Annotated in this window: 92 protein-coding genes, 1 other RNA gene and 1 pseudogene (1 of these 94 running past the window's edge); 38 read left to right on the forward strand and 56 right to left on the reverse strand. The window is 34.5% G+C overall.

Features of this window, described 5'->3' with window-relative positions:
- The 4 genes in view from LQU93_RS02115 to murC are tightly spaced (each overlapping or abutting the next) and all read right to left on the reverse strand, a layout consistent with a single transcriptional unit that may run on beyond the window.
- On the reverse strand, positions 1 to 912 hold the start of the coding sequence (locus LQU93_RS02115; RefSeq protein ID WP_229932242.1) for an endonuclease MutS2. The gene continues 1287 nt to the left of window position 1, outside the view; only the first 912 of its 2199 coding nucleotides appear in the window; its start codon is at positions 910 to 912; its stop codon lies beyond the left edge, outside the window.
- Complete coding sequence (locus tag LQU93_RS02120) at positions 905 to 1252, reverse strand: hypothetical protein (RefSeq protein WP_229932243.1); 348 nt, start codon at positions 1250 to 1252, stop codon at positions 905 to 907. Before LQU93_RS02120 ends, LQU93_RS02115 begins: the two co-directional genes overlap by 8 nt.
- Positions 1246 to 1557 (reverse strand): hypothetical protein, encoded by a 312-nt coding sequence (locus LQU93_RS02125; protein WP_229932244.1) that lies wholly within the window; start codon positions 1555 to 1557, stop codon positions 1246 to 1248. Before LQU93_RS02125 ends, LQU93_RS02120 begins: the two co-directional genes overlap by 7 nt.
- Positions 1554 to 2861, reverse strand: coding sequence for a UDP-N-acetylmuramate--L-alanine ligase (gene murC / locus LQU93_RS02130; protein WP_229932245.1), 1308 nt, complete (start codon positions 2859 to 2861; stop codon positions 1554 to 1556). Before murC ends, LQU93_RS02125 begins: the two co-directional genes overlap by 4 nt.
- Before the next feature lie 141 nt (positions 2862 to 3002).
- Here murC and LQU93_RS02135 point away from each other — a divergent pair, with 141 nt between their 5' ends.
- Positions 3003 to 3284 (forward strand): rhodanese-like domain-containing protein, encoded by a 282-nt coding sequence (locus tag LQU93_RS02135; RefSeq protein ID WP_229932246.1) that lies wholly within the window; start codon positions 3003 to 3005, stop codon positions 3282 to 3284.
- Positions 3285 to 3369: 85 nt separating this feature from the next.
- On the opposite strand, the gene LQU93_RS02140 is transcribed toward LQU93_RS02135, so the two are convergent.
- On the reverse strand, positions 3370 to 3945 hold the full coding sequence (locus LQU93_RS02140) for a DNA-3-methyladenine glycosylase I (protein ID WP_229932247.1): 576 nt from the start codon (positions 3943 to 3945) through the stop codon (positions 3370 to 3372).
- A gap of 108 nt (positions 3946 to 4053) precedes the next feature.
- Between LQU93_RS02140 and LQU93_RS02145 the strand changes: the two genes are divergently transcribed.
- Both LQU93_RS02145 and LQU93_RS02150 read left to right on the forward strand, forming a co-directional pair.
- Positions 4054 to 4428: a rhodanese-like domain-containing protein gene (locus LQU93_RS02145; RefSeq protein WP_229932248.1), complete on the forward strand. Its 375-nt coding sequence runs from the start codon at positions 4054 to 4056 to the stop codon at positions 4426 to 4428.
- Positions 4429 to 4430: 2 nt separating this feature from the next.
- Positions 4431 to 4805, forward strand: a complete 375-nt coding sequence (locus tag LQU93_RS02150; RefSeq protein ID WP_229932249.1) for a rhodanese-like domain-containing protein — start codon at positions 4431 to 4433, stop codon at positions 4803 to 4805.
- On the opposite strand, the gene LQU93_RS02155 is transcribed toward LQU93_RS02150, so the two are convergent.
- Complete coding sequence (locus LQU93_RS02155) at positions 4802 to 5899, reverse strand: CinA family protein (protein ID WP_229932250.1); 1098 nt, start codon at positions 5897 to 5899, stop codon at positions 4802 to 4804. The two genes, LQU93_RS02150 and LQU93_RS02155, sit on opposite strands and share 4 nt — an antisense overlap.
- 98 nt (positions 5900 to 5997) lie before the next feature.
- Here LQU93_RS02155 and ileS point away from each other — a divergent pair, with 98 nt between their 5' ends.
- The 8 genes and pseudogenes from ileS to LQU93_RS02190 all read left to right on the forward strand — a co-directional run bounded on the left by ileS (position 5998) and on the right by LQU93_RS02190 (position 14324).
- Positions 5998 to 8754 carry an isoleucine--tRNA ligase gene (gene ileS, locus LQU93_RS02160; RefSeq protein WP_229932251.1) on the forward strand — a complete coding sequence of 919 codons (2757 nt, stop codon included), beginning with the start codon at positions 5998 to 6000 and terminating at the stop codon, positions 8752 to 8754.
- A 110-nt stretch (positions 8755 to 8864) separates the two neighbouring features.
- A complete protein-coding gene (gatA, locus tag LQU93_RS02165; RefSeq protein WP_229932252.1) occupies positions 8865 to 10223 on the forward strand; it encodes an Asp-tRNA(Asn)/Glu-tRNA(Gln) amidotransferase subunit GatA in 1359 nt (452 codons plus the stop codon).
- 3 nt (positions 10224 to 10226) lie between these two features.
- Positions 10227 to 11675, forward strand: a complete 1449-nt coding sequence (gene guaB / locus LQU93_RS02170) for an IMP dehydrogenase (RefSeq protein ID WP_229932253.1) — start codon at positions 10227 to 10229, stop codon at positions 11673 to 11675.
- Positions 11675 to 12775: a homoserine O-acetyltransferase MetX gene (gene metX, locus LQU93_RS02175; protein WP_229932254.1), complete on the forward strand. Its 1101-nt coding sequence runs from the start codon at positions 11675 to 11677 to the stop codon at positions 12773 to 12775. The genes guaB and metX overlap by 1 nt, the downstream gene beginning before the upstream one ends.
- A complete protein-coding gene (gene xseB, locus LQU93_RS02180; RefSeq protein ID WP_229932255.1) occupies positions 12768 to 12965 on the forward strand; it encodes an exodeoxyribonuclease VII small subunit in 198 nt (65 codons plus the stop codon). Before metX ends, xseB begins: the two co-directional genes overlap by 8 nt.
- Positions 12962 to 13765 carry a carbon-nitrogen hydrolase family protein gene (locus LQU93_RS02185; protein ID WP_229932256.1) on the forward strand — a complete coding sequence of 268 codons (804 nt, stop codon included), beginning with the start codon at positions 12962 to 12964 and terminating at the stop codon, positions 13763 to 13765. The genes xseB and LQU93_RS02185 overlap by 4 nt, the downstream gene beginning before the upstream one ends.
- A gap of 121 nt (positions 13766 to 13886) precedes the next feature.
- A pseudogene (locus LQU93_RS10075) lies at positions 13887 to 13973 on the forward strand (helix-turn-helix transcriptional regulator); the annotation flags it as partial.
- A gap of 180 nt (positions 13974 to 14153) precedes the next feature.
- On the forward strand, positions 14154 to 14324 hold the full coding sequence (locus LQU93_RS02190) for a WYL domain-containing protein (RefSeq protein WP_229932257.1): 171 nt from the start codon (positions 14154 to 14156) through the stop codon (positions 14322 to 14324).
- 179 nt (positions 14325 to 14503) lie between these two features.
- Here LQU93_RS02190 and LQU93_RS02195 read toward each other — a convergent pair whose 3' ends face one another.
- The 6 genes from LQU93_RS02195 to LQU93_RS02220 form a co-directional block, all read right to left on the reverse strand.
- Positions 14504 to 16009, reverse strand: a complete 1506-nt coding sequence (locus tag LQU93_RS02195) for a phosphoethanolamine transferase (RefSeq protein WP_229932258.1) — start codon at positions 16007 to 16009, stop codon at positions 14504 to 14506.
- Between the two features lie 207 nt (positions 16010 to 16216).
- Complete coding sequence (locus tag LQU93_RS02200) at positions 16217 to 17428, reverse strand: saccharopine dehydrogenase family protein (protein ID WP_229932259.1); 1212 nt, start codon at positions 17426 to 17428, stop codon at positions 16217 to 16219.
- Positions 17429 to 17499: 71 nt separating this feature from the next.
- Positions 17500 to 17766 (reverse strand): barstar family protein, encoded by a 267-nt coding sequence (locus LQU93_RS02205; protein WP_229932260.1) that lies wholly within the window; start codon positions 17764 to 17766, stop codon positions 17500 to 17502.
- Positions 17763 to 18209: a ribonuclease domain-containing protein gene (locus LQU93_RS02210; RefSeq protein ID WP_229932261.1), complete on the reverse strand. Its 447-nt coding sequence runs from the start codon at positions 18207 to 18209 to the stop codon at positions 17763 to 17765. The genes LQU93_RS02205 and LQU93_RS02210 overlap by 4 nt, the downstream gene beginning before the upstream one ends.
- A gap of 2 nt (positions 18210 to 18211) precedes the next feature.
- Entirely contained in the window at positions 18212 to 18781 is a 570-nt protein-coding gene (locus tag LQU93_RS02215) for a nitroreductase family protein (protein WP_229932262.1), read from the reverse strand.
- Between the two features lie 42 nt (positions 18782 to 18823).
- Positions 18824 to 19429 carry a non-canonical purine NTP pyrophosphatase gene (locus LQU93_RS02220; protein ID WP_229932263.1) on the reverse strand — a complete coding sequence of 202 codons (606 nt, stop codon included), beginning with the start codon at positions 19427 to 19429 and terminating at the stop codon, positions 18824 to 18826.
- Positions 19430 to 19515: 86 nt separating this feature from the next.
- On the opposite strand from LQU93_RS02220, the gene LQU93_RS02225 reads away from it, so the two are divergent.
- The 8 genes from LQU93_RS02225 to LQU93_RS02260 all read left to right on the forward strand — a co-directional run bounded on the left by LQU93_RS02225 (position 19516) and on the right by LQU93_RS02260 (position 31759).
- On the forward strand, positions 19516 to 20811 hold the full coding sequence (locus LQU93_RS02225) for an MFS transporter (RefSeq protein ID WP_229932264.1): 1296 nt from the start codon (positions 19516 to 19518) through the stop codon (positions 20809 to 20811).
- 176 nt (positions 20812 to 20987) lie between these two features.
- Positions 20988 to 24551 (forward strand): pyruvate:ferredoxin (flavodoxin) oxidoreductase, encoded by a 3564-nt coding sequence (gene nifJ / locus LQU93_RS02230; RefSeq protein WP_229932265.1) that lies wholly within the window; start codon positions 20988 to 20990, stop codon positions 24549 to 24551.
- 1616 nt (positions 24552 to 26167) lie between these two features.
- Complete coding sequence (locus LQU93_RS02235; RefSeq protein ID WP_229932266.1) at positions 26168 to 26485, forward strand: DUF2325 domain-containing protein; 318 nt, start codon at positions 26168 to 26170, stop codon at positions 26483 to 26485.
- Positions 26486 to 26527: 42 nt separating this feature from the next.
- Positions 26528 to 27241, forward strand: a complete 714-nt coding sequence (locus LQU93_RS02240) for a hypothetical protein (RefSeq protein ID WP_229932267.1) — start codon at positions 26528 to 26530, stop codon at positions 27239 to 27241.
- Positions 27242 to 27248: 7 nt separating this feature from the next.
- On the forward strand, positions 27249 to 27743 hold the full coding sequence (gene fldA / locus LQU93_RS02245; protein WP_229932332.1) for a flavodoxin FldA: 495 nt from the start codon (positions 27249 to 27251) through the stop codon (positions 27741 to 27743).
- Positions 27744 to 27864: 121 nt separating this feature from the next.
- Entirely contained in the window at positions 27865 to 29190 is a 1326-nt protein-coding gene (gene selA / locus LQU93_RS02250; RefSeq protein WP_229932268.1) for an L-seryl-tRNA(Sec) selenium transferase, read from the forward strand.
- The gene (gene selB / locus LQU93_RS02255; protein ID WP_229932269.1) at positions 29183 to 31006 is read left to right on the forward strand and encodes a selenocysteine-specific translation elongation factor; all 1824 of its coding nucleotides are present in this window, start codon (positions 29183 to 29185) and stop codon (positions 31004 to 31006) included. Before selA ends, selB begins: the two co-directional genes overlap by 8 nt.
- A 42-nt stretch (positions 31007 to 31048) precedes the next feature.
- Positions 31049 to 31759 (forward strand): thioredoxin domain-containing protein, encoded by a 711-nt coding sequence (locus LQU93_RS02260; RefSeq protein WP_229932270.1) that lies wholly within the window; start codon positions 31049 to 31051, stop codon positions 31757 to 31759.
- A 198-nt stretch (positions 31760 to 31957) separates the two neighbouring features.
- Here LQU93_RS02260 and LQU93_RS02265 read toward each other — a convergent pair whose 3' ends face one another.
- The 5 genes from LQU93_RS02265 to phsA form a co-directional block, all read right to left on the reverse strand.
- Positions 31958 to 33067, reverse strand: a complete 1110-nt coding sequence (locus LQU93_RS02265) for a sensor histidine kinase (RefSeq protein ID WP_229932271.1) — start codon at positions 33065 to 33067, stop codon at positions 31958 to 31960.
- Positions 33051 to 33719: a response regulator transcription factor gene (locus LQU93_RS02270; RefSeq protein WP_229932272.1), complete on the reverse strand. Its 669-nt coding sequence runs from the start codon at positions 33717 to 33719 to the stop codon at positions 33051 to 33053. The genes LQU93_RS02265 and LQU93_RS02270 overlap by 17 nt, the downstream gene beginning before the upstream one ends.
- Positions 33720 to 33754: 35 nt before the next feature.
- Positions 33755 to 34681, reverse strand: coding sequence for an NrfD/PsrC family molybdoenzyme membrane anchor subunit (nrfD, locus tag LQU93_RS02275; protein WP_229932273.1), 927 nt, complete (start codon positions 34679 to 34681; stop codon positions 33755 to 33757).
- A 180-nt stretch (positions 34682 to 34861) separates the two neighbouring features.
- On the reverse strand, positions 34862 to 35413 hold the full coding sequence (locus LQU93_RS02280) for a 4Fe-4S dicluster domain-containing protein (RefSeq protein WP_229932274.1): 552 nt from the start codon (positions 35411 to 35413) through the stop codon (positions 34862 to 34864).
- 10 nt (positions 35414 to 35423) lie between these two features.
- Positions 35424 to 37709 carry a thiosulfate reductase PhsA gene (gene phsA / locus LQU93_RS02285; RefSeq protein WP_229932275.1) on the reverse strand — a complete coding sequence of 762 codons (2286 nt, stop codon included), beginning with the start codon at positions 37707 to 37709 and terminating at the stop codon, positions 35424 to 35426.
- Positions 37710 to 37909: 200 nt separating this feature from the next.
- Here phsA and LQU93_RS02290 point away from each other — a divergent pair, with 200 nt between their 5' ends.
- Complete coding sequence (locus LQU93_RS02290; RefSeq protein ID WP_229932276.1) at positions 37910 to 38239, forward strand: cupin domain-containing protein; 330 nt, start codon at positions 37910 to 37912, stop codon at positions 38237 to 38239.
- Positions 38240 to 38628: 389 nt separating this feature from the next.
- On the opposite strand, the gene LQU93_RS02295 is transcribed toward LQU93_RS02290, so the two are convergent.
- From LQU93_RS02295 to alaS, 4 genes are read right to left on the reverse strand one after another with little or no spacing between them, the layout of a single operon-like run.
- Positions 38629 to 40557, reverse strand: a complete 1929-nt coding sequence (locus tag LQU93_RS02295) for a transglycosylase domain-containing protein (RefSeq protein ID WP_229932277.1) — start codon at positions 40555 to 40557, stop codon at positions 38629 to 38631.
- Positions 40554 to 41096: a septum formation inhibitor Maf gene (gene maf / locus LQU93_RS02300; protein ID WP_229932278.1), complete on the reverse strand. Its 543-nt coding sequence runs from the start codon at positions 41094 to 41096 to the stop codon at positions 40554 to 40556. The genes LQU93_RS02295 and maf overlap by 4 nt, the downstream gene beginning before the upstream one ends.
- Positions 41096 to 41590: a 3-isopropylmalate dehydratase gene (locus LQU93_RS02305; protein WP_229932279.1), complete on the reverse strand. Its 495-nt coding sequence runs from the start codon at positions 41588 to 41590 to the stop codon at positions 41096 to 41098. Before LQU93_RS02305 ends, maf begins: the two co-directional genes overlap by 1 nt.
- A complete protein-coding gene (alaS, locus tag LQU93_RS02310; RefSeq protein ID WP_229932280.1) occupies positions 41590 to 44151 on the reverse strand; it encodes an alanine--tRNA ligase in 2562 nt (853 codons plus the stop codon). The genes LQU93_RS02305 and alaS overlap by 1 nt, the downstream gene beginning before the upstream one ends.
- Positions 44152 to 44422: 271 nt before the next feature.
- Between alaS and LQU93_RS02315 the strand changes: the two genes are divergently transcribed.
- Genes LQU93_RS02315 through LQU93_RS02325 form a run of 3 tightly spaced genes read left to right on the forward strand, consistent with a single transcriptional unit; the run spans position 44423 to position 46685 of the window.
- Complete coding sequence (locus tag LQU93_RS02315) at positions 44423 to 45292, forward strand: Gfo/Idh/MocA family oxidoreductase (RefSeq protein WP_229932281.1); 870 nt, start codon at positions 44423 to 44425, stop codon at positions 45290 to 45292.
- Positions 45289 to 46212 carry a ferrochelatase gene (gene hemH / locus LQU93_RS02320; RefSeq protein ID WP_229932282.1) on the forward strand — a complete coding sequence of 308 codons (924 nt, stop codon included), beginning with the start codon at positions 45289 to 45291 and terminating at the stop codon, positions 46210 to 46212. Before LQU93_RS02315 ends, hemH begins: the two co-directional genes overlap by 4 nt.
- A 32-nt stretch (positions 46213 to 46244) precedes the next feature.
- Entirely contained in the window at positions 46245 to 46685 is a 441-nt protein-coding gene (locus tag LQU93_RS02325; RefSeq protein WP_229932283.1) for a hypothetical protein, read from the forward strand.
- Positions 46686 to 47323: 638 nt separating this feature from the next.
- Here the strand turns inward: LQU93_RS02325 and LQU93_RS02330 are convergent.
- The 21 genes from LQU93_RS02330 to fmt form a co-directional block, all read right to left on the reverse strand.
- Positions 47324 to 48076, reverse strand: coding sequence for a tRNA 2-thiocytidine biosynthesis TtcA family protein (locus LQU93_RS02330; protein ID WP_229932284.1), 753 nt, complete (start codon positions 48074 to 48076; stop codon positions 47324 to 47326).
- On the reverse strand, positions 48073 to 48756 hold the full coding sequence (locus LQU93_RS02335) for a 5'-methylthioadenosine/adenosylhomocysteine nucleosidase (RefSeq protein ID WP_229932285.1): 684 nt from the start codon (positions 48754 to 48756) through the stop codon (positions 48073 to 48075). Before LQU93_RS02335 ends, LQU93_RS02330 begins: the two co-directional genes overlap by 4 nt.
- Positions 48753 to 49682 (reverse strand): ACP S-malonyltransferase, encoded by a 930-nt coding sequence (gene fabD, locus LQU93_RS02340; protein WP_229932286.1) that lies wholly within the window; start codon positions 49680 to 49682, stop codon positions 48753 to 48755. The genes LQU93_RS02335 and fabD overlap by 4 nt, the downstream gene beginning before the upstream one ends.
- A gap of 9 nt (positions 49683 to 49691) precedes the next feature.
- Entirely contained in the window at positions 49692 to 50333 is a 642-nt protein-coding gene (locus tag LQU93_RS02345) for an FKBP-type peptidyl-prolyl cis-trans isomerase (RefSeq protein ID WP_268250040.1), read from the reverse strand.
- A gap of 344 nt (positions 50334 to 50677) precedes the next feature.
- Positions 50678 to 51523 carry a tetratricopeptide repeat protein gene (locus LQU93_RS02350; protein ID WP_229932287.1) on the reverse strand — a complete coding sequence of 282 codons (846 nt, stop codon included), beginning with the start codon at positions 51521 to 51523 and terminating at the stop codon, positions 50678 to 50680.
- Positions 51524 to 51528: 5 nt separating this feature from the next.
- On the reverse strand, positions 51529 to 52038 hold the full coding sequence (locus LQU93_RS02355; protein WP_229932288.1) for an OmpA family protein: 510 nt from the start codon (positions 52036 to 52038) through the stop codon (positions 51529 to 51531).
- A gap of 55 nt (positions 52039 to 52093) precedes the next feature.
- Positions 52094 to 53353, reverse strand: a complete 1260-nt coding sequence (gene tolB / locus LQU93_RS02360) for a Tol-Pal system protein TolB (RefSeq protein WP_229932289.1) — start codon at positions 53351 to 53353, stop codon at positions 52094 to 52096.
- Between the two features lie 51 nt (positions 53354 to 53404).
- Positions 53405 to 54286, reverse strand: a complete 882-nt coding sequence (locus LQU93_RS02365) for a TonB C-terminal domain-containing protein (protein WP_229932290.1) — start codon at positions 54284 to 54286, stop codon at positions 53405 to 53407.
- A gap of 1 nt (position 54287) precedes the next feature.
- A complete protein-coding gene (locus tag LQU93_RS02370) occupies positions 54288 to 54680 on the reverse strand; it encodes a biopolymer transporter ExbD (RefSeq protein ID WP_229932291.1) in 393 nt (130 codons plus the stop codon).
- Positions 54681 to 54688: 8 nt separating this feature from the next.
- The gene (locus LQU93_RS02375; RefSeq protein ID WP_229932292.1) at positions 54689 to 55264 is read right to left on the reverse strand and encodes a MotA/TolQ/ExbB proton channel family protein; all 576 of its coding nucleotides are present in this window, start codon (positions 55262 to 55264) and stop codon (positions 54689 to 54691) included.
- Positions 55265 to 55654: an ATP synthase F1 subunit epsilon gene (atpC, locus tag LQU93_RS02380; RefSeq protein WP_229932293.1), complete on the reverse strand. Its 390-nt coding sequence runs from the start codon at positions 55652 to 55654 to the stop codon at positions 55265 to 55267. It abuts the gene before it with no gap.
- A gap of 14 nt (positions 55655 to 55668) precedes the next feature.
- Entirely contained in the window at positions 55669 to 57066 is a 1398-nt protein-coding gene (gene atpD, locus LQU93_RS02385) for a F0F1 ATP synthase subunit beta (RefSeq protein ID WP_229932294.1), read from the reverse strand.
- A 10-nt stretch (positions 57067 to 57076) separates the two neighbouring features.
- Positions 57077 to 57964 (reverse strand): ATP synthase F1 subunit gamma, encoded by an 888-nt coding sequence (atpG, locus tag LQU93_RS02390; RefSeq protein WP_229932295.1) that lies wholly within the window; start codon positions 57962 to 57964, stop codon positions 57077 to 57079.
- A 9-nt stretch (positions 57965 to 57973) separates the two neighbouring features.
- Entirely contained in the window at positions 57974 to 59491 is a 1518-nt protein-coding gene (atpA, locus tag LQU93_RS02395; RefSeq protein ID WP_229932296.1) for a F0F1 ATP synthase subunit alpha, read from the reverse strand.
- 9 nt (positions 59492 to 59500) lie between these two features.
- Positions 59501 to 60031 (reverse strand): F0F1 ATP synthase subunit delta, encoded by a 531-nt coding sequence (locus tag LQU93_RS02400; protein ID WP_229932297.1) that lies wholly within the window; start codon positions 60029 to 60031, stop codon positions 59501 to 59503.
- A complete protein-coding gene (locus LQU93_RS02405) occupies positions 60031 to 60537 on the reverse strand; it encodes a F0F1 ATP synthase subunit B (RefSeq protein WP_229932298.1) in 507 nt (168 codons plus the stop codon). The genes LQU93_RS02400 and LQU93_RS02405 overlap by 1 nt, the downstream gene beginning before the upstream one ends.
- A gap of 1 nt (position 60538) precedes the next feature.
- Complete coding sequence (locus LQU93_RS02410) at positions 60539 to 60961, reverse strand: FoF1 ATP synthase subunit B' (protein WP_229932299.1); 423 nt, start codon at positions 60959 to 60961, stop codon at positions 60539 to 60541.
- 85 nt (positions 60962 to 61046) lie between these two features.
- The gene (locus LQU93_RS02415) at positions 61047 to 61901 is read right to left on the reverse strand and encodes a ParB/RepB/Spo0J family partition protein (RefSeq protein WP_229932300.1); all 855 of its coding nucleotides are present in this window, start codon (positions 61899 to 61901) and stop codon (positions 61047 to 61049) included.
- Between the two features lie 2 nt (positions 61902 to 61903).
- The gene (locus LQU93_RS02420; RefSeq protein WP_229932301.1) at positions 61904 to 62686 is read right to left on the reverse strand and encodes a ParA family protein; all 783 of its coding nucleotides are present in this window, start codon (positions 62684 to 62686) and stop codon (positions 61904 to 61906) included.
- Positions 62683 to 63318 carry a biotin--[acetyl-CoA-carboxylase] ligase gene (locus LQU93_RS02425; RefSeq protein ID WP_229932302.1) on the reverse strand — a complete coding sequence of 212 codons (636 nt, stop codon included), beginning with the start codon at positions 63316 to 63318 and terminating at the stop codon, positions 62683 to 62685. Before LQU93_RS02425 ends, LQU93_RS02420 begins: the two co-directional genes overlap by 4 nt.
- On the reverse strand, positions 63308 to 64210 hold the full coding sequence (fmt, locus tag LQU93_RS02430; RefSeq protein WP_229932303.1) for a methionyl-tRNA formyltransferase: 903 nt from the start codon (positions 64208 to 64210) through the stop codon (positions 63308 to 63310). The genes LQU93_RS02425 and fmt overlap by 11 nt, the downstream gene beginning before the upstream one ends.
- A gap of 178 nt (positions 64211 to 64388) precedes the next feature.
- Between fmt and moaA the strand changes: the two genes are divergently transcribed.
- From moaA to LQU93_RS02460, 6 genes are read left to right on the forward strand one after another with little or no spacing between them, the layout of a single operon-like run.
- Positions 64389 to 65357 carry a GTP 3',8-cyclase MoaA gene (gene moaA / locus LQU93_RS02435; RefSeq protein WP_229932304.1) on the forward strand — a complete coding sequence of 323 codons (969 nt, stop codon included), beginning with the start codon at positions 64389 to 64391 and terminating at the stop codon, positions 65355 to 65357.
- Positions 65354 to 66109, forward strand: a complete 756-nt coding sequence (locus LQU93_RS02440) for a 7-carboxy-7-deazaguanine synthase QueE (RefSeq protein ID WP_229932305.1) — start codon at positions 65354 to 65356, stop codon at positions 66107 to 66109. The genes moaA and LQU93_RS02440 overlap by 4 nt, the downstream gene beginning before the upstream one ends.
- Positions 66109 to 66690: a 6-pyruvoyl trahydropterin synthase family protein gene (locus LQU93_RS02445; RefSeq protein ID WP_229932306.1), complete on the forward strand. Its 582-nt coding sequence runs from the start codon at positions 66109 to 66111 to the stop codon at positions 66688 to 66690. The genes LQU93_RS02440 and LQU93_RS02445 overlap by 1 nt, the downstream gene beginning before the upstream one ends.
- The gene (locus LQU93_RS02450) at positions 66690 to 66872 is read left to right on the forward strand and encodes a hypothetical protein (RefSeq protein WP_229932307.1); all 183 of its coding nucleotides are present in this window, start codon (positions 66690 to 66692) and stop codon (positions 66870 to 66872) included. Before LQU93_RS02445 ends, LQU93_RS02450 begins: the two co-directional genes overlap by 1 nt.
- Complete coding sequence (locus LQU93_RS02455) at positions 66872 to 67279, forward strand: hypothetical protein (protein WP_229932308.1); 408 nt, start codon at positions 66872 to 66874, stop codon at positions 67277 to 67279. The genes LQU93_RS02450 and LQU93_RS02455 overlap by 1 nt, the downstream gene beginning before the upstream one ends.
- Position 67280: 1 nt before the next feature.
- The gene (locus LQU93_RS02460; protein WP_229932309.1) at positions 67281 to 67934 is read left to right on the forward strand and encodes a 16S rRNA (uracil(1498)-N(3))-methyltransferase; all 654 of its coding nucleotides are present in this window, start codon (positions 67281 to 67283) and stop codon (positions 67932 to 67934) included.
- Here the strand turns inward: LQU93_RS02460 and LQU93_RS02465 are convergent, their stop codons facing one another.
- The 14 genes from LQU93_RS02465 to LQU93_RS02530 form a co-directional block, all read right to left on the reverse strand.
- Positions 67935 to 69383, reverse strand: a complete 1449-nt coding sequence (locus LQU93_RS02465; protein WP_229932310.1) for a Ppx/GppA phosphatase family protein — start codon at positions 69381 to 69383, stop codon at positions 67935 to 67937. It abuts the gene before it with no gap.
- On the reverse strand, positions 69358 to 70623 hold the full coding sequence (locus LQU93_RS02470) for a sensor histidine kinase (RefSeq protein ID WP_229932334.1): 1266 nt from the start codon (positions 70621 to 70623) through the stop codon (positions 69358 to 69360). The genes LQU93_RS02465 and LQU93_RS02470 overlap by 26 nt, the downstream gene beginning before the upstream one ends.
- A gap of 35 nt (positions 70624 to 70658) precedes the next feature.
- A complete protein-coding gene (gene hsrA / locus LQU93_RS02475) occupies positions 70659 to 71330 on the reverse strand; it encodes a homeostatic response regulator transcription factor HsrA (protein WP_229932311.1) in 672 nt (223 codons plus the stop codon).
- Between the two features lie 78 nt (positions 71331 to 71408).
- The gene (locus LQU93_RS02480; RefSeq protein WP_229932312.1) at positions 71409 to 71729 is read right to left on the reverse strand and encodes a dihydroneopterin aldolase; all 321 of its coding nucleotides are present in this window, start codon (positions 71727 to 71729) and stop codon (positions 71409 to 71411) included.
- Positions 71726 to 72334 (reverse strand): glycerol-3-phosphate 1-O-acyltransferase PlsY, encoded by a 609-nt coding sequence (plsY, locus tag LQU93_RS02485; RefSeq protein WP_229932313.1) that lies wholly within the window; start codon positions 72332 to 72334, stop codon positions 71726 to 71728. Before plsY ends, LQU93_RS02480 begins: the two co-directional genes overlap by 4 nt.
- Before the next feature lie 52 nt (positions 72335 to 72386).
- Positions 72387 to 72860: a cheVAW transcriptional regulator CheQ gene (gene cheQ, locus LQU93_RS02490; RefSeq protein ID WP_229932314.1), complete on the reverse strand. Its 474-nt coding sequence runs from the start codon at positions 72858 to 72860 to the stop codon at positions 72387 to 72389.
- Between the two features lie 59 nt (positions 72861 to 72919).
- Positions 72920 to 73232: RNase P RNA component class A (gene rnpB / locus LQU93_RS02495), an RNA gene on the reverse strand.
- A gap of 130 nt (positions 73233 to 73362) precedes the next feature.
- Positions 73363 to 73875, reverse strand: coding sequence for a flavodoxin family protein (locus LQU93_RS02500; RefSeq protein WP_229932315.1), 513 nt, complete (start codon positions 73873 to 73875; stop codon positions 73363 to 73365).
- Between the two features lie 37 nt (positions 73876 to 73912).
- On the reverse strand, positions 73913 to 75133 hold the full coding sequence (locus LQU93_RS02505; protein ID WP_229932316.1) for a radical SAM protein: 1221 nt from the start codon (positions 75131 to 75133) through the stop codon (positions 73913 to 73915).
- Between the two features lie 43 nt (positions 75134 to 75176).
- Entirely contained in the window at positions 75177 to 75977 is an 801-nt protein-coding gene (locus tag LQU93_RS02510) for an ABC transporter substrate-binding protein (RefSeq protein WP_229932317.1), read from the reverse strand.
- A 2-nt stretch (positions 75978 to 75979) separates the two neighbouring features.
- Complete coding sequence (locus LQU93_RS02515; RefSeq protein ID WP_229932318.1) at positions 75980 to 76753, reverse strand: ABC transporter ATP-binding protein; 774 nt, start codon at positions 76751 to 76753, stop codon at positions 75980 to 75982.
- Positions 76750 to 77733, reverse strand: coding sequence for a FecCD family ABC transporter permease (locus tag LQU93_RS02520; RefSeq protein ID WP_229932319.1), 984 nt, complete (start codon positions 77731 to 77733; stop codon positions 76750 to 76752). The genes LQU93_RS02515 and LQU93_RS02520 overlap by 4 nt, the downstream gene beginning before the upstream one ends.
- A gap of 145 nt (positions 77734 to 77878) precedes the next feature.
- Entirely contained in the window at positions 77879 to 78613 is a 735-nt protein-coding gene (locus LQU93_RS02525; RefSeq protein WP_229932320.1) for a HugZ family heme oxygenase, read from the reverse strand.
- A gap of 727 nt (positions 78614 to 79340) precedes the next feature.
- Entirely contained in the window at positions 79341 to 79784 is a 444-nt protein-coding gene (locus tag LQU93_RS02530; protein ID WP_229932321.1) for a DUF411 domain-containing protein, read from the reverse strand.
- A 133-nt stretch (positions 79785 to 79917) separates the two neighbouring features.
- Between LQU93_RS02530 and LQU93_RS02535 the strand changes: the two genes are divergently transcribed.
- Genes LQU93_RS02535 through LQU93_RS02575 form a run of 9 tightly spaced genes read left to right on the forward strand, consistent with a single transcriptional unit; the run spans position 79918 to position 85239 of the window.
- The gene (locus LQU93_RS02535; RefSeq protein ID WP_229932322.1) at positions 79918 to 80712 is read left to right on the forward strand and encodes a M48 family metallopeptidase; all 795 of its coding nucleotides are present in this window, start codon (positions 79918 to 79920) and stop codon (positions 80710 to 80712) included.
- An 11-nt stretch (positions 80713 to 80723) separates the two neighbouring features.
- Positions 80724 to 80993 carry a NifU family protein gene (locus tag LQU93_RS02540; protein WP_229932323.1) on the forward strand — a complete coding sequence of 90 codons (270 nt, stop codon included), beginning with the start codon at positions 80724 to 80726 and terminating at the stop codon, positions 80991 to 80993.
- Entirely contained in the window at positions 80986 to 81519 is a 534-nt protein-coding gene (locus LQU93_RS02545) for a histidine kinase (RefSeq protein ID WP_229932324.1), read from the forward strand. Before LQU93_RS02540 ends, LQU93_RS02545 begins: the two co-directional genes overlap by 8 nt.
- Positions 81516 to 82784: a UDP-N-acetylmuramoyl-L-alanyl-D-glutamate--2,6-diaminopimelate ligase gene (locus tag LQU93_RS02550; protein ID WP_229932325.1), complete on the forward strand. Its 1269-nt coding sequence runs from the start codon at positions 81516 to 81518 to the stop codon at positions 82782 to 82784. The genes LQU93_RS02545 and LQU93_RS02550 overlap by 4 nt, the downstream gene beginning before the upstream one ends.
- A gap of 9 nt (positions 82785 to 82793) precedes the next feature.
- Positions 82794 to 83138: an aspartate 1-decarboxylase gene (panD, locus tag LQU93_RS02555; RefSeq protein ID WP_229932326.1), complete on the forward strand. Its 345-nt coding sequence runs from the start codon at positions 82794 to 82796 to the stop codon at positions 83136 to 83138.
- A gap of 42 nt (positions 83139 to 83180) precedes the next feature.
- Positions 83181 to 83747, forward strand: a complete 567-nt coding sequence (locus LQU93_RS02560; protein WP_229932327.1) for a formyltransferase family protein — start codon at positions 83181 to 83183, stop codon at positions 83745 to 83747.
- Positions 83748 to 84356, forward strand: coding sequence for a riboflavin synthase (locus LQU93_RS02565; RefSeq protein ID WP_229932328.1), 609 nt, complete (start codon positions 83748 to 83750; stop codon positions 84354 to 84356).
- Positions 84320 to 85018 carry a purine nucleoside phosphorylase YfiH/LACC1 family protein gene (locus LQU93_RS02570; RefSeq protein ID WP_229932329.1) on the forward strand — a complete coding sequence of 233 codons (699 nt, stop codon included), beginning with the start codon at positions 84320 to 84322 and terminating at the stop codon, positions 85016 to 85018. Before LQU93_RS02565 ends, LQU93_RS02570 begins: the two co-directional genes overlap by 37 nt.
- An 8-nt stretch (positions 85019 to 85026) precedes the next feature.
- The gene (locus tag LQU93_RS02575; protein WP_229932330.1) at positions 85027 to 85239 is read left to right on the forward strand and encodes an acetyltransferase; all 213 of its coding nucleotides are present in this window, start codon (positions 85027 to 85029) and stop codon (positions 85237 to 85239) included.
- Positions 85240 to 85603: the final 364 nt, after the last annotated feature.

Below are 85603 nucleotides of genomic sequence, written 5' to 3' on the forward strand. Positions count from 1 at the left end.
TAAAAGAACTTTTTTACTAAAATCTATATTTATAAGTTTTGGATTTTTAAGTGCTGGATGTGCAAAACCAACAAGCTTAATCTCGTGAGAATTATCAGGCAAAATAAACTCATAATCCCTACTTCTAGCTAGTCTAACCCTAGCTTGATAGCTATCAAAAATGTCATAAGCTGTATTTAAAAATTTCAAAAATGCCAACGCCTTATTCATAACGCCGCTTAGTCGCTTTGCGTGTTCGTATATGACTAATTCTTTTTTATCCAGCAACTCGCTTTGTTCTTTTTTAAGCTTTTCTATCACGCTTGGCATTACGTAAAAATAGCCACCAGAGCTTCTAGCTACAACCACGCCTTTTAAGACATGATTAAATCCGCCGCGAACCAAAAGCGTTTCACTATCTTGAATATAATGCACCTGCGTATCTACAAGATATGATGAGATATGCTTTGCATAAATTAGTTTTCTTAGTTCAATATCAATCTGTTTTTTTTTAATATTTATAGCTTGTTTTATCTGTATAAATCTGTCATCAACGCTATCTTTTAGCTCGTCATCATCAAAACTAGCCGCCATGTCTTGCATATCGCCTTGTATGTCTATCTTATCAAGCCACTCACCAAGTTTGCCTTGAAATTTTAGACTTTTTAGATACAAAAAATACTTTATAATACTAGCAAACTCTGAAATTTCACCTATTGAAAGCACGGCCTGTTTGCTTAGTCTAATTAGCGTATCATCAAGGTTTGATATATTTTTTGGTGGGTCAAACAGATGTTTTGACAGCTCATCAATACAAGCAAAATGGACATTTCTATCACCTTGCATAGCTATACTTTTAGGTCTAGAAAATAAAGAATTTAGCGTATCTATATACTCATTTAAATCTAATTTATTTAAAATTTCATCAGTCATTTTCGCACTTGCTTATAGGAATTATTATGCCTCTTATCTCGGCTATTTCGGGCTTAGCCATAAATACAGCCGTGCCAAATTCATAGTTAAATTTTGCTTTACTTACATTATATTCGCCGCATTTTATGATCTTTTGCTGATTAAAATTTGCTAAAATTTTAATATTTTTCTCATTTTGGACATTGGTGCTACTCTCATAAAAATAAGCAAATCCCACGCCAAAGATTATAAAAGCCGTTATAGTTGCTTTTAGTTTTTTACTCAACTTTTCATCTTTAATTGCCCAAAGTGCAACAATTAAAGCAAATAAGGCTATTATTAACACTAGTGTTCTTACCATTTTAGCTCCTTTAGATCTTGTAAAATTTCCTTATAAAGCACTTGATTTGTCATCATTTTTTGTATTATTTTCTCTTTATTATCAGCATTTAAACTCTGCTTAGTTAATGCTTTTAGACATAAATAAACGGCGTTTGGTATCATTGCTTGTATTTGAGTATCATTTAGAGTTTGATGTCTTGCTAGACATATTAATATATCTTTTTTGCCAGTGGCAATCAACGCCGAAATTTCATCATCATTTAAAGTGCCTGTTTGGATTATTTGTAATATCTCATTTTCACTTTTACTTAAAATTTCACTCACTTTTTACCCCTAAGCTGAACGCTAATATCTCCAGCACCAAAGCCTATAACAAGACCATTATCTAGCCTATGCTTCACACCATACTCATCTACAAACTCAATCGCATCATCTAAGCGTTGTATTTTGTCTGTAAAAATCGGTGTGTAAGATTTAAATTTCTCCTTCATATCCACTTCTATCACGCTCTCTCCAGCCGCATAAACAGGTAGTATCACAAGCTCACTCACTCCATCAAAACACTTCGCAAACTCATCTATATTTGCTGATAGTCTCGTATATCGATGTGGCTGAAAAATCCCAACTATACGTGAAATTCCAAGCAATTTTGCATACTCAAACACAGATTTAAGTGTCGCTTTAATCTCTGTTGGATGATGAGCATAATCATCAATTAAAATAAAATTTTTATCCGCTTTTAAAATGTCAAATCTTTTTTTAATTCCTTTATAATTTGCTAAATTTTGGCGAACCTGTTTTAATGGCAACTCATCAAGTGCCGCCAAAATCGCAAGTGAAGCGTCGATTGCTATATGCTCTCCCATGCCATAAGCTTCAAATTTACCCAAATTTTTTAAATTAAAACTCGTATAAGGCTCATAATCACGCACCACCATACTCATCTCAGTTATGTCCTTGCTAGGATATAATCTAATCGCATCAATCTTAAGTGTGCCTAAAAAATCATCTTCAGCATTAATAACACGCACTTTTGCACGCTCTAAAAAACCACGATAAGCCGCATGAAATTTAGCCAAATCATTATCATAATGCTCCATATGTTCAGGCTCTGCATTTGTTACAATAGCAAGGTATGGATTTGAGTTTAAAAAGCTACTATCGCTCTCATCAGCTTCAAACACGATATTTTGGCTATTTTCATAACGCATATTTGAGCCAAACTGCTTTGAGATAGCACCTATTATCGCTGAGCCTTCTATCAAGCTTGAAAGCATCGCTGTGGTTGTGCTTTTACCATGTGCTCCTGCTATAGCAAATACCTTTTTTTCATCTAAAACCATAGGCAAAGCCTCTTTTCTAGAAAGACACTCTATGCCTTTTTGTCTAGCAGTTACTAGCTCGATATTGTCATCTTTAATGGCGGCTGAGTAGATGACAAAATCTTGATCTTTTATCGCATTTGCACAGTGTGGCGTGATAACCTCTATGCCCTCATTTTGAAGCTGTCTTGTCGTCTTGCTCTCGGCAATGTCGCTACCGCTTATAGTGTAGCCTTTTTCATTTAAAAATCTTGCAATCGCACTAATACCAATTCCACCAATACCTATAAAATGAACTTTTTTCAAAATTTTACCTTACATATTTATTATGTTATAAAAATTTTACGATTTTACCCAAATTATACTTATCATCTTTTAAAATACAAAAAATAGAATTCATTTAAGTTAGCTTTAGATAAAATTGTATGCAGTCAAAGGATTGATAGTATGAAAAAACAATATTTATTAATTTGTTGTATTTGTTGTTTGTATAGCGATATAAAGATTGAAGAAGCAAATACACAAAATATCAGCAAACATACCCAGATTGTAGATGTCAGAATAGACGCTGAGCGTTGCGATATAGGCGTAGTTAAAGATGCCATTAATGCCAAATTTTCAATGGATAAAGATACAATGCTTAAAGAAATTTCATCTAAAATAGACATCTCAAAACCATTTGCTTTGATTTGTAGAGGCGGACGAAGAAGTAAAGCGATAGCCAACTAATAGATAATAGTGATTTAAATATAACAGTTTTTGACGGTGGCATCAAGGCATTAATAAACAATGGATATGAGACGCAGCCTTATGATCATATGGATTGCATTTTTCCGTTTTGACGCTTAAAACAATAGTTTAAGTGATCATCAATTACACCTATAGCTTGCAAATATGCATAAACGCTAATCGAACCTAGAAATTTAAATCCACGTTTTTTTAAGTCCCTGGCTATGGTGTCACTTAAAGCGGTTTTAGCTGGTATATCGCAAATATCATCGTTATTATTAATGATTTGCTTGTGATTAACAAATCTCCAGATATACTCATAAAACGAACCAAACTCACTTTTTACTTTTAAAAATGCTTTTGCATTGGCACTTAGTGATTTTAGTTTTAATCTATTTTTTAAAATTTTGTCATTTTGCATTAAAGAATTTACTTTTTCATCATCATAATTTGCTAAAATCTTTGCATCAAATCCATCAAATGCCTCTCGCATTGCTTCTCGTTTTTTAAGCACAATATGCCAACTAAGCCCTGCTTGCATACTCTCAAGAATCAAATACTCAAAAAGCATATCATCGTCTTTACAAATCACGCCCCATTCATTATCATGGTAATTTTTATAAAGATCATCTTTTTCACACCATTTGCATCGTTTGTGCATTTTTTACCTTTAATATAGTTTATAATTTATCAAAACTTTAAAATTTTATCAAATTTTAATAAAAATTATATTACTTTTATGGTTAAAAATTTTACACAAGGAGATAAAATGAAATACATTTTATCCATTTTTATATTTGTATCATTGGCTTTTTCACAAATCACAACGTTACCAGCTACTGTTGATAATATTTCAAAAATACAACAAATAATAGACATAAGAACGCCAGAAGAATGGAGAGAAACTGGCATAATAGAAGGCGCACATACTTTAACATTGGTGCAAAACAAAGAGATTTTTTGGAACAAAATAATGTCTATGGTTGATACATCTAAACCTTTTGCTTTAATATGCAGAAGTGGTAAGAGAAGTGCATTAGCAGCAAAACTTATAGATAAAGAAAATTTAGACATTATAAATTTAGATGGCGGGATGAACTACTTAATCCACAACGGCTACAAAACCACCCCATACAAAGATTAAAAATGAAACTGTTTGCGATAATTAGCTTTTGTGTAAGTCTTGGCATGTGTGCGATCCAAACCCTTCCTGCAACTCCTGCAAACGTAAATATTTTTTCTCAAATAGTAGATATTAGAATAGATATTGAACGTCAAGAAACCGGGATAATAAAAGACGCAAAATTGATAAAATTTAACAAAGACAAGAAAAACTTAATACGAGATATTAATTTGCAAATTGATACATCAAAGCCATTTGCAATAATATGCAGAAGCGGACGCAAAAGTGCATTTGTAGCAGAATTAATCGATGCACCTGATTTAAATATTACTGTTTTAGATGGTGGCATGAAAAAACTAATTAATCACGGATATATCACAGCACCATATAAAGATTAGTCAAAAAACAAATCATCTCTAAGTCCAAGCAACACACAATAAGCATGAAGCACACTTTGACTTCTGATATAATTGCGATCGCCTTTTAGATGCAATTTTTTTATGTCTAAATTGCCACTTTTATCCATTGCACCAACATATACCATTCCAACTGGTTTTTCTTCGCTTCCTCCACCAGGACCAGCTACACCACTAATTGCAAGAGCAAAATCAGCATCACTTGAAGCTAACGCACCATTAAGCATACTTTGCATACATTCGCTACTAACTGCCCCATACGTTTGCAAAATTTCATTACTCACCCCAAGCCATTCTGATTTAATGCGATTAGCATACGTAACAAGTGAGCCGTCAAAAGCAGCAGAAACACCAGCAAATCTAGCAAAACTAGCAGCACACATACCAGCCGTGCATGACTCAGCAAAGGTGATTTTTAAGCCCTTTTGTATAAGTTTGTTTGCCATATATCTAACAATATCGCCATCATCTATAAATTTATTTGAAAATAAATTTTTAACAGCCAACAAAAATCCACCAATGCTTCCAAATTTCTCACTCTCGCATCTTACAAGAACTAAATTTGGCAAAATTTCGCTTAACTCAATTTGCACCTTATACGGATCTAGTAGTGGCTCAAGTAGTATTTTTGCACTATTTAAATCCACATCATACAGATTAAAATACCTAATATCGCCACTAAAATCTATTAAAATTTCACTCATCTCATTACAAGAATTAGTCCTAATTAAATTAATATACGTTTGATTTAATCTAATTAAAAAACTTCCGTTTTTAAAATTTATAGCATTTTTTGCAGCTAAAGTATTTTCATCTTTTAACTCAAGCACATCATCGCTAAGAGTGGCTAAAATTTTAGCCATTATGTCATAATTTTCACTACTTGCAACTATGCTTAATGCATCGATATCTTGTATATGATTTTGCACTGCAAACAAAAGCTCATTTGATTTTTTTGAAACAAAAACAATCTCAGAAATTTCACCAAATTTCTCTTCATATCTAGCAAAAACATACTCTTTTAATGCCGTATTTATGCGTATATCATCGCCTAATATCATTAGCTTATGTCTCATATTAACCCTTTTGCTTTTTGTGTAATTATACCAAATTTAAGCCCCTTATAACAGAGTTTTAGATACAATCGACAAATTTAAATTCACTAAGGACGAAAATGGACTACAAAGACACCTTGCTTCTTCCTGCCACTGACTTTCCAATGCGTGGCAATCTCCCACAAAACGAACCAACCCGCATTAATTCATGGCACGAAGATCAAAAAATTTACAAAAAAATGAAAAAAAATCGTACAAACGCAACAAAAAATTTCAACATTCATGACGGGCCGCCATACGCAAATGGACACTTGCATATCGGACATGCGTTAAATAAAATTTTAAAAGACATTATCACAAAAACACACTATTTTCACGGCGAAAGCATACGATATGTTCCTGGCTGGGATTGCCATGGACTACCGATAGAGCAACAAGTTGAAAAAGATCTAGGAGAGAAGAAAAAAACTCTTAGCAAAACACAAATAAGACAGCTATGTCGCGAACATGCTAGTAAATTTGTAAAAATCCAAAGTGATGAGTTTAAAAGCCTAGGCGTTATAGCTGATTATGAAAATCCATACTTAACTATGAAATTTGAGTTTGAAGCAAATATCTATAGGGCATTGTGCGATATAGCCAAACGAGGGCTTTTAATAGAGCGAAGCAAGCCGGTTTATTGGAGCTGGGCGGCAAGATCAGCACTAGCAGAAGCGGAGGTTGAGTATGAAAACAAAGAAGACTACTCGATATATGTCGCATTTATGCTAGATACAAATGCACTTGAGAAACTTCAAGTAAACGAAGCAAAAGCTGTCATATGGACCACTACGCCATGGACGCTACCATCAAATCAAGCAATCAGTCTAAATCCTGATGAGACATATGTGCTAACGAGTGAGAATTTAATATTTGCAAAAGCATTGCTTAAAAATGTCACAGATCTTGGCATAAGCAAGGGCGAAATTGTTAAAGAATTTAAAGCTGAAATTTTAAACCAAACTCACGCTATAAATCCTTTAAATAATAGGAAAAGTATATTTTTACTAGGCAATCACGTCACAACAGATGGCGGAACTGGGCTTGTGCATACAGCACCGGGTCACGGCGAGGATGACTATTATGTGTGTCTTAAAAATGGTATAAGCGAAGTCATAATGCCGGTTGATGATGGTGGGCTATATGATGAGACTTTGCGTGTTAAGGGGCTATTTGCAGATGATGTTGTAGATGAGTTTATTGGACTTCATATATTCAAAGCAAATGAAAAAATAATCCAAATTCTTGGTTCAAATTTACTTCACTGCTCAAAATTTTTACACTCTTATCCACACTGCTGGAGAACGCATAAACCAGTAATTTATAGGGCAACAAAGCAGTGGTTTATCACAATGGATGATGCTAAATTAGATCAAAAAACACTAAGACAAACGGCATTAAACGAGATTGAAAATGTGAAATTTTATCCAGAAAGTGGCATAAAACGCATAGGCTCAATGATACAAAATCGCCCTGATTGGTGTATATCTCGCCAACGTGACTGGGGTGTTCCAATAGCATTTTTTAGAGACAAAACTACAAAAGACGTCATATTTGATCCTGAAATTTTAGATCACGTGGCAAAAATTTTTGAATCTAAAGGTGCTGATGCATGGTGGGATTTAGAAATTAAAGATTTATTACCAAGCAACTCAAAATACAATGCAAACAACCTAGAAAAGGTCATGGATATACTTGATGTATGGTTTGATAGTGGCTCAACATGCAAAGCCGTATTGCAATCAGGCGATTACGATGCAGGAGAATTTCCAGCAAGTATGTATTTAGAAGGCTCAGATCAGCACAGGGGCTGGTTTCAAAGCTCACTTTTAGTAAGCACAGCTGCAAATAGCATGGCACCATATAAATCCGTCCTAACTCACGGCTTTACAGTCGATGAAAAGGGCGAGAAAATGAGCAAAAGCAAAGGCAACGTCGTAGCACCGCAAGATGTAGCAAAAACACATGGGGTTGAAATTTTGCGTTTATGGGTTAGCTTAAGCGATTACTCAGGCGATTTAAAAATAAGTGAAAATATCTTAAAGCAAGTAAGCGAACAGTATAGAAAGATAAGAAACACAATAAGATTTTTATTAGCAAACGTTAATGACTTAGATGAAATTTCACAAGAGTTTAACATACTAGATAAGTGGATACTATCTCGTGCCAAAAAGGCTTTTGATGAAGTTGAAGTGTGCTTTAAAAAGTATGATTTTTCAAAAGGCTTTAATATATTGTTAAATTTCCTTTCAGCTGATTTAAGCGGCGTATATCTAGACATCTGCAAAGACAGGCTATACTGCGACGCAAAAGATGGCAAATCACGTCGCTCGGCACAATCAGCCATGGCACTAATTACTAGATCGCTATTGCCACTTCTAGCACCTACGCTTACATATACGATTGATGAAGTTATGGACTATGCACCAAAAATCATCAAACAAGATGCATTAGATGCATTTGATCTAGTATATACGCCACTAAATTTTGAATTTAGCGTAGATGATGCACTATTAATATCAAGTAGAACTAAGTTTTTTGAGCTTATTGATGCTCTAAAAAAAGATAAAAAAATCAAATCAACACTTGAGCTAAACCTGCAAACAAATGCTGATGAAATTTTAGCTTTAAATGCCATTGATATTAGCGATTTTTACATGACAAGCAGGGTTACTAGCATAGACGATAGCCAAGCACTTGATGAGTTTGAAATAGATGGATTTAAGTTTAAAATGGTGCTAAATAACGAGCATAAATGCCCTCGCTGCTGGAAACTAAACGCCTTAGAGCAAGACGGCGTTTGCCCTAGATGTAGCGATGTGTTAAAAGGAGCATAAAACGTGTTTGAAAATGAAATTTCATTTAGCGTTATAGTTATTAGCATTGCTGTAATACTTGCTTTTACGGCAGTTGCGATAGTATTTGTAAATAAATTTAAGGATATAAAGTGATAAGTTTAAAAAAGGCATTAACTCTTAGCAGTGATGAAATTTTGACACTAAGGGCTGAGTTAAAAGAGCGAATAATAAAAGAAAAAAACTTAGGTGCTTATGTCGAGCAACTAACAAATTCTGATATAAACACTCACGCTAGTGGCATACCAATAGCCATAAAAGACAACATACAAGTAAGCGGCTGGGCTGTTACATCAGCTTCAAATATCTTGCAAGGCTACGTTGCTCCATACAATGCAACGGCTATTGAAAATTTATTAAAACACGGCTTTGCACCATTTGGTAGGACAAATATGGATGAGTTTGCCATGGGAAGCACTAGTGAGAGTAGCTTTTATGGCAAAACACTAAACCCACTAAACAACGCCTATGTTCCAGGTGGTTCAAGCGGTGGCTCAGCTGCAGCCGTAGCCGGTGGGATAGCCCTTGCAGCACTAGGAAGCGATACTGGTGGTTCGATACGACAGCCAGCAGCATTTTGTGGCGTAGTTGGATTTAAGCCAACTTATGGAAGAGTAAGTAGATATGGATTAGCAAGTTATGCATCAAGCCTAGATCAAATAGGACCTATCACTCAAAATGTTGAAGATGCGGCCATACTATATGATGCGATTGCTGGTTATGATAGCAAAGATAGCACATCAGCAAATGTCGCTCGCTCAAGCACGGCTGACAAACTAGACGCAAATAAAAAACTAACCATAGCCGTGATACAAAACTATGTAAATGATGCCGATGACGAGACAAAAACAGCACTTTTAAAAACAATAGAAAAACTAAAAGCTCACGGACACACAATCATATATAAAAATTTAAAAGATTCAAAATACGACGTTGCTACATACTACATCATCGCAACAGCAGAAGCTAGTGCAAATTTAAGCCGTTATGATGGTGTTAGATATGGCAGACGCGCAGAATGCAAAAATTTAAGCCAAATGTATATTAATTCAAGAAGCGAAGGATTTGGCGAAGAGGTAAAAAGAAGAATTTTACTTGGAACTTTTGTGCTTAGTAGCGGATACTACGATGCTTACTACATCAAGGCACAAAAAGCACGTGCACACATTAAAGCACAATATGAAGCGATTTTAAACGAAGCAGATTTGATATTTATGCCAGTTGCACCTAGTGCTGGTTTTAAATTTGGTGAGCTTAGCGATCCACTAAAGGCTTATCTAAGCGATATCTACACAATCAGCGTAAATTTAGCTGGGTTACCAGCCATATCTGTACCAGTAGCAAAGGCAAACAACAACCTAAGTATCTCAGCTCAGTTAATTGGCAAACCATGGGATGAGCTAACAGTATTAAACGGTGCAAGTAGTTTGGAAAATATAGTAAAAGGATAAAACATGAAAATTTTAAAAAAAGCTTTAACGTTTGAAGATGTGCTTTTGGTGCCACAATACTCTGAAATTTTACCAAAACAAGTGGATATAAAAACCAAAATAAGCAAAAACGTCACACTAAATATGCCTATAATCTCGGCCGCAATGGATACAGTTACAGAACATCGTGCAGCCATTATGATGGCTAGGCTTGGCGGCATTGGCGTCATACACAAAAACATGGATATAGCAACACAAGCCAAAGAGGTAAAACGCGTTAAAAAAAGCGAAAGTGGCGTTATAATCGATCCTATCTATATCAAACCAGACGCGAAAATTTCTGAAGCATTGGCACTAATGAGCGAACTACACATCTCTGGTGTGCCTGTTGTAGATGATGAGCATAAATTAATAGGAATTTTAACAAATCGCGATCTAAGATTTGAAACAGATACAACAAGAGCAGTAAAAGAACGCATGACAAAAGCACCACTTATAACAGCTCCAAAAGGCTGCACTTTAGATGATGCTGAGAAAATTTTTAGCCAAAATAGAGTAGAAAAACTGCCTATCGTTGATGAAAATGGCAAACTTGATGGCTTAATCACCATAAAAGATCTAAAAAAACGCAAAGAGTATCCAAATGCCAACAAAGACAGCTTTGGTCGATTAAGAGTTGCAGCGGCTGTTGGAGTTGGGCAGCTAGATAGAGTAAAAGCATTGGTAGAGGCTGGAGTGGATGTTATAGTTATGGATTCAGCACACGGACACTCCAAAGGCATAATTGATACACTAAAAGAGATAAAAGCAAATTTTAAAGTTGATGTGGTTGTGGGCAATACAGCAAATCCAGCTGCTGTAAAAGATTTAGCACAAGCAGGAGCTGATGGCATAAAAGTAGGCATAGGACCTGGCTCAATATGCACTACTCGTATCGTTGCAGGTGTTGGTGTGCCACAAATCACAGCCATAAGTGATTGTGCCGATGAAGCAGCAAAATACGGCATACCAGTCATTGCCGATGGCGGTATAAAATACTCAGGCGACATCGCAAAGGCCCTAGCAGCAGGAGCTAGCTCTATAATGGCTGGTAGTTTATTAGCAGGATGTGAAGAAAGCCCAGGCGAGGTAGTAACATATCAAGGTCGCCAATACAAAGCATATCGCGGAATGGGCAGCATAGGGGCGATGACACGCGGTAGCTCTGATAGGTATTTTCAAGAAGGAACAGCAAGTGAAAAACTAGTGCCAGAAGGGATTGAAGGTAGAGTGCCATTTACTGGCTCAATGAAAGATGTCATTCATCAGCTCTTAGGTGGCTTACGCTCAGCAATGGGATACGTTGGAGCCAAAGATATACCTACACTTCAGCAAAGGGCTGAGTTTGTAGAAATAACATCAGCAGGATTAAAAGAAAGCCACGTTCATGACGTAGTCATAACGCACGAAGCACCAAATTATAAAGTTAATTGATGCTAAATCTGCAAACCAAAAAGCAGAAATTTTACGAACCTCTCTCGCTCGAGAGTGGTCGTATGCTGTTAGAATACAAATTAGCCTACGAGACATACGGCACATTAAATGCTGACAAAAACAACGTCATAGTTGTATGCCACGCACTCACAGGCTCACACCACGCCGCCGGAAAATATAAAAATGATGACAAAAGCGGCTGGTGGGATGGGCTAATTGGCAAAAACAAAGCAATAGATACTGATAAATTTTATGTCATTTGCGTAAGCATCTTAGGCTCATGCTATGGCTCAACATCTCCACTAAGCATAGATAAAAGCACAGGCAAACAATACCGCCTAAATTTTCCAGTCCTAGCAATAAGCGATGTAGTAAAAGCACAAATGAGACTTTTTAAACACCTTGGTATCAACCAAGCACATGCTGTTATAGGTGGAAGCTTAGGTGGCATGCAAGCACTTTGCTTTGCTATAGAGTTTGCAGATTTTGCCAAAAATGTCATAATCCTAGCTAGTACATATCAAACCAAACCATGGGCAATAGCATTTAATAAAATAGGCATTGAAGCCATTAAAAATGACCCTGAGTTTAAAAATGGCGAGTATAACGAGCATGAAATTTTAAAAAATGGATTAAAAGGTATGGCATATGGAAGAATGGCAGGGCATATTAGCTTTTTGTCTCCTGATTCAATGGATAAGAAATTTGGACGAAACTATGTCAAAACCGATGGGCTTTATGAACTTTTTGGCAGATTTAGCGTAGATACGTATTTACAATACAATAGTATAAATTTTACAAAGCGTTTTGATCCGTTAAGCTATTTATATATAACAAAAATGATGAATATATTTGACTGCACACGTCACTACGACAGTCTAGAAGACGCGCTAAGTCCAATTAAAGCAAAGCTCACACTAATAGCATTTAGCTCAGATTTGCTTTTTCCGCCTAGTTGTATGCAGCAGATGCAAGAAAGTTTGTTAAAGCTAGGCAAAAATAGCAAATTTATACTCATAGATAGCGACTATGGTCACGATGCATTTTTAGTCGAGATTGATAAATTTCAAAATCATGTAAGAGAGGCACTAAATGAGTGAAAATTTAAACAAAGTAGATGAATTTGAGAGCAAACTCAAACAAGCCGAAGAAATTTTAGCTAAATTAAACGACGAAAACACAAGTTTAGAGTTAAGCGTAAAGCTACTAAAACAAGGGCAAAATTTACTAAACGAAGCAACACAGATACTAGAAAACGCTAAACTAAGCGTAACACAGGTGGAGCAATGACAAAAATTGCACTTTTACAGCTTCCAACCCTAGCACTAAGTGAAGCAAGACTTGATTACTACCTTAAACACTGCAAAGATAGTGGTGCAAAACTAGTCGTACTTGGCGAATACATATTAAATAGTTTTTTTAAAGAGCTAGAAAATATGCCACTTTCAATGATAAAAAAGCAAAGTAATGAACGCAAAAATTCCCTTTTAAATTTAAGCAAAAAATACGATTTGACAATTGTTGCACCGCTTATTTTAGTAAAAGGCAAAGATATTTTTAAAACTATAGCTAAATTTACGCCATTAGGAGCAAGATTTCACGAACAACAAATTCTAATGCCATATTCTCATTGGAATGAGGCAAAATTTTATAAAAACAAACTCAAAAAAGAGAAATTAGAATTTTTGACTTTTAGACACGATGGGTTTAAATTTGGCATACTTTTTGGATACGAGACGCACTTTGATACTTGCTTCACAACGTTATCAAAAAAAAATATAGACGCCATCATAGTGCCAACTGCTTCGACGTTTCAAAGCCATCAAAGATGGACTGAGCTATTAAAAATGCGTGCATTTACAAATAGCGTTTATATAATACGTGCAAATCGCATCGGAAGCTATAAAATAAAAAACGAAACACAAGAGTGGGAATTTTATGGCGATAGTATGTTAATATCTCCACTTGGAGAAGTTAGCCAAAAATTATCAAACCAAGAAGAGATGATGATAGCAAATTTAAGCAAAAAAGAGTTAGCACAAGCTAGAAATTTGTGGGGATTTAAAAATATCTCTAAAAATTTTGCTTAACTACCATGACACAACTTGTCATCTTTATTTGATATAATTTCTTAAAATCTTCAAAAGGCATCACAATGCAAAATCGAGAAAGAGAAAGAGTAGAGGCAGCTTAGCCTTACGACTAGCTTATATCATCACAAAGCTACTGCAAGGCGAACGGCTAAAAATAGACGAGCTTTGCAGTGAGTTTAATGTCAGCAAATGCACCTTACAACGCGATTTTAATGAGCGACTTACAATTTTAAATATAAAATTTGAAAATGGCTGTTACTTTATCGCAGAGCAAAATTACAAAATCAAAAACTACGAGCTTTTAAAATTTGCCAAAAATAGTGGAATTTTAGGACTTTACCCAAGTGGCAATTTAAATGAAATTTCAAGCGAAAATATCGCTGTAGTGGGCTATTCATACGAGCAAATCGATAAAAAAATATTTGAAATTTTGCAAAATGCCTTGCAAGATGAAGCCGCTTTAAATTTCATCTACAAAGGCAAAATACGTGCCGTAAATCCATATAAAATTCTAAACCTAAACGGCATTTGGTATCTTGTCGCAACGCAAAAATAACAAAATCAAAAGCGTTGGCGAAGTAAAAAATCATTTAATAATTTAATGAAATTCTTTTGTAAAATTATTAAACAATACATATGCTTATTTTATATATTGCTTTAAATTTTTGATTGTGCTTGGTAAATTTAATCAGTAAATATGCCAAGTATTAAATAATTTGGCATATTATAATAAGGCTATTTTGAAATAACATCAGTAAAAAATATTTTTGAGTGCAAAGTCATAAATCTAGAAATATTATCATCATAAGACTCGCTTGTTATGTCATTTTTTAAATCTATTTTTATATTTTTAACGCCCATCATACTACTTAGCACCTCAAAAAGCAAATCATTAGTCCAAAATTTATCCTTATTTTCTCGCAAATTCTGCACCACTTTTTCACTTTGATAATTAGGTGAAAAATATACAAAAAATGGAATTTGCGTCATTTCGTATCTAAACCTAGCCGAATCATGATCGCCATTGCCTACTGCTTCACTGTGATCTGATAGATAAACAAGAGCCTTAAAATTTTTAAATTTTTTCACAGTTTTTAAAATTTCACTTAATACAAAATCGCTGTAAAATACACTATTTTTATACTCATTTAACAAGCCTTTACCAAATTTTGCAAATTCCCTTGGATAACGCTGTATATAAGACGAGTGATTTCCCATCAAATGTATAATTATTAACATTTTATCCTCGATTGCCACCTGCTTTAACTTTGGCAATATCACCTCATCTGGTCTAACATACTCATCTTCTTGAGTCGATGTAAAAATCACATCTTTTGCACTTACAGCTATATCGCTAACAGCCGCACCCCAAAGCCCAAATTTTGGCTGATTTGAGATCCAAACAGTTTTGAAGGCAAGTTTATTTGCTACGTCTAAAATCGAAGGCGAAAGTTCAAAATCTAGTTTGTTGTATTGGTTTTTGCTTGTTAAAGCATAGTTTAAAACAGGTGCTGTATGTGTGTGATTTGAGTGAGCATTTGTAAAAAAGATGGCATTTTTATCGTTTTTAAGCTCATTTAAAAATGGCGTAGTTGGCTCATTATATCCATAAACACTCATATAATTACGATTTTGACTTTCGCCAATAACTAATACAAAAACACCGTCTTCATCACTCTTTATCCCATCAACCAAAGCCATTCTATTTTTGTAATTTTCTTTAAATTTTCTCATTAATTCAAAGTGTTTTATAGTGTCATCTATGCCATAAATACTATAAATATTATTAACGGTAATAAATTTATGCATATTAAATACGCAAAGCATTAAAACTATTGATATAGAAAATATAAAAATTTTCTTGCTTTTATTAAATTTTAAACCCAAACTTGTCTTTATAAAAATAAAAAGCAAAGAAACGATAACAAAACTAACCAGATATAGTGAAAAATTTTGATGAGCAGCCAAATACTCATATGCCTCGCTCCTATTAGTTTGCAAAACAGCTATTAATGCATCACTTGCCAAAGGTTCGCCGTTTATGGCAAAGTACCCACCATAAATAAGTGCAATACAGCCTACTAGCAAGGCAACTAAAGCTAGAAAAATTTTGCTTTTTAAAAGAGAAATTAAAATAAGTAAAATCAAAGATACACAAAGGCAAAATGCCTGAGCGACATTTATGTGGTAGTATAAATTTGCGTCATAAAAAAAGATTGAAAATGGAATAAATAGTAGCACAAAAATGCTAAACAAAGATACAAAATATCTATATCCATGACCCCATATTCCCCCCCCCCCACAGCAATTATCAAGCAAGTAAGTAAAATCACTGAAAATTTACGTGCATAAGTGCCGTTAGCGGCTATGAAAAAACTCATAGCCATAATAATTAAAAATGAAATTACAAAGGTAAGGGAAAAATGCTTTAAATAAATTTTAAGCATTTTATACCTCGTATCTCTCACCCGGTTTCATCTCGATTATCTCCCACGGCAAACCTTGGCGGTTTAGCTCGTCCATAAATGGCTTTGCGTCAAATTCTTCCATATTAAACACGCCTTTGCCGCTCCAAATGCCCTTTGCAACAAGCAGCGAACCGATCATCGCTGGCACTCCTGTGGTGTAGCTAACAGCTTGCGCACCAGTTTCGGCGTAGCAAGCTTCGTGATCGCAAACGTTGTAGATATAGACTTGTCGCTCTGCTCCATCTTTTATCCCGCGTATGACGCAGCCGATGTTTGTCTTGCCTTTTGTGCGTGGCCCTAGACTTGCAGGATCTGGTAAAAGCGTCTTTAAAAACTGAATTGGCACGATTTTTACGCCGTTATGCTCGACCTCGTCAATACGTAGCATTCCGACATTTTCAAGGCATTTCATATGCGTTAGATAGCTCTCGCCAAACGTCATAAAAAAGCGAATTCGCTTAAGTCCTTTGATGTTTTTGACTAAGCTTTCAAGCTCCTCGTGATAGAGCAAGTAGCTGTCCTTCACGCCAACTTTTGGATAATCCCACTTAAAACCTATCTGCATCGGCTCAGTCTCTATCCACTCGCCCTCTTGCCAGTAGCGACCTTTTGAGCTTACTTCGCGAAGGTTGATCTCTGGGTTAAAATTCGTAGCAAACGCGTATCCATGGTCTCCAGCGTTGCAATCAAGTATGTCGATTTCATGAATTTCATCAAATAAATTTTGCTGAGCATAGGCACAAAATACATTCGTCACGCCAGGATCAAAGCCACTTCCAAGCAATGCCATCGTGTTTGCGTTTTTAAACTCGCTATCTTTTGCCCACTGAAGCTTATACTCAAATTTCGCCGTATCAGGATGCTCATAGTTTGCCGTGTCGATGTATGGGATGCCTACACGCACGCACGCATCCATTAGCGTTAGGTCTTGGTATGGCAGGGCGACATTTAGCAATAAATCCGCACCCGTTTTTTTAATAAGCTCCACCACTGCATCCGTGTCATCAGCGTCGATCGTAGCTGTTTGTATCTCTACGCCCAAACGCTCTTTTATAAATTTAGCTATATTATCACATTTGCTTTTCGTGCGAGACGCAAGGGTAATTTTGCTAAAAGTATCGCTATTCATCGCACATTTTACGGTTGCCACTTGACTCACGCCACCAGCTCCGATGATTAAAATATGTTTCATTTTTAAGCCTTTTTATTAAATTAAAATATGATTTTATCTAAAACTTTATAAAATTTAAAACTAAAAACAACCTAGCAAACTTGAAATTTTAAAAAATCATTTTGACTTGATACGTCATTTAGCAATTCTAAAAATTCTTGTGTTTGTAAAAATTTATTCTTTAAAATTTCACTATTTTTAATCACGACTGTTATTTTTTCACTAACCGTGCTTAGCTCATCATAAAGTGCGTCCAAATTACATCCAAACTCATCAGTTAGACTAAATTTAGCTTTTAAAATTTTATAAAAATGCTTTTCATTTTTAATCAAAACACCATTTATAACTATCTTTTTCATCTATTTTTATCTACTCTTTTAAAGCTTTTATAGTGATCTTTTGTGTAAAATATCAAGCCATCATTTGAATACACGATTCGTTTAGCATTGCGTTTGCCACCACGATACTCAACATCAGCCTCGATATATCTACGACTGCTTTTTTGTGGCAAGATCTTTTCGTAGTTGCCAAATCTATCCCCACCTATGCTCTTGCATGGTGCCACATCCCACAAATTACCACTTTTTGCGTCCCAACCAAGCTTTATGGCGTCATTTTTACTTATATAATTATCTGGCAATTTAGCATTATCTTGGATATATTTTATAATCTCTTCTTTGCTTTGTATTTCACATTTGCTTGATTGTGAAACATTTTGTGATTTACTATCTATATTAAAATATGCTAAATTTAATACTAAAGCACATACAAAAACCAGCAACAATATAACTTTTTTATTCATTATTAGCCCTTTAAGTAGCTTATACTAAAATTTTCAGCATTTATCTTTTTCTCGCTATATTTATACTCAGTTTTTCCAACAGCCAAAGAGCAAAGTGGCAAATACCCATCAGGCACACCTGCACGCTTCATAAGCTCTGGTCTATCATGAAGCCCTATAACAACCGTATTTATCGGACATGCCGCCAAGCCCAAAGCAACAGCACTTAAGTGCATATTTTGCACAACAGAACCCATTGTCCAAAAAAGATTGCGATTAAACACTTCAGCATCTACTCCCCAACCTAAAGGCGGAGTGTCTATTATCTTGCCTGAGATTAATATAAGCACTGGAGCATTATATAGCGATGTTTCAACATTTAAAATTTTGCCAAATTTTTTAAACCCACACTCATCTAACTCTTTTAAAAGTTCTTTATCGCTTATAACGCTAATGTGCGAGTTTTTGCTCGTCATCGTAAGCGGTGCTAAATACGCAGCATCTATTATCTGACTTATCTCATCATCACTTGGCATATCGCCGTTAAACTCACGCACACTAGCTCTTTTTCTAATCGCTTCATTTAACATCATTTGCATGTCCTTTAAACAATTTTATTAAATTTACATCAAATTTTAAAGCTTTTTAGCCAACATTTTTAGCACATACTTCGCAAGTTCTAGCCCCTTTGAGCGATGAGAAATTTCTAGCTTGACACTTTCATCTAGCTGTGCGATTGTCTTATCAAAACCATTTGCAATAAACATAAAATCATAACCAAAGCCATTTTTACCAAGCTCTTGATTTATAACAACCCCATGCATAAAGCCATGAGTTGTGTATTCTCCATATTTTGAAACAACGGCTATACAGGCGGTATAGTAAGCATCTGATTTTTCTAAGCTTAAAGCATTTAGCTCATCGATTAATTTTTTGCGGTTCGTGGCATCAGTTGCATTTTCACCGCTATAACGTGCCGAATGAATACCCGGTCTAAGCCCAAGTGCATTTACACTAATGCCACTATCATCGCTTAAAACAACATAATTTTCATCGATTTTGCTTACTTTTTCATAAACAGCTCTTGCTTTTATAAGTGCATTTTGCTTAAAACTATCGCCATCTTCTACTATCTCAAATGGCTCTATTACGTCACTAAGAGCCAAAATTTCATACTCTTTTAAATACTCTTTTATCTCTTTTACTTTATCTTTATTTGAAGTTGCCAATACTATTTTCACAATCTTGTCCTTAAAATTTTAGTGTGATTTTACCTAAATTTTTAGTTTTATGTGATAAAATCAGTATTTTTTAGTAAGGGAATTTTATGCTTAGAAGTGTTTTGCCACTTAGTTTTATTGTAGGAAACAGATTTTTTGGTATATTTATAGTTTTGCCAGTTCTTAGTCTTTATGCTTTAGAGCTTGATGGAGCAAATGAAAAATTAGTCGGATTTTTAATAGGCGGTTATGCGATTACTCAGATGATATTTCAGGTGCCATTTGGGACGCTATCTGATAAAATAGGACGCAAAAAAACGCTAACACTTGGACTTATTATCTTTATAATAGGCTCATTTGTATGCGGATATGCAAATGATATATATACCATGATATTTGGACGTTTGCTTCAAGGCGTTGGTGCAATAGGTGCCGTATCAACAGCGATGATTAGCGATTACACGACAGAAGAAAACCGCTCAAAAGCAATGGCAATCATGGGGATTTTTATAGGCACAGCATTTTCAGCATCAATGGTCTTAAGTCCGATATTAAGCCAAAAATGGGGAATAGGCGGACTATTTTTACTAAGCGGTGCGTTAAGCATATTTTGTATATTTTTGCTTTTTACAGCCGTTCCAAAAGAGAATAAAATAGTAGCAGAAGATAGCGAAAAAGTCGCATTTTCAAAGCTTATATTCCAAAAAGATCTATTTATCATAAATTTTACAAATTTAATGCAAAAAATGCTAACAAGCATCGCGTTTTTGGCTATCCCTATCGTGCTTGTAAAAGAGCTTGGCTACATACAAGCAGGGCTTTGGAAGGTCTATGCTATTAGCACGGTTTTTGGCTTTATTGCGATGGGGCTAGGTGGATTTTTAGGAGATGGCAAAGGACTTAGCAAAAGCATACTTTTAAGCGGCGTTTTGCTATTTATCCTTGCGTATAGTTTTTTTAGTTTTGCCCCTAGTGCTATGATCTTCATGGTTGGCGTAGTTATATTTTTTGTCGGTTTTAATCTACACGAGCCGATCCTTCAATCATGTGCGACAAAATTTGTCAAAGCCAAACAAAAAGGCACGGCACTTGGAATATTTAACTCATTTGGATATTTTGGTAGCTTTATTGGGGGAATTTTTGGCGGATACATACTTCATCATTATAGCATGTTTGAGCTTTCTATTATTTGTGTTATTTTATGCACATTTTGGTTTATTTTACTCCTTGCTTTAAAAGATCCGCGTGTATTTAAAAATCTATATTTCGAAAAAAATGTAAGCCTAAAAACACTTGACGGACTAACTGGTATCTTTGATAGATTTAGCACTTCAAAAGCAAATGTTGTTAAATATGACAGCACTATTCTAAATGAAAATGATATTAAAAAAGCGATTGAGTGACGATTTTATCGCTTTTTTACTTTCTTATAAATTTATTTAACTTATATCTTATTTATTAACGCATGTTAAATATAAAATTTTAGAAAATTATCAAAATCTAAGTAATAATTAAAAATTTAAATTATATAATGCCTTGTTTAGTTATATTAACCAACCTTAATAATAAAGGAATAACCATGAGCAAAATCATGAAAACTATGGACGGAAACGAAGCTGCGGCTTATGCTTCGTATGCTTTCACCGAAGTTGCTGGGATTTATCCGATAACTCCAAGCTCACCTATGGCTGATTATACAGATATTTGGGCAGCACAGGGTAAAAAAAATATCTTTGGTATGCCTGTTAAAGTTGTAGAGATGCAAAGCGAAGCTGGTGCAGCTGGTGCAGTGCATGGCTCACTTCAAGCTGGTGCTTTAACCACTACTTACACAGCCTCACAAGGTCTTTTACTTAAAATTCCTAACATGTATAAAATAGCTGGGCAACTTTTACCAGGTGTTATCCATGTTAGTGCAAGAGCGTTAGCAGCTCAGGCCCTATCTATCTTTGGAGATCATCAAGATATCTATGCCTGTAGGCAAACTGGCTTTGCTATGTTGGCTTCTGGTTCAGTTCAAGAAGTAATGGATATAGCAGGTGTAGCACACTTGTCAGCTATCAAAGGTCGTGTGCCATTTTTACACTTCTTTGATGGTTTTAGAACAAGTCACGAAATTCAAAAAGTTGAGCTTATGGACTATGCTCATTTTGAAAGATTAGTAGATAAAGAAGCTATCCAAGCATTCCGTGATGGTGCTATCAACTCTGAAAATCCAAAAACAAGAGGTACAGCACAAAACGATGATATCTACTTCCAAACAAGAGAACTTGCAAACAAATACTATGACGCAGTTCCTGATATAGTAGCTGAGTATCTAGCTGAAATTTCAAAAATAACAGGTCGTGAATATAAGCCATTTAATTACTATGGTGATCCAGATGCAGATCGTATAATAGTAGCTATGGGTTCAGTTACAGAAGCTCTAGAAGAGACAGTTGATTATCTAAGAGCTAAAGGCGAAAAAGTAGGTATTATCAAAGTTCATCTATATAGACCATTTAGTCTAAAATATCTATTTGATGTAATGCCAAAATCTGTTAAAAAAATAGCAGTTCTTGACAGAACAAAAGAACCAGGTGCATTAGGCGAACCTTTATATCTAGATATGAAAGCAGCTTATTACAATCAAGCTAATGCTCCTGTAATCGTAGGCGGCAGATATGGTTTAAGCTCAAAAGACGTAAACCCAGCTCAAATGATTGCTGTATTTGATAACCTAAAACTTGACACACCTAAAAATGACTTTACAGTAGGTATCGTAGATGACGTTACATTTAAATCACTAGAAGTTGGTCCAAAACTATCACTAAGTGATGCCGATGTTAAAGAGTGCTTATTCTACGGACTTGGTGCTGATGGTACAGTTGGTGCGAACAAAAACTCAATCAAAATTATCGGCGATAAAACTGATTTATACGCTCAAGCATATTTTGCATATGACAGCAAAAAATCAGGCGGTTATACAAGAAGCCACTTAAGATTTGGCAAAAAACCAATCCGCTCAACTTATCTAGTTTCTACGCCACACTTTGTAGCTTGCTCAGTAGCTGCATATCTTGATATATATGACGTTGTTGGTGGAATTAGAGAAGGTGGTACATTCTTGCTAAACTCTATTTGGGACGAGGCGGAAACTGTAGCTAGAATTCCAAACAAAGTTAAGAAAATTCTTGCTTCAAGAAAGGCTAAGTTTTATATCATCAACGCTACAAAACTAGCTCACGAAATTGGACTAGGCAACAGAACAAACACCATCATGCAATCAGCATTCTTCAAACTAGCTGAGATTATTCCATTTGAAGAAGCTCAAAAATACATGAAAGAATACGCTTATAAAGCATACAATAAAAAAGGTGAAGCTATCATCAATATGAACTACAAAGCTATCGATGTAGGTGCTGATGGTTTAGTTCAAGTTACAGTTGATCCATCATGGGCAAATTTACCAGATGATGAGAAAAAAGCTGATAGCCCATATGTAGGCAATGAATTTATCGAAAAAATCGTAAAACCTATCAACGCAGCTAAAGGCGATGACCTACCAGTATCAGCGTTTATAGGATACGAAGATGGACACTTTGAGTCAGGCTCGACAGCATACGAAAAACGTGGTGTAGGCGTAATGGTTCCAAAATGGATAGAAGAAAATTGTATCCAATGTAACCAATGTGCATTTGTATGTCCTCACGCAGTTATTCGTCCATTCTTAATAGACGATGCAGAGCTAGCAGCAGCTCCTGATACAGTAAAAGCTCACGTTTTAGATGCTAAGAACAAAAATGCAAAAGAAAAAGGTTTAAAATATAAAATTCAAGTAAGCCCACTTGATTGTACAGGTTGTGAGCTATGTGCTCAAAACTGCCCAAGCAAGGAAAAATCACTTGTTATGGTTCCACTTGGCGAAGAGATGGATAAAAACGAGCAAGTTAATGCTGATTATCTATTTAAAAATGTTACTTACAAAGATGACGTTACAGGCAAAGACAGCGTTATTGGTGTAGGTTTTGCACAACCATATTTTGAGTTCTCAGGTGCTTGCCCTGGTTGTGGCGAAACTCCATATATCACACTTCTATCACGTCTATTTGGTGATCACACAGTTATCGCTAATGCAACAGGTTGTAGTTCTATTTATGGTGGTTCAGCTCCATCTACTCCATATACTAAAAATACTCAAACAGGTCGTGGTATAGCATGGGCTAACTCACTATTTGAAGACAATGCTGAGTTTGGTCTAGGTATGAGAGTAGCTAGTGAAACTATTCGCCATAGAATAGAAAACATCATGCTAGATACAAAAGACAAAGTGCCAAATCAACTAGCAGCACTATATAGCGATTGGATAGCAAACAAAAAAGATAGAGTTGTAAGTATGCAAATAGCTGATAAGCTAGTAGAAATCTTAAAGCAAAATCCAAATGCAGAAGGTGCAGCTGAGCTATTAAGCCTAAAACAATACCTAAATGCAAAAACTCAATGGATTATCGGTGGTGACGGCTGGGCTTATGATATAGGCTTTGGTGGCTTAGACCACGTTTTAGCAAGTGGCGAAAACATCAATGTACTTGTTCTTGATACAGAGGTTTATTCAAATACAGGTGGTCAAAGCTCTAAGTCATCTCGTACTGGTTCAATCGCTCAATTTACAGCGAGTGGTAAAGCGGTACAAAAGAAAGATTTAGGCTATATTGCCATGAGTTATGGTAATATCTTTGTTGCTCAAGTAAACTCAAACGCCAACCAAGCAAACGTAATCAAAGCTATGCAAGCAGCTGAGGCATATGATGGTCCAAGTATTGTTATTGCATACGCACCTTGTATAGCTCACGGCATCAAAGGTGGTCTAGCTCACTCAGGCAATCAAGCCGAACTAGCTACAAAATGCGGATACTGGCCAACTTACACATACGATCCAAGCCTACTAAAAGAAGGCAAAAACCCAATCAAGCTAACTTCAAAAGAGCCAGAATGGGATAAATATGAGCAGTTCTTGCTAAACGAAGTAAGATATAATGCACTTAAAAATGCTAACCCTTCACACGCAGAAGAGTTAATCGCACACAACAAAGCCGATGCTCAAAGACGCTATCGCCAACTAAAACGTATGGCAACTGCAGATTTTAGCGACGAACTAGCTTAATATTATGGGCTACCTTTTGGTAGCCCTTTAAATATCTCCTTAAAACAAAAAATGTTGTCACTTTTTTAATAAACGGCATAAATTTCATCCGATTAAATTAAAGATTTTTTAGTTTTGCTATTTTAAATTAATCTTTGTAACTTTTAAAAGAAAGTCTCACTTAACGAGCCTTAAAATTCCTAATATCCTTATGCGTGATTTTGTTTAACAATACTAAAAATATATTGATTGTAAAATCATTTTAATATTTTAGTTTCATACTTGATACAATACACTATGTATAAATTTAACCCAAATCAAACAAAATAGGCTTTGCAAAGGCGTAAAACAAACATCACTTTGTGAGCGTTACACTTGTTGTGCCTTACTTAATGCTTTTAGATAGCCAAAAGCTGTTTTACAAACAAACTTTAGTGATTTTAAAACTCTAAATTTACACAGAGCCTATAATAGACTTGGGTACAAAAGCCCATTATAAAAACACCAAAAGAATAAATTTGCTTTAATAAACAAACAATAAAATCATATTAATAAATAGATGGTTTCTTTGCAAGGTATGGATTGGATAAATTTCTTATGCCTACACTCAAATTTATTAAAATTAAAAATAAAAAATATGTCCAGGTTAAATTGGGTCTAAAAATTTGTTTTAAATTTATCTTTTGCTCCATACAATCTACGTATAGACATTATCTCATTACTCTTTGTCTTTAGTTACAAATAAAACAAATCTTGCTTTGTGAATATTATTGTTTTATATTTATTTTATAATCTTTCTTGCCACATACTTTTAACTATAAAACAAATTTAATAAATCTTAGTTTTTGTGTATCAAAATAAAAATTAATTTAAATTTAAAGGTGTAGCGGCATGATGGTTGGTTTTTAACTTCGCTTCGCTCGTTACAAGATGATAACTCAAAACGTTATCCCTATGAAGAACTTCGCTTTATTCGTTGCTTTTACGACTACGTCTTTTGGCATAAATTCTAATCTCTTTTAAAATTTTACATAAACTTTGCCTAGAAATTCACTAAATTTTAAGATTTTATTTATTTGCAAATTCCATCAAGTCTAAAATAAGAGTAGCAAACAAGGCGGTAGCGACAAAAGCAAAGCATAACGCTCGGAATAGCCGATGTTTGTTTCCTATGCTTTAGTAATCTCTTTAAAAAACAAGCGAAGCACTCACGAAGCAATGTTTCTTTAAAACTTCTCAAGTCTCAAAGTGGCAACGGTAGCCAAGCGAAGCGATGGCGAGTAAAATGAGACAGGTTTTTAAAACGTCTCAAAGTTCAAAAATCATGATGGTACATTTAAAACCAAGTAAGGCATTTTGTTTTGCAAAATATTTGCTTTCAAAAATACTTAAATTTTATGTAAATTTACTTTTGAAATTTATTTATTAGTTATATGATTAGCGATGTTATTGTTATTGCAGTGGCTAAAAGCTTTTTGATCATGGATTTGCGTGAGCTAAAACGCTTTAACATATTATTTTAATTATGTAAAATTTTGTTACAAATTGTAAATTTTATGATATTCAGTATCAAAACTAAGATTAGTTTTAGTATATTTTATTTATAATAACCAAAATCAGTTAGCAAAGGATACAAGATGTCAGTTTTAGTAATAGGAGCAGATGAGATAACACCGATTAAGGCAGTCTTACATGATTTAGGTGCTAAAAAAATAGAGCATTGGGATGCAAGAAATGAAAATAGAGTAAATCGCAAACCTATACCACAAGATACGCAGTGTGTAGTAATGCTAACCAGCTTTTTAAATCACAACACCATGAAAACAATAAAAACACAAGCAAAAAAACGCAACATACCAATAGTTTGTGCAAAAAGAAGCGTAAGTTGTGTATTTTGTGAGTATTGTAAAGTCTTTGGACTAGACAGGGAGTTTGGATGCAAAAAAGAGTGCTAAATGAAAATAGTTCAACAAATAAAGAACAAAAAAGAGTGTTAGATGAGATTCGGATATTTATCAGATATTGGCGAAACAACTCCAAGTATTTTTTCAAAGCTTAATAAAGTTGTAAAAACAAAGGCTTTTATCACGCTTTATAATGCGTGTGTAAGTCAAGAACTTAAAATTGAGCCAAGATATGCCAAATATGGCTCCATAAAAAGAGCTTTTTTGGCTAAAATCGATGATTTATTAAAGCCGAAATTTTGCAAAGCTACAAGTTTTTGTTTGGTTTCAAACGCTATAATTTATGCTTACAAAACCAAAAACTATGAGCTTATAGGCAAATTTTCAAAAAATCCAAAATATAAAGTAGCCAAATTAATCAAGACATTGTTTATAAATGGCAAATTTGAGATAAATTTTGATGCAAATTTTATGTTTTCTCAGTTTGTTTATGATAAAATAGCAAACAAGAATTTTGATAAAGATGTTTCTTTTCAAAATAATGCTATCTGTATCAGCCAAAATGGCGAAAAATTGCTTTGTGTTTTGCCTTGCTTTTGCGATTTTAGCCTAAGCGATGTAAATAAAGTAAAAGACGAGATAGATAGTGCGGTCTTTGCTATTAAAGAGCATGGATTTAAACAAGTTTATGTGGTTATGCCTAGAAATAGCGAATTTCGAAAGCATATTGAGGTTAGGCATTGCGAGTGTGGTCATAGCCAAATCAAGCTAGTGCCTTATACGATTAGTAATACGAAATTTTATTGAAAGGAAAATAATGATAGGTATCATTTATGGAAGCAGTATGGGAAATACTGAAGAGGTAGCAAACTTCATATCACAAAACATTGGACTAGAAAATGAAGTAGTAAATGTAAGCAATGCAAACGCAGCACAAATCAACGGATATGATAAGCTAATCATGGCTACATCTACATGGGGAAGTGGCGACTTACAAGATGATTGGGACGCATTTGATTTAGGCTCACTATCACTTGGCGGTAAGACTGTAGCACTATTTGGTCTAGGCGATAGCCAAAGCTATTCAGATGAGTTTTGTAACGGCATGGCAAAACTATACGATGCGGTAGTTGCGGCTGGTGCAAATGTCGTTGGTAGCGTATCTACTGATGGTTATAGCTTTGATGGCTCTGACGCTGTTAGAGATGGTAAATTTGTAGGATTGGCACTTGATGCTGACAACGAAAGCGACAAAACAGAAGATAGAGTAAAAGCCTGGTTAGAAGCGATTAAGCCAAGCTTTGCATAGTTATAAAAAGGAGGGCATTGCCCTTCTACTCACAAAATACGCAACAATTTAAAAATTTTCCAAAATACCATAAATTTTAGATAAAATATCCAACAGTATAACAAAAATACTTGGAGCAAAAATGTATAAAAACCTACCCCAAATCGATAAAATTTTAAGCAATGAAAAATTTAGCACCTTTTCAAAGCCAATTTTAGCAAAAATTGCAAGAGAGGTGATACAAAATGAAAGAGTTAATATACAAAATGGCAAAAACTCGCTAAGCAAAGATGAAATTATAGATGAAATTTCAAACCAATATGAAAAATACAAAAAACTAAATTTACAAAAATTAATAAACGCAACCGGCATCATCATGCATACAAATTTAGGTCGAAGCGTAATACATCGTGAAATTTTAAACCGTGCAAGTGATGCAATAACAAGCTATACAAATTTAGAATATGACTTAACAACAAGCAATCGCGCAAACAGATATGATTATATAGGCTCATTACTTAGCACGATGTTTGGCTGCGATGATGCCTTGGTTGTAAATAACAATGCCGCTGCTGTGTTTTTGATACTAAACACTCTAGCAAAAAATGCCCAAATTATCGTAAGTCGTGGAGAATTAGTTGAAATAGGTGGTGGATTTAGAGTGCCTGAAGTGATGAGCAGTGCTGGTGCGACACTAAAAGAAGTTGGCACAACAAATAAAACAAATGAAAATGATTACATTAATGCAATAAATGAAAACACAAAGATGATTTTTAAAGCACATAGATCAAATTTTGATATGGTTGGTTTTACTCAAAGTGTTAAAATGAGTAGGCTATCACAGATAGCAAAAGAGCATGATTTGATTGATTATTACGATTTAGGAAGTGCGAGTGCAATTAGACTAAATCACAACTTAGACAAAAATGAAGAGAGCATAAGTGAGCTTATAAAAAGCGGTGTTAGTCTTATTAGTTTTAGCGGTGATAAGCTATTTGGCTCGGTGCAATGTGGCATAGTGCTAGGCAAAAAAGAGTTAATAAAAAAGCTAAAAGCAAATCAGCTAATGCGTATGCTAAGAGTAGATAAAATAACTCTTGCCATATTAAGCGAAAGCATAAAGGCTTATTTAAACGAAGAAATTTATCTAATAAATACGCCATACATGATAAATAAAACTCAAGATGAGCTTGAAAATTTAGCTCACACAATCAATCAAAAACTAAAAAAACCACTTAAAATCATCACATCAAAAACCTATGTAGGTGGTGGTAGCTTGCCAAATAAACAAATCCCAACAATCGCCCTATCAATAAGCGGCAATGCTATAAAAAACGAAGCAAAATATAGAAATTATAACGTAATTGGCAGAGTAGAAAATGATGAGTTTATACTTGATTTACGCTCGCTACTAGATAATGATGTCGAAATTTTAATAAACATCATCAACAAGGTAGAAAATGAATAGCTTAATAATTGGCACAGCAGGACACATAGATCACGGCAAAACATCACTAATAAAAGCACTAAATGGATTTGATGGCGATAGTTTGGACGCTGAAAAAGAGCGTGGCATAACAATAAATTTAAGCTTTTCAAACATCAAAAACGGCGATGAAAATATATCATTTATCGATGTTCCAGGTCATGAAAATCTAGTAAAAACCATGATAAGTGGTGCTTTTAGCTTTGATTTAGCATTATTTGTTGTTGCAGCAGACGATGGTATTATGCCACAAAGCATAGAGCATCTTATAGTGCTTAGTATATTAGGTGTTAAAAATATAATTGTAGCCATTACAAAATGTGATAAAGTAGAATTTTCGCGTCAAAACGAGGTATTAGAGCAAACAAAACAAGAATTAATCAAACATAATTTAAATATGCTAAATAGCTTTTTTGTAAGTATAAAAGATAATAGTGGAATAGGTGAATTAAAAAACTATTTTTTTAACTTAAAAGCCAAAAAACGTAATGAAAATGATGTTTTTCGCTACTATATAGATAGAGTTTTTAACATCAAAGGAATTGGGACAATTGTCACTGGTAGTGTGCTTGGCGGATGTGTAAAAGTTGGCGAGAAAATACTAAACTGCGAACTCAATAAGGAAATAAGCGTTCGCTCCATTCAGATACACGATAGCAACGTCTTGGTCGCAACTAGCTCAACTAGAGCAGCACTAAATTTAAACACATCTAATATCTTAGGCATCAGCAAAGGGCAGCTTTTAAGCAAAAAGGGCTACTTTAGGGGCTTTAACGAGATAGATGCTATAGTCTATGCAGATGAGCTTAAGCACAACGATGTGATTGGCTTTTGTGTCGGAAGCAAACAAATAAATGCCAAAGTCGCTATACTAAGTGATGAAAAATACAAATTTGCAACATTTAAATTTCCAAAACCTATGTTTTTAATGTTTAACGAAGCATTTGTTATACTAAAAAACGCCAGAGTTATAGGGGGTGGCAATGTGCTAAATCCCATAAATGAACCTATGAAAAAACCAAACAAAATATCCTTGCTTCTTGCATTAAAAGATAAAAATTTTAAAAAAGCTTTTGAAATTTTAAAAAAAGCACACAAAAACGGCTTTGGACTTATTGGCTCATATCAAAGATTTGCACTAAGCCACGAAGAAGCTATAAGCATAGCAAAGACATTATCAAATGCCTTTGTTGATGAAGTGGCACTAAATGTATATGATGAAAGTGCCAAATTTCAGATAATAGAGTTTATAAAATTTATAATATCTAAAAATAAATATGCAATGTTTTCAGCAACAAGCATTAGCCTAAAACTAAACTGGGCAAGCGTGGCACTCTCGCAACTAGCCATAAATGAGCTAGAAAACATAGGCATAATCACTAAAAATGATGGAATTTATACAAAAACAGGTATAGATATAAGTGAGCTAAAAGCAAAGCTTACAGAGCAAATTTATTCTATCTTAGATAGCGAAAATCTCACACCACAAGCACCTTATAACATATATGATAGCTTAGAAATTGATAGAGCAAGTGGCGATAACGCACTAAAAATACTTACAAAACAAGGACGTGTAGTAAGGCTAGCTCACAACCTTTTTATCACAAAAAAACATTTACAAACAGCACTTTTAAATCTAAAACAAATCATCAAAGACGATGGATATGCAAACGTGCAAAATGTAAAAGACAAGCTTGGATTAAGTAGAAAATTTGCCATAGCGTATTTAGAAATACTAGATAGCGAAAATGATATCATAAAAATTGAAAATAATAGAATATTTAAAAAGAATTTATAAACAATACACTATAATCTCAAAAAATTTTAAAAAAGGATAAAAATGAAAAAAATTATCATTGCAAGCCTTGCGGCTTCTAGTTTTGCCTTTGGTGCAAGCGACGAACAAATCAAAGGATTTTACTCACAAATGCTACCACCAAACGTCAAAGTAAGTATCGATGAACGAATAAAAGTGCAAGATGACGTAGAAGCAATAGTTGTCAAACTAAGCGACGACAAAGTAAGCGAAAGTGACGTAATATTTACAAAAGGTGACTTTGTTTTTCCAGATGTTATAGATCTAAAAGAAGGCAAGAGCTACAAATCTGAAATCAACAATAAAATGACCGATAAAAAAGTGAGCGTAGTGTATAAAAACGAGAGCAAAGAAAACATAATATCATTAGGAAATGACTCAAAAAAACCTACAAAAGTAATGTTTTCTGACCCAGAATGCCCATATTGTAGAGCAGAATTAGCTCAAATAGAAAAACACTTAAAAACTGAAAACATCAAAATCATACTAACACCAGTGCATGATATAAGCAGTCTTGAAAAATCACACTTAATCTACAAAGAAATAGCTACAGCAAAAAGCGATAGCGATAAGGTCAAAATTTTAAGAAAATACTTCGCCGAGGATGCAAAAGTCCCTGAAAATAGCGTAAGTGAAAAAGAAGTAGCAAAAATGAATGAGCTAAGACAAAAGTATTTTAGTGCTGGTATAAGAAGTGTTCCAAAATACTTAGATGAAGCAAATTTAATTAAATAACAAAAAGCCCATTTGGGCTTTTAATCTAACTATTAGATTTTGATCTTATCACTTTAAATTTCATTATTTCTAGCGGATCTACTATGTCTTTGTATTAATATTTTGTTGTTTTTGTATCAAATTGTAATAAGGTAAATTTAATTCTTAATAAACTTAACTAAAAACGCAAATTTTAAAAATATCTAAATTAATATAAAACTAAATTGTCTTTTTAAATTTATAACTAAATGTGCTTCCAACCCCTACTTCGCTTTGCACTTCGCATATTATGCCGTATTTATTGCATATCTCATGCACTATACTTAGCCCAAGTCCAAATCCGCCCTGCACCATATCTTCTCGCTCATGACGCTTAAAAACACGCTTAATATCCTTAATACCCTGTCCAAAATCTTGCGTTTTAAATAAAATTCTATCACCATCCTGCTTTAAATCAATTATAATTTTGCTATTTTGTGGGCTATATTTTATGGCGTTTATTATCGTGTTGTCTATCACTCTTTGAAGGGCTAGTTTTGAAATTTTTACATATAAGTTCGGATCAATATAAAAATAAACTTTTATATTTTTAACATCAGCAATCGAAAGCAAAAATTTAACTCTCATTCGCAAATAATCGCTAATATTAATATTTTCATCTGGAAATTTTATATAACCACGCTTGATATAATACTCCACATCTTCATATGTGATTTGCATATGCTTTAATGCATTTTTAATACGATTTGTATGCTTGTTTTCTATACCTAACATCTCTAAGTTCATACTTGCTATACCAAGTGGAGTTTTAAGCTCATGCATTGCGTCATTAAAAAAATTATTCATATATTTTTGAGCCTCTTTATATGGTTTTATACTGGCTAGATACGATAAATAAAGACTAAAAATAACCAAAGTTAGAGTAAAAACAAGCATTAAAATTACAAAAAATACATTTTTTTTATTTGAAATTTTCTGAGCAATGACGATAAAATATGGCAATTCATTAACTAAGAAAAAATTTTTATAAAACAGTCTATCGTTTTCAGTTCTAACACTAAATTTCATATCTTTTGGTTTTATTTTCAAGCTTGAAAATATCTCATCGCCACTCGCATTATAAATGGCATACTCATATATCACAGAGCTTGGTAAGGTATTTGCAGTTATGAAGCTTATTCTGATTTTCTCTTCAAATTTCATTATTCCAAATAGGCTTTTTAGCGTATCATCTTGTTGTGTAAGATTTAAGGTAGTCATACTTTTAGCTATAAAAAGCATGACTATAACAAGCGAAGCAAATATTGGAATTTTATATGTTTTTAGCATCTATTTTATATCCAACTCGCCTTTTTGAGCTGATAAAATCCTTTGTTGTTTTGTTACGAATTTTTAAAACATGCATTCTAATATCGGCTTCTTCTATCTCTTTGCCATCCCAAACTACATCACGCAACTCAGTAATGCTTACATATCTATTTGCATGTTCACTAAGATAACCAACTAGCTCTGTCTCTTTGGCACTTAAATCAACAACACTAGCACCTTTAAACAATGTCTTTTTTATGACATTGTAGCTAAATCCTTGATGAAGAACAATTGTATTTTTATCATCTACATTATAATATTTTCGCATGAGTTCGGTCACTCGAAATTTTAACTCAGCCAACTCAAATGGTTTTTTTAGATATTCATTACACCCAAGTTCATAACCTATCGCCATATCATCGATATCGGTTAGCGATGTAGTTATCATTATTGGGGTTTGTATATTTAGACTTTTTATATATTTTATGACCTCAAAACCATTAACATTTGGCACTTTTATATCAAGCATAAACAAATGATAAAAGTTATTGGCAATCAAATCACAAGCAACAATGCCATCACTAGCAATATCAACTTCATATCCCAAAGCAGTAAGATATTCACTTACGCTTTGGGCGAAATCAAACTCATCTTCAAGCAAAAGTATTTTCACCCTATTCTCCTTAAAAACAGGGCAAAATTATGGGATCAAACACCCATAAATACCTGCCCTGCATACACAATATAACATCTTAAAAGCACTACGCCAACTAAAACCAAAAATGTATTTAAAACAATAATTCCTGGTTTATAAGCATGATTTTTAAGTGCAGTTAAATCAATAAGTATTGGCAATACTAAACCAGCACCAACAACGCCAACCCAAAACATTATCGCTAACGTATTTGTTGTGACAAGTGCATGTTTGATAAAATTCTCACCGCCATTTGATGATACAACTGCAAACAAAATGCCTATAAGCACTATCTCAAGCAAGATGGCAAATAAGTCAAGCTTTAAAAGCTTTGCAACTGAGTGTTTATCAACTTCAAAAAACCAAATGGCACACAATACTGAAGCGGCAACACCAGAGCTAAAACCTGAAACCAAAAACAATATTGGTAAAACACTATTATTCCAAAGAGCGATCTTGCCTACTGCACTAAGCAAAAATCCAGTATAAACACCAACTCCAATCGCCAAAACAAATAGTAAAATTTCAACAATTTTTAAAAGTCCCAATTTGCTTATACTATCTAAAAGCCCCTTAAATACACTTAATAAAGCATAGTCTTTAAATGCATATGCTGCATAAACAAATGCAAGTGGTGTATAAACTAAAAGCAACGCCACACCAATAGACATAACCGAAGTGAAATTATACTTTAACAAAATCCAATAAAAATCAAGTGGCTTACCAAGGTCAAAAACCAAAAGTGCAAGTCCGATACTAATCATAACTGGTGCTAAAAATGCTCCTGCTTTAAAACAACCATCTTCTACTCCACGCCATCTTTGTATAATCGCAACCATCATCGCACCAGCTGATAAACCAGCTAAAAATAGATAGATTGCAATTGGCCATGGCCAATAAATTTCGCTATATTGAGCCATGCTTCCCCACATATTATTCATCTGTTATCCTTTCTGTCATGTGGTGTTTGCATTTTACTCATTAGGCAAAAACTCATACTAAAGCAATACCTTGCTTTAGCCTGCCATCTTGAGTAAAGCCTACACCTTATCGTTTTAAGCTCTTTGCTTGAGCTTGTAAATTGCGTTTGAAATTTCAAACCCTGAAATTTCAACTTAAACTCAACCCTTAGTATTTGCTACCATTGCCAAAAGTGGCTTTGTGCCTAAATTCTCTTTTGGATAATAAACCTCTTTTGTTTTTAGTAATTTTGAAATTTCTGAGTTTTCGTCATTTGCATCACCAAAAACAAGAGCATCGGTAGGACAAACAGTCACGCAAGCTGGCTCTTCGCCACGTGCTAAGCGACTCTCATAGCAAAATGTGCATTTACCAATGTTTCCATCAGGCATAACAAACCTAGCATCATAAGGACAGGCTAGGATGCAGTATTTACAACTAACGCAAATTTTATCATCAAGCAATGTCACGCCATCAGCTGTTTTAAAACTAGCACCAGTAGGGCATACATCAACGCAAGGTGCATCTTCACACATAACGCAACTATGTCTTAAAAAATCCATCTTCATTTTTGGAAATTTTCCACTCATTTTTGTATGCACTTGCAATCTATAAAGCCCATTTGGCACATTATTTTCACTTCTGCACGCAACTGAGCAACCTTGGCAGCCGATACATAAATTTTCATCGTGAATCATCATATATTTTTTCATTTTACTCCCCTTACGCCTTAATTAACTCAACACCCACGTTTGTAACCATAGTCGCACACACTGGACCCTCTTCTGGATTTAAAAGCACACTTTGATTGGTTCCAACCATATGAATGCCCTTTAATCCCGGCGTAATGTGTCCAAATCCATGATATAAAAATAGTGTATCTTCTCTAATGCCTTCAGTAAGCATAATTTTTGCATTTTGCTGACCAAATTTATTTTTAACAATGACAGCATCGCCATCTTTTAAGCCACGTTTTTTAGCAGCATTTGGATGTATCCAAATCGGTGCCTCACTCATCATATCATTTAAAAACGGCACAGCTTGTGTGTGTCCATTTGTATGAATAGGTGTTTTGCCAGTCATTAAACAAAAATCATAACCATCATAAACATCCATACCATCTGTATTTAAACAGCCATATCCAGGGAATTGCTCTTCAACATGTGCTGAGAAAAGCTCTATCTTGCCACTTTTTGTTTTTAGCTTGACTTGTGAGTCCATTAGACCATTTTCACCGACAAGTGAAGCGGTTTGTGGAAATCTTTTTACAAATTTCTCGACTAAATCTTTTTCACGATAAAGTAGTCCTGGAACATCGTAACTAACAAAGCCATCTTTTTCAAGCTTAGCCAAAAACTCAACATTGCCCTTAGCCTGTCCCATTCTAAACTCTCTGATGTTATTCCACTTATAAAGCTCATCGATTTTTAAAATTCTAGCTAGTTCTCTAAATATCGTAGCCCCATCTTTTGTATCGCCAATAGGCTCAACTACTTTATTTCTAAGCATATATGCTGGTTTCATGCCTGATTTATCAGCTATGTTTTCATCACGCTCTAAATATGTGCTTTCAGGAAGTACCACATCAGCAAAGGTTGCCATATCATTTAGATAAATATCGCTAACTACGATAAAATCTAGTTTTTTCATAGCCTCTATTGTTTTTTGCGTTCCAGCAACGTTTATAAGGTGATTAAAGCGTATATTAAACCATCCTTTAATAGGATATGGTTTTTCGCTCAAAATCGCCTCAGGTATATCCATAAGCACCCCATGGCTTCTACCTATAAATTTATGAGCTCCATCTTCTCCAGCAAAATCAAGGCGTTGAGTTTTTGGCACTTTAAACTCTTTATCAGGGTTGCCAAGCTCATCGATTAAATTTTCACCAACGAGCTTATTGTATGTTTTTGCATTCTTACCTGCAAACAAACCACCCTTAACCTCCCAGTTGCCCATCATAGCATTAGCCGTCATGATGGCTCTAGTTCTCATATACTCAGCTTTTGCAGTTGTTGTTTTGTGTCCAAAGTCTATTATAACTCTTGGTGCTGCAGCCCAAATTTCATCAGCAATGCGTCTAACATCATCGGCTTTTATGCCAGTTATTGGCTCTTGCCACTCTGGAGTTGTATCTTTTGTCCTAGCTACAACCTCATCAAAACCAATTGTAAATTTCTCAATAAACGCCTTATCGTAAGTGCCATTTTTAATCCATGTATGAATAAGTGCTAAAACAAATGCCAAATCGGTGCCAGGCTTAACCGGTAGCCACTCATCAGCTTTAGCTGCTACAACGCTAAATCTAGGCTCAAGCACAAGCAATTTAGTGTCTTTTTTGGTAGCAAATTTTGCTAATTTTTTAGCGTCACCAATTACTATGCCTTCAAACAAATTATGTCCGAAATTTACTATATATTTTGCATTTCCAAAATCACGCTTAATGCCAGCCAAACCATACATATGTTCATTTACCATTTGATAAGTTATAGGACAGCATGAATAGTGTGAAAAGCAGTTTGGCGAACCATAGCTTGATGCAAAATTTGTCATAAATTTATGCGTTTGAGAGTTTTTACAGGTAAATACAAAGCTTTCTGGACCATATTTATCTTTAATCTCTTGCATTTTACTAGCAACCAAATTTAAAGCCTCGTCCCAGCTAGCTTCTCTCCATTTGCCCTCACCACGCTCTCCAACACGTATTAAAGGCTTAACAATTCTATTTGGGTCATAAAGTTGAGAGTGACCTGAACCACCTCTAGCACACACAGAAGTTTTGGTGCCACTTGCATTAGGATTACCTTGAATGAAAACATTTTTGCCATCCAACACACGTGCTTCAATCGGACATCTTGATGAGCACATTTCACAATAACTTCTAACCACCTCATCACTTGGCTTTAACTCAGCCGCACCAAGTTTAGCAATACTGCCCGGCAAAATACTCGAAGCAACAGCAGTAGTAGCAACCGTGGATTTTAAGAAATTTCGTCTTGATAAATCCATATCTTCTCCTTTATAAAGTATTTCATTTTGATAATTCTATAATCAATTGATAAATTTAAAGTAAAAATTTTCTTATACAATAATTTTACTTTAAATATTTAATAATATTATGCAAAAGATTATCAAAATCTTAATTTAAATCAATGAAATAGGAGTAAAAATGTATTATTATACGTTTAAAAAATTTTTAAGGAGATCAAATGCAAACATTTAAGTGGCTTGATGAAAATTTTAGTGGTGTCACAGTAGCTAAAATACACGAAATGGGTGGTGTAAAAGAGATACGTATAAATATAGAAGCTGGTGCGATGATGAAGGAGCATATGGCACCTGGTGCGATAATGGTGCAAGTTTTAAGAGGTGAGATAGATTTTGCAGTGGGTGAGAAAATTATTAGATTAAATGAGCTAGATATGATAACGCTTGATGCAAATGTAAAGCATTCACTAAAGGCATTAAAAAATAGTATAGTAAGACTGAGTCTGAGCAAAAATGACGATGTAAGCCGTGTATTTAATGTGCTAAAGTAGTATTTTTAATTTAATATTAAAATTTTAGATTAAATTTTAATATAATAAAACGCAACTATAAAACTTAAGTCATAGCAAAAGAATTTCAAAAATGGTGTTAAACCTAAAATATTTTAGCACCATTTTGTAAAACTATAAAGCATAAATTTGTCAAAATTTATAAGAAATTTTAGCAAATAGCAAAACAAAGTTGTAGTTAAAAATCTAATCAAACTTTTATAAATCAAAATAAACAAGCTATTAAGATGTTAAAATTTAATAAAATCAAAACACAAAATTTAAACTTTTGTCCCTTGTTGTATCAAATATATTTTAAAACCGCTTAAATTTTACCTTTTGTACAAAGCACTGTATAAAACTTTAACAAAACATTATAAATTTTTGCAATTTTAAAAAATTAATCCACCATCATCAAGTTCTTGCAGTAAATTTTGATCTATATTTTGTCTAGGCAACGGAGAATCTTGCGTATAGTACTCATCTTTGCCATCAAATTTTGCCTTATAAACACCATCTGGACGGATAAAATCCTTTCTCATGTTTGGATGTTGTTTTATGTAATCTTGTATAAATTTTTTAAATACAGGAGCCGCCGTCCTACCGCCTCCTTCTACTTTTTTCATGGGACTATTATCATCATTGCCATACCAAATAATAGCCTGTATCTCTGGCGTAAATCCGCAAAACCATGCGTCGATATTGTTGTTTGTTGTGCCGGTCTTACCAGCTATTTGCACCCCATGCACCTTAGCCGCTCTGCCGGTGCCATTTTCAACAACATTTTGCATTAAACTTACCATCAAATAGCTCTGCTCTGGCTTATTAACTTGGCGTCTTACACTCTCATACCTGATTAAATTATTATTTCTGTTTTGAACCGAACGTATTAATGACACACTTACAGTCTCGCCATCATTGGCAAACATCGAATAGTGTGTAGCAAAATCCAATAAAGATATTCCAAAACTTCCAAGTGCTATGGATAAATTTGGTGGAACACTTTCAAAGCCCATTTTTTCAAGCTCATCACGCACATAATTTAGTCCCAAATCATTTAATAAATTTACCGTTGCTAGGTTACGTGATTGAGTTAGAGCGGACTTTAATGTAATAAAGCCCTGAAAACCGCCACTGTAATTTTTAGGCGTCCATTCTTTGCCATTTCCCATATCAAAGCTCTTAGATATATCAGCCACTTGTGATACAACAGAATATCCACTGTTTAAAGCTATCTGATATATAAAGGGCTTAAAGCTAGATCCTGGCTGACGACGACTTTGAGTGGCACGATTGTAGCTACTTTTAGAGTAATCAACGCCACCAACAAGTGCCAAAACATCTCCTGTTTGAGGATGTGTGACAACCATGGCACCATTTAAAACAGCCGTGTTTGCATTTTTATCACGTTTTAAAATTTCATTATATCCATAGATTAATGCTTCATTGGCAATATTTTGCACCTGTAAATCAATCGTGCTATAAACCACATATCCACCCGTTTTAATGTCATCAAATTGCTTACTTAGCTCTTTAATAATCTCATCTACAACATACGGTGCTTTATTTTTGCTAAGAGTATCATCAAACACAACTGGCTCTTCAAGTATGCCCTTTCTATACTCATCTTCATTAATCCAGCCTATCATATACATACGCTCCAAAACACGGTTTGCACGACCCAAAGATAGATCAAGGTGCTTTGTCGGATCGTATGAGCTTGGAGCTTTTGGCAAGCCAACAAGCATTGCTATCTCTTTTAGGCTAAGTTCGTTTAAATTTTTACGAAAATAGCCCTGTGATGCTGTTTTAATACCGTAATATCCATGCCCAAAATAGACATGATTTAAATAACGCTCAATTATCTCTTCCTTGCTTAATTCTGTTTCAAGTTTAATAGAAAGCACTATCTCTTTTATTTTTCGCTCTATCTTTTTTTCACTTGATAGGGCTAAATTTTTAACAAGCTGTTGTGTCAAAGTAGAAGCACCCTCAACTAACTTTCCAGCCTTAATATCCTTAATAATCGCCCTTATAATAGCTTCATAATTCACACCGCTATGCTCAAAATACGCTGTATCTTCTATAGCAACCAATGCCTCAACTACGCGAACTGGTATCTCATCAAATGGCACATACAAGCGATTTTCTTCAAAAACATTTGCAATTAATTCGTTGTTTGAATCATATATCTGAGTTGTTAGTTTTGGTTTATAATCAATTATATTGTATGCATTAAATCTTACTTCATTATATACATATAAAAATCCAGCTCCCAAGCAAATAGCTACAAAAAATAAAAACATCAAAATATATCTCATAAAAATGCCTTTAAAATTCTCACATCAAGCCCCATTGCGTTTTGTGTTGTGCCTTGTTGTGAAATTATATATTTTTTATTAAATCCCTCTATCATCATCGCTCCAGCCTTGCCCATACATTCACCGCTTCTTATAAACTCTTTAATATCACTATCTTTAAATTCACTAAATCTAAATTTTGTTTCGCTCACACTAATTAACTCATAATCACCAATATATATCATCGCCGTTACTACACTTGCAGTATTATTGCTCTGCATTTTTATAAGCTTACGTGCATGATTTTCATCTCTTGCCTTGCCTAAAATTTTACCATCACAAACCACACAACTATCAGCAAACAAGACATTTTTATATTGATTGTGAGCTTTAAAAAATTGCTCTTTTTTTGATCTTACCACGTTTAATACATATTTGTTTGGTGCTTGATTTTTATCAATCATGCTTTCATCAAAATCAAAGCTAATTTGTTGAAAATCAATACCGCTATCTTGTAAAATTTTTGCCCTTGTTGCAGAAGAAGAAGCAAGAATTATCATTAAAATCCCCTATATGCAACACCAAGATAGATAGCAACCAAACTTATAATAAGGTTAAGTGGCGAAAAATACTTAACAATTACTAAAAGATTTTCATGGCACTGTATCAAATCGTCGTTTGCTATATATTTTTTTGCTTTGTAGTATGCATATGCCATATAAGACACATTAAAGGCTATAAATGTGCTTAGCGTGTATTTTGTAGCAAGTATTGCTTTTACCATAGGATCGGCTGATTTGATACTATCAGCCTCATTTACAAATGTTCCAGTCACAGCAATCAAAATCACGCAAATCACGAGCGTATATATAAAATCTCCAAGCGTTTTTACAAGTCTTTCATAATGCTCTTTACTCTCATCTTCTTGCATAAATCTTCTATAAATCATACTAAAACCAGCTTGAATGCCTATAAAAAATACGCAAGTTGTAATGTGTAAAAACGGCAAGAACTGCCCAAGTCTAGCAAATGCAATATTATAACCAACTTCCATTACGCTAGTTTTTCTTTTGCAAACTCTAGTGCTGCTTTTAAAGCATTTTCAATCTCGGCTACATTTTTGCCACCAGCTGTTGCAAAATCGTCCTTTCCGCCACCATTTCCACCTAAAATTTGTGCTACCATTTTTACCCACTCACCAGCCTTAATACTTGCATTTTTAACCCCAGCAGCAAGTGAAATTTTACCACCTTCATCCACTTGTATTAGCATTATTGCTGCACTTTCATGCTGATTTTTAAATCCATCAATCATAGTTTTTATATCGCCATTTTTGGTATTTGCTACGCAAATTTTAGTCGCTCCAACACTTGTAAAGTCTAAATTTTGAGAACTTGCAGCGTTTTTAACTCTCTCTTTTAAAGAGCGAATTTCATCTTTTAGTTTTGCAATTGCCGTAAGTGGTTCGACACTTTTTAACTCGGTTTTTATCTCATCAAGCTCTAAGCGTAAATTTTTAGCAAAATTTAATGCCGAAGCCGAGCAAATCGCCTCGATGCGACGCACACCAGCACTCACACCACTCTCTTTTACAATGAAAAATGAGCCAATTTCGTTGATATTTTTTACATGCGTTCCACCGCAAAGCTCCTTGCTAACATCACCAAAGCTTAGCACTCGCACATTCTCATCGTATTTTTCGCCAAAAAGTGCGATCGCACCGCTGTTTTTAGCATCATCGATACTCATTATCTCAGTCTTTGCTGCCGCTCCGTTTGCGATAGCGTTATTTACAAAGCTTTCGATTTTATCGAGTTCTTCGGCACTTACAGCTTTTGGATGAGAAAAGTCAAATCGTAGTTTCGTCGCTTCTACGCTTGATCCAGCCTGAGTTACGTGTGAGCCTAAAATTTTGCGAAGTGCTGCATGAAGCAAATGTGTAGCACTATGATGACGAGCGATCTCGCTTCGCTCATTGCTTACTTTTACGCTTACCACATCGCCTACTTTTAGCTCTTTATCTGTTTCAATAAATGATAAATTTAGCCCGTGAAATTTCTGTGTATCAAAAACATGTGCCACGCCCACGATCTCGCCGCTGTCGCCACACTGACCGCCACTCTCAGCATAAAATGGTGTCTTATCAAGCATCACCCAGCCACGCTCGTTTGCTTTTAGGCTTTGCGTTCTTTTATATTCGCTATCAAGCAAAGCTAAAATTTTACTTTTACTCTCTAAGCTTTCGTAGCCGATAAACTCATTCTCGCCGTATTCTTCTAAAAGCTCTTTAAAATCGCCCTTTGCACTCTTATCGCCACTACCTTTCCAAGCAGCCTTTGCACGAGCCTTTTGCTCTGCCATAAGCTCATCAAATCTAGCCTCGTCAACACGTAAATTTTTATCCCTTAGCATATCTGCCGTTAGATCAAGTGGAAAGCCATAAGTATCGTAAAGCTTAAACGCAACTTCGCCGCTAAAAATCTCTTTTGTATTTGCAAGTTCGGCATTAAATAGCTCCAAGCCGCTTGAAATCGTAGCAAAAAACCGCTCTTCTTCAAGGCGAATTTGCTCCTTGATTGTCTCTTTTTTATCGTTTAAATAGGTGTAGTGTGAGCCCATTTGAGCAACCACAACATCGACAAGCTTATGCATAAACGGCTCTTTTATGCCTAGCAAATATCCGTGGCGAACGGCACGGCGTAAAATTCTACGAAGCACATATCCGCGCCCCTCTTTATCAAATGTCGTGCCTTGTGCAAGTAAGAATGTGACCGAGCGAATATGATCGCTAATAACCCTATAACTTGCTCCACTTTCATACTCATATGCCTTACCACAAAGCTTAGCAACTGCATCGATATAAGGCATAAAAAGATCGCTATCGTAGTTGCTAAATTTACCCTGCATTATCGCACTAACTCTCTCAAGCCCCATTCCAGTATCAATACTTGGCTTTGGAAGCGGACTCATCGTGCCATCAGCTGAACGCTCATACTGCATAAATACAAGGTTCCAAATTTCAAGGAAGCGATCGCCGTCACCGCCCATATAGTCTTCATCACTCGTAAAATTCTCCGCCCCCTGATCGTAAAAAATCTCACTACACGGACCACAAGGACCAGTATCGCCCATCGCCCAGAAGTTGTCCTTATCGCCAAAGCGATAAATTCTCTCTTTAGCAATGTGTTTTTCCCAAATTTTAAACGCCTCATCATCATTTTCATGCACTGTCACATAAAGGCGATCTTTTGGAAGTTTTAAAATTTCCGTTACAAACTCCCACGCATACGCAATCGCGTCGGTTTTAAAATACTCGCCAAAGCTAAAATTTCCAAGCATTTCAAAAAATGTATGATGGCGTGCTGTATAGCCGACGTTATCAAGGTCGTTGTGCTTACCACCCGCTCTTATGCAGGTCTGACAGCTGGTGCGAATAGGTGGCGTTGGGCGTGGGACTTCGCCTGTAAAAATGCTTTTAAACGGCACCATCCCAGCGTTTGTAAAAAGAAGCGTTGCGTCGTTTGGCACAAGAGGAGCAGAAGCGATGACTTCGTGTCCTTTTGAAGCGAAAAACTCAAGATATGCTTTTCTGACATCTAAATTTTTATTTTGCATTATTTTTCCTAATAAATTTTAAAATTTTGGACTAGATTTTATCTAAAAATTAGTTTATAAAATATAAATTTATCAAAATCGCTCTAAAGCAATTTAAAAATCGTTAAATTATCGATGGTTTTTTTGACAAAACTTAACCAAGCATTTAACTATTTTTGCTATAAGTTTAAACGCATAAAACTATTTATAAAATTTTGCAAATTAATATAGTTTTGAGTAAATAAAAAATATAATATGAAAACTAGCAATTTATAAATTTTAAGGGCATTTCATGATAATAAAAATCGGTATTGTTGGATTTAATGAGATTGCAAAAAGACACTATAGCGAGATTAGACGCTCGAATAAATTTGAAATTTCAACTATATACGACGAAAATGAAAGTGGCATGTTTGGCAGAGCCGAGATAATAAATGATTTTAAAAAATTTATTCAAACAAACCCAGACGCCATATTAATATGCGTAACTCCAAATGAACTAATCAATGCCGTAAGCACCTGCATAAAACATACAAAACATATCATAATTGGCACAATTCTTCCAAAAAATACTAGCGATTTACGAGAGCTAAGATACATAGCCGATACACACAAAGCAACCTTAACGCCGTGTATTTGCGATAGATTTAATCCCGTTATAGACTCTCTTAATAAATCACTAAGCAAAGAAGATGAGATATACTCATGTGATATTTTTCATCAAATTCCAAAGCTAGGCGATGATATTTTAACAAAAATCAGCGTTTGTGATATAAGCGTCATGCGTTATTTGTTTGGAGAGACTACGCATGATTTTATTGCATATTTTACAAACATAACCAATCAAACATCAAGCGATAATGTAAATATACTTTACAAAACTAAAAATCATGTCTTAATAAACATATCAAACTCACTATGCGGAGATACATCGCAATACCTAATCCGTGTAAATGCGAAATCAGGAGTGTATTTTGCCGACATAATAAATCAAAAATTACATCAAATCAACGAAAATGGACAAATTAATCTAAAAGTAAATAACAAAGACACACAACTACAAGTGATGTATGATAAATTTTATGATTATTTTTCAGGAAACAACAACGAACTTGTTAAATTTGATGAGATAATAAACATCAAGGAGCTTTTTGAAAAATGAAATTACTGCTTTTGCTTAACATGGGTGGTCCAAGAAATGAAGACGAGATTGAAGTTTTTTTAAAAAATATGTTTAACGATCCTGCTATCTTAAGTGTAAAAAGCGTGTTTTTACGTAAAATTTTAGCTAATTTAATAACCCAAATGAGACTAAAAACAGCCAAGCAAAATTATGCACAAATAGGCGGAAAATCTCCGATTTGCGAAATTACTCAGCGATTATGTGATAAAATAAATAAACTTCAAAACAGATATATAGCTGATTATGCCATGAATTACACTCCGCCATTTTGTCAAGATGTGCTAAAAAAATATGATAATCTAGATGAGATTATCTTAGTGCCGCTATATCCGCATCACTCAATCACAACAGTTGCTTCTAGCATAAATGAATTTAACAAAGCGTATAAAATGTTAAATTTAAATGCGAAAATTAAGATTATCCAGCCATTTTACGATAATAAAAATTTTAACAAAATCATAATTAATAGCATAAAAAACACAAATGCAAACATTAGCAAAACCACTCTAATACTCTCAGCTCATTCGCTCCCACAAAGCACAATAGACAAGGGCGATTTATACGAAAAACACGTAAATAATCAAGTGCAAATTTTAAAAACTTTTTTAACAAATGAAGGTATAAATTTTAAAGACGTAAAACTAGCATATCAATCACGACTTGGTCCTGTGAAGTGGTTAGAGCCAAGCTTAAGTGATGTTTTAAAAACACTAGATAATAAAAAAGCTCTAATTTATCCACTTTCCTTTTGTATTGATAACTCAGAAACAATTTTTGAATTACACAAAGAATACAAACATGTAGCCGATGAGCTAGGATATGAGTATTATGATGTAGTTTATTGCCCAAATGATAGCGATGAGTTTGCTGATTTTTTGTTAAGTTTGATAAAGGAATGATATTTGCTGTATCTAAAATAAAAGGATACAGCATGAAAATCTCACAAGCAACAAATCTAAGCAAAATTTCAAATACTAACCAAACATCAATAAATCAAAATTTTGATGAAATTTTAAAAAGTGAAATAAGATATGCAAAACTAGAAAATGACATGCAAGATAAAATCAAAGCATTTAAATCGTCTTTATCAAGCCTTGGTGCGTTTGGATATCTAAGTAGTCTGAATGAGCAAAAAATAGACGAAAAAATTGAGCAAAAACGAGTCTATTTAGAAGAAGTGCTAGGACTAAATCGCAATAAAACACAAGATGAAAAAGAGCAGATTTTAGCACTAATCTCAGACTTGCTTAGCGAGTACAAACACAAACTACAAGAGCAAACAAAGCAAAATAATACAATAAATGAAAAACAAAATGAGCTAAACAAAGTAGCAACATTTACAAATATAGCCAATTTGATTAGCAAACTATGATTTTGCAACAATACTAAATAGATTAAATAAATTTTACTAATCATTCAAAATTTTTATCTAGATTAAACTAATTAAAGGCAACAAATACACAAATTAAAAACAAAGACTAATAAATAGATATTTTGTCGATGATTATAAACATGCCACAATGCAAATTGTATAGATTAAATTTATTTTAAGTCTTATTTGCAAAGACCTAACCTAACAACACTTTTTCACTATCGTATCATACATAAATTTCATCCTTTTGCTACCTAAATACACTTTTTAAATAAAGTAAAAATTTGTCTTAACGATATAAATTTAGCTAGTTTGCGTTTTGTAAAATTTAAAACTTCTCAAGCCCCAAAGTGGCGATGGTAGCGACCAAAGCTAAGCAAAGCACTCTGAGAAACAAAATGCTTTTTTAAAACTCTTAGTTTATTTATGTAAATATATTTTATGAAATTTAGCTATTTTCGTAAATTTCAGCCCTAAAAAAATTGATTGTATTGTTATTTATGTTTAATAATCTGCTTGTTAAGGTGCATTTGTATCATATAAATAAGATTAAAATTTAATGAGTTTATGTTGAGCTTTAAATTACACAAAATTTTATAATCTATGACAAATGCCCAAATTATCTTGGGCATTCATGCCTATTCATCATCTTTAACGGCAAAGAAAGTATCTAAATGTATATTTTCAAAAGCAGCACGAAGCGAAGTAAAAAGCTTTGGGTTTTGGCTCTCAAGCTGCGCTAAAAGCTGTTTTGTTTCATGTCTGGCATGAGGCATTTTTACGTCAAATCTCATTGCCGGACAGGCTTCATCACCTATGACAAAAAGCTCATTTCTCACGGCATTTTCACGCAATGCTCTCTCTCGCACAAAAATAAATGGACGAATGACTTCTATACCATTTTTTGCAGTGTATTTTGGTGCAAGTGTTCGCAAAGCACCGTTATAAGTAAAGTTCATAAAAAAACTCTCTGCTGCGTCATCTAAATGATGAGCTATAGCTAATTTATTATAGCCATTATTTAGTGCGTAAGTATATAGATATCCGCGTCTCATACGACTAAAAAAGCTACAAAAACTTGAGTTTTTTCGTATCTTATCCTTTGAAATTTCAAATATCGAGCTATCTATAACCTCATGCTCTATGCCATGTTCGTTGCAAAATTTTGTCAAATACGCATAATCTTCACCCATACCATAGCTAAGCGTCACAGCTTTAAACTCAAATTTTTCAGGCGTGACATTTTGCATATGTTTTAACACAAATGCAAGTGCAAGACTATCCTTGCCACCACTAAGCCCTAGCAAAATTTTGTCTCCACCTTGAACCATCTTATATCTTGCATTTGTTCTACCGACTATACTTAAAAGCTTTTTGCTTAAATTTATCATATCTTTTTTACCATTTCTAGCACGAACTTAGCACTGATTTTTGCAGATTTATCCAAAAACTCATCAAAATCCATATCAGCACCGCCACTAGCCTCGTCGCTAATCGCTCTTAACATAAAAAATGGCACATTAAGCTGAGCACAAACCTGCCCTACACTAGCACCCTCCATCTCAACCGCATCAGCATTAAAGGTCGCTTTTATCCAGTCTTTTTTGTCTTGAGCACAAATAAACTGATCGCCACTTGCCACAACACCGCCGATTAAATTTATACTCTGCTCTTTTGCCACACTCATTGCTATTTGATTTAAAGCATTGTCGGTCTTGCAAAACACTTCAATCCCTGGCACATAGCCATGCGGATGCCCAAAAGCCGTGATATCTAAATCGTGCTGAGCAACTTTTGTTGCATAAATTATGTCACAAATATGCAAATTAGGATTTAAAGAACCAGCAACACCGCTAAATAGCAACTTCTCTGCTTTGAATTTCTCAATCATAACCGTTGCTGTTATGGCTGCATTTACCTTGCCGATTTTTGAATATGCAATAATTATATCTTTGCCGTGAAATTTTGCCTTATAAAATGTATTTGAAGCATAATCTATCTTTTCATACTCGCCTATTAACTCAAGCATAGGCGTGATTTCTTCTTGCATTGCTCCTAATATAGCTATCATTTTGCCTCCAAAATATTAACAACTTCATTAAGACTTGCCAAATCAGTTATGCTATACGTTGGCTTGTCAGTTATTTTTTTATTTATTCCACTTAAAGTCTTCGTCCCAAGTTCTATAAAACAATCCACATCATTTTCATACGCTTTTATGCTCTGCTTATAAAGCACGGCAGAAACTAACTGCGATTTTAAAACCTGCATTGCTTCTAATTTTGTCGTATAAGCTTTTGCTGTAGCATTTGAGATAACACATAAAAACTCATCATTTAAAATTTTATCCAGCTCAACACTCAAACGCTCACTTGCCGTAGTTAAAATCGGACAGTGAGACGCTACTGACATATCAAGAAGCATCGCCCTTTTTGCACCCTGTGCTTTAAATTCAGACTCCAAACTAGCAAGATCATCTCTTAATCCAGCCACAACTATTTGCCCATCACAATTATAATTTGCAGCATAAACTACTTTGCCATTATCTCTTGCGTCTTGACATATTTTTTCTACTATATCGTCGGCTAAATTTAACACAACCATCATTCCAGCACCCTTGCCATCACAAGCCTCTTGCATAAATTTACCTCGTAAATTTACAAGCCTAACAGCATGTCTATACTCAAATGCACCACTTACAGCAAGTGCTGAAAATTCGCCCAAAGAGTGTCCTAAACAAAATTTTGGCGAGATAGTTTGGATTTTATATTTAAGTGCCAAATAAGCCATTAGCGAGTTTAACACGATCGCTGGTTGTGTATATTCGCTGATTGATAATTTGTCATTTTGTGTAAAAAGCAGCTCTTTGAAATCTATATCAAGAAAACTACTAACCTCGTCTAAAAGAGAAGATGCAGTAGGGAAATTGTCATAAAATTCCCTACCCATACCTACACTTTGAGACCCCTGTCCTGCAAATACAAAAGCATATCTCATAGGCAAATCTTAGTGGTGTTTTCCGCAGCAACCGCCACCATTTTCGTGATGGGCTCCACCGCAGCACTCGTCCTCATCATCATGCGAATGCCCATGTCCGCCACATCCGCATCCGCCATCTCCGTGATGATGTCCATGGCCGCCACAACATCCACCACTGCCATGATCGTGTCCGCCACATCCGCATGAGTGAGCACCACCAACCATGCCAGTAGCCATCTCGTCTTCACTTGGTTCGCGAATTTCTAAAATTTCAACGCTAAAACCTAAATCTTTACCAGCATAAGGATGGTTAAAATCTATCATGACCTCGCTCTCACCAATAGCTTTAACCGTAACTCTGACACTACCACCATCCTCGCCCTGTCCAAAAAGCTCCATTCCTTCTCTAAGCTCAATACCAGCAAACTGCTCTTTTGGCAAGGATTGAACCGCTTGATTATCATACTCTCCGCAAGCCTCTGCCGCAGGTATAGTTATGCTTGTTCTATCACCAGCTTTTAGCTTTAAAAGCTCTTCTTCAAGCTTTGGAATGATATGTCCATGACCTGTTATAAACGAAATTCCGCCATTTGTCATATTTGACTCTAAAATTTCACCGCTTTTTGCATCTTTTAGTTCGTAAAACATAGTAATTACTTTATTACTCACTTTTTCTCCTTAGTTTAAATTTTAAACCCTAGATTATAGCAAAATAATCTTATAATAAAGCGGTATTTTATTATGTTTTTTATATATGATTAATTTAAGACAAATATAAAATTTGGTATCAAAAATAGGGTAAATTTTAAACATAATTGTATTATTTTAATAATAAAATGACCTTTATTAACAAAATACGGTTATTTGTATTATAAAATCTTAAAAAAACCAATGAAAGTATCAAATCAATTCATAAAAGATTATAAATACCAAAAACCTTGTATTTGATTAGATAAAAACACAAAAAATCAACAAAAAAACAAATTCAAATTTATTCGTTTGATTAAAAGCTTTTAGTTACGATTAGGTGAAGCTTGTGCTTCTTTAGAATCAGGATATCCAGCTTTTAGTGCTTTATAAAAACGATTCGCACTTGCCGTGTCGCCAATCTTATCAAAGCTTATAGCCGTATGATATAGTAGTTTTGGCAGATATGAGCCTTTATCATCTATCTCAATACTTTTTTGATAGTGCTTAATTGCACTTGCATACGATTTTTCTTTATATGCTATCTCGCCAAGATAGTAATTTGATGCGGCTGGTCTGCTGTTTTTCTTAACCAAATGCGAAAAATACTCTTTTGCTTCTGCGTTTTTATTAGCATTAAACAATTTAACAGCATCATTAAAAACTTCAGCATTATTTTTTTTATTTAAATCAATTTTTGAACTTGAGTTAGTTGGTTGTTTTGTAGTGGTGTTTTGCGTTGGCGTATTAGACTTCTTATCTATTAAGACACTTAAATCTTTTAATGTTTTTGTTATATTTTTATAATTCTTATCTTGTATAGCACGCGTTTCTTCAACATATGCCTTTAAAGATGATATTGAAGTTGTATTCTCACTAGTTTGTCCTCCAATCATAGCCTCTAAATCACCAACACGCTGCTCTAACCTAGCAAGTCTTTGACTGATGCCCTCTATCAGACTTTGTAATCCTTGCATCTGCTCATCAAATGTGTTTAAATTTGATTCTAAATTTGCAACATCGCGCTTATTTTTTAAAAGCTCTTTTTCACTTTCAGTTAGACCATATGGAGAATGCGTGTTTAGATTGCCAGCATCAAAAGCAGAAACCTGTGCTTGTAAGTTCAAAGCGGTCATGAGAGTCACAACCGCTAAAATTTTCTTATTTATCATATTGATTATGGAAGTACTTTAAACTCTACGCGTCTATTTTCAGCATCGCATGACTTAGACTTAGTAGTACAAACTGGGCTGCTCTCACCATAGCTAACTACTGCTATTCTGTCTTCGCTAACTCCATTTCTTACTAGAGCATCTTTTACGCTTTTAGCACGCTTTAAGCCCAAAGCATAGTTATACTCATCTGTTCCCCACTCATCGCAATTTCCCTCTACTTTTATAGATAGAGTGTTAGCACCATGCTGATTAAACAATGAAGCATTTTGACTTACTTTGCCTTGCTCTGAAGCTTTTACGTTAAATTTATCAAAATCAAAATATACATTTTGAACTTGACCCTGGATACTAGCGATTAAAGCAGCTAGTCTATCTGCATCACTCATTGAGTCGTGCTGATGCATGTTTGCATCAGATGCATTTGCATTCATATCCACTTCAGGAGTTTTTTTAGAGCAACCGCTCAACACCAAACCAGCTATCGCTACGCTTGTTAATAGTACTTTTTTCATACTTTGCCTTTCTTTGAAAAATTTCGGTGCAATTATATCACAAATTTTAAAATTATTACCAATCTATTGACTGAATTTTGCCAATTTTTAATGGAAATTGAAAACTTTTATTCTCGTTTAGTCTAATTATGCCAAGACTACTTTGTCCGCCCATTTGTTTTATATACACAACACTTTGACCATCGCTTGAAAATCTAGGGTAATTATTCTTGCCACTTGCTGTTAATTGACGAATAAAATCCGTTTTGGTTGATATCAGATAGATATTAAAACTATTACTTGGATCGTTTGAATTTTCACGACTTGAATAAACTATATAATTTTCAAAAGTACTTACTGAGTTATTATTTCGTCCATGAAACACCATCTGCTCAACTACTTTTGTATTTACATTTGCAGCAAAAACATTTGGATAGCCAAGCCTATCTGAGACAAACACCACTTTACTATCATTATCTACAAAATTTCCATTTACATCTATACCAACATAATCTGTTATCTGTGTTAGCGATTTGGTTTTTTGATTGTATATATAGATATCTGGCTGATCTTTTGGTGCCATAGTTAGCAAAATTTTATCTCCATCACTGCTAACATCAGATGCTATTAGCATACCATTTGTGTCAATTATTTTTACCTTTTGTCCATTTTGCAGGTTATATTTAAAAAGTGTTGGCTTATTGTTTATGTACGTAGTGTAATAAAATATCCTTTGCTCTTTATCTCCCCATTTTGGGAAAATATTAAGCCCACCTTTAATTATTGTTTTTTGATATGTTAAAGTATAATCAGCCACTGCTATCTCGCTCTCTTTAGCCGATGTGTATTTTGAAAATATTATGAAATTTTCCATCCAACCAACTGGAGGAAGACCTAGCTCATTTGTTAAATCAACTATACTTTTATGGGCTAAAAATGGGTATTTTTCACCAACCATACTGTAAATTTTCTCAAATTTAACAGCACCATTGCGTGCATCTATAAGTTTGGCTTTAAGATTTAAATTGTCTTTTTGTGAGCCTTCAAGTGCGTACCTATATATGAATTGGGTGCCGTTTGTACCAATATTTGTAGTTGCATCGCCCTCATAACTTGATACTTTTGTAGAGTCAATAATCTCAAAGTCCGAACTAACACTTAAATCACCAAGCATAATTTTAAAAAATTTCTCCTTGAAATTTTCATCATTAATCTGTGCTGTTGCATCCTGAAGCACTATTTTAGGCAATGCAACACCTTGATTTAACACTGATATAGTCGCATCGTTTGCAAATAATGCCAACATAAATGACAACAATAAAACTATCTTTTTCATTTTTTCTCCATTAAATTTTTCGTATTTTATCACTAAAAAGCAAACAAATAATTACTGTATCTCTAGTTTATCTTGCATAACTAAATTTAAAGATGTAATTTTGCCACTTGAAAATGGAAATTTCTCACGAGTAAGCAAATCAAGACACTCTTTTACTTTTTGATTAAACTCATTATCTCTTGAAAACTCAACCACTTCATAGCTAAAATTTCCATATCCGTCTATCTCAATCTTAACCTTTGCTATATTGTCTGAATTAGCCTTGTAACTTCGCCACTTTCGCTCAATCTGCTTGGTAATTGCACCCAAAAGTGGATCGTAAGTGCCTGATACTTGGGCTTTTGGTGCGGATGCCACTTTGTCTATCTTTAAATTTTTTACTATATCACTTGCTGCTGTGCTTGGTTTTTGTTGAGTTTTCTTATCACTTTGCTTATTACTTTGAACTTTTTGTGGTTCTGATTTTTTCTCATCTTTTAGTTTTGATGTGTCTATATCACTAAATAGATTTTTTAAATTTGGTTTTTCTGGCTCTTTTATAGGCTCAGAAAATAGCTCTTTAGTCACTTCAGGCTCTAGTGTTGGCTCAAGTTTTTCAATAGGCTTACTTTCAGACTCTTTTATGGGCTCTGGCTCATGCGAAGGTGTTGGCTTGTTTGTTGTTTGAATTTGCTCTTCTTGGTTTTCTTCTTTTATTTCAGGTTTTGACTCTTCTTTTTTTATAATCTCTTGTTTCATTTGTGGAGCTTTTATCTGGGTTGAAATTTCAGGCATATCAATTAAAATATCCATAAATGCATCTTTGTCATCAGTATAGCGTTTAGCTGGATCTGAAAATATGGCTAAATTTATAAAAATAATGCCAATTAAAACAACATATATGCAAATGGCTACCAAAAATGAGCTAATGGTTGGAAATTTTATCTTAGACATTTTATCCGTTTGTTTGTAAAGCCACTTTGCTAAAACCAACATTTTTAAGAGTTTTTAGCACAAACATTACATCATCGTATTTTAAATTTTTATCTGCTTTTATATAAATTGGCATATTTTTATCATATCCTGAAGCAATTAAAACAATATTGTCAGGAAATTCATCTAAGCTCATCTTGTGATTTTGTATGTTTATCTCACGCTTTTCATTTACTATTACAACCAAGTCTTTTTGCTGCGAAACTGATGCTTTTGTTTTAGAGCCTTCTGGTAGTGCAACGTCTTCTTGATATACAATTGTAGGCATCGTAACCATAAGTATAGCAAGAAGCACCAACATAATATCAACAAGCGGAGTTATATTTAACTCTGGGGCGTCATCATCAAATCTCAACGCCACTTTTAAAACTCATCTTTCATTGCTATTAATAAATCAGCTTGTCTTTGTAAAATTCCCATAAGTTCATATGCTTTGCGTTTAATCAACAAATTAAATGTATATGCAGGTATAGCCACAAAAATTCCAGCTCCCGTAGCAACTAATGCCTCCGAAATAGCTGGTGCTATGACGTTTAGTGAAGCACTTGAACCACTGCCCAACCCAGAAAATGTCTCAAGTATAGATATCACGGTGCCAAAAAGCCCAATAAATGGCGATGTAGAAGCAATGATACTTAGCCAAACAAGACCACTTGTAGCATTTTTTTCAGCCATACTTAGATAGATATTTAATTTCTCTTTACTAACATTTGAAATTGTGCATTTTTTAAAAACAGAGTCATTTGGGAGATTTTTAGCCCCCATTAATAATGACTCCAACGTACTTTGTTCTTTGCTCTGCTTTGCACTCAATCCAGCCATACGCGAAAAAAGTATGGTAAAACTAACCACTAAGTAAATAGAGAGCCACAATAGAACAAAAATCGTCACAAAACTACTTCTTGAAAAGTAGTTTAAAAATATATCAATACCAGCCACTTATTTTGTTCTCGCCATATTTTCCATTTTAGCGATAGTAGAAGCATACACATTTGTGTCACTGCTCATACTTGCTATTAATTCTTTAGCTTGCTCTAATGAACTAGCCAAATCACTTTGAGAATTTCCAGCTATATGAACCGCTCCATCTGCTAGTATCGTAACTTTACCTTCATCTATCTTTGCATAGCCCCAGTTTATAGCGACTATGTCATGATTTTTGTCTTTGTCTTCTATGTCAATAATCCCAGCTTGTAAAAGCGAGACTAGCGAGGCGTGGTTTGGAAGAACTCCAAACTCACCATCACTTCCAGGAAGCACAACACTACAAACATCATCAGCAAAGACTTGACCTTGCGGTGTTACTATCTCTAGATGTATTTTATCCATTTATACTTCCTTGATTAAGCTTTAAGTTTTTCAGCCTTGGCTACAGCCTCTTCGATACTTCCTACCATATAAAATGCTGCTTCTGGTAAGCTATCATATTTGCCTTCTAAAATTCCCTTAAATCCAGCTATGCTTTCTTCAAGTGTTACGTATTTACCAGGTGTGCCTGTGAAAACCTCTGCAACGAAGAACGGCTGAGATAGGAATCTTTCAATCTTTCTAGCTCTATCAACAGTAACCTTATCCTCTTCGCTAAGCTCGTCCATACCAAGAATTGCGATGATATCTTGAAGGTCTTTGTATTTTTGAAGAACTGCTTGAACGCCACGAGCAACTTTATAGTGATCTTCACCTAAAATTTGTGGATCTAACATTCTTGATGTTGAATCAAGTGGATCAACCGCAGGATAGATGCCCTTTTCCGCAATTGCACGGTTAAGAACCGTAGTTGCATCAAGGTGAGCAAAAACAGTCGCAGGAGCTGGGTCAGTAAGGTCGTCAGCTGGAACATAAACAGCTTGAACTGATGTAATAGAGCCTTTTTTGGTTGATGTAATACGCTCTTGGAATTTACCCATTTCACTAGCAAGTGTTGGCTGATAACCAACGGCTGATGGGATACGGCCAAGTAGGGCTGACATCTCTGAACCTGACTGAGAAAAACGAAAGATATTATCAATAAACATCAAAACATCAAGTCCCATCTCATCACGGAAATACTCAGCCATTGTAAGACCAGTTAAAGCAATACGGTTTCTTGCTCCTGGTGGCTCATTCATCTGACCATAGCATAGGGCAACTTTATCCAAGACATTAGACTCTTTCATCTCGTGATAAAGGTCGTTTCCTTCACGAGTTCTTTCACCAACACCAGCAAATACTGAATAACCGCTGTGTTTAAATGCAACGTTATGGATAAGCTCCATAATAACAACAGTCTTACCAACACCAGCACCACCAAATAAACCTACTTTACCACCCTTTGCATAAGGCGCAAGAAGATCAACTACCTTGATACCTGTTTCGAAAATTTCAGACTTTGTGCTTTGCTCTTCAAATGCTGGTGGATCACGATGAATAGACCAATGCTTATCAAATTCTACATTTTCTCCCTCGTCAGTTAAATCACCAATGACGTTAAAAATTCTACCCAAAACTTTCTCGCCAACAGGAACTTTAATCGGAGCACCCAACGCAGTAGCCACAAGACCGCGAGTAAGACCATCACTCATATCCATAGCAATAGTTCTTACGCGATTATCCCCCAAGTGTGCTGCAACTTCTAAAATCAATCTATTTTTATTGCCATCTACTTCAAAAAATACCTCAATGGCTTCGTTAATACTAGGAAGGTAGTCGTTAAAATCAACATCAACTACCGGACCCATAACTTGGCTAATTATACCCTTCATTCATACTCCTTTACTTCATCGATTCAACACCACTGATTATCTCAATAAGCTCAGTGGTAATAGATTCTTGTCTTGCCTTATTGTAAGCAAGATTTAGTTGTCTAACTCTTTCTTTCGCATTATTAGTAGCATTATCCATAGCCTGCATTCTAGCACTATGCTCAGCAGCTAAACTATCCACAAGCGAATAATACATACTATACTCGAAGTACTTTTTAAGCAACTCGTCAAGTATTGCATTGTTGTCATCTTCTGGCTCAAATTCCATTAAAGAATTTGTCTGAACTTCAACAAGCTCTGGTGGTTCAATAGGCACTACATCATTTATTTTTATTTCTTGAGAAATCATATTTTTATAGCCATTATGCACCAAAATAACACGATCTGTAACGCCATTGCTAAAATCATCAATTGCCTCTTTTATGACATCTTGTGCTTTTTCATAAGTCGGCGATGAGCTAACTCCGGTATAGCTTTTTAAAATCTCCATGCCTTGAAAATTAAAAAAGTCAATACCTTTTTTACCAACGGCTCTAAGGCGAATTTTTACATTTTTAGATTTAAGTTCTTCTATTAAAGCTTTTACATTTTTAATAGTCTGGACATTAAATCCCCCACAAAGCCCTTTATCAGCTGTCACAAATATAATATCAGCGGTATTTACTGTCTTATTAACATCAAAAAAGCCACTTTCATTTGCAACCGTTGCGTATTGATTTATCTTATACGCTATCTCTGATAAAACCTCATTGATCTTTAACGCATATACCCTTGATCTACGTGCTGCTTCTTCAGTTTTTCTTAACTTTGCAGTTGATACAAGCTTCATAGCACGAGTAGTCTTTTGTGTATTTTGAACGCTTTTGATCTTTCGTTTTATATCTTTTAAATTTGACATATTCTAGCCTTAGTTAGCAGAGAAAGTCGCTTTAAAATCTTTCAGTGCTTTATGTAATAGCTCCTCCATCTCTTTATCAAGTGCTTTTTTAGTTCTGATTTGTTCGAAAATCTCAGGGAATTTTGCCTCGATATAAGGATAAAGCTCTGTTTCAAATTTAGTAACGCTTGTTGTTGCCACATCGTCTAAATAACCTTTAGCACCAGCAAATATTATCAAAACTTGATTCTCAACTGGAAGTGGGCTATATGGTGGCTGTTTTAGAACTTCAACCATTTTTTGACCGCGCTCTAATTGCTTTCTTGAGCTTTCATCTAAGTCACTTGCAAATTGTGCAAACGCTTGAAGTTCGCGGTATTGTGCAAGGTCAAGTCTCAGGTTACCAGAAACTTGCTTAGTAGCTTTAATCTGAGCTGCGCCACCAACACGAGAAACAGATAAACCAACGTTAATCGCTGGACGAATACCTGAGTTAAATAAGTCTGACTCAAGGAAAATTTGTCCATCAGTAATAGAAATAACGTTTGTAGGAATATAAGCCGAAACGTCACCTGCTTGTGTTTCAATAATAGGAAGTGCAGTAAGAGAACCAGCACCCAGTGCATCATTTAGCTTACTCGCTCTTTCAAGCAATCTTGAGTGCAAGTAAAAAACGTCACCAGGATATGCCTCACGACCTGGAGGACGGCGAAGGATAAGTGACATCTCACGATATGCAACAGCGTGTTTTGATAAATCATCATAAATAATAAGCGCATGGCGTGAATTATCACGGAAAAACTCACCCATAGTTACACCAGCATATGGTGCTAGATATTGAAGTGCTGCGGCATCAGACGCACCAGCATTTACAACGATGGTATAATCCATCGCACCATGCTCTTCTAGTTTTTTAACAACTTGTGCAACGGTTGATTGTTTTTGTCCGATAGCAACATATATACAGACGACATCTTGTCCTTTTTGATTGATAATAGTATCGATTGCAACTGTGGTTTTGCCAGTTTGGCGGTCGCCTATGATTAGCTCACGCTGACCTCTACCGATTGGAACAAGCGCGTCGATAGCTTTAATACCTGTTTGAAGCGGCTCATGAACTGATTTTCTAGCCATGATACCTTTTGCTTTTTCTTCAACAAATCTAAACTCACTAGCTTCAATTGGACCTTTTGCATCAATTGGCTCACCCAAAGCATTCACAACACGACCGATTAACGCATCACCCACTGGAACGCTTAATAATTTTTTAAGGCGTTTTACTGAGCTGCCTTCAGCAATATTGCTTGTCTTACCAAGAATAACGATACCAACACTACTTTCTTCAAGGTTTAAAGCCATGCCTCTCTCGCCACCATCAAACTCAACCATCTCTCCAGCCATAACATTTTTCAAACCATAGACGTTTGCAACACCATCAGCAACCGAGATAACCTTACCAGTCTCTTCTACATCAACGCTAAGATCAAAATTCTCAATCCTATCTTTAATTATTGCGCTGATTTCATCTGCTTTGTTTTTTACACTCACGCTCTCTCCTTATATAGCTTTTAATATATATTCACTCATCTGTGCTTTTAATCTATCAACAGAAAAACTTACCTCAACACCAAGTTCATTTAATTCTACTTTCACGCCGTTATAGCTTTTATCAGATACTTCTAATTCTATTTTGGCATCAAATCTTTTTGAAAAACTATCTTCAAGTGCTTTTACCTGCTCCTTGCTTAGTTTAGTATTTGCATAAATTTTGCCTAAATAGATATTTTGTGCTATTGCACGTTCGGCTTTTAGCCCATTTGCAATAAGTGGCAGTAGATTAAAGCGCTTGTTTTGTGCAATAAGACTTATGAAATTTTGAAATTTTTGACTTGGTTTTTTAACTAGAGAAATTAAGAATTTTGCTTTTTCATTGCTACTAAGCGTAGGAAGTGCAATGATATTTTTAAATTTCTCATACTCATAAGCTTCACTTATCTTTTCTAAATCACTAGTAAAAGTATCTAGCTCAGCACCTTTTAGGTCAGCTAGTATAGCTTTTACATATTTTTTTGCTACTACTTCATTCATTAGCTAACCTTTTTTAGTATGATATTTATAAGCTCTTTTTGATCGATTTTTAGATTTTTATCATCAAAAAGATCGCTTAAGAGTTCAGCAACAACGCTTTTTGTCACACGTCGTTCTTCAAATTCTTTTTGATCTTTATAGCTTTTTTCTAAATTTGCTATCTCGTTAATGCTCTCTTTTTTTACTTTTTCTGCTATATTGATCGCCTCTTTTTTGGCGGTCTCTATAAGAGAGGCAGCATTTACTTTGGCTTCTTCTACTCGTCTTAACGCTTCATCACGCTTTGATTGTGACGAGCGAAGTTTTTCTTGTATGCTCTCTAGTCTATTTGCGATACCACTTATCCTATCAAGATACATTTGTTTTAAAGGTTTAGCTATAAAGTATAGTAAAATTCCAAAAAATAGCAAGAAGTTAAGCACGCGCTCAACTATGTCGTAATTCTTCTCGCCTTCACTTGCAAATATAACCAAAGGCAATGCGATTAAAAATGCTACTCTCTTCATCCTACATCCTTACCAACTTGGTATCTAACACACCCTTTAAATCAGGTAGCTTTGATAACAAATCTGCTTTAAGTGCAGCTTTTTTGACATTTAAATCGTCTAAAAACCGCTCATAATCACTTTGCAATTCGGCTTTTTTGGCATTTACCTCATTTGCCGATATGCTTTTTGCACTATTTAGTGCATCCTGTCGTATTTTGTTGGCTTCATTTCTGGCTTGTGCAATGATACTATTTATCTCTGCTTCATACACTCCGAGATCGCTAGCATTTTTACTAGCACTCTCCTCATCTGCCTTTATAGATGCATTCCTTTCATCTACAAATTTAAGAAGTGGTTTATAAAGCAGGGTATTTAGTACAGCGATCAGTCCAAGAAAGACAATAGCCGTCATAACGACAAGAGATGGATTTATCTCTAACATCAACCCTCCTTACTTGGTTTGTATTTTTAAAAAACACTTAATTTTACAATAAAACATAAAAATTTATTATTAAATTTAGAAAATTTTATTTTAAATTCTCCAAAAGTGTTCGAATTTGCACTATATCGCTAAATTCTATCGTTATTTTTCTATTTTTAACTTTGGTTTTTAGTCCAAATTTCTCTAAAATTCCACCTAATCTTAAAATCTCACTTTCATATTCAATGTCTTCATTGAGTATTTGTCGCTTTGGTTTTTTAGTTTCTTTTAGCTTTTTAATTAAATTTTCAGTTTCACGTACGGTTAGCTTTTGCCCAATGATTGTATCTACAACCATCTTCTCATCATCTTTGCTTAAGCCTACGATTGTTTTTGCATGTCCTTGTGTTAGCTTTTCATCGGCAATTAATGCTCTTGTCTCATCACTAAGGCTTAACAAACGCATTGTGTTTGTTATTTGTGTGCGCGACTTATGTATGATATTTGATAGTGCCTCTTGTGTTATTTGATACTCATCAATTAGCTCTTTGTATGAATTTGCAAGCTCAATTGGATTTAAATTCTCACGCTGAATATTCTCAATTAAAGCCAATTCACGTAAATTTTGCGATCCTAAATCAGCAACAATCGCTCTTATTTTGCTCTCGCCTAGTAGCTTTGTTGCTCTTAAACGTCTCTCTCCGGCTATTAATGTATAGCCACCATCTTTTTTGATAACAATTATAGGCTGTATTAATCCGTGGCGTTTTATGCTATCACTTAGTTCATTTAAAGCTTCGGTATTAAAGTGCTTTCTTGGCTGGTATGGGTTTGGCGAGATAGATGATATATCTATTTCTTCTACTATACTTGTATTGCTTTTAAACGCTTCGTTATATGAGCTCTCGATATCAAAAATTATATCTTCAAATCCTTTTCCTAATCCACTTTTTTTAGCCATTCTTACTCCATAATCGCATACGCTAGATGTTGATAAGCAACAGAGCCTGGTGATTTTATATCATAAAGTATCACTGGCTTACCAAAACTTGGACTTTCGGCTAGTTTTACATTTCTAGGTATGACAACTAGTTCATCAACTGTATCCTTGCACATAAAAAGCTTTTGTTTAAAATGTTGCTTCAGATTTGAAACCGTATCTTTTGCGAGATTGTTTTGCGAACTAAACATTGTTGGCAAAAATCCCCTAATGTTTAGTTTTGGGTTTGTTTCTGACTTAACCAGCTTAATTGTATTTAACATCATCGCAAGACCCTCTAAAGCATAAAATTCACACTGCACAGGGATAATCACGCTATCGCTTGCACTTAGTGCATTTATAGTCAGGCTCCCAAGTGCTGGCGGACTATCAATAATGATATAATCATACTCATGCCTTATCTCTTCAAGCTTATTTTTAAGAACCAGTTTAAAATCCTTACTTCTATCATCAAACTCACGCTCTATTCCAACAAGGCCTATATTTGAAGGTGCTAAAAATAGCGTTGGAATTTGCGTTTTTAGTACTATGTCTGATAGTTTTTTTGAGCCGGTTAAAACATGGTAGATATTAAACTCATAATCTTTTCTGCTAAAACCAATGCCTGTTGTAGCATTTGCTTGTGGATCAATATCTATTAAAAGCACCTTTTTTTCAGCTACAGCCAAAGAAGCAGCGAGATTTACAGCTGTCGTAGTCTTACCTACTCCACCTTTTTGATTTGCTATTGTTATTACTTCACTCATCTTAAAGAATACACCTTTTTGTTATTTATCATTATCGCTCCGTCATCACAAAGCGTAGCACAAGCTAGACTTATGCTATCATCACCAACATGTGTGATATAATTTTTAGACTTTTGAAATTCTATCTTAAACTTGCTAAAAATTTGCTTCCATTTTGGTTTTTTTTCCAACTCTTCACAAAAAGCCCAAACCAAGCTATCTCGAGACACTTTTATATCTAAAACACCTGCTTTTTCAGGCTTTGAGTATAAATTTATACCTATACTGCCTATATATGCGTCATTTATTTTTGTGCTTATTGTGCCACCGATTTTTAGCTCGTTTATATAAAAATCATTTGGCCATTTTACCCATACTTTTGAGCCATATTTTTTTAAAATTTCGGCCATTATCATGCTAAAATATATAGAAATCGATGCATCATTTAAATCATCTGGCAACAAAAATTTATCTATGCAAAACGACATAAATAAATTTCCATCTCCACCGCTCCACTCATTTCCCCTACTTCCAACACCGGCATTTTGAATATCAGCCACGATGCAATACGGAGACGTTATCGTCTTGTTTCGCAATGCCGAGACTAAATACAGATGTGTTGAGTCTATCTCATCTACAAACTCAACTCTCAAAAATATCCCCCACTTTTAATCTCTTGCCATTTATGAAATCAGTAGCGCTTACAGACCTTTTGCCAGACTCTTGTAGTGTAAAAATTTCAATCGCACTATTTTTAGTTGCCACAACAAAACTCTGCTTATTAATAGACAAAATTTCACCAACCTTTCCACTTAGATTACTTTTTTTAAGATTTAAAATTTTAAGTCCAGTTTTTGTAAATATCCCAGGCCATGGCGTAAATGCAAGATATTTATTATAAAAATTTTCATCATCAAAACCAACCAAACCCATTTGCTTGGTTATTTTTTTGCAATGCGTGGCACTTTCATCATCTTGTTTGATAGGCGTTATTTGATTAAAATTTCTCAATGTTGAGATAATAAGCTCTGCTGCCATAATAGCCAATTCATCAAAAAGCTCACCGCTTGTCTTATCTAAACATGATGTTTTTGCTACTTCAAGAACATCTCCTGTATCAAGCCCAGCCTCCATTAACATAGTGCATACTCCAGTTTCGCTCTCGCCATCTAAAATAGCTGATTGAATAGGGCTAGCACCGCGGTATTTTGGCAAAATTGATGCGTGTAAATTTATACAAGGTGCTATATCAAGCACGGCTTGTGGAAGGATTTGCCCATATGCTGCAACTACGATAAAATCTGGATTAAGCGAACGTAAAAACTCATGAATGCTTTCGTCTTTTAAATTTTTTGGTTGCAAAATTTTAATATCTGATTTTTTATCAAGCAAAAACTGTTTCACGCTTGGCGGAGTTAATATTTGTTTTCTACCAACTGGCTTATCTGGCTGAGTAAATACAGCTAAAACATTGATTTTTTCATTTAAAATTCTTTCTAAAATTACTCTAGCATAATCAGGTGTCCCCATGAAAACTATATTCATTTTTGCTCCATTTTAAATCAAATTTAAACACACTTAAAGATAAATATGCATTCGTATTTTATCCAACTCAACGTTAAAAAATAGTAACACGAATAATTTTAAATCCTACAAAGCAATTTTTAACTAAATTTAAACATTTTAGCCTATAATCATTATTAAAATTTTAAAGGATTTAGATATGCTTATTGATGGACATGGCAGAGTTGTGAATTATCTGCGTGTTTCAGTAACTCAAAGGTGTAATTTTAGATGTAGGTATTGTATGCCAAGCACTCCATTTAACTGGACGCCAAAGGAAAATTTGTTAAGTTTTGAAGAGTTGTTTTTGTTTATTAAGGTGTGCATAGATGAGGGAGTAAATAAAATACGCATAACAGGTGGTGAGCCACTTTTACGCAAAGACTTGCCTAAATTTATAAGTATGATACATGAGTATAAACCAGACATAGATTTAGCCATAACCACAAATGGATATATGCTAAAAAGTTACGCAAAAGCACTTAAAAACGCTGGTTTAAAGCGCATTAATATGTCTCTTGATACACTCAAAAATGATAAAGCAAGATTTATGGCTCAAAAAAGCGTTTTAAACGAGGTTTTAACAGGGTTTGAAGAGGCGTTAGAAGTTGGACTGAAAGTAAAATTAAATACAGTTGCATTAAAAGGTTTTAACGACGATGAGATTTTAAATTTGCTTGAATTTGCAAAATTTAGGGGTTGCCAAATAAGATTTATTGAATACATGGAAAACCAACATGCAAAAGACGAACTAAAAGGGCTAAAAAGCGATGAGATCTTAAATATAATAGCTCAAAAATACAATTTTACCAAAGCCGAAAAACTGCCGTCTGCACCAGCGTCACTATACAAACTAGACGATGGATACACATTTGGCATAATAGATCCACACAAACATGATTTTTGTAAAAGCTGCAACCGCATACGCTTAAGTGCTGAAGGATTTTTAATACCTTGCTTATATTTTGAAGATGCGATGAGCATTAAAAAAGCCGTCCAAAGTGGCGACATATTAGGAGCTAGTGAGATTTTAAGACAAGTACTTAAAAACAAACCTGAAAAAAACAAATGGGAAGCAGATGCAACAAACGTAACATCTGCTCGTGCATTTTACCAGACTGGCGGATGAGTTTGCTTAAGATTGTTGAGAGCTTTTTAAGCATTCAAGGAGAGGGAGAATTTGCTGGAAGGGTGGCATATTTTATTCGTCTTTTTGGATGCAATTTAAATTGTGCAGGTTTTAACACTAAAAAAATTTCACCCAAAACTGGCGAAATTTTAGTAGGATGTGACACAATAAGAGCGGTTGCAACCTCGCATTTTGACGCAGAAAGTTTTAATAGTGCTGATGAAATTTTAAACCAATTTAGCAAAAAATGTAAAAATTTAATACAAAAACCGCTCATTGTAATCACTGGCGGAGAGCCACTAATACATCATCAAAATGAAATTTTGATCAAACTGGTATCAAAGTTGCTTGATGCAAATTATGAAGTGCAGTTTGAAACAAACGCCACGATTGAGATTGATTTTGATAAATATAGCGTATATAAAGAGTGTCACTTTGCCATGGGAATAAAATTAGCAAATTCTGGCGTTAAACAAAATAAGCGTATCAACCAAAATGCCATTATTGCAATAAGCAAAAACGCAAAATCGTGTTTTTATAAATTTGTTTTAAGCGGAGACGAACAAGAGATAGATGAAATTTTAAATATCTTAAAGATATATCAAAACAAAATTTGGTGTATGCCAATGGGCGAGAGCAAAACAAAACTAGAAAAAATCGCCCCAAAAGTCGCACAAATAGCCATAAAATATGGGCTAAACTATACAGATAGACTTCATATAAGACTATGGGATAAAAAAGAAGGTGTATGATGATAATAAGAAAAATGTTTAAATTTGAAAATGCTCATATTGTGAGATTTTGCTCATCAAAACGATGCAGAACATCTATACATGGGCATAGCTATAAGGCCGAGATTTTACTTAGCTCAAACTATCTGGACAACGCAGGGATGGTGTATGATTTTGGCTTAATGAAGCAAAACATAAAAACAATAATTGATAGCTTCGATCACGCCACAACTATATATTCAGGTGATAGCATAGAGTATCAAAATGATTTAAAGCGTCATTCACAACGCTGGATAAGTATACCACTAAACCCATCAGCAGAACAATTTTGTAGGATATTTTTTGTGATAATTGACAGGCTATTAAAAGCTACAATTATGCAAAATGGCGAACATGAAGTATCAGTGTATAGCGTAATCGTACATGAGACAGACACAGGCTATGCTCAGTGCTTTTGCGATGATGCGTATAATGCCAAAATGGGCGAAATAAATCTGGATGATATTGTATTTTCTCCAGCCATAATTGATGAATGGGACGATAAAGAGCTGTTTGAAAAAATCAAACTAAAAACACAAATCATAAATCCAAAGGATGTTTAATGAAGCAAATTAAAATTTTACTTTTTAGTGTAGCTATGGCACTTATATTTGCTGGATGCGATGAAAAAATCGAAAAGCAACCAGAAATAATTCCAAGCGATATCCCAATAGCACAAAGCGAAAATAACACTACAATTGATGAAAATTTCCCACCAGAACCAGTTATAGAAGGAGAACAATAATGCAACATTTAGCCGAACTTTTTGCCTACACATATCCTATACACAAAGGACTAATGCACCTACTTTTAACACTTATAGTGATTTATTTATTGCTCACACAATTTGGCGTTAGCACTAAAAATTACGTGCTTAGGGTTCGCTATTTTTTACCACTTTATCATGGAGCTTTAAGCATAATAATGTTTAGTGGTATTTTACTTTTAGCAGCACTTGGTTTTAACCTGACACTTAAAATTTCAGCCATGATTTTATCTGTAATTTTACTCATCGCAATTTCTGTCATAGGCTTTAAAAAGCTAAAATTTTATGCACCAAAAAACGAACTTCATAAATTTAAAAGATTTGCACTTTTCCAAGGTCTAGCAGAGATATTGTTAATAGTTTTTGCTGGAACATTTAAGGGGTAAAATGAAATTTTTATACGATATAAAAGCTGGGCAAGAGCAGATTAAAATAGAAAATGAAAGCTTTAATCACCTAAAAGCAAGACGTGCAAAAATAGGCGACACAATAGAGCTAAGCAACCTAAATGATGGCAAAATTTACCTCTATGAAATCACTGAATTTTCACGAAAATATGCCGAACTTAAGCTGGTTTTTGCTAGTTTAAATGAGCAAGTAAAATATGATTTTAGCATAGCTTGGGCTGTAATAGATCCAAAAACCATAGAAAAAACCTTGCCTTTTTTAAACGAACTTGGAGTTGGTAAAATCATCTTTGTCTATACAAAATTTTCACAGCGAAATTTCAAGCTTGACTTAGCTAAATTTGAGCGAATATGTGCGTTAAGTTGCGAACAATGCGGACGAGAGAGCATGATGAAGTTTGAAATTTATCAAAGTTTAGATGATTTTTTAAATATTTATAAAAACGTAGCTTTAATAAATTTTAGCAAAAATACTCTAGAAAACTACTCAAACGAACTACTTTTCATAGGTCCAGAAGGCGGTTTTAGTAGCGATGAAGTCAAGCAATTTACAAAATCATATGGACTAGGCACAAAAAATATATTAAGATCACAAACAGCAATCACAGCAACAACTGCCAAAATTTTATGTTAGTTATTCAAAGCTAATTATAAACCCATTTGGTTTAGTTAGCTTTTTTATCTCTTCTTTTGCCAAAATCAAAGATTTTATTCCAGAGATATGCAATATATTATTTTCAAATTTAAAGCCAAATTTTACCCCATGCCTTACCACATCCAAAGCCTTGGCTAAATATAAAATAAAACTTAACCAACGCACGTCGCTACGCTTTGGCAAGAGAGATTTGTATCTGTCATATTCATATACAACTTTTTTACCATTTGTTGCGATTATAGCTAGTATGAGTGCCTTTTGTTCATGCGTAAAGCCATAATTTAGAGAGTTTTGCACAATAAAAGCTGAATTTATATGGTCGTTGTAAAACCCGATATCCCTGCCGATACAGCACAATTTCGCCGCCATATCCAGTTCATATATAAATTTTTCATCTATAGCATGTAGCGGACTTAGCACATTAAAGATAGCTTTTGCATTTTTTTGTATGTTTTTTGTATCTGCACCACCAAATCTATCTTGTATGCTTTTTACACTTGGATTTAATCCAGCCGGAAATTTCAAGCCTGGTCTTAAAAAATCACTTAAAAACACCCCTTCTCTTACACCAACGCCACTTGTTATCACTCGTTTTACTTCTAGTGCTTTTGCAATAGCCAAAAAGATTAAAACACCCTCTTTAATCGTATCAAATCTATCTTTTTTAATGAAAAATTTATCAAGTTTATCATTATCAGTCTGCAATAGATTCTCTAAAAACTCAAGCTGCTCTTTTAAATCATAATTAAAACCGTGAAGCACAGAAAATGCATAATTTAAACGCTTAATAATAGCCGACGATACAGCACGCAAAGATCCACCTATAGCAATTAAATTTTCGCATTTAAAATCATCTGGCAATTGCTTAAGGATTTGTTTTATAAATTTATTTATTTTATTGTCATTTTTTCTTTCACCAAATAGCTCTTTTAGCCTTACTGTGCCGATATTTAGCGTGATTGCTTTTTGTATCGCGCCATCTTTTATCACAGCCAACTCACTAGAACCACCGCCAATATCTAATGTAACGGCATGAGATGGCAACTTTAACAACAAATTTGCAGCCACCGCACCATATCTGGCCTCGCTCTCTCCATCTATCACTTTAAGCCCTATGCCAAGTTTATTTTTTACATCACATATAAAATTTTTCGTATTCGGTGCATCTCGCAATGCCGATGTGCCAACAGCAAAAATTTTCGTGCATTTTTGTGCTTTAGCGATTTGCTTAAACTCACTAAGCACACCAAAAGCTGCGTCATATGCTTTGCTAGATATTGCGCCATCACTATCGTATCCGCCTTCAGCCAATCTAACACGAGCCTTATGATCAGATAATGTAAAAAACGCCCAACGAGATGTCCGCTCAAAAATCGCCATTCGAATTGAATTTGAGCCTATATCAATTACTGCTGTTCGTTTTGCCATTTTTCTTTCCTAACTTTTTTATAGGCATCACAAGTGTTGCAATTGCACCATTACTATCTGTGCGATTTTTTATACTTATTTTGCCGCCCAGTGCCTGAGCTGCACCTTTTGCTAAAAACAGCCCAAGTCCAGTACCGCCCTTATCTCCATATCTTTTAAATGGTGCAAATAAGTCCTTGCTCTCATCTATGCCTATTCCACTATCAATCACCTCAATGATAAAATTTCTATTTTCAATGCGTGTTTTAACTATAATAGTTGAATTTTGAGGTGAAAATTTTATAGCATTTTGAATAAAATTTTGAAGCACATGAGTTAGTAAGCTTTGTTGCAAATTCATATTTAAATTTTTAGGCTTTAACTCCAAGCTCACATCTTTATTTTCCACACGTGCTAAAATTGCAAAATTGTTGCCAAGTTTTTGTATAAAGCTTATTATATCAGTTGGCACTGGCTCTTCAAACTGAGCACCCTCTTGCCTACCTATCTCAAGCACCGAGCCGATAATCGCATTCATTTGATTAATTGAATCATTATTCGTTTTTAATGCCTCTATATATCTTTCGCTCTCACGCTGCTTTAACAAAGTCACTTCATTTTTTGCTTTCATGACAGCCAGTGGAGTTTTTAACTCATGTGCTACGCCTACAAACAATTCTTTTTGATAGCTTACAAACGTTTGTATGCGATTAATAAGTCCATTTATGCCCCTAACTAATGGTTTAAACTCAATAGGAAGAGAGTTGGTGTCTATCTCTTTTAAAAAACTCTCGTCTATCTTGCCAAGCTTTTTAGTTAAAATTTTAATAGGCACTAAAAGCATTCTGGATAAAAATAGTGCATAAAATAGCACAAGTGCTATCGAAACAGCATTTACTATGATAATGTCTATTAAAATTTGTCTGATTATATTTGACTGTAGTGTCGTATCTTTGCTTAATCTTAGATAGTTTTCTTCAGTAGCAGTAATATAGTGTAGATGTATATATGTCCTATTGTCTTTATCCTCATAAACAAAACGAGATTTTATATCATGCGTAGCTCTAGGCAAAATTTTAACATCAGTAACACTTGCGTTTGGTAATTGGATGCTAAATTCTGTTTTAAAGTGAGGGTTAAAAACATGCGGTTGGCTTATTATTGCTTTAGCTTCATATGTAAGCTCTAAAACCACGCTCTCAAGTATTGTGACACGTATATAATAATACAACATCACAGAAACTATAGCAATTAGCACCATTGAAGCTGATGCTAATTGAAGTATAAATCTAGTTCTTAAGCTTTTTTCGGGAAGCAAAATCTATATCCGCGACGTCTTACGGTTTCGATTGTTGAGATATTAAGTGGTTTGTCCATTTTTTGGCGAATTTGATTAATGGCTACTTCTATTACATTTGGGGTTACTAGCTCAGGCTCTTCCCAAATAGCATCTAATAGCTGCTCTTTGCTTACAATTTGATCTGAATGACGAGCTAAATGAGTTAATACCTCAAATGGCTTACCTTTTAGCTCAATATCTTTACCCAAATATGTTATTTTTTCTTCGTCAGGATTGATTATCAAATCATCTATTTTAATTATATTTGTGCCACCAAATCGAAGTCTTGCTTCAAGTCTAGCAACAAGCACATCAAAATCAAATGGCTTTCTAATATAATCGTCAGCACCAGCTCTTAATGCCTTAATTTCGCTATCTTTATCATCCTTAGCTGATAAAACTACAACAGAAGTGCGTGGTGATTTTTGTTTAATTATATTAATTAAATCCACGCCATCGCCATCAGGCAACATCCAATCTGTTAAAACCAAATCATAATTTCTAATGCCTATAAAATACTCAGCATCTTTAAAATTTTCAGAGCTATCAGTCTGATAACCAAACTCCTGCAAACCCTCAACAATGGTTTTATTGAGTGTTACTTCATCTTCTACTATTAGTATTCTCATTTATTTTCCTTATCAACGTAAAATTTTGCGTGATTGTATCATAAATTAAGCAAAATTTCAAGATATTTTAAAGTAAATTTAATATTTTCTGTGTATTTTTGCACCAACAGTTGCATTTTTAACAATTTCTAGTTTATAAATTTCCATGTTTAAGCTAATAAGTGCTTTGAAATTTTGTTTTAAAACATCAGTGACAACACGCAATGATTCTTCAACAGTCATAAATTTATACTCATCATAAGTAGATTTTATAACCCGCATAATCTCAACATAATCAACAAAATCATCCGCCATATACTCAACACTTATGCGAACTTTTTGCGTCTTTTCACGTTCAAAATCATACACTCCAATAATCGTATCAAACTCATACTCTTTAATTATCGTGCTTAAGCTCATATGACTTTTGCTTCCTTGCCACTTAGCAATCTCCTAATGTTTGGTATATGCTTATAAACGACAATATAAGCAATTATAAGTATAGGAGCATGAGAGTAGATGCTTAAATCAGCGTGAAGTATAAAACTAGATATCACAAGTGCTAAAAGTGCTAAAAGTGAAGCAAGAGAGCTGATTTTTAAAATCTTTCCTACAACAAACCAAACCACAACCGCAATCAAAAGCTCATACGGCAAGAAAAATCCAAGCACACCAGCCCCAGTAGCCACACCCTTGCCGCCTTCAAATGCCAAAAATGGACTAAAACAATGCCCTATCACAGCCAAAACCGCCATAGCCCATAGTGTCGCTTCAGATAGTCCTAAAAATTTTGCAACAAAAAGTGGCATTAGTCCTTTTAAAATATCACAAACAACAGTCAAAATGGCGATAAATTTTGCCTTTTTTGGATTTTGTTCTTTAATCACTCTTAAAACATTTGTTGCACCGATACTGCGACTGCCACTTTTGGTTATATCAACTCCAGCAAAAATTTTACCAAATATCAATCCAAACGGCACCGCACCACACAAATAAGCCACTAAATATGCTATTAAATTTTCCATACATTCCCTTTAATAAAACAATAATGATATTTTAAATTTACTGATAGTTTAATTAATAATAACCCAAACAAAGCGTAGGAGTGAGCCTAATACGCTTTTCAAATGGAGTTGGTGAAAAATATTTACACTTTTCTATATATATTTGCAAATCATAATCCAGTCCAAAATCATCATAAAATTTCTTTAAATTTACTAGCTTTATGCCATTTATCATCATCACATCAACAAGTTTGTAAAATTGAGATGGATTTGAACTAGTTAGATGCGAATGAGCAAGTCCTGTAAAAGAACAAAATGCAGACGATAATACATATCCGCTTAAATCGGTGCATTTATCCACAATCATCTGGTATTTTTTGGGTATAGTTTTTTTAAGTAAAAAAACAGAGCGAGAATTTTCATATCTAGATGATACAACATCACGCCAAAACTGATAGGCATTTGATGAAATATCTGCTAATTCGCAAAATTGAGCATTTAGCACATAATCATCCAAGCACTGATTTGCCGATAGTGTAAATTTCATATGCATTATAAATACTTCGCTTACTTAGTCTTTAGTTATTTTGTAATAATTAAAATAAATTTTAAAGCACAGCGATAAGCCGAGTTCTGTCGTGAGTGATCATTTATCTGTGTTTGCATTTGCATACAAACTTTAGCGAATGGTTTAATTATAAGACTAAAACCGCCCATTCTTGCTACGCACTGGGTTTATAAGCCGCTTTGGTTGCCCAAAACGCTGGTAGGCTCTTACCCCACCCTTTCACCTTTACCTTTTGGTAGTCTGCTCTCTGTTACACTTTCCCTTAGGTTGCCCTAGCCATCCGTTAGATGGAGTGCCGTCTTATTGTAGCTCGGACTTTCCTCTATTTCTAGCGATCACTTGCTGTGCTTTTAAGATTGTAGCGAAGTTTTACAAAATTTCACATTATTTTTATTAAAAATCAAAAATATAGTGCTAAAAGTGTATAAATTTAGCATACAAAAGGTGCAAACAAGCACCAAGTGTATGCAATTAGCGTAGATTAAATACCAGCAAAGGCCTTTTTGGCATTTGCCACATCGTTTTCATCTGGATGACTTTTTGCCGCTTCCCATCTAGCGATTCTTTCTGGCGTGATAGGATGCGGTGCTTTATCGCCCATATTTTGTGCCATTTCTATCATCTGCTCGATCAGTTTTGGATCAATCGCACCCTGACATATAAACTCTCTTAAAATTTCATTGCCATTTGCACGTAAAATTTCACGTCCATTTTCAAGCATTTTCTCGCCATGCTCTCCGTCTGGTTCAGCACCTAATGTAATAAACAATCCAACTTTTTTATTGCTTAAATTTTCTTTTAAATAGCGTTTAAAATGTGCATCTGGACCGCCTTTATCTACATAAAAACCAACCGCGACAAAATCATACTCGGCTAAATTTTTAGCAACTTCACTATCAAAACTAACCGCTTCACACTCTAACTGCTGTGCTATCGCTTCGCCTATTTTTTTTGTATTGCCAGTTAGCGACGAATATACTACCAATTTTTTCATCTATAATCCTTATTAAATTTATAAACTTAGCACAAAATTACTCAAAATCTTTTTGAACCATTTTGCTTATCTCTTCACTCATGCTATTACCCCAAAATACGCCATCTTTACTAAGCGTATAACCAGTGTCATTGATGCTTAAAAGCCCGTTGTTTTCACACTTTTTGAAAAACTCAAGAAGCGTTTTAAATGTATCATCGCTGATATATTTTTTCATATCATCAAATTTAACATCAACATATTGAAACAACGCACTAAATTTTTTAAACTCCAAATCAGCCTTTGGTAAAATTCCCACCATTTTCATGGTTTTTTTCATATTGTATATACCATAATCAGCTATGCCACCACCAGCACCTACACCAAGTGGCAATATATCAACACCAGCATGAGTTAAACGGATATATTTATACTTATCGCGTCCTTTTTTTGCTATTTTGGTTAGCTCCATATACTCGTATTCATCACTACTAAACATCTCATCAACAAAAGCATGATGTAAATTTTTATCAGTTTGCAAGTCATAATAGTTTGGATCTATACTTTTGGCAAGTTCTGATCCTTGAAAAAATATCAAAGAATAAAAGCTCGTGCTATCTATGCCTAGACTTTTTACTATCTTTGCATCTTCAATCACATCACTAACGCTTTGTTCTGGATAGTTATAAATGATATCTGTGCATAATAGTCCGTTAAAATTCTCACGAAGTTTGCTTAAATGCTCTATTGCATTTTTTGAGTTATGAACCCTATTTAGCAGCTTTCGACCACGCTCATTAAAAGTCTGTATGCCTATACTAAATCGATTTACTCCAAACTCACTCATCATTTTTAGTTTAGACAAGCTTAGATTATGAAGTGTGCTTTCAAAGTTAAACTCACACTCACTACTTAGGTTAAATTTCTCATTTATCGCTGTTAAAATACGCTCTAAATGTTTTTGTTTAAGTATAGTTGGCGTACCTCCACCAAAATATACGCTCTCAAAACTCTTTGCTTTTATATACATTCGCTCAGAAAAAGCATCGATTTGAGCCAATAAATACTCAGTGTATTCATCAAGCTCTTCATCTAACTTTGTCCTATTCATAGAACAAAATGAGCATATATTATCGCAAAAAGGCACGTGAAAATATATCACGCCTTGCTTTTGTTCTGATAGGTTCTCGTCCAAAAACGAAAACAACTCATTTTCACTAGAAAATGTTGAGCGTTTGGGATGCCCTGAATGATGAGACTTCACCCTGGTTTCAAACATAATCTCTCCTTCATTTTAATCCCTCCCCCTCCTTAAATTTTGCTTATTTTAGCATTTTTTCTATCGCTTCAATATTCTCACTAATACGCGGTGTTCCACGAAGTAATAGTGATGATGGTATTGTAATAATCTTGCCATTTTTGGCGGCATTTATCTTTTTTAGTGTTGGATTTTGAGCCAAAATTTCACTCTCACTACCACCCATTCCACCTACTACTATTATATAATCAGGATTTGCACTAAGTAAAATTTCAGGCGATATTATCGGTGTTTGTCCGCTCATGCCACTTGCTATATTTACAAAACCAAGCTTAGCAAATATATCACCAACAAGCGAATTATCATTAAATGCCATAATAGGCGTAGATGAGAATAAAATTGCTACTTTTTTGCCTTGATAACCAGAGTTAGCAAACTCAGCAACCTTTGTTTTAGTTTGAGTAATTAGTTCTTTTGCTTTCTCTTCTTTGCCTGTTTCTTTGGCAATTAAATTTATATTTTTATAGATATCTTCTAAGCTATCTGACTTAATGACTAAAGTTTTAATGCCAAATTTAGCCAAATCTGCATTCACGCCCTGAGAATGAAAGCTAGTCACAACCAAATCAGGACTAAGCTCCATAATTTTTTCAAGATTAGGCTTTGAGTATGTGCCAACGCTTGGTAAATTTACGGTCTTATCCTCAGGCCAAATTTTAGCCATTGTGAGTGTTGATATGGCAGCTATTTGATCATCTACTTCAAGCAAATACATCATCTCTACAACGCTTGGCTCAAGCACCACAATCTTTTTGGCATAGACCAAACTAGCCACCAAAGACAAAATTAATACAATTTTTTTCATTGTTAATCCTTTTTTGCAATGACAATCGGAGCGCCATTGTGTGTTAAAATTTCACATTTTAATCCATACACATCATTTAAAATTTCACTTGTGTATAAATTTTTTATCTCATCGTTGTATTTTAATTCGCCTCTTTTTAGCATAACAGCACGAGTGCAAAACATACAAGCTAAGTTTAAATCATGAATCACAGCAAAGCTAATAAGTCCCAACTCATCGGTTAAACGTTTGCATATTTTTAGCATATTTACAGCATAATTTAGATCAAGTGCGGATGTTGGCTCATCTAAAAGTAAAATTTTTGGCTCACTAACTAATGCTCTAGCGATAAGAACCTTGCCAAATTCGCCACCACTTAATGAGTTAGCCAAACGCTCTTTAAACTCTGAAATTTCAAGTAAATTCATAACTTCATCTACTTTTTTATAATCACTCTTATCATATCCACTAAATGCGTTTTTTAAATGCGAATAACGTCCCATTAAAATGACATCTTTTACTTTAAAAGGTGCATTTAACCCACTTTTTTGTGGGACAAAACCGATAATTTTGGCTAAGTTTTTAGCACTCATTTGACCTAAATTTTCATTATCGAGCGTAATTGATCCAGATTGTGGGGTTAAAATGCCTAATATATTTTTTAAAAGTGTGCTTTTACCGCAACCATTTGCACCAAGTATGCCCAAAAACTCTCCGCTTTTTGCTTCAAAATTTATGTTTTTTAAAATTTGTCTATCATCGTATGAGAAATTTAAATTTTGTATGCTTAATCTCACTGTATGCCCCTACGTGAGTTAATGGCTAAAACCAAGAAAAACGGAGCACCAAAAAATGCAGTTATAACGCCTATTGGAACCTCAATTGGTGCTAGAATGCTTTTTCCTATACTATCACAAAACAGCACAAAAAATGCACCAGCCACAAGCGACAGTGGTATTAAAATAGCGTTATTTGAAGTCTTTAAAAGTAGTCTTAAGGTGTGCGGTATAATAAGCCCAACAAAGCCTATCATGCCAGTAAAGCCAACCGAAAAACTAACGGCCAAAGCAGATACTACAAGTAGTCTTTTTTTGATTTTTGCAGTATCTAGCCCAAGTGCTTTTGCTTCTTCGTCGCCACTTAAAAGCACGTTTAAATCATGGCGTTTTATGTAAAAATATAGCACACAAAAAATAAGCGGAAGTGTGATTATAAATACCTTGTCCCAATTCGCACCGCCTAAATATCCCATAGACCAAGCCACTATCTTAAAACTATCTTCGCCGATTAAATATGTAGCAAATGAAGTAAAAGCACCCAAAAATGATGAAAGAGCGATGCCTATTATTAACAGCGTCGCGACGGATTGAGTTTTTTTTGCTAATTTAAATATAAAAAGAGAAAGCAAGGCAGAACATATAAAAGCAAAAACTCCGTAGTAAAAATCAGGCAATTTAAGCAAATATGCAACAACCGCTCCAAAAACAGCACTTGCAGCTATACCGATGATGTAAGGATCGGCTAATGGATTTAAAAAAACGCTTTGGGTTACAACACCAGAACTAGCTAAAAGCATGCCTATTAGTATCGCCATTACTACGCGTGGTGCCCTCAACTCAAGCAAGATAGTTGATCGCATATCATCACTCAAACCACCCCTTAGTATCTCAAACACCTCGCCCAATCCAATATTTGCTCCACCAAGCGTAAGTGAAATAATAGACAAAATTATAGTTGCAATCGTTAATAAAATAAATAGAGTTTTTTGATTTGTCATTAAAATTTTAATCCCAATTTTATCGATAGGATAGCGATAATCCTTACCAAAATTATAACAAAAGCAAGTTTAAAATTTAATTATAAGTAAATGTAGCTTAAATTAAATTCCAGTCAAAGTTTAAATTTGACTGGAAAAATAGATATTAACGTTTAGTGTGTGGATTATTTACGCGACCGCTATCAACGATTTTAAAACCTTGCGTATCATATGCCGCACCAAACCCCTTAACATACCTGCCTTTAATAGGCGTAATTTTAACAATGTAAAAATCTTTCATATCTTTAATGAATGCAAGTGCTGATTCATTTGGATAAGCCGCTTCAAATTTAGCCATAAACTCATCTTTTAAGCTCTCGTCTAAAAACTCAGCCGTAGCACTAAAGCTCACTCTAACTCTTGCAAAAAGGCTCTTTGCTGATTTTTCATCTTCTATAAACATTATAGAAACTTTATCTGGATTTTGTTTTAAAGAGTGATAATGTTCAGCCACTGAGGATATACAGATATAATACGCACTTTCATCTTTTATAAAAGGTGCATATGACGATACTGGTTTGTCATCTCTTACGCTTGAGATAAGCACGGTTTTAAATGAGTTAAGGAATTTATCCATGCCATCTTGGACGGTATTTACTTTTGTGTCATCTTTTATAGCTGTATATAGCTCAATAATAGCATCCCTAAAGCCATCGCCACCAGCTTTATTTAAAAACGGCACAAATGTTACAGCCTCATCACATGTAATTTCCATGCCATCTTCATTTATGTCAGTCATTCTGACATTCGTAGGCTCAGCTACACCGCTAAATTTCTTACAAAACTCAATAACGATACCTAAATGATCGCTATTCATATGATCAATTGCTCTTTGCTTCAAAGAATATCCTTTAAAAATAATTTAAAAATTGTTTGCTATTTTATTAAATTTTAAATTAAAACTGATTTAAAGTATCATTTTATATTGTATTATTAAAAATTTAGCTCCAAAACAAAACTTTTTTACAATAAAGCATTAAAATTAAGAATGCTATTCTTATTAAAGTAAGCAAAACATAAAAAAGATAATTTTATTTTATAATTTTTTGAAAAAATGATGAAATTTTAGGGGTTGTTTTCTACTTCGCTAACGCTCGTAGCTTTCCAAGAACTACTTCGCTAACGCTCACTTAAATTTGCCAAACTATTAAAACTTTAGCTTCCAGACAAAGCAAACTAGAAATTTAACCGCTAAATTTACATAATTTTACTTAATTTTTAAACCATATCTAACATCAAAAAGATATGGTTGTTTAAAATCTATATAATCTAACTTCTTAAAATATAAAATTTTCAGTATTCAAATTTACAAAAACAAGCGTAGGATTTTTGTAAGGCAAAAGGTTTGCTTGAAAAATATTTTAAATTTGTCTAAATTTCTTTATTTAAATTTTGACATGTTAAATATGTTCGTGTGTTTTTATTATTACTAGACGACAAGCCATCCGAATAAAGGACTTTGCTTTGATCAATATCTTGCAAGAGTATAGCTATAGTCTATTTTTTACAAATAATTTGCTTAAAAAATCTATTTAATTTGTTTTAACCAAGTCCACTTCTACAACATCTTATCTAATTCTTTTTGAGCCGATATAGGTAGCAAATACCTCTCTTGACCCATCATGTTTAAATAGTATAACATCATAAATCTCAGGTCTTGATCCTTGCTCCATGCCTGGGCTTTCTAGCGGCATACCAGGCACCGAAATACCAACAACACCTTCAGGCTTTAGCTTTAAAAGTCTTTTTATCTCATCAGCTGGAACATGCCCCTCAACCACATATGAATCAATCAAGGCAGTGTGACAGCTAGACAAATCAAGCGGAATATTAAAGCGATTTTTTATCTCAATTACATCATCTTGAAAGTATTGCTTTATCTCAAAGCCATTTTCTGACATAATCTCGCCCCATTTTGTACAACAACCACAGCTTGGAGATTTATAAATCTCAAGTAAATTAGCACCGAAGCTAAAAGCAAAAATAGCACAAGATAGTAAAATTTTTCTCATCTTTTCTCCCTAAATTTATCCAAATACCACACAATAAATGAATCTGAGTTTAAAACAAATAATACACTATTAGACTAAAGAAAAAATAAATTAAATCATTTTTGCTATAATAACAAAAACTAAAAGGATAAACATGAGAAAATTTATACTAAATTTAGCATTTATATCTCTGTTTTTAGCTGGTTGTTATACATCAACTACTCAAGGCGGACTTGTTGGAGCAAACTCACGTCAATTGCTTTTAGTTTCAGCCCAAGCAATGGATGCAAGTGCAGCTAAAGCATATGTCCAAACCCTAAGTGCAGCACGAAATAAAAAAGCTCTAAATGTAAATCCAGCCATGACAAAACGTGTCCAAGACATATCAGCTAGGCTAATTTCTCAAGTTCATGTTTTTAGACAAGATGCTTTAAAATGGAATTGGCAAGTCAATGTCATACAAGAAGACACGCTAAATGCATGGTGTATGCCTGGTGGAAAGATAGCAGTCTATAGCGGCATAATCACGCGCTTAAATTTAACAGATGGCGAAATAGCAGCTATCATCGGACACGAGATAGCACATGCATTAAGAGAACACAGCAGAGAACAAGCTAGCAATGATCAGATAAAAAATTTAGGTGTTTTTGCCATATCAGCAGTGACTGGCGTCGATGCAAATCTAGTAAATTTAGCTACTCACTACACGATTAGTTTGCCATTTTCAAGAGCTCATGAAACCGAGGCTGATCATATCGGCACAGAGCTAATGGCAAGAGCTGGATATGACCCAAGCGAAGCCGTAAATGTATGGGTTAAGATGAGTAAAGTTGGTGGTGCCAAACAGCCTGAAATTTTAAGCACTCATCCATCAAACGAGAGCAGAATAGCAGATCTTAAAAAAGTATCGGCTAAGGTAAAACCGCTATACTTAGCAACACTAAAATAAAAAGGATAAAAATGATACCATTTACAGATGAAGAACTACTAAAACCAGTGCAAAACACACTACAAAAAGTTATGCCTATGCTAGAAAATGACGGTGGTGGCTTGACGCTACTTGGCATAAAAGACGGTAAAATTTATGTGAGATTAACAGGTGCTTGTCATGGATGTGCTGCTAGTGGAACTACACTAAAATACGGAATCGAGCGACAATTACGCATAGATATTCATCCAGAATTAGAAGTCATAAATGTCCCACAAGGAGAAGAGGTAGCCTTTGCTTGATTATAAAAAATTAGCCTTTAAGCATTTTAAACGCTCAAATTTTGACGATGCGATGATGTATTTTTCTCTCGCTTTTGAAAAGAGTGGCGATGAAAATTTGCTATTTTATATAAGTCTTTGCTCATATGCAAAAATTTCAAAAGACGAGGCAAAAACACTGTTTGAAATGTTTCGTGCAAAGGAGCAATTAAATGCAAATGTCGAAGGCCTTGATGATTTGTTAAAAATGCTTGAAAGCAGGATAAATGAGAGTGAAATTTTAGCCGAACAAAATGCAATAAGCTATGAAGATTTCATGAAAATGGTGAGAAATGATAACTTTAAAAATGTATTTGAAAATATCATGTTTTCAACACGCGTAATGATTTCAAACAAAGATGATTTTTTGGAATTTATATCAAATTTAATAAAGAGTGATTTTTTAGACATGAGCATAAACTACATAGAAAGTGCAGCGGCAATGTTTGGTGGCGATGAGCGTATAGATGGGCTACTTAATCAAATAAAACAAAGGAAACAAGCATGAAAATTGCCATAAATAATACTTTCGTTACCGACAATACTAGCGAATGCGAGAGCGGTTGTTATTTTCTACAAACCAAATCAAATGCGAAATACAAAGCCCCAAACAACGTGCATTTAATAAACGTGCATGAGTGCAAAAAGCTACTAAACATAAATGAAAACATAAAACTAATAGGCATAACTGGCACAAATGGCAAAACAACAACCGCAGCAGCCATATATGAAACGCTACTAGCCCTTGGCTACAAAGCTGGAGTATGCGGAACACGCGGTGCTTTTGTAAATCATAAAAAAATAGACGCAAAATCCCTAACTACAAGCCAAATTTTAAAAACGCTTGAGTATTTGAAAATAGCAAGTGAGCAAGAGTGTGAGTATTTTATCATGGAAGTTAGCTCACACGCAATAGCACAAGACAGAATAGAAGGCTTAAACTTTGATCTTAAAATTTTTACCAACCTAAGCCAGGATCATTTAGACTATCACAAAAGTATGCAAGAATACGCAAATGTAAAAAATAGCTTTTTATCAGATGATAGTGCTAAAATTATCAATATCGACGATAAATATGTGAAATTTAATCACACTAATGCGATAACTTACGCACTTAAAAATAATGCAATAATTAAAGCAAATGAGATTAGTCTAAACAGTGGCATACAAGCTACACTTGAAGTATTGGGCGAAAGTGTGAAATTTAACTCATCGCTTCAAGGCGAGTTTAATCTATACAATCTCATGGCGGCATTTGGTGCGGTTAAAATTTTAACCAATCAAAACGCACAACAAATATCAAATGCTCTTGCAAAATTTAATGGCGTTGAAGGCAGAATGCAAGTAGTATCACAAAATCCGCTTGTAATAGTTGATTTTGCACATACTCCTGATGGCATGGAAAAAGTCCTAAACGCACTAAGACACTTAAACTTAGTTGTAGTATTTGGTGCTGGTGGCGATAGAGATAAGACCAAACGCCCACTTATGGGACAAATCGCTCAAAAATATGCAAGAGTATGCGTAGTAACAAGCGATAATCCACGAAGCGAAGAGCCAATGTCAATCATAGATGAAATTTTATCTGGCATGGATAAAACAAATACAATCGCAAATCCAGACAGAAAAGAGGCTATAAAAATTGGACTAAATAAACTAAAACCAAATGAAGCCCTTGTCATACTTGGCAAAGGAGACGAGGACTATCAAGAGATAAATGGCATAAAATACCCATTTAGCGACGAAAAAGTGGTTTTAGAACTATTAAACTAAGGAAATAAAATGAGAATACAAATGCTATATAGCAAAATCCACCGTGCAACGGTAACAGACGCTGATTTAAACTACGTCGGCTCAATCAGCATAGACACAGAGCTAATAAAAGCAGCAAAACTATACGTAAATCAAAAGGTCGAAATCCTAAACGTCAATAACGGAGAAAGATTTAGCACCTACGTAATCGAAGGCAAAAAAGGCGAAATTTGCCTAAATGGTGCTGCCGCTAGAAAAGCACAAAAAGGCGATATAGTAATCATAGTGTCTTACGCAAGCGTAAAAGAGAAAAAAGCAAAACATCATAAACCAACCATCGTGCATGTAAATGCTAAAAATGAAATAATAAAATGACAAATTTAGTAAATACGGGGGGGGGTTCAGCGAGTTTTATTTTTGGGCTATCAAGATAGCAAATTAATAAATTTTCTAAAAGACGATGGTCTGCAAGTAAAAGTTTGCGATGAGCGTATAAGCTTGGATTTTGTCAAGCAAGAGAGATTTGATTTTTTAATTAGTTATGGTTACAGATATATCATAAGCGAGAAAATTTTAACTCACTTTTGCCAAAATGCCATAAATTTACACATATCGCTCTTGCCGTTTAATCGCGGAAGCGATCCAAATTTCTGGTCGTTTGTCAAAGATACGCCAAAAGGCGTAAGCATACACTACTTAGACAAAGGGCTCGATACTGGAGATATTATCGTGCAAAAAGAGCTAACTTTTGACACAGCAAAAGAGAGTTTTTCTAGCACTTATAAAATTTTAAGAGATGAAATTGAAAAGCTTTTTATGCAAAATTGGCAAGAGATAAAAACTCAAAAATGCAAAAGAGTAAAGCAAGAGGGAGAATTTAGCGTGCATAAATCAATAGATAAACAGCACCTTATAAAGTATCTTCATGACGGCTGGGATACAAATATAAAGAGTTTTTTAGACAAAATAAAGGATAAAATTTAGATGTTTAATGGACTAATACGTGAAATCGCCGAGGTCGTAAGCTATCAAAACAACATCTTACGCCTACGAGCCAAACACAAACCACAACATGGCGATAGCATAGCTGTAAATGGTGCATGTTTAAGTGTGATAGAGCTACACGATGATGGTTTTAGCGTAGAGCTAAGCTTAGAAAGCAGAACGCATCTTGCTACTGAAAATTTCACAAACAAAGTGCATATTGAACCAGCCATGACACTTCAAACACGCATAGATGGGCATTTGGTGCAAGGACATATCGATGCTATAGGTGAAATCACGCAGATACAAAAAAAAGAAAATGGTGTTGATATCTATATAAAATTGCCAAGAGAGATAATGCATCTAATGGCTCAAAAAGGTAGCGTGTGCGTAGATGGAGTAAGTCTAACTATAAACGAAATTACAAAAGATGGCATAAGGCTTACGATAATTCCAATAACCTTTAAAGAGAGTCTATTTGCTGAGTATAAAATAGGTCAAAGAGTAAATATAGAAAGCGATTTGTTAGCTAGATACGTGGCTAGACAACTTGGTTTTAAACAAGAGCTCACATGGGAAACAGCAGAGAGATTTTTAAGTCTGTATTAGATGATGGCACTTATCTAGCAGGATACAGCACACGATATGGCGGCGTAAGCAAAGGTAAGTATGAGAGTTTAAATCTAGCATTGCACGTTGGCGATGATGAAAAAAGCGTGTATAAAAATAGGGAAATTTTAAAAGAATACTTAGGCTTTAAAAAGCTTATTTTTATGCATCAAACACACTCAGATATCATTAAAATTTTAAAAAATGAAAGTGAAAATTTAGGCGAATGTGACGGCATTATAACTAATATGCGTAGCATTGGACTGTGTGTAATGGTCGCTGATTGTTCGCCGATACTGCTTGTAAGCAAAAACGCCGTAGCCGCCATACATGCAGGTAGGCAAGGCGTGATAAAACGTATCGTAAGCAAATGCGTAAAAATAATGCGAGATAAATTTAACGCACACGATATCAAGGCATATATAGGTGCAAACATAAGTGCAAAAAACTACGAAATAGGCGATATGGATTTGGGCGAGTTTAATGCGTATAAAAATGGTAAAAATTTTGACATAAATATGGCACTAGCCGATGAGTTTGACAAACTTAATATAAAAAACACATTCTTTAGCAATCAATGCACTTTTGAAAGTGATGAGTTTTTCTCATATCGCAAAAGCGGTGTGACTGGGCGATTTGCTGGTGTGGTTGGATTTAAATAAGGACAAAAATGGCTTATGAAGAATTTCAAAATAAGAATTTAGACATGCTTAAAATAGCACAAAAAGCTAAAATTTTTGGCATACAAACACTACAAAACGAAACCCTGCTAAGCTCATTCTTTGCTACTAAAATTTCACTTACACAAAGCGAAAGAGAAAATATAGCCAAAATTTTCACTTCACTAATGCAAATTGAACAAAACGCTCAGCTTAGTAAATAAATTTACACAACAAAGCTCTTTTGTCCATATCTTAGCAATTGGTGATAATTTAAAATTATTGTCATCATAAACAAATATGCAAAACTGTAGATTTAAGCCACGCTGTATTTGCGATATATTTTTCAAATCAAAGCATAAGCTTAAATTTATTTTTATCACTAATTTGTTTTTGACAAATCTAGCATGTTAAAATACAAGTTATCATGATATAACAAAACCACAATCAAATAACATCACAGCATCGCTATTAGAATTTGAATAAATTTCACAATCAATACTTTTTTGGATATAATTACGGCAATTAAAAGGATCAAAATGTACCAACTCGCAGCCAAACTATTTCCTATATCTCGCTCTATCACAG

It is taken from the genome of Campylobacter majalis (genome assembly GCF_905120465.1).
In the GTDB taxonomy this organism is placed as follows: Bacteria; Campylobacterota; Campylobacteria; order Campylobacterales; family Campylobacteraceae; genus Campylobacter_A; species Campylobacter_A majalis.

What these genes read in the sequence shown, in the direction of transcription:
- LQU93_RS02120 (WP_229932243.1), bottom strand. Translation starts at nt 1,252, where the DNA reads ATGGTAAGAACACTAGTGTTAATAATAGCCTTATTTGCTTTAATTGTT.
- LQU93_RS02135 (WP_229932246.1), top strand. Translation starts at nt 3,003, where the DNA reads ATGAAAAAACAATATTTATTAATTTGTTGTATTTGTTGTTTGTATAGC.
- LQU93_RS02140 (WP_229932247.1), bottom strand. Translation starts at nt 3,945, where the DNA reads ATGCACAAACGATGCAAATGGTGTGAAAAAGATGATCTTTATAAAAAT.
- LQU93_RS02145 (WP_229932248.1), top strand. Translation starts at nt 4,054, where the DNA reads ATGAAATACATTTTATCCATTTTTATATTTGTATCATTGGCTTTTTCA.
- LQU93_RS02150 (WP_229932249.1), top strand. Translation starts at nt 4,431, where the DNA reads ATGAAACTGTTTGCGATAATTAGCTTTTGTGTAAGTCTTGGCATGTGT.
- LQU93_RS02155 (WP_229932250.1), bottom strand. Translation starts at nt 5,899, where the DNA reads ATGAGACATAAGCTAATGATATTAGGCGATGATATACGCATAAATACG.
- ileS (WP_229932251.1), top strand. Translation starts at nt 5,998, where the DNA reads ATGGACTACAAAGACACCTTGCTTCTTCCTGCCACTGACTTTCCAATG.
- guaB (WP_229932253.1), top strand. Translation starts at nt 10,227, where the DNA reads ATGAAAATTTTAAAAAAAGCTTTAACGTTTGAAGATGTGCTTTTGGTG.
- metX (WP_229932254.1), top strand. Translation starts at nt 11,675, where the DNA reads ATGCTAAATCTGCAAACCAAAAAGCAGAAATTTTACGAACCTCTCTCG.
- xseB (WP_229932255.1), top strand. Translation starts at nt 12,768, where the DNA reads ATGAGTGAAAATTTAAACAAAGTAGATGAATTTGAGAGCAAACTCAAA.
- LQU93_RS02185 (WP_229932256.1), top strand. Translation starts at nt 12,962, where the DNA reads ATGACAAAAATTGCACTTTTACAGCTTCCAACCCTAGCACTAAGTGAA.
- LQU93_RS02200 (WP_229932259.1), bottom strand. Translation starts at nt 17,428, where the DNA reads ATGAAACATATTTTAATCATCGGAGCTGGTGGCGTGAGTCAAGTGGCA.
- LQU93_RS02205 (WP_229932260.1), bottom strand. Translation starts at nt 17,766, where the DNA reads ATGAAAAAGATAGTTATAAATGGTGTTTTGATTAAAAATGAAAAGCAT.
- LQU93_RS02210 (WP_229932261.1), bottom strand. Translation starts at nt 18,209, where the DNA reads ATGAATAAAAAAGTTATATTGTTGCTGGTTTTTGTATGTGCTTTAGTA.
- LQU93_RS02215 (WP_229932262.1), bottom strand. Translation starts at nt 18,781, where the DNA reads ATGATGTTAAATGAAGCGATTAGAAAAAGAGCTAGTGTGCGTGAGTTT.
- LQU93_RS02225 (WP_229932264.1), top strand. Translation starts at nt 19,516, where the DNA reads ATGCTTAGAAGTGTTTTGCCACTTAGTTTTATTGTAGGAAACAGATTT.
- nifJ (WP_229932265.1), top strand. Translation starts at nt 20,988, where the DNA reads ATGAGCAAAATCATGAAAACTATGGACGGAAACGAAGCTGCGGCTTAT.
- LQU93_RS02235 (WP_229932266.1), top strand. Translation starts at nt 26,168, where the DNA reads ATGTCAGTTTTAGTAATAGGAGCAGATGAGATAACACCGATTAAGGCA.
- LQU93_RS02240 (WP_229932267.1), top strand. Translation starts at nt 26,528, where the DNA reads ATGAGATTCGGATATTTATCAGATATTGGCGAAACAACTCCAAGTATT.
- selA (WP_229932268.1), top strand. Translation starts at nt 27,865, where the DNA reads ATGTATAAAAACCTACCCCAAATCGATAAAATTTTAAGCAATGAAAAA.
- selB (WP_229932269.1), top strand. Translation starts at nt 29,183, where the DNA reads ATGAATAGCTTAATAATTGGCACAGCAGGACACATAGATCACGGCAAA.
- LQU93_RS02260 (WP_229932270.1), top strand. Translation starts at nt 31,049, where the DNA reads ATGAAAAAAATTATCATTGCAAGCCTTGCGGCTTCTAGTTTTGCCTTT.
- LQU93_RS02265 (WP_229932271.1), bottom strand. Translation starts at nt 33,067, where the DNA reads ATGCTAAAAACATATAAAATTCCAATATTTGCTTCGCTTGTTATAGTC.
- nrfD (WP_229932273.1), bottom strand. Translation starts at nt 34,681, where the DNA reads ATGAATAATATGTGGGGAAGCATGGCTCAATATAGCGAAATTTATTGG.
- LQU93_RS02280 (WP_229932274.1), bottom strand. Translation starts at nt 35,413, where the DNA reads ATGAAAAAATATATGATGATTCACGATGAAAATTTATGTATCGGCTGC.
- phsA (WP_229932275.1), bottom strand. Translation starts at nt 37,709, where the DNA reads ATGGATTTATCAAGACGAAATTTCTTAAAATCCACGGTTGCTACTACT.
- LQU93_RS02290 (WP_229932276.1), top strand. Translation starts at nt 37,910, where the DNA reads ATGCAAACATTTAAGTGGCTTGATGAAAATTTTAGTGGTGTCACAGTA.
- LQU93_RS02295 (WP_229932277.1), bottom strand. Translation starts at nt 40,557, where the DNA reads ATGAGATATATTTTGATGTTTTTATTTTTTGTAGCTATTTGCTTGGGA.
- maf (WP_229932278.1), bottom strand. Translation starts at nt 41,096, where the DNA reads ATGATAATTCTTGCTTCTTCTTCTGCAACAAGGGCAAAAATTTTACAA.
- LQU93_RS02305 (WP_229932279.1), bottom strand. Translation starts at nt 41,590, where the DNA reads ATGGAAGTTGGTTATAATATTGCATTTGCTAGACTTGGGCAGTTCTTG.
- alaS (WP_229932280.1), bottom strand. Translation starts at nt 44,151, where the DNA reads ATGCAAAATAAAAATTTAGATGTCAGAAAAGCATATCTTGAGTTTTTC.
- LQU93_RS02315 (WP_229932281.1), top strand. Translation starts at nt 44,423, where the DNA reads ATGATAATAAAAATCGGTATTGTTGGATTTAATGAGATTGCAAAAAGA.
- hemH (WP_229932282.1), top strand. Translation starts at nt 45,289, where the DNA reads ATGAAATTACTGCTTTTGCTTAACATGGGTGGTCCAAGAAATGAAGAC.
- LQU93_RS02325 (WP_229932283.1), top strand. Translation starts at nt 46,245, where the DNA reads ATGAAAATCTCACAAGCAACAAATCTAAGCAAAATTTCAAATACTAAC.
- LQU93_RS02330 (WP_229932284.1), bottom strand. Translation starts at nt 48,076, where the DNA reads ATGATAAATTTAAGCAAAAAGCTTTTAAGTATAGTCGGTAGAACAAAT.
- LQU93_RS02335 (WP_229932285.1), bottom strand. Translation starts at nt 48,756, where the DNA reads ATGATAGCTATATTAGGAGCAATGCAAGAAGAAATCACGCCTATGCTT.
- fabD (WP_229932286.1), bottom strand. Translation starts at nt 49,682, where the DNA reads ATGAGATATGCTTTTGTATTTGCAGGACAGGGGTCTCAAAGTGTAGGT.
- LQU93_RS02350 (WP_229932287.1), bottom strand. Translation starts at nt 51,523, where the DNA reads ATGATAAATAAGAAAATTTTAGCGGTTGTGACTCTCATGACCGCTTTG.
- LQU93_RS02355 (WP_229932288.1), bottom strand. Translation starts at nt 52,038, where the DNA reads ATGAAAAAAGTACTATTAACAAGCGTAGCGATAGCTGGTTTGGTGTTG.
- tolB (WP_229932289.1), bottom strand. Translation starts at nt 53,353, where the DNA reads ATGAAAAAGATAGTTTTATTGTTGTCATTTATGTTGGCATTATTTGCA.
- LQU93_RS02365 (WP_229932290.1), bottom strand. Translation starts at nt 54,286, where the DNA reads ATGTCTAAGATAAAATTTCCAACCATTAGCTCATTTTTGGTAGCCATT.
- atpC (WP_229932293.1), bottom strand. Translation starts at nt 55,654, where the DNA reads ATGGATAAAATACATCTAGAGATAGTAACACCGCAAGGTCAAGTCTTT.
- atpD (WP_229932294.1), bottom strand. Translation starts at nt 57,066, where the DNA reads ATGAAGGGTATAATTAGCCAAGTTATGGGTCCGGTAGTTGATGTTGAT.
- atpG (WP_229932295.1), bottom strand. Translation starts at nt 57,964, where the DNA reads ATGTCAAATTTAAAAGATATAAAACGAAAGATCAAAAGCGTTCAAAAT.
- LQU93_RS02400 (WP_229932297.1), bottom strand. Translation starts at nt 60,031, where the DNA reads ATGAATGAAGTAGTAGCAAAAAAATATGTAAAAGCTATACTAGCTGAC.
- LQU93_RS02405 (WP_229932298.1), bottom strand. Translation starts at nt 60,537, where the DNA reads ATGAAGAGAGTAGCATTTTTAATCGCATTGCCTTTGGTTATATTTGCA.
- LQU93_RS02410 (WP_229932299.1), bottom strand. Translation starts at nt 60,961, where the DNA reads ATGTTAGAGATAAATCCATCTCTTGTCGTTATGACGGCTATTGTCTTT.
- LQU93_RS02415 (WP_229932300.1), bottom strand. Translation starts at nt 61,901, where the DNA reads ATGGCTAAAAAAAGTGGATTAGGAAAAGGATTTGAAGATATAATTTTT.
- LQU93_RS02420 (WP_229932301.1), bottom strand. Translation starts at nt 62,686, where the DNA reads ATGAGTGAAGTAATAACAATAGCAAATCAAAAAGGTGGAGTAGGTAAG.
- fmt (WP_229932303.1), bottom strand. Translation starts at nt 64,210, where the DNA reads ATGAATATAGTTTTCATGGGGACACCTGATTATGCTAGAGTAATTTTA.
- moaA (WP_229932304.1), top strand. Translation starts at nt 64,389, where the DNA reads ATGCTTATTGATGGACATGGCAGAGTTGTGAATTATCTGCGTGTTTCA.
- LQU93_RS02440 (WP_229932305.1), top strand. Translation starts at nt 65,354, where the DNA reads ATGAGTTTGCTTAAGATTGTTGAGAGCTTTTTAAGCATTCAAGGAGAG.
- LQU93_RS02445 (WP_229932306.1), top strand. Translation starts at nt 66,109, where the DNA reads ATGATAATAAGAAAAATGTTTAAATTTGAAAATGCTCATATTGTGAGA.
- LQU93_RS02450 (WP_229932307.1), top strand. Translation starts at nt 66,690, where the DNA reads ATGAAGCAAATTAAAATTTTACTTTTTAGTGTAGCTATGGCACTTATA.
- LQU93_RS02455 (WP_229932308.1), top strand. Translation starts at nt 66,872, where the DNA reads ATGCAACATTTAGCCGAACTTTTTGCCTACACATATCCTATACACAAA.
- LQU93_RS02460 (WP_229932309.1), top strand. Translation starts at nt 67,281, where the DNA reads ATGAAATTTTTATACGATATAAAAGCTGGGCAAGAGCAGATTAAAATA.
- LQU93_RS02465 (WP_229932310.1), bottom strand. Translation starts at nt 69,383, where the DNA reads ATGGCAAAACGAACAGCAGTAATTGATATAGGCTCAAATTCAATTCGA.
- LQU93_RS02470 (WP_229932334.1), bottom strand. Translation starts at nt 70,623, where the DNA reads ATGGTGCTAATTGCTATAGTTTCTGTGATGTTGTATTATTATATACGT.
- hsrA (WP_229932311.1), bottom strand. Translation starts at nt 71,330, where the DNA reads ATGAGAATACTAATAGTAGAAGATGAAGTAACACTCAATAAAACCATT.
- LQU93_RS02480 (WP_229932312.1), bottom strand. Translation starts at nt 71,729, where the DNA reads ATGAGCTTAAGCACGATAATTAAAGAGTATGAGTTTGATACGATTATT.
- plsY (WP_229932313.1), bottom strand. Translation starts at nt 72,334, where the DNA reads ATGGAAAATTTAATAGCATATTTAGTGGCTTATTTGTGTGGTGCGGTG.
- cheQ (WP_229932314.1), bottom strand. Translation starts at nt 72,860, where the DNA reads ATGAAATTTACACTATCGGCAAATCAGTGCTTGGATGATTATGTGCTA.
- LQU93_RS02500 (WP_229932315.1), bottom strand. Translation starts at nt 73,875, where the DNA reads ATGAAAAAATTGGTAGTATATTCGTCGCTAACTGGCAATACAAAAAAA.
- LQU93_RS02505 (WP_229932316.1), bottom strand. Translation starts at nt 75,133, where the DNA reads ATGTTTGAAACCAGGGTGAAGTCTCATCATTCAGGGCATCCCAAACGC.
- LQU93_RS02510 (WP_229932317.1), bottom strand. Translation starts at nt 75,977, where the DNA reads ATGAAAAAAATTGTATTAATTTTGTCTTTGGTGGCTAGTTTGGTCTAT.
- LQU93_RS02520 (WP_229932319.1), bottom strand. Translation starts at nt 77,733, where the DNA reads ATGACAAATCAAAAAACTCTATTTATTTTATTAACGATTGCAACTATA.
- LQU93_RS02530 (WP_229932321.1), bottom strand. Translation starts at nt 79,784, where the DNA reads ATGAGAAAAATTTTACTATCTTGTGCTATTTTTGCTTTTAGCTTCGGT.
- LQU93_RS02535 (WP_229932322.1), top strand. Translation starts at nt 79,918, where the DNA reads ATGAGAAAATTTATACTAAATTTAGCATTTATATCTCTGTTTTTAGCT.
- LQU93_RS02540 (WP_229932323.1), top strand. Translation starts at nt 80,724, where the DNA reads ATGATACCATTTACAGATGAAGAACTACTAAAACCAGTGCAAAACACA.
- LQU93_RS02550 (WP_229932325.1), top strand. Translation starts at nt 81,516, where the DNA reads ATGAAAATTGCCATAAATAATACTTTCGTTACCGACAATACTAGCGAA.
- panD (WP_229932326.1), top strand. Translation starts at nt 82,794, where the DNA reads ATGAGAATACAAATGCTATATAGCAAAATCCACCGTGCAACGGTAACA.
- LQU93_RS02565 (WP_229932328.1), top strand. Translation starts at nt 83,748, where the DNA reads ATGTTTAATGGACTAATACGTGAAATCGCCGAGGTCGTAAGCTATCAA.
- LQU93_RS02570 (WP_229932329.1), top strand. Translation starts at nt 84,320, where the DNA reads ATGGGAAACAGCAGAGAGATTTTTAAGTCTGTATTAGATGATGGCACT.
- LQU93_RS02575 (WP_229932330.1), top strand. Translation starts at nt 85,027, where the DNA reads ATGGCTTATGAAGAATTTCAAAATAAGAATTTAGACATGCTTAAAATA.